Origin of the sequence: Pseudomonas sp. P5_152 (assembly GCF_033989915.1) — a bacterium.
Lineage (GTDB): Bacteria > Pseudomonadota > Gammaproteobacteria > Pseudomonadales > Pseudomonadaceae > Aquipseudomonas.
Genome location: NZ_JASFAH010000002.1, coordinates 5090001 through 5202231, shown reverse-complemented (window position 1 = coordinate 5202231; position 112231 = coordinate 5090001). Strand labels below are relative to the sequence as shown.

Annotated in this window: 108 protein-coding genes, 2 tRNA genes, 2 rRNA genes and 3 pseudogenes (2 of these 115 only partly in view); 60 read left to right on the top strand and 55 right to left on the bottom strand. The window is 61.1% G+C overall.

All coding sequences use genetic code 11. The annotated features are described in order from the left end of the window. A protein-coding gene (locus QMK50_RS23765; RefSeq protein ID WP_320334545.1) for a D-arabinono-1,4-lactone oxidase crosses the window boundary here: on the bottom strand, window positions 1–243 show its 5' portion. 1089 nt of this gene lie to the left of the window's left edge; 243 of the gene's 1332 nt are visible here — the first part of the coding sequence; it begins with the start codon at window positions 241–243; the stop codon falls past the left edge of the window. A gap of 85 nt (window positions 244–328) precedes the next feature. Next, window positions 329–715 (bottom strand): c-type cytochrome, encoded by a 387-nt coding sequence (locus QMK50_RS23760; RefSeq protein ID WP_320334111.1) that lies wholly within the window; start codon window positions 713–715, stop codon window positions 329–331. A 421-nt stretch (window positions 716–1136) separates the two neighbouring features. Here QMK50_RS23760 and QMK50_RS23755 point away from each other — a divergent pair, with 421 nt between their 5' ends. After that, window positions 1137–2762, top strand: a complete 1626-nt coding sequence (locus QMK50_RS23755) for an NADP-dependent glyceraldehyde-3-phosphate dehydrogenase (protein ID WP_095169272.1) — start codon at window positions 1137–1139, stop codon at window positions 2760–2762. A 30-nt stretch (window positions 2763–2792) separates the two neighbouring features. Continuing rightward, complete coding sequence (locus QMK50_RS23750) at window positions 2793–3872, top strand: FUSC family protein (protein WP_174244571.1); 1080 nt, start codon at window positions 2793–2795, stop codon at window positions 3870–3872. 7 nt (window positions 3873–3879) lie between these two features. On the opposite strand, the gene QMK50_RS23745 is transcribed toward QMK50_RS23750, so the two are convergent. Then, window positions 3880–4773, bottom strand: coding sequence for a DMT family transporter (locus tag QMK50_RS23745; RefSeq protein WP_320334110.1), 894 nt, complete (start codon window positions 4771–4773; stop codon window positions 3880–3882). A 132-nt stretch (window positions 4774–4905) separates the two neighbouring features. Here QMK50_RS23745 and QMK50_RS23740 point away from each other — a divergent pair, with 132 nt between their 5' ends. Beyond that, complete coding sequence (locus QMK50_RS23740) at window positions 4906–5343, top strand: Lrp/AsnC family transcriptional regulator (protein WP_095169274.1); 438 nt, start codon at window positions 4906–4908, stop codon at window positions 5341–5343. A gap of 57 nt (window positions 5344–5400) precedes the next feature. Continuing rightward, on the top strand, window positions 5401–5730 hold the full coding sequence (locus QMK50_RS23735; RefSeq protein ID WP_159994760.1) for a YceK/YidQ family lipoprotein: 330 nt from the start codon (window positions 5401–5403) through the stop codon (window positions 5728–5730). A 65-nt stretch (window positions 5731–5795) separates the two neighbouring features. On the opposite strand, the gene QMK50_RS23730 is transcribed toward QMK50_RS23735, so the two are convergent. Continuing rightward, window positions 5796–6467: a Bax inhibitor-1/YccA family protein gene (locus QMK50_RS23730; RefSeq protein ID WP_095169276.1), complete on the bottom strand. Its 672-nt coding sequence runs from the start codon at window positions 6465–6467 to the stop codon at window positions 5796–5798. A 124-nt stretch (window positions 6468–6591) separates the two neighbouring features. On the opposite strand from QMK50_RS23730, the gene QMK50_RS23725 reads away from it, so the two are divergent. Next, window positions 6592–6679: transfer RNA gene (locus QMK50_RS23725), tRNA-Ser, on the top strand. 120 nt (window positions 6680–6799) lie between these two features. Here the strand turns inward: QMK50_RS23725 and QMK50_RS23720 are convergent. After that, the gene (locus tag QMK50_RS23720) at window positions 6800–7087 is read right to left on the bottom strand and encodes a DUF1652 domain-containing protein (protein WP_320334109.1); all 288 of its coding nucleotides are present in this window, start codon (window positions 7085–7087) and stop codon (window positions 6800–6802) included. A 136-nt stretch (window positions 7088–7223) separates the two neighbouring features. On the opposite strand from QMK50_RS23720, the gene QMK50_RS23715 reads away from it, so the two are divergent. Continuing rightward, window positions 7224–7433: a hypothetical protein gene (locus tag QMK50_RS23715; RefSeq protein WP_320334108.1), complete on the top strand. Its 210-nt coding sequence runs from the start codon at window positions 7224–7226 to the stop codon at window positions 7431–7433. Between the two features lie 132 nt (window positions 7434–7565). Here the strand turns inward: QMK50_RS23715 and QMK50_RS23710 are convergent, their stop codons facing one another. The 5 genes and pseudogenes from QMK50_RS23710 to QMK50_RS23690 form a co-directional block, all read right to left on the bottom strand. Then, on the bottom strand, window positions 7566–8819 hold the full coding sequence (locus tag QMK50_RS23710) for a ferredoxin reductase family protein (protein ID WP_320334107.1): 1254 nt from the start codon (window positions 8817–8819) through the stop codon (window positions 7566–7568). Window positions 8820–9210: 391 nt separating this feature from the next. Then, a pseudogene (locus QMK50_RS23705) lies at window positions 9211–9513 on the bottom strand (carboxymuconolactone decarboxylase); the annotation flags it as partial. Window positions 9514–9592: 79 nt separating this feature from the next. After that, entirely contained in the window at window positions 9593–10081 is a 489-nt protein-coding gene (locus QMK50_RS23700; protein WP_320334106.1) for a cyclophilin-like fold protein, read from the bottom strand. A gap of 24 nt (window positions 10082–10105) precedes the next feature. Beyond that, entirely contained in the window at window positions 10106–11326 is a 1221-nt protein-coding gene (locus QMK50_RS23695; protein ID WP_413787307.1) for an MFS transporter, read from the bottom strand. Between the two features lie 33 nt (window positions 11327–11359). Beyond that, window positions 11360–12388 carry an alpha/beta hydrolase gene (locus tag QMK50_RS23690; RefSeq protein ID WP_320334105.1) on the bottom strand — a complete coding sequence of 343 codons (1029 nt, stop codon included), beginning with the start codon at window positions 12386–12388 and terminating at the stop codon, window positions 11360–11362. 179 nt (window positions 12389–12567) lie between these two features. Here QMK50_RS23690 and QMK50_RS23685 point away from each other — a divergent pair, with 179 nt between their 5' ends. The 3 genes and pseudogenes from QMK50_RS23685 (at window position 12568) to QMK50_RS23675 (ending at window position 14680) form a co-directional block, all read left to right on the top strand. Next, window positions 12568–13497, top strand: coding sequence for a LysR family transcriptional regulator (locus tag QMK50_RS23685; RefSeq protein ID WP_320334104.1), 930 nt, complete (start codon window positions 12568–12570; stop codon window positions 13495–13497). Window positions 13498–13892: 395 nt separating this feature from the next. Continuing rightward, a pseudogene (locus QMK50_RS23680) lies at window positions 13893–14279 on the top strand (IS66 family transposase); the annotation flags it as partial. A 47-nt stretch (window positions 14280–14326) separates the two neighbouring features. Further along, entirely contained in the window at window positions 14327–14680 is a 354-nt protein-coding gene (locus QMK50_RS23675; protein WP_198849503.1) for a gamma-glutamylcyclotransferase family protein, read from the top strand. Between the two features lie 137 nt (window positions 14681–14817). On the opposite strand, the gene QMK50_RS23670 is transcribed toward QMK50_RS23675, so the two are convergent. The 4 genes from QMK50_RS23670 to QMK50_RS23655 form a co-directional block, all read right to left on the bottom strand. Then, window positions 14818–15609: a DNA adenine methylase gene (locus QMK50_RS23670; protein WP_320334103.1), complete on the bottom strand. Its 792-nt coding sequence runs from the start codon at window positions 15607–15609 to the stop codon at window positions 14818–14820. A 155-nt stretch (window positions 15610–15764) separates the two neighbouring features. Then, window positions 15765–16229 carry a DUF1353 domain-containing protein gene (locus tag QMK50_RS23665; protein ID WP_320334102.1) on the bottom strand — a complete coding sequence of 155 codons (465 nt, stop codon included), beginning with the start codon at window positions 16227–16229 and terminating at the stop codon, window positions 15765–15767. A 10-nt stretch (window positions 16230–16239) separates the two neighbouring features. After that, window positions 16240–16749 carry a glycoside hydrolase family 104 protein gene (locus QMK50_RS23660; RefSeq protein WP_320334101.1) on the bottom strand — a complete coding sequence of 170 codons (510 nt, stop codon included), beginning with the start codon at window positions 16747–16749 and terminating at the stop codon, window positions 16240–16242. Between the two features lie 288 nt (window positions 16750–17037). After that, the gene (locus tag QMK50_RS23655) at window positions 17038–17460 is read right to left on the bottom strand and encodes a hypothetical protein (protein WP_320334100.1); all 423 of its coding nucleotides are present in this window, start codon (window positions 17458–17460) and stop codon (window positions 17038–17040) included. Here QMK50_RS23655 and QMK50_RS23650 point away from each other — a divergent pair. From QMK50_RS23650 to QMK50_RS23635, 4 genes are read left to right on the top strand one after another with little or no spacing between them, the layout of a single operon-like run. Next, a complete protein-coding gene (locus QMK50_RS23650; protein WP_320334099.1) occupies window positions 17446–18450 on the top strand; it encodes a DNA cytosine methyltransferase in 1005 nt (334 codons plus the stop codon). The genes QMK50_RS23655 and QMK50_RS23650 overlap by 15 nt on opposite strands. After that, window positions 18425–18994, top strand: a complete 570-nt coding sequence (locus QMK50_RS23645; protein ID WP_320334098.1) for a hypothetical protein — start codon at window positions 18425–18427, stop codon at window positions 18992–18994. Before QMK50_RS23650 ends, QMK50_RS23645 begins: the two co-directional genes overlap by 26 nt. A 4-nt stretch (window positions 18995–18998) precedes the next feature. Further along, window positions 18999–19685, top strand: coding sequence for a hypothetical protein (locus QMK50_RS23640; protein ID WP_320334097.1), 687 nt, complete (start codon window positions 18999–19001; stop codon window positions 19683–19685). A 49-nt stretch (window positions 19686–19734) separates the two neighbouring features. Next, window positions 19735–19884 carry a hypothetical protein gene (locus QMK50_RS23635; RefSeq protein WP_320334096.1) on the top strand — a complete coding sequence of 50 codons (150 nt, stop codon included), beginning with the start codon at window positions 19735–19737 and terminating at the stop codon, window positions 19882–19884. Between the two features lie 154 nt (window positions 19885–20038). On the opposite strand, the gene QMK50_RS23630 is transcribed toward QMK50_RS23635, so the two are convergent. Then, the gene (locus QMK50_RS23630; protein WP_320334095.1) at window positions 20039–20716 is read right to left on the bottom strand and encodes a hypothetical protein; all 678 of its coding nucleotides are present in this window, start codon (window positions 20714–20716) and stop codon (window positions 20039–20041) included. Between the two features lie 201 nt (window positions 20717–20917). On the opposite strand from QMK50_RS23630, the gene QMK50_RS23625 reads away from it, so the two are divergent. The 7 genes from QMK50_RS23625 (at window position 20918) to QMK50_RS23595 (ending at window position 26768) form a co-directional block, all read left to right on the top strand. Then, window positions 20918–21160 carry a DUF4224 domain-containing protein gene (locus QMK50_RS23625; RefSeq protein WP_320334094.1) on the top strand — a complete coding sequence of 81 codons (243 nt, stop codon included), beginning with the start codon at window positions 20918–20920 and terminating at the stop codon, window positions 21158–21160. 1 nt (window position 21161) lies between these two features. Then, window positions 21162–22211: a tyrosine-type recombinase/integrase gene (locus QMK50_RS23620; RefSeq protein WP_320334093.1), complete on the top strand. Its 1050-nt coding sequence runs from the start codon at window positions 21162–21164 to the stop codon at window positions 22209–22211. A 454-nt stretch (window positions 22212–22665) separates the two neighbouring features. Then, window positions 22666–23310: an NAD-dependent DNA ligase gene (locus tag QMK50_RS23615; protein WP_320334092.1), complete on the top strand. Its 645-nt coding sequence runs from the start codon at window positions 22666–22668 to the stop codon at window positions 23308–23310. Between the two features lie 62 nt (window positions 23311–23372). Then, complete coding sequence (locus QMK50_RS23610; RefSeq protein WP_095169278.1) at window positions 23373–23576, top strand: hypothetical protein; 204 nt, start codon at window positions 23373–23375, stop codon at window positions 23574–23576. A 318-nt stretch (window positions 23577–23894) separates the two neighbouring features. Then, window positions 23895–24458 carry an FMN reductase gene (gene msuE, locus QMK50_RS23605; RefSeq protein WP_320334091.1) on the top strand — a complete coding sequence of 188 codons (564 nt, stop codon included), beginning with the start codon at window positions 23895–23897 and terminating at the stop codon, window positions 24456–24458. A 10-nt stretch (window positions 24459–24468) separates the two neighbouring features. Then, window positions 24469–25656, top strand: a complete 1188-nt coding sequence (locus QMK50_RS23600; RefSeq protein ID WP_095169280.1) for an acyl-CoA dehydrogenase family protein — start codon at window positions 24469–24471, stop codon at window positions 25654–25656. 8 nt (window positions 25657–25664) lie between these two features. Further along, window positions 25665–26768, top strand: coding sequence for a sigma-54 dependent transcriptional regulator (locus QMK50_RS23595; RefSeq protein WP_320334090.1), 1104 nt, complete (start codon window positions 25665–25667; stop codon window positions 26766–26768). 50 nt (window positions 26769–26818) lie between these two features. Here the strand turns inward: QMK50_RS23595 and sfnG are convergent, their stop codons facing one another. Then, window positions 26819–27919, bottom strand: a complete 1101-nt coding sequence (sfnG, locus tag QMK50_RS23590) for a dimethylsulfone monooxygenase SfnG (RefSeq protein WP_159994754.1) — start codon at window positions 27917–27919, stop codon at window positions 26819–26821. A gap of 393 nt (window positions 27920–28312) precedes the next feature. On the opposite strand from sfnG, the gene QMK50_RS23585 reads away from it, so the two are divergent. Together QMK50_RS23585 and QMK50_RS23580 are read left to right on the top strand one after the other, a co-directional pair. Then, window positions 28313–29545, top strand: coding sequence for an acyl-CoA dehydrogenase family protein (locus QMK50_RS23585; RefSeq protein ID WP_095169283.1), 1233 nt, complete (start codon window positions 28313–28315; stop codon window positions 29543–29545). Window positions 29546–29768: 223 nt separating this feature from the next. Beyond that, on the top strand, window positions 29769–30446 hold the full coding sequence (locus QMK50_RS23580; RefSeq protein WP_095169284.1) for an SOS response-associated peptidase family protein: 678 nt from the start codon (window positions 29769–29771) through the stop codon (window positions 30444–30446). 11 nt (window positions 30447–30457) lie between these two features. Here QMK50_RS23580 and QMK50_RS23575 read toward each other — a convergent pair whose 3' ends face one another. Beyond that, the gene (locus QMK50_RS23575; RefSeq protein ID WP_320334089.1) at window positions 30458–30907 is read right to left on the bottom strand and encodes a GNAT family N-acetyltransferase; all 450 of its coding nucleotides are present in this window, start codon (window positions 30905–30907) and stop codon (window positions 30458–30460) included. A gap of 145 nt (window positions 30908–31052) precedes the next feature. Between QMK50_RS23575 and QMK50_RS23570 the strand changes: the two genes are divergently transcribed. Next, window positions 31053–31766 carry an SOS response-associated peptidase family protein gene (locus QMK50_RS23570; protein WP_320334088.1) on the top strand — a complete coding sequence of 238 codons (714 nt, stop codon included), beginning with the start codon at window positions 31053–31055 and terminating at the stop codon, window positions 31764–31766. A gap of 96 nt (window positions 31767–31862) precedes the next feature. Next, entirely contained in the window at window positions 31863–32045 is a 183-nt protein-coding gene (locus QMK50_RS23565) for a hypothetical protein (protein ID WP_095169287.1), read from the top strand. 99 nt (window positions 32046–32144) lie between these two features. Here QMK50_RS23565 and QMK50_RS23560 read toward each other — a convergent pair whose 3' ends face one another. Then, a complete protein-coding gene (locus QMK50_RS23560; RefSeq protein ID WP_159994750.1) occupies window positions 32145–32333 on the bottom strand; it encodes an SPOR domain-containing protein in 189 nt (62 codons plus the stop codon). Window positions 32334–32686: 353 nt separating this feature from the next. On the opposite strand from QMK50_RS23560, the gene QMK50_RS23555 reads away from it, so the two are divergent. Then, entirely contained in the window at window positions 32687–33115 is a 429-nt protein-coding gene (locus QMK50_RS23555) for a GNAT family N-acetyltransferase (RefSeq protein WP_095169289.1), read from the top strand. A gap of 146 nt (window positions 33116–33261) precedes the next feature. Here the strand turns inward: QMK50_RS23555 and QMK50_RS23550 are convergent, their stop codons facing one another. The 7 genes and pseudogenes from QMK50_RS23550 to QMK50_RS23520 form a co-directional block, all read right to left on the bottom strand. Continuing rightward, window positions 33262–34791 (bottom strand): DHA2 family efflux MFS transporter permease subunit, encoded by a 1530-nt coding sequence (locus QMK50_RS23550; protein WP_095169290.1) that lies wholly within the window; start codon window positions 34789–34791, stop codon window positions 33262–33264. Between the two features lie 66 nt (window positions 34792–34857). After that, window positions 34858–36060: an HlyD family efflux transporter periplasmic adaptor subunit gene (locus tag QMK50_RS23545; RefSeq protein ID WP_320334087.1), complete on the bottom strand. Its 1203-nt coding sequence runs from the start codon at window positions 36058–36060 to the stop codon at window positions 34858–34860. A 15-nt stretch (window positions 36061–36075) separates the two neighbouring features. Continuing rightward, window positions 36076–37550 (bottom strand): annotated as a pseudogene (locus tag QMK50_RS23540) (efflux transporter outer membrane subunit). Next, complete coding sequence (locus tag QMK50_RS23535) at window positions 37547–38020, bottom strand: MarR family winged helix-turn-helix transcriptional regulator (RefSeq protein ID WP_095169293.1); 474 nt, start codon at window positions 38018–38020, stop codon at window positions 37547–37549. The pseudogene QMK50_RS23540 and the gene QMK50_RS23535 overlap by 4 nt, the downstream one beginning before the upstream one ends. An 842-nt stretch (window positions 38021–38862) precedes the next feature. Further along, complete coding sequence (locus QMK50_RS23530) at window positions 38863–42534, bottom strand: translocation/assembly module TamB domain-containing protein (RefSeq protein ID WP_320334086.1); 3672 nt, start codon at window positions 42532–42534, stop codon at window positions 38863–38865. Beyond that, window positions 42531–44258 (bottom strand): autotransporter assembly complex family protein, encoded by a 1728-nt coding sequence (locus tag QMK50_RS23525; protein ID WP_320334085.1) that lies wholly within the window; start codon window positions 44256–44258, stop codon window positions 42531–42533. The genes QMK50_RS23530 and QMK50_RS23525 overlap by 4 nt, the downstream gene beginning before the upstream one ends. Before the next feature lie 65 nt (window positions 44259–44323). Continuing rightward, a complete protein-coding gene (locus tag QMK50_RS23520) occupies window positions 44324–44974 on the bottom strand; it encodes a GNAT family N-acetyltransferase (protein ID WP_095169296.1) in 651 nt (216 codons plus the stop codon). 174 nt (window positions 44975–45148) lie between these two features. Between QMK50_RS23520 and xthA the strand changes: the two genes are divergently transcribed. Beyond that, complete coding sequence (gene xthA / locus QMK50_RS23515) at window positions 45149–45961, top strand: exodeoxyribonuclease III (protein WP_095169297.1); 813 nt, start codon at window positions 45149–45151, stop codon at window positions 45959–45961. A 79-nt stretch (window positions 45962–46040) separates the two neighbouring features. Further along, window positions 46041–47378: a phosphate ABC transporter substrate-binding/OmpA family protein gene (locus QMK50_RS23510; protein WP_320334084.1), complete on the top strand. Its 1338-nt coding sequence runs from the start codon at window positions 46041–46043 to the stop codon at window positions 47376–47378. Window positions 47379–47400: 22 nt separating this feature from the next. On the opposite strand, the gene cobF is transcribed toward QMK50_RS23510, so the two are convergent. Together cobF and QMK50_RS23500 are read right to left on the bottom strand one after the other, a co-directional pair. Then, window positions 47401–48159, bottom strand: coding sequence for a precorrin-6A synthase (deacetylating) (gene cobF / locus QMK50_RS23505; RefSeq protein WP_320334083.1), 759 nt, complete (start codon window positions 48157–48159; stop codon window positions 47401–47403). Next, window positions 48156–48743, bottom strand: coding sequence for a histidine phosphatase family protein (locus QMK50_RS23500; RefSeq protein WP_320334082.1), 588 nt, complete (start codon window positions 48741–48743; stop codon window positions 48156–48158). Before QMK50_RS23500 ends, cobF begins: the two co-directional genes overlap by 4 nt. Window positions 48744–48938: 195 nt before the next feature. Here QMK50_RS23500 and QMK50_RS23495 point away from each other — a divergent pair, with 195 nt between their 5' ends. The 3 genes from QMK50_RS23495 to QMK50_RS23485 are packed head-to-tail and all read left to right on the top strand — an operon-like array spanning window position 48939 to window position 51362. Continuing rightward, window positions 48939–49955: an arginine N-succinyltransferase gene (locus QMK50_RS23495; RefSeq protein ID WP_320334081.1), complete on the top strand. Its 1017-nt coding sequence runs from the start codon at window positions 48939–48941 to the stop codon at window positions 49953–49955. Between the two features lie 31 nt (window positions 49956–49986). After that, on the top strand, window positions 49987–51087 hold the full coding sequence (astA, locus tag QMK50_RS23490; protein ID WP_320334080.1) for an arginine N-succinyltransferase: 1101 nt from the start codon (window positions 49987–49989) through the stop codon (window positions 51085–51087). A gap of 23 nt (window positions 51088–51110) precedes the next feature. Next, window positions 51111–51362 carry a Pathogenicity locus gene (locus QMK50_RS23485; protein ID WP_095169303.1) on the top strand — a complete coding sequence of 84 codons (252 nt, stop codon included), beginning with the start codon at window positions 51111–51113 and terminating at the stop codon, window positions 51360–51362. A 47-nt stretch (window positions 51363–51409) separates the two neighbouring features. Here QMK50_RS23485 and QMK50_RS23480 read toward each other — a convergent pair whose 3' ends face one another. The 3 genes from QMK50_RS23480 to QMK50_RS23470 all read right to left on the bottom strand — a co-directional run bounded on the left by QMK50_RS23480 (window position 51410) and on the right by QMK50_RS23470 (window position 55876). Further along, window positions 51410–52741: an IS4 family transposase gene (locus QMK50_RS23480; protein ID WP_320332658.1), complete on the bottom strand. Its 1332-nt coding sequence runs from the start codon at window positions 52739–52741 to the stop codon at window positions 51410–51412. A gap of 206 nt (window positions 52742–52947) precedes the next feature. Next, window positions 52948–54861 (bottom strand): RHS repeat-associated core domain-containing protein, encoded by a 1914-nt coding sequence (locus QMK50_RS23475; protein ID WP_320334079.1) that lies wholly within the window; start codon window positions 54859–54861, stop codon window positions 52948–52950. 130 nt (window positions 54862–54991) lie between these two features. Next, window positions 54992–55876: a LysR family transcriptional regulator gene (locus tag QMK50_RS23470; protein ID WP_095169305.1), complete on the bottom strand. Its 885-nt coding sequence runs from the start codon at window positions 55874–55876 to the stop codon at window positions 54992–54994. A 148-nt stretch (window positions 55877–56024) separates the two neighbouring features. Here QMK50_RS23470 and QMK50_RS23465 point away from each other — a divergent pair, with 148 nt between their 5' ends. Genes QMK50_RS23465 through QMK50_RS23455 form a run of 3 tightly spaced genes read left to right on the top strand, consistent with a single transcriptional unit; the run spans window position 56025 to window position 58623 of the window. Further along, complete coding sequence (locus QMK50_RS23465; protein ID WP_095169306.1) at window positions 56025–56723, top strand: CoA transferase subunit A; 699 nt, start codon at window positions 56025–56027, stop codon at window positions 56721–56723. 38 nt (window positions 56724–56761) lie between these two features. Further along, the gene (locus QMK50_RS23460) at window positions 56762–57421 is read left to right on the top strand and encodes a CoA transferase subunit B (RefSeq protein ID WP_095169307.1); all 660 of its coding nucleotides are present in this window, start codon (window positions 56762–56764) and stop codon (window positions 57419–57421) included. Between the two features lie 20 nt (window positions 57422–57441). Beyond that, window positions 57442–58623, top strand: coding sequence for an acetyl-CoA C-acetyltransferase (locus tag QMK50_RS23455; protein ID WP_320334078.1), 1182 nt, complete (start codon window positions 57442–57444; stop codon window positions 58621–58623). A 213-nt stretch (window positions 58624–58836) separates the two neighbouring features. On the opposite strand, the gene QMK50_RS23450 is transcribed toward QMK50_RS23455, so the two are convergent. Continuing rightward, a complete protein-coding gene (locus QMK50_RS23450) occupies window positions 58837–59712 on the bottom strand; it encodes a LysR family transcriptional regulator (RefSeq protein WP_095170981.1) in 876 nt (291 codons plus the stop codon). Between the two features lie 133 nt (window positions 59713–59845). Here QMK50_RS23450 and QMK50_RS23445 point away from each other — a divergent pair, with 133 nt between their 5' ends. Then, window positions 59846–60739, top strand: coding sequence for a DMT family transporter (locus QMK50_RS23445; RefSeq protein WP_320334077.1), 894 nt, complete (start codon window positions 59846–59848; stop codon window positions 60737–60739). A gap of 28 nt (window positions 60740–60767) precedes the next feature. On the opposite strand, the gene QMK50_RS23440 is transcribed toward QMK50_RS23445, so the two are convergent. Further along, a complete protein-coding gene (locus QMK50_RS23440) occupies window positions 60768–61301 on the bottom strand; it encodes a DUF4174 domain-containing protein (protein ID WP_095171069.1) in 534 nt (177 codons plus the stop codon). A 521-nt stretch (window positions 61302–61822) separates the two neighbouring features. Between QMK50_RS23440 and QMK50_RS23435 the strand changes: the two genes are divergently transcribed. Beyond that, window positions 61823–62869, top strand: a complete 1047-nt coding sequence (locus QMK50_RS23435) for a class I SAM-dependent methyltransferase (RefSeq protein ID WP_095170985.1) — start codon at window positions 61823–61825, stop codon at window positions 62867–62869. A 50-nt stretch (window positions 62870–62919) separates the two neighbouring features. On the opposite strand, the gene QMK50_RS23430 is transcribed toward QMK50_RS23435, so the two are convergent. Then, the gene (locus tag QMK50_RS23430; RefSeq protein WP_095170987.1) at window positions 62920–63705 is read right to left on the bottom strand and encodes a sulfite exporter TauE/SafE family protein; all 786 of its coding nucleotides are present in this window, start codon (window positions 63703–63705) and stop codon (window positions 62920–62922) included. Window positions 63706–64066: 361 nt separating this feature from the next. After that, the gene (locus tag QMK50_RS23425) at window positions 64067–64804 is read right to left on the bottom strand and encodes a tellurite resistance TerB family protein (protein ID WP_320334076.1); all 738 of its coding nucleotides are present in this window, start codon (window positions 64802–64804) and stop codon (window positions 64067–64069) included. Between the two features lie 194 nt (window positions 64805–64998). Here QMK50_RS23425 and QMK50_RS23420 point away from each other — a divergent pair, with 194 nt between their 5' ends. The 6 genes from QMK50_RS23420 to QMK50_RS23395 all read left to right on the top strand — a co-directional run bounded on the left by QMK50_RS23420 (window position 64999) and on the right by QMK50_RS23395 (window position 70394). Next, window positions 64999–65784, top strand: coding sequence for an ABC transporter substrate-binding protein (locus tag QMK50_RS23420; protein WP_095170990.1), 786 nt, complete (start codon window positions 64999–65001; stop codon window positions 65782–65784). A gap of 273 nt (window positions 65785–66057) precedes the next feature. Further along, window positions 66058–66747 (top strand): ABC transporter permease, encoded by a 690-nt coding sequence (locus QMK50_RS23415; protein WP_095170992.1) that lies wholly within the window; start codon window positions 66058–66060, stop codon window positions 66745–66747. Between the two features lie 16 nt (window positions 66748–66763). Beyond that, complete coding sequence (locus QMK50_RS23410; RefSeq protein WP_159994707.1) at window positions 66764–67459, top strand: ABC transporter permease; 696 nt, start codon at window positions 66764–66766, stop codon at window positions 67457–67459. Window positions 67460–67468: 9 nt separating this feature from the next. Next, window positions 67469–68581: a succinylglutamate desuccinylase/aspartoacylase family protein gene (locus tag QMK50_RS23405; protein WP_159994705.1), complete on the top strand. Its 1113-nt coding sequence runs from the start codon at window positions 67469–67471 to the stop codon at window positions 68579–68581. 17 nt (window positions 68582–68598) lie between these two features. Continuing rightward, window positions 68599–69363, top strand: coding sequence for an ABC transporter ATP-binding protein (locus QMK50_RS23400; protein WP_159994703.1), 765 nt, complete (start codon window positions 68599–68601; stop codon window positions 69361–69363). A 122-nt stretch (window positions 69364–69485) separates the two neighbouring features. Then, window positions 69486–70394, top strand: a complete 909-nt coding sequence (locus QMK50_RS23395) for a MurR/RpiR family transcriptional regulator (RefSeq protein ID WP_095170999.1) — start codon at window positions 69486–69488, stop codon at window positions 70392–70394. On the opposite strand, the gene QMK50_RS23390 is transcribed toward QMK50_RS23395, so the two are convergent. The 3 genes from QMK50_RS23390 to QMK50_RS23380 all read right to left on the bottom strand — a co-directional run bounded on the left by QMK50_RS23390 (window position 70391) and on the right by QMK50_RS23380 (window position 73375). Continuing rightward, window positions 70391–70702 (bottom strand): AzlD domain-containing protein, encoded by a 312-nt coding sequence (locus QMK50_RS23390; RefSeq protein ID WP_320334543.1) that lies wholly within the window; start codon window positions 70700–70702, stop codon window positions 70391–70393. The two genes, QMK50_RS23395 and QMK50_RS23390, sit on opposite strands and share 4 nt — an antisense overlap. Next, window positions 70702–71400 (bottom strand): AzlC family ABC transporter permease, encoded by a 699-nt coding sequence (locus QMK50_RS23385; protein ID WP_095171001.1) that lies wholly within the window; start codon window positions 71398–71400, stop codon window positions 70702–70704. The genes QMK50_RS23390 and QMK50_RS23385 overlap by 1 nt, the downstream gene beginning before the upstream one ends. Window positions 71401–71803: 403 nt before the next feature. After that, a complete protein-coding gene (locus tag QMK50_RS23380; RefSeq protein WP_320334075.1) occupies window positions 71804–73375 on the bottom strand; it encodes a L,D-transpeptidase family protein in 1572 nt (523 codons plus the stop codon). Between the two features lie 146 nt (window positions 73376–73521). On the opposite strand from QMK50_RS23380, the gene QMK50_RS23375 reads away from it, so the two are divergent. Continuing rightward, entirely contained in the window at window positions 73522–74235 is a 714-nt protein-coding gene (locus QMK50_RS23375; RefSeq protein ID WP_095171006.1) for a murein L,D-transpeptidase catalytic domain family protein, read from the top strand. Window positions 74236–74288: 53 nt separating this feature from the next. Then, complete coding sequence (locus tag QMK50_RS23370; protein ID WP_166592355.1) at window positions 74289–74690, top strand: hypothetical protein; 402 nt, start codon at window positions 74289–74291, stop codon at window positions 74688–74690. A gap of 68 nt (window positions 74691–74758) precedes the next feature. Here the strand turns inward: QMK50_RS23370 and QMK50_RS23365 are convergent, their stop codons facing one another. Then, window positions 74759–75208 carry a thioesterase family protein gene (locus tag QMK50_RS23365; protein WP_095171012.1) on the bottom strand — a complete coding sequence of 150 codons (450 nt, stop codon included), beginning with the start codon at window positions 75206–75208 and terminating at the stop codon, window positions 74759–74761. 224 nt (window positions 75209–75432) lie between these two features. Here QMK50_RS23365 and ppnN point away from each other — a divergent pair, with 224 nt between their 5' ends. Continuing rightward, the gene (gene ppnN, locus QMK50_RS23360) at window positions 75433–76806 is read left to right on the top strand and encodes a nucleotide 5'-monophosphate nucleosidase PpnN (RefSeq protein WP_320334074.1); all 1374 of its coding nucleotides are present in this window, start codon (window positions 75433–75435) and stop codon (window positions 76804–76806) included. A 59-nt stretch (window positions 76807–76865) separates the two neighbouring features. On the opposite strand, the gene QMK50_RS23355 is transcribed toward ppnN, so the two are convergent. Together QMK50_RS23355 and QMK50_RS23350 are read right to left on the bottom strand one after the other, a co-directional pair. Further along, complete coding sequence (locus tag QMK50_RS23355; protein ID WP_095171016.1) at window positions 76866–77654, bottom strand: ABC transporter substrate-binding protein; 789 nt, start codon at window positions 77652–77654, stop codon at window positions 76866–76868. A 23-nt stretch (window positions 77655–77677) separates the two neighbouring features. Further along, on the bottom strand, window positions 77678–78874 hold the full coding sequence (locus tag QMK50_RS23350) for a M20 aminoacylase family protein (RefSeq protein WP_320334073.1): 1197 nt from the start codon (window positions 78872–78874) through the stop codon (window positions 77678–77680). 119 nt (window positions 78875–78993) lie between these two features. On the opposite strand from QMK50_RS23350, the gene QMK50_RS23345 reads away from it, so the two are divergent. Then, window positions 78994–79947, top strand: a complete 954-nt coding sequence (locus tag QMK50_RS23345; protein ID WP_095171021.1) for a LysR family transcriptional regulator — start codon at window positions 78994–78996, stop codon at window positions 79945–79947. A 38-nt stretch (window positions 79948–79985) separates the two neighbouring features. Here QMK50_RS23345 and QMK50_RS23340 read toward each other — a convergent pair whose 3' ends face one another. Further along, complete coding sequence (locus QMK50_RS23340; protein WP_095171023.1) at window positions 79986–80549, bottom strand: YceI family protein; 564 nt, start codon at window positions 80547–80549, stop codon at window positions 79986–79988. A 19-nt stretch (window positions 80550–80568) separates the two neighbouring features. Beyond that, on the bottom strand, window positions 80569–81114 hold the full coding sequence (locus QMK50_RS23335) for a cytochrome b (RefSeq protein ID WP_095171025.1): 546 nt from the start codon (window positions 81112–81114) through the stop codon (window positions 80569–80571). 165 nt (window positions 81115–81279) lie between these two features. Here QMK50_RS23335 and QMK50_RS23330 point away from each other — a divergent pair, with 165 nt between their 5' ends. After that, complete coding sequence (locus tag QMK50_RS23330) at window positions 81280–81957, top strand: type 1 glutamine amidotransferase domain-containing protein (protein WP_159994693.1); 678 nt, start codon at window positions 81280–81282, stop codon at window positions 81955–81957. A 96-nt stretch (window positions 81958–82053) separates the two neighbouring features. Continuing rightward, the gene (locus QMK50_RS23325; protein ID WP_320334072.1) at window positions 82054–82995 is read left to right on the top strand and encodes a class I SAM-dependent methyltransferase; all 942 of its coding nucleotides are present in this window, start codon (window positions 82054–82056) and stop codon (window positions 82993–82995) included. A 17-nt stretch (window positions 82996–83012) separates the two neighbouring features. Here the strand turns inward: QMK50_RS23325 and QMK50_RS23320 are convergent, their stop codons facing one another. The 3 genes from QMK50_RS23320 to QMK50_RS23310 form a co-directional block, all read right to left on the bottom strand. Then, window positions 83013–85577, bottom strand: a complete 2565-nt coding sequence (locus QMK50_RS23320) for an EAL domain-containing protein (RefSeq protein ID WP_320334071.1) — start codon at window positions 85575–85577, stop codon at window positions 83013–83015. Window positions 85578–86082: 505 nt separating this feature from the next. After that, on the bottom strand, window positions 86083–86775 hold the full coding sequence (locus QMK50_RS23315; protein ID WP_320334070.1) for a GNAT family N-acetyltransferase: 693 nt from the start codon (window positions 86773–86775) through the stop codon (window positions 86083–86085). 46 nt (window positions 86776–86821) lie between these two features. Beyond that, window positions 86822–87346, bottom strand: coding sequence for a DUF3087 domain-containing protein (locus tag QMK50_RS23310; RefSeq protein WP_159994687.1), 525 nt, complete (start codon window positions 87344–87346; stop codon window positions 86822–86824). Window positions 87347–87536: 190 nt separating this feature from the next. Here QMK50_RS23310 and QMK50_RS23305 point away from each other — a divergent pair, with 190 nt between their 5' ends. After that, window positions 87537–87854 (top strand): DUF2388 domain-containing protein, encoded by a 318-nt coding sequence (locus QMK50_RS23305; protein WP_095171038.1) that lies wholly within the window; start codon window positions 87537–87539, stop codon window positions 87852–87854. Window positions 87855–88051: 197 nt separating this feature from the next. On the opposite strand, the gene QMK50_RS23300 is transcribed toward QMK50_RS23305, so the two are convergent. The 5 genes from QMK50_RS23300 to QMK50_RS23280 form a co-directional block, all read right to left on the bottom strand. Further along, window positions 88052–88747, bottom strand: a complete 696-nt coding sequence (locus QMK50_RS23300) for a tRNA (adenine(22)-N(1))-methyltransferase (RefSeq protein ID WP_320334069.1) — start codon at window positions 88745–88747, stop codon at window positions 88052–88054. Between the two features lie 17 nt (window positions 88748–88764). Beyond that, window positions 88765–89313 (bottom strand): cupin domain-containing protein, encoded by a 549-nt coding sequence (locus QMK50_RS23295; RefSeq protein ID WP_027618083.1) that lies wholly within the window; start codon window positions 89311–89313, stop codon window positions 88765–88767. Window positions 89314–89514: 201 nt separating this feature from the next. Next, window positions 89515–90798, bottom strand: coding sequence for an NAD(P)/FAD-dependent oxidoreductase (locus QMK50_RS23290; protein ID WP_159998762.1), 1284 nt, complete (start codon window positions 90796–90798; stop codon window positions 89515–89517). A 54-nt stretch (window positions 90799–90852) separates the two neighbouring features. Further along, window positions 90853–92343, bottom strand: coding sequence for an aldehyde dehydrogenase (locus tag QMK50_RS23285; RefSeq protein WP_320334068.1), 1491 nt, complete (start codon window positions 92341–92343; stop codon window positions 90853–90855). A gap of 143 nt (window positions 92344–92486) precedes the next feature. Then, window positions 92487–93863, bottom strand: coding sequence for a glutamine synthetase family protein (locus QMK50_RS23280; protein ID WP_095171042.1), 1377 nt, complete (start codon window positions 93861–93863; stop codon window positions 92487–92489). Window positions 93864–94143: 280 nt separating this feature from the next. Between QMK50_RS23280 and QMK50_RS23275 the strand changes: the two genes are divergently transcribed. The 5 genes from QMK50_RS23275 to QMK50_RS23255 all read left to right on the top strand — a co-directional run bounded on the left by QMK50_RS23275 (window position 94144) and on the right by QMK50_RS23255 (window position 99262). Next, window positions 94144–94905, top strand: coding sequence for a gamma-glutamyl-gamma-aminobutyrate hydrolase family protein (locus tag QMK50_RS23275; RefSeq protein WP_320334067.1), 762 nt, complete (start codon window positions 94144–94146; stop codon window positions 94903–94905). Window positions 94906–95141: 236 nt separating this feature from the next. Further along, window positions 95142–96284: an ABC transporter ATP-binding protein gene (locus tag QMK50_RS23270; RefSeq protein WP_095171046.1), complete on the top strand. Its 1143-nt coding sequence runs from the start codon at window positions 95142–95144 to the stop codon at window positions 96282–96284. Between the two features lie 29 nt (window positions 96285–96313). Beyond that, entirely contained in the window at window positions 96314–97195 is an 882-nt protein-coding gene (locus QMK50_RS23265; RefSeq protein ID WP_174244614.1) for an ABC transporter permease subunit, read from the top strand. After that, window positions 97192–98076 carry an ABC transporter permease subunit gene (locus QMK50_RS23260; protein ID WP_095171050.1) on the top strand — a complete coding sequence of 295 codons (885 nt, stop codon included), beginning with the start codon at window positions 97192–97194 and terminating at the stop codon, window positions 98074–98076. The genes QMK50_RS23265 and QMK50_RS23260 overlap by 4 nt, the downstream gene beginning before the upstream one ends. Window positions 98077–98164: 88 nt before the next feature. Beyond that, entirely contained in the window at window positions 98165–99262 is a 1098-nt protein-coding gene (locus QMK50_RS23255; protein WP_095171052.1) for a polyamine ABC transporter substrate-binding protein, read from the top strand. Between the two features lie 316 nt (window positions 99263–99578). Here the strand turns inward: QMK50_RS23255 and QMK50_RS23250 are convergent, their stop codons facing one another. After that, window positions 99579–101942: a DNA polymerase II gene (locus tag QMK50_RS23250; RefSeq protein ID WP_320334066.1), complete on the bottom strand. Its 2364-nt coding sequence runs from the start codon at window positions 101940–101942 to the stop codon at window positions 99579–99581. A gap of 600 nt (window positions 101943–102542) precedes the next feature. Between QMK50_RS23250 and QMK50_RS23245 the strand changes: the two genes are divergently transcribed. The 6 genes from QMK50_RS23245 to QMK50_RS23220 all read left to right on the top strand — a co-directional run bounded on the left by QMK50_RS23245 (window position 102543) and on the right by QMK50_RS23220 (window position 107138). After that, window positions 102543–102872, top strand: a complete 330-nt coding sequence (locus tag QMK50_RS23245; protein WP_095171056.1) for a hypothetical protein — start codon at window positions 102543–102545, stop codon at window positions 102870–102872. A gap of 217 nt (window positions 102873–103089) precedes the next feature. Further along, window positions 103090–103530: a CBS domain-containing protein gene (locus QMK50_RS23240; protein WP_095171058.1), complete on the top strand. Its 441-nt coding sequence runs from the start codon at window positions 103090–103092 to the stop codon at window positions 103528–103530. Between the two features lie 163 nt (window positions 103531–103693). Next, on the top strand, window positions 103694–104290 hold the full coding sequence (locus tag QMK50_RS23235; RefSeq protein WP_320334065.1) for a paraquat-inducible protein A: 597 nt from the start codon (window positions 103694–103696) through the stop codon (window positions 104288–104290). Then, the gene (locus tag QMK50_RS23230) at window positions 104287–104931 is read left to right on the top strand and encodes a paraquat-inducible protein A (protein WP_095171062.1); all 645 of its coding nucleotides are present in this window, start codon (window positions 104287–104289) and stop codon (window positions 104929–104931) included. Before QMK50_RS23235 ends, QMK50_RS23230 begins: the two co-directional genes overlap by 4 nt. Further along, window positions 104912–106567 carry an intermembrane transport protein PqiB gene (locus QMK50_RS23225; RefSeq protein ID WP_320334064.1) on the top strand — a complete coding sequence of 552 codons (1656 nt, stop codon included), beginning with the start codon at window positions 104912–104914 and terminating at the stop codon, window positions 106565–106567. The genes QMK50_RS23230 and QMK50_RS23225 overlap by 20 nt, the downstream gene beginning before the upstream one ends. A 16-nt stretch (window positions 106568–106583) precedes the next feature. After that, a complete protein-coding gene (locus QMK50_RS23220) occupies window positions 106584–107138 on the top strand; it encodes a PqiC family protein (protein WP_320334063.1) in 555 nt (184 codons plus the stop codon). 9 nt (window positions 107139–107147) lie between these two features. Here the strand turns inward: QMK50_RS23220 and QMK50_RS23215 are convergent, their stop codons facing one another. Further along, entirely contained in the window at window positions 107148–108116 is a 969-nt protein-coding gene (locus QMK50_RS23215) for a hypothetical protein (RefSeq protein ID WP_320334062.1), read from the bottom strand. Between the two features lie 215 nt (window positions 108117–108331). Between QMK50_RS23215 and QMK50_RS23210 the strand changes: the two genes are divergently transcribed. Further along, the gene (locus QMK50_RS23210) at window positions 108332–108685 is read left to right on the top strand and encodes a DUF2784 domain-containing protein (protein ID WP_095171068.1); all 354 of its coding nucleotides are present in this window, start codon (window positions 108332–108334) and stop codon (window positions 108683–108685) included. 63 nt (window positions 108686–108748) lie between these two features. Here QMK50_RS23210 and rrf read toward each other — a convergent pair. From rrf to QMK50_RS23195, 3 genes are all read right to left on the bottom strand, one after another. Continuing rightward, window positions 108749–108864 (bottom strand): 5S ribosomal RNA (gene rrf, locus QMK50_RS23205). A 170-nt stretch (window positions 108865–109034) separates the two neighbouring features. Then, window positions 109035–111927: ribosomal RNA gene (locus QMK50_RS23200) — 23S ribosomal RNA — on the bottom strand. Window positions 111928–112174: 247 nt separating this feature from the next. Beyond that, window positions 112175–112231 (bottom strand) — tRNA-Ala (locus QMK50_RS23195) (it continues 19 nt past the right edge of the window).

Genomic DNA, 112231 nt, shown 5'->3' with positions numbered 1-112231 from the left:
CAGGCCGCTGAAGTTGCTCAGCGACAACAAGGTGCCATCGGTGGGCACCAGGGCGCTGAACGAGTGCGCCGAACCCACCGGGCGAATCTTGCCCGGGGCGCGGCCGATCACCTGCACCAGTTCATCCAGATCCTTCGGCGCCAGGCGAGCCTCGGGCAGGCAGCTCTGGGCACCCGACCAGTTGCGCCAGGGAATCAGGCGTGGCGCGCGCACCAGCTGTGCCAGCACCGGGTTGCTGCTCAAGGCCGTCAGGGCGCCGACCAGGCTGGCCCGCTGCAAAAGCTGGCGTCGTGTGAGGTCCATCGTCATCAATCCCACCTTGTGCTTTTTATTGGAGGTGTTGGCCGGACATGAAGCTGATCAGCGCCAGGAAATCGGCTTCGCTGCATTGCATGCACATGCCCATCGGGGGCATGCCGTTGTGGCCGTTGATGGTGTGATCCAGCAGGCTGTCCACGCCTTGTTGCAGACGCGGCTGCCACGCTACCTGGTCGCCAGTCAGCGGCGCTCCCGAAGCCGGGTTGGCGTGGCACAACTTGCAACTGGTGTCGTAGGTGCGCGCCAACCCGGCATCGGCGGGCATGCTCGCGGCGGCGGCCACGCGATCAGGTGCGCTCTTTGGCTCCTCGCCGCAGCCACCCAGCACCCCGAGTACCAGCGCCAGCGCCGCCCCACGCCAGGAAAACCGCCACTCGGCTCGAATCAGTGCCCACATAAGTTTCCTCACTTGTTCTGCGCCGCGGTCTGGCGCATTTTTTGTTGTAAAGACCGGCCACTGAACACTAAGGCAGTCGCTGTCTGAGGTTGAGGGCATTGGGGGTCAACAAGGGGGCTTTCGAGGCCATGCGCGTCGAGCTGCCCCCGACCAAGGCGTGACGGTTTGTTACACCCGTGGCGCGCCAAATCGACTACTCTTGGGCCAGACGTTTACAGCCAAACCGCTCTAGAATGCACTTTAGCGGGGAGGTAGCCGACCTTGTAGCAGCTGGCGAAGCCTGCGTTCGAGTGCGCACGAAGTGGATTGATCACCAGCAGCTTGCTAGGCGTATAACCCATAGAGCGATATTTTGCCTGCACGCCGCCTGCCGACCCCAGGTCCTCAGCCAGCGTGCCCACATCCAGTACGGGGTAGTTTCATGAGCACACAAAACATTCTCAGCACACTGTTTCCTGCTCTCGCCGACATCCCCGAGCCGTACCGCCCAGGTGAACCGATCGAGCAACGCGAGTACCTGGTGGAGGGCACCCTGCGCACGTGGAACGGCCCACTGGCGGTGGTTCGCAGCCCGGTGTACCTGGACGTCGACGGGGTCGACGAACAAGTCATTCTCGGCAGCACCCCGCTGCTCGATGCCGAAACCGCCCTCACCGCCCTCGACGCCGCCGTGCGCGCCTACGACCGGGGCCAGGGCAGTTGGCCGACGATGCGCGTGGCCGAGCGGATCCAGCATGTGGAGGCGTTCCTGGGGCGCATGCGCGAACAGCGCGCGGCCGTGGTCAAGCTGTTGATGTGGGAAATCGGCAAGAACCTCAAGGACTCGGAAAAAGAGTTCGACCGCACCTGCGACTACATCGTCGACACCATCAACGCCCTCAAGGAGCTGGACCGTCGCTCCAGCCGCTTTGAACTGGAGCAGGACACCCTCGGCCAGATCCGCCGCGTACCGCTGGGCGTCGCCCTGTGCATGGGGCCTTACAACTACCCGCTCAACGAGACCTTCACCACCCTGATCCCGGCGTTGATCATGGGCAATACCGTGGTGTTCAAGCCCGCCAAGCTGGGAGTGCTGCTGATTCGCCCGCTGCTGGAAGCCTTCCGCGACAGCTTCCCGGCCGGAGTGATCAACGTGATCTACGGCAGTGGCCGCGAGACCGTCAGCGCGCTGATGGCCAGCGGCAAGATCGACATCTTTGCCTTTATCGGCACCAACAAGGCTGCCAGCGACCTGAAGAAGCTGCACCCCAAGCCCCACCGCTTGCGTGCCGCCCTGGGGCTGGATGCCAAGAACCCTGGCATCGTGCTGCCCGAGGTTGATCTGGACAACGCGGTCAACGAAGCCGTCACCGGCTCGCTGTCGTTCAACGGCCAGCGCTGCACCGCGTTGAAAATCCTGTTTGTGCATGAAGAGGTGGTCGACCGCTTCATCGAGAAATTCAACCACAAGCTCGCCACCCTCAAGCCCGGCATGCCCTGGGAAAACGGCGTGGCACTGACGCCACTGCCGGAGTCGGGCAAGGTCGACTACCTGCACGGCCTGGTGGATGACGCCGTACGCAAAGGCGCCAAGGTGATCAACGCCAACGGCGGCCAGGCCCGTGGTTCATTCTTCTACCCGGCGGTGCTGTACCCGGTGACCACCGACATGCGCGTCTATCAGGAAGAGCAGTTCGGCCCGGTGGTGCCTATCGTGCCTTATCGTGATCTGGATACGGTGATCGACTACGTCCTGGAGTCAGACTTCGGTCAACAGCTGAGCGTATTCGGCACCAACGCCGCCGAAGTGGGACGCCTGGTGGACACCTTTGCCAATCAGGTCGGCCGCATTAACATCAACGCCCAGTGCCAGCGTGGCCCGGACACCTTCCCGTTCAACGGAAGGAAGAATTCGGCTGAAGGCACGCTGTCGGTACACGACGCCTTGCGTACGTTCTCGATTCGTACCCTGGTGGCGACCAAGTTCCAGGAGAGCAACAAAACCTTGATCAGCGACATCATCCGCGGCCGGGAGTCGAGCTTCCTGACGACCGACTACATTTTCTAGCACACGACTCAAGGACACCCCGGCAACCCGATGACCGCCTTTCGCTCACTGCGCCTGCCACCCTTGTTGCGGCGCCTGCTACGGCCCTTGCTGGACCCGTACCGGCGCTACCGCAACGCCCGGGTGATCCACGCCATCCGGGTCTCGCTGGGTCTGCTGGCGACCATCCTGCTGACCACGGGGATCAACCTGCCCCATGGCGAATGGGCGTCCGTCACCATGCTGGTGGTGATCGGCGGCCTGCAACACCACGGCAACATCGGTAAAAAAGCCGCCGAGCGCGCCTATGGCACATTGATCGGGGCCGCCGTGGGGTTGCTGCTGGTGCTACAGCAGGCCTGGCTTGGCCTGCCGTGGCTGACCTACTTCGGCATGTCGGTGGTCTGCGGCTTCTTCTCCTACCACGCCATTGGCAAGGGCGGTTATACCGCGCTGCTGTCGGCGATCACCGTGTTCATCGTCGCCGGCCATGGCGACAACCATGTCACCGATGGACTGTGGCGTACCGTGGATATCCTCATCGGCATCGTCCTGGCCCTGGCATTTTCCTTCGCCCTGCCGCTGTATGCGGTGTACTCCTGGCGCTACAAACTGGCTGGGGCACTGCGTGACTGCGCAAGCATCTACAGCCGGATCATCAGCGGGCAGTCGGTAACCGACGACCACTACCTCAAACTCCTCGGGCGCTTGAACGGCGTGATGGTGCAACTGCGCTCGCTGATGCCCTCGGTGTCCAAGGAAGTACGCATCTCCATGACCGAACTGGACGCCCTGCAACGCAACTTGCGGCTGTGCATCAGCACCCTGGAAATCCTCGCCAACACCCGCCCCGACACCCGCGATGAACACGCCATGGCGCAGATGCAACTGGCGCTCAAAGCCGAGCATCGCGAGATTCGCCGCCTGCTGATCGGCATGGCGCGCGCCCTGCAATCGGGTGCCACCGAGCGCCTTGAGCGCAACAGCAGTGAGCCGCTGCTGCAAAACGCGATGGAGGCGCCGGTGTACAGCGCGCTGGACGGCTACCGGTTGTTGACCCGGCAACTGGCAAACAACCTCAACGAGATGCGCCAGCGCCTGGTCAAGTCGGCACCCCACTGGAAGATCTGAGAAGCGCTCAGGAGGTCACGGCTTTGCGTGTGGCGCTGCCCCAACCTTGTTGCATGCCGGCAGCCGCCAGCAGAATCGCCGCCACACCGATCCATTGCAGCAGCTCCAGGCGATGACCAAAAGCCAGCCAGTCGACCAGAATGGCCGCGATCGGGTAGATGAACGACAGCGCTCCGGTCAACGCGGTCGGCAGCTTCTGGATCGCGCCGTACAACAGCACGTACATCACCCCGGTGTGGACAATGCCCAGGGTCAGCAGACTGGCCCAAGCCGTCGAGGTTTGGGGCAGCGCCGCCCAATTGGCCCAGGGCGCCAGCAACAGCACGCCGGTGCAGACCTGGATCAGCGCAATCAAGTGCGGCGGCGTGCCGGTCAGGCGCTTGATGATCAGCGCGGCAAAGGCGTATAGCAGCGCCGCACCCAACGCCAGGGCAATCCCCAGCAGGTACTGATCACCGCCCGCGCCCTGCTCGCCATGGGCACTGACGATCGCCAGCATCCCGAGAAACGCCAGCCCCAGCCAGGACAGCTTTTGCAGGCTGATCTTCTCGCCGAGGAACAACGCCGCCAGCCCCACCAGCATGAACGGCTGCACGTTGTACACCGCCGTGCCGATGGCAATCGAAGCCCGCGAGTAGGAAGCAAACAGCAGCACCCAGTTACCGACAATCGCCACCCCGCTGAGTACGGCCAACAGGAAGGTGGTGCGACTGAGCAGGCCCGGACGCAAAAAACCGAACATCGCGCAAATCAGCAACAGGGTCGCGGCGCCGAACACGCAGCGCCAGAACACCACATCCAGTACAGGCTGGCCGCTGACCAGCACGAACCAGCCGATGGTTCCGGAAATCAGCATGGCGGCGGTCATTTCCAGCGAGCCGCGGCGAAGGGTGTTGTCCATGATCAGGTTCCTCGTTGTGAGCGCAAAGTATGGCGCTGAGGTATCTGCCGCCTCCATGGCCAAATGCAGGCTAAACTGCGGATTCACCTTTTTTATCAAGGCAATTTTGAGTTATTGCCTAAGAGGCTTCAGATGACTGACGACATTGATCAACTGCTGATCAGCGCCCTGATGCAGGACTCCCGGCGCTCGCTCAAGGCCCTGGCGCAGATCAGCGGCCTGTCCTCACCCAGCGTCGCCGAGCGCCTGCGCCGCCTCGAAGAGCGCGGCGTACTCACCGGCTACACCGTCGAAATCGACCCCAAGAGTTTTGGCTACCAGTTGCAAGCCATCGTGCGCATCCGCCCACTGCCCGGCCAGTTGCAGCATGTCGAACGACAGATCCAGGCCATCCCCGAGTTCACCGAATGTGACAAGGTCACCGGCGACGACTGCTTCATCGCGCGCCTGCACGTGCGCTCGATGGAACAGCTCGACACCCTGCTCGACCGCCTCAACAGCTACGCCGAGACCAACACCGCGATCGTCAAGAAAACCCCGGTCAAACGCCGCCTGCCGCCGATGGCGTGAGTGTGGTCCGACGCACAACGGCGTAGAGTGCAATTTTTCCGGCGAAGGATTGGCGGCATGAAAATTCACGGCGTGCTCCTGGCAACGATGCTGCTGTCAGGCTGCGGAACGGTACAGACGGTGGTGCGCAGCGACGAAGCGGCGGCAGCCAGCCTCAAGGAACAGAAAAGTTACTGCGGCGCCGTACCCCGAATCTACAGTGGGGTGACTTATGACTTCTGCACCCTCTACGCGCCGCTGAAGGAAGGCATCGACGCGCAAAAACACGACAACGGCACCATCATAGTGTTGATCGATGCGCTGATTTCCGGCGTGCTGGACACCGCCCTGCTGCCGTACACCATCTACCGGCAACAGGCTGACGGCAGCATCATCGTCACCGAGTGAAGCCCGGCCGAATGCCAGGCAAAAAAAACCCGCCGAAGCGGGTTTTTTAGTATCAGGAGCGTCGATCAGTCATCGCGGCTCATGATGCCGAACAGCTGCAACAAGCTGACGAACAGGTTGTAGATCGATACATACAGGCTGATGGTCGCCATGATGTAGTTACGCTCGCCGCCATGGATGATGGCGCTGGTCTGGAACAGGATGCAGACCGAGGAGAACAGCACGAAGCCAGCGCTGATCGCCAGTTGCAGGCCGCTGATCTGGAAGAACATGCTCGCCAGCACCGCGCCCAGCAGGACGAAGAAACCTGCTGTGATGAAACCACCGAGGAAGCTCATGTCCTTGCGGGTGATCAGCACATAGGCCGACAGGCCGCCGAACACCAGCGCAGTCATGGCGAAGGCCGAGCTGACTACTTCAGCGCCGCCCTGCATGCCCAGGTAACGGTTGAGGATCGGGCCGAGCAGAAAGCCCATGAAACCGGTCAGGGCAAAAGCCGACACCAGGCCCCAGGCCGAATCACGAAGTTTGTTGGTGAGGAAGAACAGGCCATAGAAGCCGATCAGCACCACAAAGATGTTCGGATAACCGACCCGCATCTGCTGCGCCACGAACGCCATCACACCGCTGAAGGCCAGGGTAAGGGCGAGCAAGCCGTACGTGTTGCGCAGGACGCGGCTAACCTCTAGCTGCTCAGCCTGCACGCTGTTATTAACTGCGTAATCCTGTTCGCGCATGGCGACACTCCTGTAGGTTTGAAACGTTCAGTCGCAAAGATCATAACAGACGCTCTGTAACTAGCTATGCAGAGAGTTTGACAGTGTGTTTCATTCGGGTATTATGGCGCCCGCAAAGCAGTTTGGAAGCGTGGCCGAGTGGTTTAAGGCAACGGTCTTGAAAACCGTCGATGGGCAACTATCCTAGAGTTCGAATCTCTACGCTTCCGCCACATTTATACGACAAAGCCCTGATTTTTCAGGGCTTTGTCGTTTCTGGGGTTTGGCTTTATTAGCCGTTCCAGCAATGCGTTCCATAACTATTGTGGAAGCGTTCCATAACTAACACCGTTTCAACCCTCCTCCGGCGTTCTGCCGAACGTACACAACCCAAAAAAATCACACGAACGAAACTTTCCGATGGGCATCTCGCTACGCAGCTCCTGCACCAGCTTCGCGATCTCTCGGCCGGATGTCAGATCACTTGTTGAAACCGCGGTGACCATCAGATCGACCCGGCCGGATGCAGGATCGGTTACCTTGATCGTCAGCGAATGCTCATCGGGATTTACGGTGCAGCTGCAGGATAAAGGCAGAAACCCACACTCAATGAGGTGGCGAAGCTCCAGAAAGGAAATCATGACTTGCGTCCTTAGAGTCAGGGAGTTTTGACTCTTTCCCTATTAAGGGTAGCTCCGATGCATTGGACTAGAGCAAAACCCGACCAAATACTTACGTTGCCGGCTGCTACGCTGAAAACTCCACGGAGGATTCGCGATGCCAAATTCTGACCTACTCCCTTCCCTGCTGTTCAAAATCAATGAAAACCAGCTCGCCCTCGAGGCGGCCATCATGGAGCTTTCGAATTGGGTGGAGGCTCGCGGCTCGGCAGACGTCGCCGAAAACGTCCGCGGAGCCCTGGACACGATCGATCGCAACGAGGAGTTCATCAAGCTGACGCTCGCCCTGCTTATGACACCGGACTGACAACGTATGAGCACTACCCTTTTCAGGGCTCAACTGACCAGTGTCGCAACCCTCATCTAACCAATGATGGACTGGGTGCAGCAGGCCTTCACGTTCCGGACTGACTGGCTAGGGCAGCATTCAGCCTTTCAACTAGCGGAACTCGAAGAACTCATAACGCAGATTGCGCTCTGGAATTCGGTGTTCGCGCATCAGCTCCTTGACCTGAGCCAGCAGCCCTTTGGGGCCGCAGAAGCTGATCTGGATTTTCCCTGGATCGGTTTCACCAGAAACATTGCGCAAGGTTTCGGCCAGTTTGTCGGCACTGCTGTCATGGCCGACGAACTCGGCGCTGCGCTCTTCAGCCATCGTCTTCATTTGCTCGACACTGGGGAACGCGCGCGAGGGGTTGAAGCAGTAAACCAGCGTGACATTGTCGAAGCGCTTGGCAGCTTTGTCCTGCAACCAGGAAACGAATGGCGAAATGCCCACCCCGCCACCAATCCAGATCTCCCGCTGGGCATCGGGCAGGCGCTTGAAGTGCCCGTAAGGGGCATAGATATCGGCTAGCATGCCGACCTTGACCTGTTTGCGCAGCGCTTGGGTATAGTCGCCCAAGGCGCGGATCACGAAGTGGATGTGGCCGTTGTCTTTATGGGCACTGGCGATCGTAAACGGGTGCGGCTCACGCAAACCCTTTTCCTTCATTGCCAGGAACGCGAATTGCCCGGCCTTGAACGGAAAGCCGCGATGGACCGGTGCCAGCTCCAGGTGTAGGGAGCCTTTGGCGGTGGACACTGCAGCAACCTTGTACTCGCCCGCAGTGGCGATGAAGGGGTAAAGCACCAGCTTGTACAGGGCAGCAATGACCCCCAAGCCACAGAGTACGGCCAACCAGATGCCAGAGGGGCTGTTCAGGGTAATCGGTGACTTGAAGCTCAGCCAATGGGCAATGACGATCAGGAACAGCGGGCCAGAGAGTTTGTGCCACCAGCGCCAGACGCTGTAGGGAATGTTTCGGTTCAGGGCCAGCAACACGATCATACCCAGTGCTACATAGCTAAGTTGGCGCACCATGCGAGTCCAGTACTTGGAAAACTCCATAATCGCGGCACTGTTCCAGGCGTCCAGATTGGCTTTGAACACCAGGTGGTAGCTGGCGAAGATCAACGCCCAGATTCCCAGCCATTTGTGCGTTTCATACACCCGATCCAGCCCGCCGAACAGTCGCTCGATGAGGTGCCAACGAGCGGCCAGCAGGCATGACACTGCCATGTTGGCCAATGCCGCGGCACCCAGCACCAAGCTGAGGGTGGCCGAGGTCATCCATGTATCAGAAGGAATTTCGAGCAAAATGGTGAGCGTAGTGATCAGCAGTATACTCACGACGCAATGCCAACTTTTCATGCGGTTAGACTCCAGTTATCAGCGTCAATAACCTAACGGTTTTCGAGGCGGTCGGCGCTGACCTGGGTCAAGGGCGTATCGACGGTGTAAGCAATGACGGTATTGTAGTTCCGTGCCTGGAGGCTCCAGCCCAGTTGGGACTTCAGACTAAACGACCAAGAATGCTGGGGGGGTCGCTGGAGTTAGTTAGGATTAGCCCGCGCCGAGTCTTACGACACGAAAGAACTATCATCTGAAATACGCTTCCAGAAAGAAGCCGCGATGTAAATATTCAAGGATCACTCAAGATCGAGGTTGATCCAGCTACGATTTTTCGGTGGCATCAGGAAACCCTAACGAGACCCAATGTAAACCCTGCTGACAGGCAGCTATCGGCCAGAAGCAGACGTTCGCCAACTCCCGCTGTCGCCACCAGATATTGTCCAGCAGGGTGCGTGTGCCAGGCCGAACGCGCACCAGGCTCAAAGGTGACGTAGAGCGTTGAGGTGCTGATTTCGGCCGTTGCAGCCGTCAAGGGGTCGACCCTTACGCGGCCAGTGAAATATTCGGCAGGCCCCGTCACCGAGGCCTGCTCTCCCGCACGAGTGATTTGCTGGCTGTGCGGGTTCTGCTCTGCCGCGACAACTGGCGCGAAGTACGTGGCAGAGAGCAGCGCCAGTGCGGCTAGGGGTGAGGTTGAGTGTATGGGCGTCATGGAAAACGCCGGTGTCACGTTTTAGTGGGGGCTGGTGTGCAGCGCTTGAGAAGTGCAGGTCGCGCTGACCATGGCAACCCTAATCAACGGAAAATGTCACACGTACATCGTCGCGACCCAGGGCCTTGGCGAGACCTGCCGGCTTGTCGATGCGGCCGAGACGGGAATAGGAGTAGGACGAAGTAAAGGTTTGATAAAAGACCACCAAGGTGTCGGTGCCGTACAAAAGCAAATCGCCGTTGTGGATGGTTCCGGGCCGGTAGGCTTGGGTGGGGAGTGGATGATCTAAGGTGGCGTACTTTTCGTTGTTGTGCAGCTCAGTCATGTCCAGGCTGAGCGGCAATCGGGCGACAAGCTCCCGAGTGGTCGGGTTATGTTCTAGGGATATGGCGAAGCGCTGTTGGCCGACGGTCATCCACATCGTGGTGTTCTCCATGCCTGTTGACGGGCCTGCGATAGCCGTCGCGGCGGCGAGGGGTAAAGTCGATAGGGCAAATGGCATCAATGCCGCCAACCAGAAGCCCTTCCAGCCTGGGGAGTAATCGGTGCCGAGACTGCGCGTATGCATGGCCTTGCTCCGTCGAATGGATGGTCACCGGTTGTGCGACACCGGCGAACGGGAGGTTAGAAACGTCAACAAGGCGGCCAGCATCAGCAGCGCTGCGCTGGCGATGAAAGTGCTCTGGTAGCCGAGAGTGTCAAACAGTACGCCGCCCACGGTGGAGCCCAATGCTATGGACAACTGCACGGTTGCCACCATCAGTCCACCGCCCGCCTCGGCGTGGTGTGGCAAGGTGTGCGCGATCCAACTCCACCAGCCCACTGGCGCTGCCGTTGCGATAAACCCCCAGAGCCCCAGCAACACCCCCACGGCGATAACCCCAGCGCCAGCAGGAATCAGCGTCAAAGCAATCACGGCCATCAGCAGTGAAATCGTACTCAGGGTGCCGTAGAGGCTGCGTCTCAGCACTGCGCCGATCATCGTCGTGCCAAAAAAGCCAGCCACGCCGAGCGCCAATAGCAACAAGGAAAGCGTCGGTACGTTGACCAAGGTGACTGTTTCCAGAAACGGGCGCAGGTAAGTGAACAGCGCAAACTGGCCCATAAAAAACAGGCCGCTGGCAGCCATTCCCAGCGCCACCGTACGATTTTTCAGCAGCTTGAAAACATTACCCGCACCCGGTGAGCGCTCCTGCGTTGGCATACTTGGCAGGCTGATCCATTGCCAGACCAGGGCGATCAGCGCCACCGGAACCAGACAGAGAAATGCGCCACGCCAACCTACGACCGATCCCAGATAACTGCCCAGCGGCGCCGCCACCACCGTTGCCAGGGCGTTGCCGCCGTTGAAAACCGCCAACGCCCTGGGCACCTGCCTGGCCGGAACCAAGCGCATCGCGGTGGCTGCCGACATCGACCAGAAGCCGCCGATCACCATGCCAATCAGGGCGCGCCCGACCATGTAGGTCAGGTAGTTCGGGGCAAGTGCCACAACGGCGCCCGACACTGCCATCAAACCGGTCAGCGCTAACAGCAGGGTCTTTCTGTTGACGCTGCCGGCGATCCAACTGATGGATAGGCTGGCCAACACTGCAAACGCGCCGGAGATGGCTAGCCCCTGGCCTGCCAAGCCCTGGCTCACCTGCAGGTCGTCTGCCAACGGCGTCAGCAGGCTGACGGGCATAAACTCCGATGCGATCAGCGCGAACACGCACAATGTCATCGCATAAACGCCGCCCCAGCTACTGGCACGCGTGCCTGTTTCACTGGCGGAGGTAGCGCCCAATTGGGTGTCAGCGCAAGTGTTGTTCATCGTAGATCGAATAGCCTCTGTGGTAATTGCCGGTTACTTAAGGTGGGTTTGGAAGAACTGGGTCAGCTTGGCGAAAGGGATCAGGTTCACCCGGTCATACAGATCGACATGGCCGGCGTTAGGCACAATGACCAACTCTTTAGGTTCACCCGCCAGGCGGAACGCCTCTTCGCTGAACTCGCGGGAGTGGGCGTTTTCACCTGCGACAAACAGCATCGGGCGGGGCGAAATACTCTCGATATCTACGAATGGGTAGAAATTCATGAACTTGGTGTTGCTGCTCAGCGTCGGGCGGGTGGTCTGTTGCGGCGAGGAGCTTGTTGGGGTGAATTCGCCACGCGGGGTGCGGTAGAAGTCATAGAACTCGCGCTGAATGGGGTGGGTATCGGTATTGAGCTCCTGCACAGTGCCGCCGGTGTATTCGATCTTGCCGCCCGTGAACTCCACATAACGCTGCTCGGCCGCCGCTGCGATGACCTGCTTGCGCTGCTCAAGGGTTTGCGAATACTTGAGACCGTTGCGGTTGGCGGCGCCCATGTCGTACATGCTGACAGTGGCGATGGCTTTCATGCGCGGGTCGATCTTGGCCGCGCTGATCACAAAGCTACCGCTGCCACAGATACCCAGAACACCGATGCGCTGACGGTCGATAAAGGGCCGAGTTCCGAGATAATCCACGGCGGCGCTGAAGTCCTCGGCGTACATGTCCGGCAGCACTGCATTGCGTGGGCTGCCTTCGCTTTCGCCCCAGAACGACAAATCCAGCGCCAGGGTAACGAAACCCTGTTCCGCGAGTTTTTGCGCATACAGGTTGGAGCTTTGCTCCTTTACCGCGCCCATGGGGTGGCCAACGATAATGGCCGGGCTGCGGGCAGCGTTGGCAAGACCTTTTGGAATGAAGAGATTAGCCACCACATTGAGCTGGTACTGATTTTTGAAGCTGACCTTTTGCACGGTCACCTTGTCACTTTTGAAGAAGTTGTCTGCACCGTTGGACATATCGGCTCCTGACGCGGTAAATGAACTGAGCAAAAAACCGAGCATTACGAGAAGTTTTTTCATGGGGCGTCCTTATCAGGGGAAAGCTAACGACGACGTTGGCCGTTAGTGCCCAGCTCGCACCCTCTTCACTCAGGGGCTGGGATTGCAGCTATTGTTGCTGACTAACCGGATTTTGATTAGCTAATGAATGCTTAATGCGGATATAAGAAAGCCTAATCAATCGCCCGAGTGCTATCGCGATGGCTAAACAAAACTTCAACGATCTTCTGGCCTTTGTCACCGTGGCGCGCGTGGGCAGCTTTACCCGCGCGGCGGTGCAACTGGGGGTGACCCAATCGGCAGTGAGCCAGGTGGTTTCGGCCCTGGAGGCACGTCTAAAAATTCGCCTGCTTACCCGCACCACGCGCAGCGTTTCTCTGACCACAGCAGGTGAGCGGCTGCTGGAAGCGGTGGGCCATCGCTTCGATGAAATCGAGGCCGAAGTGGAAGCCTTGACCGAGCTGCGCGACAAGCCGGCCGGCACGGTGCGGATCACCTGCGGTGACAACATCATCAAGACCACGCTGCTACCCAAGCTCACGCCACTGCTGCAGATGTACCCGGATATCAAGCTGGAATTTGATATCAACTATGGCTTTCGCGATATCGTTGCCGACCGCTTCGATGCCGGCGTGCGCTTCAGCGACACGGTGGCCCAAGACATGATTGCCGTGCCCATCGGCCCGGCTATACGAATGGCGGTCGTGGCAGCGCCAAGCTATTTCGCCCAAAACCCCGCCCCTGAACACCCTCGCGACCTGGCAGCGCATCGCTGCATCGACATACGTTTCCCTACTTATGACGGCATGGACGCCTGGGAATTCGAGCGTCAGGGCAAGAAGCTGAAAGTGCGGGTAGCCGGCCAATTGGTATTCAACTCCACGACCCATATTGCCGATGCAGCGGCCAGCGGGCTGGGCATCGCTTACCTGCCCGAGGACGAGTTTGCCTTACAACTGGCTCAAGGCCGTCTGGTTCGAGTGCTGGAAGACTGGTGTGAGCCTTTTGGCGGATTTCACCTTTACTACCCCAGCCGCCGGCAACCTTCCCAGGCATTTTCGCTGGTCGTTGATGCATTACGGGTGGATCGCTTGCCACCAGATGACAGCCTGACTGGCACGGATGCGTGACCACGACGGTTCGGGCAAGCACCGGAGTGACGCCTAGCGTTTGCAAGGGCACATGCAGATCGCCATTCTTGCCGAGCTCGGCCAATGGTTCACCCACTTAAGATGCTGACGGCACGATGATTATCTGAGATATCAGTAAAGCTTTAAGGGCAATGGGCAGGGCTCTGAAGCGCTGGGGTTCGAGCTGAGGTTTTGACGCTGCAATGGAGGCAATGCAATGACGTTTTACAAGGGCAAATGCGCAAGGGGCATGCCCGCTTTTGGCCGGCTGCTTCCCTCCGGGAGGGGCAGCTTTGGGTCGAAAGCGGCCGCCTATGAACGGCAGCTTTTGGCCGATTTCTGCCAGTCACGACGGACAGCAGGCGACCTAGTCTGTAAGCGTCCGGCGAACTCACCTAATCAATACGCTGCATGACTGGATGTTGGCCCAGCGCGACTTGGTGCCCAACGGATCGGCCACGGCCAAAGCCCTAGATTACAGCCTGAAACGCTGGGTAGCGCTAACGCGCCACCTGGACGGTGGGACTTTGCCCATCGACAATAATCAGGTGGAAAATCAGATCCGACCTTGGGCACTTGGGCGTTCAAACTGGTTGTTTGTCGGGTCGCTGCGCAGCGGCAAGCGAGCGGCGGCGATCATGAGTTTGATCAAGTCAGCTCGCATGAATGGGCATGATCCGTATGCGTATCTGAAGGACGTTCTGACTCGTTTGCCAACACATCGTGCGACTGATATAAGCCTGCTTCTGCCGCACTGCTGGGCGCCGGATTTAGCTTCCTAACCAAGCTAATGTTTTGCCTTTGTGATGGATAACTTAAAGGAAGGAATATGACGTTGCATCAGGATTTTAAAGTTTTGCTGTTTTCTTATGGTACCTTGCAGGACAAGGCCGTTCAGGTAGCCAACTTTGGCCGAGAGCTAGTTGGGCAGCCTGATCACATGGCCGGCTACAAAGAGTCCTACGTTGAAATTACTGATCCAGAGGTGCTTGCCACTAGCGGGAAAACACACCATCCGATTGTCATCCCTAGTGCAAACCCTGAGGAAACTGTTTCAGGCATGGTCTTCCAGATCACCCCACAAGAGCTACGTGCAGCGGATGCCTACGAGGTTTCCGACTACAAGCGTGTTGCAGTGGGGCTTGTCTCCGGGTTGACGGCATGGGTGTATGTAAAAGCCTAACAAATTCAAGAAATTCGTTGGCGCATAGTGAGTCCAGCATTACCGGTGAACTCGACCGCTTAAGCAGTCGGCACCTACCACCGGAATGCTGGGATTTGCAATGTGTTGTCTCGGAACGCTTACCCTAGTCTGTCATCTCAAAATAGTCCTCCCAACGCCGCTGGCTCCCAGTTCATGAACACCAATTCTCCACTGACCTGAGCTTTACCCTGCCGCTGATTAGTCGTGGTGTAACGAATATCCAGCGCCTCAAAATGAAAGCCCTCAAACACCCGGCGAATGTCCGGGTGGTCGTTGATGCTGACCATCACCCGACCCTTGCAACGGCGCATGAAGTCGGCCATGCGTTCGTAGTTTTCAAACGGAAAGTCGACGCCATACCCTGCGGTCTGCCAGTAAGGCGGGTCCATATAATGGAAGGTATGCGCTCGATCGTAGCGCTCGGCGCATTCCAGCCAGGGCAGGTTTTCGACGTAGGTACCGGACAGGCGTTGCCACGCAGCCGAAAGATTCTCCTCGATCCGCAGCAGGTTGATGGCAGGTGCGGTGGTGGCGGTACCAAAGGTCTGCCCGGAGACCTTGCCGGCGAAGGCGTGGTGCTGCAGGTAGAAGAATCGGGCGGCACGCTGGATGTCGGTGAGGGTTTCGACGCGGGTCATCTTCTGCCACTCGAACACCTGGCGCGAGCTGAGCGCCCATTTGAATTGGCGCACGAACTCTTCAAGGTGGTTCTGCACCACGCGGTACAGCGTCACCAGGTCGCCGTTGATGTCATTGAGGACTTCGACGGGTGCGGCTTGGGGGCGCATAAAGTACAGCGCAGCGCCGCCAGCAAAAACTTCGACGTAGCATTCATGAGGAAACAGGGGAATGAGACGATCGGCCAGGCGGCGTTTGCCGCCCATCCAAGGGATGATGGGTGTAGACATGGATAGCAAGACCTTTACTGTATAAATAAACAGGCTTTAGGCTCGCTCCGCTTTGTGCACAGAGCAGGAGCCTTGGCTGGACTTGCAGGGACAATCTGCGGGGACGGTGGCCGAACTGGATGTTGACGCATCCACTCCGGCCGCTCTTTTTCACTTCAAATAGGCAGCCAGGCAGCCTCGAGCTCTCGCTTCAACGGGATGGTTGAAGGCTTTTCCACGCGAGCCAACTTCCTGTACAGGCTAACCCCCTGATAGATCGCCCAGCGCTTCCATTCTGGCACTCCAAGCACGCCCATGGACTCGCAGAAAATCTCATCGCAGCGCTCACGCGTGATGCTCACCAGCTCGCCGGCGACCACGATGGCCAGGTATTCGCACAGCAGGTCGTGCACAACGGCAGCCTGGCCGTAGCTCCCCCAGGGCGGGATCAGGTTCCACACCAACTGCGGCACGCTAGCCCCGTCGGTGAGATAACCCGCCGGCACGGTGACCCACTGCTCGCTGTACTTGTTGCCCAGGTAGTAGCGAAATGGCGTGACCACCCGCCAGTGATCCGCACCGAGGATCTTGCTGGCTTGAGCGTCGTAGCGGATATCCAGCGGGGCGGTAAATGACTTCATTGCCACCTCCCTAGGACAGCGTCCCGCCTGCCATGCGGAACTGCTTGATCAAGTCCTCGAGGCGGTGCTCGCGCTGGCCATACCCTGCCCCGGGCAAGCTGGCCCAAATGTTCCGGCACTTCTTGATGGCGGTTTCGATTCGACCCGCATGCACGTCCGGCAGCGCCCGACATTCGCGGACGTGCTGCAGGGCCAGCAGATCCTGGCTGATCGGACTGAAGTCGGGCAGCTTGAGCAGCGCCCGGTAATGCGGCCAGTCCTTGAGCATCTGCTGGTAGCGGCCGGAGGCGTTCGAGGTCAGCCCCTTGCTGTTGATGACCTTGGACTTCCGACCCTTGGCGAAGGGATGATCGCTGAAGTCCTTGAACACCTCCGGCTTCCGGTCGATGCCGGTGACGATCACGTCGTAGCCATCCATGGCCGTGGCCGGTGACGTGCCGGTGCCCTCTGCCCAAGCCAACATATCAAGGAAGGCGAGCGCGTTGCGGCTCCCTGCCCGGCTCTCTGAAAGTCTTGCCATTGCTTATCTCCAGGCGAAAAAAAGCCCGCTCAATGGCGGGCTGTTGCTTACTTGAATTAGGAGGCCAAACCGTTGAACGGCGCGGATGGCCCCGTGTTTCCGGTACCGGGCTCATACTCCTGCACCTCGAAAATCACGTACTGGATGGAGTGAACAACCGGATTGTATCGACGCTGACGGAACAGCTCTGCGGGTGTACAAAGTGCTGTAAACGCTGAAATACGATTCATCGTGCTAACCCCACATTCATTCCAGGCTGCCCATTGCCGCCACTTCGGAGCGAACGGGTCATTTCATCGCCATCGGAAACAACAGCGGCCATTGATGCCCGATACGGATCGACTCAAGCAGCGCCCTCATGTCGCTGTAGCGCGCCGCGTCCGTAGGCGCCTGAATCACCACTGAGACCAACCTATTGCCATTAGGAGCCGAGGTGTAAAGCAGCAGGTTGTATCCAAAGCCTCCCAGCGTGCCGGTCTTTCCACCTAACACGTCATAGTCCCCGTTGGTCAGCATGGTTATTGAGCTGATGATGGTGAACGGGCGAGCGTTGGGGCCTGCCACGTTCATCAAGTAGTTCGGTTTTCCCCAAGCATCCAACATCGCGGGATAGCCCAAAGCGGCGACGCCTAGGCGAGCGATGTCACGCGCTGTCGTATGCATCAACGAGTTATGAAGCCCGGACGGATTCATAAAATGGCTGCCAGTCATGCCTATCTGCGCTGCCTTGGCGTTCATGGCCTGCACAAAGCGCAACTGGGGATCACCGGTCGCGCCCTCGGCGGTGAGCAACATCTTTCCCACCACCCTGGCGACTGCTGTACCGGTGCCCGCAATGCCGGCATTGACGTTCTCTGGGCCGCTAACCATTGGCCGGTTGCGGTTGAGTGGCATAGCGCCAACCACCCGGAAACACAGCACGTCTGCCAGGACTTACACCAGGCGCAATGGGAGACGGTCCCAGCGCACGACCTGCTGCTGGCTTCCCCATGCTGCCAGGGACACTCGAAAGCCCGCGGTAAGAAGTCCGGCAACCCGCAGCACGACTCATCACGCTCGACTGCCTGGGCGGTGGTGTCGGCGCTAGAGTTTCACCGTCCGGAGGCTGGGCTGGTGGAGAACGTCGAAGAGTTCACCGACTGGGCGCTGTACCCGGCCTGGGTCGCAGCAGTCCAGGCGCTGGGCTATCAGGTCGCACCGCACGTCGTGGACTGCGCCGACTTGGGGGTTCCGCAACATCGGGTGCGATTATTCTTGGTCCTGACCCGCAGCAAGGCGCCGCTGATGCTCGAGCTGCACCGGCGTCAGCATGTGCCAGCAGCCAGCTTCCTCAACTTCGACGCCGGCCGCTGGTCACAGATCGAGAAGCCGGGCCGCGCCCAGGCCACTCTGGATCGAGTGCGCAATGGCCGCCAAAGCTTCGGCGAGCGATTCATCATGCCCTACTACGGCAAGGGCTCAGGCCTTACGGGGCGCGACATCAACCGCCCGATCGGCACCATCACCACGCTGGATCGTTGGGCCTTGGTCGACGGTGACCGCATGAGGATGCTCAGTGCCGGCGAGGCCCTTGCCGCGCAATCCTTCCCGGCGGACACACTACGCCCGGACAACCACCGACTGACCATGCACATGGCCGGCAATGCGGTACCGCCGCTGGCAGGTCAGCGGGTAATTGAGGCACTTTGGAAGGCTGCTTGAGCAGATCGCGAATTCCAATTACCACTTTAATCAAAGCCTCCAGCATCAACATCAAATCCGTTGCGAAGTCAATGAAAGGTATGAGATTTTCCATTTTTATTACTCCCCGAAAAGCAAGAGAAAAGTTCTCTTTGCTATTACGGAGCCAATTAATCGTGACCAGATTTTTACACCACCCGCAGTAACTCCCTCCCCCTTCAAAGTCAGCCGCTATAGCGGCAAGGACGAAGTCATGGCCACAGAAAACCAAAGCGCTGAGTTCGAACTGAACGGTGCCCAACCCGCGCGCCCCGATCTGCGCTGCTACAGCGTCGGCGATCAAGACTGGGTAGCGGCAACCAGCGAAGACGAAGCCCGGCGTGTGCTGGCAGAGATGAACGGCGATGACCCTGCCGACTACGCAGACTGGGACGTCGAGTTGACCAGCGAAACCATGCTCGACCGGCAGTGGACTGATGAGGATCCGCCGCACGCCGAATGCGGCTGTCTCCGCGACTGGCTGGCAGAAGCAACTGAGCCCACTTATCTGATGGGCACGGAGTGAATCCATGGCCGCAATCAAAGAACGCCCCATCCTGTTCTCGGCACGGATGGTGCGCGCCATCCTGGAAGGCCGGAAGACGGTAACGCGCCGGGCAGTGAAAGGCTTCCAGATCCCTACCGAGGACACGGCCATTCCCGTTGGCGATCGTCAGCGCTGGAGCGCAATAGGTCAGCGAGACCCGCGCTATGGCTTCTGCGTATTTGGATCGACCGAACAAGAGTGCGCCAAGGAGCTGGAAGAGTACGCGCCTTGCCCGTATGGTCGGCGCGGCGACCGGCTGTGGGTGCGCGAGACATGGGGCCTGCAAGTTCGTAACTACGGCGGCGGTACCGGCGAGCACATCGTCTATCGCGCAACCAACCCTGACGCTATTTACTGCAAGTCAGCAGAGGGCCAGGTATACCCAGTGAAGTGGAAGCCGAGCATCCACATGCACAGGCACTCCAGCCGCATCCTGCTGGAGATCACCGACGTCCGCGTCGAGCGGTTGCAGGACATCAGCGGTGACCAGGCAGAAGCCGAAGGTGTTGATGCCGCGATGTGTCAGCAGTTCCTGGAAACTTCACCGAGTCGACACCAGTGCAAGGAGGCGGTTATCCATGGGTTCGCTGGGCTCTGGCAGTCAACCGGCGGCGACTGGAACGCCAACCCCTGGGTCTGGGTCGTCGAATTCAAGCGGATGACCCCATGATCGCCCTCGCCTGGCTCGCCTACGTGTACTGCTACAAGGGGCCGCGGCGATGACCTATCAACCAAAAGGCGGCATGTGTCGCACCTGCACCCATGCCCACCGCAATTGCAGTCACCTGCCTTTCAGCACCATGCCGGTGCTGGCCCGGGACACTCAGATCGTGATCGTCCGCTGCACTGACTTTCAGCGCTGGAGGTAACCCACCCCTACCTTCCGGCGCCACACGCGGCATAGAGTATTTCCCATTACAAACAGAACTTACTTGGAGCAGATCGACAAAATTTTGTGAAGATACCGGAACGATAAACACGTTCGGGGAGGCTCAGCAGGCTAATCTTAGATACTGTGCGTGATTATCCAATGATCTCAGTAGACAAACGATGACCCTGCTGAACCTCTATGAATTTCAATTTAAAATGCCCCCTAAGAGTTTCTTCCGTGTTGAAATCCTCAGTGACAATTTCACTTCCAAGATTCAAGAGCGCGTCAATCTTTCTACTTAACACATCAGTTGAATTAATAGCATGTGAAAGACTAAAATCTTGTAGCGTCGTAATTTCAGAATCTTGCCGACAAATCTGCTCTATTATGGCCTTGAACGTTTCAAGACCTCGAGTTTCCGATTCGATACGTTGATTAAGGAAACTCAAAAGAGTCCTCTTCAAATCAGCTACCTTCATCCTCTCAGCATCTACTGCAGCACATTTAAGTTGCTCCGACTGGGCATCGAATGTAGCTTCTTGCAGTTTGTTCATTATAGAGAACTGATTTCTTTGATCTCGCATTAACTCGCGCTGGAGATACACAGTTTTTAGTACGGCGAGTAAAGTAATAAAGGAAATGAGTGGACCGAACATCCCGCCCATAAAACTACCAAAATTTGACCAGTCTGCTGACTGGTCAGACAATGCCCCATTAAACTTTGATCTATAAATAAAAATTGCGCAGATAAATGCCGCCAAAATAAATGCACTCGAAAAAAACCAAAAATTTTTCAGCGCACCAAACATCAGTTTTATATTTCTTTCCATACTCTCCCCCCTAACCTCCGTAAATGATCGCATTAAGCTATCAGGAGGGGCACCCCAATGCTCACAAAAAACCAAATCACTCCGAAGTGGGGGCGTGCCGAATCCCCCTACAGTTCACCTATCTGGCAGCGATAAACCCCAGCCGAGATGGCAATCTAAATCCACCACCTTCTGCCGCCACGCGCAGCACGGAGCATCACCATGGAAACCGAAATCCTATCAGACGATGAGCTCGCAGATCTCACGGGCTACAAGGCCCGAGCCTACCAGCGCCGGTGGCTGGTCGATCGTCAGTGGGTGTTCGTTGAAAGCCGGGGCAAACGGCCGCTGGTTGGCCGGATGTACGCCCGCATGAAGCTGGGCATGATCTCCCCGACCATTGTCGACCCCAACCCTCCTCCGACGGCGCCGGCATGGACGCCAGACTTTTCGCGAGTGAACTGATATGCGACCCCGGAATACGGAGAACCACCACCTCCCCCCTCGGATGTACCAGCGGTCCAGAAAGCGCAAGAACGGCAAGGTATGGACCGCATACTACTACCGCGACCTATTGGGAAAGGACATCCCTCTGGGCAAGGATCTGGATAAGGCCAGAATCAAGTGGGCCGAGCTTGAAGCCAAAGAGAAACCCCTGGACCTTCGCACTATGAAGGGCATATTCGACAGGTACATCCGCGACATCATCCCGAAGAAAGCCCCGCGGACCCAGAAAGACAACCTGGCGGAGATCAAGCAGCTCCGGCCCATGTTCGACAGCGCGCCCATCGACTCGATCACCCCGGCGACAATTGCCGGGTATCGAGATGCACGATCGGCCAAGGTCCGGGCGAATCGCGAACTCGCGACTCTGTCCCATGTGTTCAACATGGCTCGAGAGTGGGGCCTGACCACCAGGGAGAATCCGTGCCAAGGCGTGCGCAAGAACAAGGAGACGCCGCGGGACTATTACGCGAATGACGTGGTGTGGAATGCGGTCTACCTGAAGGCAGGGCAGGAACTCAAAGACGCCATGGACCTGGCCTATTTGACCGGGCAGCGCCCCGCTGATGTGCTGGTCATGCGCCGGGATGATGTCGAAGGCGGGTTCTTGATGGTTCAGCAAAATAAAACCGGCAAGAAGCTGCGGATCCAGATGGTGAACAACGGGGTGGCGAATAGCCTGGGCCTGCTGGTAGCGCAGATTGCTACTCGAAACGCTCAGCACGTTTCCAGCTATCTGATCGTGAGCCAGAGGGGAAAGAGGATGACCGCGTCGATGTTGCGCAAGCGGTGGGATGAGGCGAGGGAAAAAGCGAAGCAGGCGGCTGTCGAGGGCGGTGACGCGCTTTTGGCGGGACGGATTGCGGAGTTTCAGTTTCGCGACATTCGACCCAAGGCCGCCTCGGAGATCAAAGACATCGATGACGCCAGCCTGCTCTTGGGGCACACCAAGGGCGACATTACCGAGCGGGTTTACCGCCGCATCGGAGCCATCGCACAGCCCTCGAAATAGCCTGAAAACCTGTTCCATAACTCGAAACGCGACCCTTGTAGAATGCGGTCTGCAGCGATGGTGAAAAATGAAAGTAATGGAACAGAAATCAACCTGAAGGCCGCAGTTATAGCGGCTTTACATATCGGTCTTGAAAACCGTCGATGGGCAACTATCCTAGAGTTCGAATCTCTACGCTTCCGCCACATTTATACGACAAAGCCCTGATTATTCAGGGCTTTGTCGTTTCTGGGGTTTGGCTTTCCTGTCGCGAACAGCCAGAAATCATCGTTGATTCCCGGTCATCTCCCTGGCGTCCTGCCAATCGAACACCCATCCCAATCGCCCTGATTCATGACAACAAACTGAAGCGCGTAACATGCTATTAGAAACAAATCCGGCCGGGTTGATGCAGCCATCTGGCCCGGTGGATACTTAAAGCTCTCGCTGCACCACATCACGACAAGGAATTCAGATGACCGACATTCACGGTGAATTCGAGCAGAGCAAGTACTTCCATCGCTCGCGGATCGACAGGCGTTCAGCGGATGCACTCGTTGGCTTGGCAGCAGGCCTCGCCGCCGACGGCGTCGTATCGACTGCCGAAGGGCTGTTCCTCAGGGATTGGCTGGAGACGAATCTGGCCCACCTTGATGATCCGGTCATCAACCTGCTTTATTCACGCCTCGCCAATATGCTCCTGGACGGGGTGCTGGATGCAGATGAATCCCTTGAGCTAATCGGTCTGCTGCAAGGGTTTTCTGGCCTGAGCAGCGAAAAACCCAAGGCTGGCGATCACACCTTCACCCCGCCCAATGACCTCCCCTTCAATCACCCTGAACCCGCTATCACCTGGGACGGCAGTGTGTTTGTTTTCACCGGAATCATGGCCTATGGACCGCGTAAAGACTGCCAGGTCCTGGTGGAGGAGCGTGGCGGCATCATTGGCGGCGGGGTCAGCAAGAAAATTCATTACCTGGTGGTTGGCAGTATTGGCAATGACCAGTGGCGCCATAGCACCTATGGGACAAAGATAATCAAAGCGGTCGAACTCAGAGAGGCCGGCTCCCCTATCGCCATCATCGGTGAGCAGCAATGGCAGCGTGCCCTTTTTGGCTGACGTATTGAGCTGGACAGTCCGACGCGATCTGCTGCAACGCGATGCCCTGCAAGGGTTCCTGAATGCCAAACAAACCACCGGAAAGCAAAGTGACAACAACCGCTGCTGACATTGAGCGATCTATCCAGGCCCTGAACAAAATGGCCGAACGTCTATGGGGCGATGGCAGGGAGGCTGAGGCAAAAGCTCTTCTGGATGCATTGGACGCGCTGAACCGAGCCCTGGATCGAATAAGGATTGGCGAGAGTCGCAGAGTGCTTCATTGAGATACCCCCAAGCTAAGCCCGTACTCGATCAATCGCGGTCCGAAAAGAGCCAATGCGGGCCTTAAGCTAATAACTAAAAAGTATTTATTGAGCGTTTTTTAGATCATCTACATTCCCTCCACGAGCTGTGCAATGTTGTCCCAGCAACAGCGATCCCCGCTGTTGCCAGGGCAACAGTCGCCCAACAGTTCGCTGCCCAAGCAACAGCAGATGCCCTGTAAAAACACCATAAGCGTTTGATTTATATGATTACTCAAACCATGGAACGACTCTTGCTCTGACGGCTGTACATCCCCTACTCGCACAGGAACACAGCCCATGAGCACCCCACTTAAAGTCGTCGCCGTTTCCGGTGGTACCTTTCGCCCTTCGCGCACCCTGGTGCTGGTCCAGGCCATTGTTGCGGAGCTGGCCCGCTACCTGCCCATCGACAGCCGCATCATCGAACTGGGCGACATTGTCCGTCCGCTGGGCAGCGCCCTGTCCCGTCAGGAGCTGCCGGAAACCGTCGAGTTCGAGTTGCAAGCCATCGAATCGGCGGACCTGCTGGTGGTGGCGGCACCTGTCTACCGTGGTTCGTACCCGGGCCAGTTCAAGCACCTGTTCGACCTGATTGGCCACGATGCACTGATCGACACCCCGGTATTGCTGGCGGCCACGGGTGGCAGCGATCGGCATGCGCTGGTAATCGATCACCAGTTACGCCCGCTGTTCAGCTTCTTCCAGTCCGTGACCCTGCCCTTGGGCGTGTATGCCTCGCAGGCTGATTTCAGTGACTACCAGATCACCAGTGAAGCGCTGAACACCCGCATCCGCCTGGCCGTGGAACGGGCTGCGCCGCTGTTCAGCGCCCATGCCGCCGACCTGCGCAAGATAGCCTGAGGAGCCGCTCGTGACCGCCATCAATCGATCTCGACTGCAAACCCCGCTGCAGATCGCCCGCACCCTCGCGGCCGAGTTTTCCCGCACCGCCGCCGAACGCGACCAAGTGGGTGGCACACCGAAGGCCGAGCGCGATGCGTTGCGCCGCAGCGGCCTGCTGGCGATGAAAATCGACCCGCAGTACGGCGGCCTGGGCGCCAGTTGGAGCGACACCCTGGAGGTGGTCCGCGAGTTCGCCAGGGTCGACAGTTCGATCGCCCATGTATTCGGCTTCCAACACCTGATGCTGGCCACGGTGCGCCTGTTTTCGCGCCCCGAACAATGGCAGCCGTGGTTCGAGCAGACCGCGCGCAACAACTGGTTCTGGGGCAATGCCCTGAACCCGCTGGACACCCGCACCCTGTCCAAACAGTTTGCCGGCTACCGCGAGTTCTCCGGGCGCAAGAGTTTCTGCTCCGGCTCCGCCGATTCGGAAATGCTGATTGCCTCGGCGCTGCATGAGTCCACCCACGGCAAGCTGTTGATCGCCGCCATCCCCAGTCATCGCACCGGCATCACCTTGCATGGTGACTGGGACAACATCGGCCAACGCCAGACCGACAGCGGCAGCGCCACCTTTGAACGGGTGCGCGTGGAAGAAAACGAACTGCTGCTCGATCCCGGGCCGCTGAGCACACCCTTTGCCTGCCTGCGCCCGTTGATTGCCCAACTGACCTTCACCAATATCTTCCTCGGCATCGCCGAAGGTGCCTTCGAAGAGGCGCGCAACTACACCCTCAAGGAAACCCGCCCCTGGTTCAAGGCCAGCGTCGAGCAGGCCAACCAGGACCCCTATGTGCTGCGCCATTACGGCGAGTTCTGGGTCGGGCTCCAGAGCGTGCGCCTGCTCACCGAGCGCGCCAACGCCTTGCTCGACCAGGCCTGGAGCAAAGAACAACGGCTCGACGCCGAGGAGCGTGGCCAACTGGCGCTGGCCATCGCCACGGCCAAGGTCGCCGCCACCCGCACCGGCCTGGACCTGGCTAGCCGCCTGTTCGAAGTCACCGGCGCCCGTGCCACCCACGCTGCGCTGCGCCTGGACCGGCACTGGCGCAACCTGCGCACCCAGACCCTGCACGACCCCGTGGACTACAAGCTCCACGAACTGGGTGACTGGGCGCTCAACACGGCCCTGCCCACTCCGACCTTTTACTCATAGGCCCGACCATGCAACTACTCACGCTGCCGCCCTCTCCTGCCCTGGCCACCTCGATACGCGCCACCGCGCAAGTGTTCGAAGACCCCAAATCACAGGCACTGCTGGCGCACCTGCAACAAGTCGCCCCCAGTGATGCCAGCGTGTTGATCATCGGCGAAACCGGGACCGGCAAGGAGTTGGTGGCCCGTCACCTGCACAACCTCAGCGCCCGGCGCAACAAGCCGTTTATCGCGGTCAACTGCGGCGCATTCTCCGAAAGCCTGGTGGAAGCCGAACTGTTCGGTCATGAAAAAGGCGCCTTCACCGGTGCCCTCAGCGCCAAGGCCGGCTGGTTCGAGGAGGCCAACGGCGGCACCCTGTTCCTCGACGAGATCGGCGATTTGCCGATGCCGATCCAGGTCAAGTTGCTGCGGGTACTGCAGGAGCGTGAAGTGGTGCGCCTGGGTTCGCGTAAAAGCATCCCGATCGATGTGCGGGTGCTGGCGGCAACCAACGTGCAGCTGGAAAAAGCCATCAACGCCGGGCACTTTCGCGAGGACCTGTACTACCGGCTGAACGTGGTCAGCCTGGAGCTGAGTCCACTGCGCGAGCGGCCTGGGGATATTCTGCCGCTGATCCGTCACTTCATCGCCGAATACAGCCGCCGCCTGGGCTACGGCGAAGTGGCGCTGGACAGCGAGGCCGAGCAGAAGCTGGTGGGCTACTCCTGGCCGGGCAATATCCGCGAGCTGGAAAACGTCATTCACCACACCCTGCTGATCTGCCGCAATCACCTGATCCGCGTCCACGACCTGCACCTGTCCAACTTGCGTATCGAGCGCCAGGAGGCCAGCAGCAGCGCCACCGACGACAGCGCCGACGCTTTGTTGCAGCAAGCCTTCCAGCGCCTGTTCGAGGAAGAAAGCGGCGCCCTTCACGAGCGGGTCGAGCACGCGTTGCTGCGCGCGGCCTATCAGTTCAGCCACTACAACCAGGTGCACACCGCGAGCCTGCTGGGCCTGAGTCGCAACATCACCCGAGCCATGCTGATCAAGGTCGGTGAGTTGGTGGTCAACAAGCGCCGTCCGACCCAGGATAGCCAGGCGGTGAAAGTTGCCAACCTGTCGATCTGAGCCAGGCCACTGCGCTCATTCAGGCAAAACAATGTCGACCCTGGTGTCCTTTACGCCAATGCCGCGGACTGGGTCGCGAGCGCCTCGCGCTCCAGCTCACGCACCAGCGGCAACACCTTGCGACCGAAGTACTCCACCTCTTCGTGAAAGTGCAGGAAACCACTGAGCACCAGGTCCACGCCCACGGCCTTGAGGGCGACGATCCGCTCGGCAATCTGCTGTGGCGTACCGATCAGGTTAGTCTTGAAGCCATCGTTGTACTGCACCAGGTCTTCGAAGGTCGACTTGGCCCAGTTACCCTCGCCTTCGGGGCTGGAGGCACCGGCATTTTTCGCCTCGCCACCAAAACCGTTGACCGCTTCCGGGTCGGCCTTGGCGATGATTTCCTGCAACACCGCGCGCGCCTGCGCTTCGGTTTCACGGGCGATGACAAAGGCATTCACGCCGATTTTCACCGAGTGGCCATTGATCGCCGCCTTCGCGCGGATATCGTCGACCTGGGCCTTGATCCCTTCCACCGTGTTGCCGTTGGTGAAGTACCAGTCGGAGACACGCGAAGCCATGTCCCGCGCCGCGCGTGAGCTGCCCCCCTGGAAAATTTCCGGGTGCGGTTGCTGCAACGGCTTGGGTTTGAGCGTGTAGTTGTGGAAGCGGTAGAAATCACCGTGAAAACTGAAGTTGTCCTCGGTCCAGATGCCCTTCAGCGCCCGGATGAACTCTTCGGAACGACGATAGCGCTCATCATGGTCCAGCCACGGCTCGCCGATCGCGCGGAACTCGCCCTTGAACCAGCCCGAGACAATATTGACCGCCACCCGGCCATTGGTGAACTGGTCGATGGTCGCCAACTGTTTGGCCGCCAACACCGGACTCCAGGGACCCGGCAGGATCGCGGCGATGACCTTGAGCTTTTCGGTAGCGGCCAACAGCGCGTGGCTGATGGTCACCGATTCGTGCTGGTTTTCCGCGCCATAACCGGCGGTGAAGCGGATCTGCGACAAGGCGTACTCGAAGCCCGCCTGTTCGGCAATCTGCGCCAGCTTGCGGTTGTAGTCGATATCCCAGCTGGTGCGCTGTTCGATCTTGCTGACCACCAGCCCGCCGCTGACATTGGGCACCCAGTAGGCAAATTTGATGTTGTCCTGGCTCATTGCATGTACTCCTGCTGGCAGAGGCCACCGTGGCACCTGCAACAGGACTAGAGCAGCAACCGTGCCACCTGAATTAACCATTATTAATCAAATAGTTATGTGTATTTTCTGCGAAAGCCAAGTGTCGCCCAGCGCACAGGCTGTTGATCAGCTGTTGCGCGCACAACACTGGCGTGCAAAGCCCTGCGCCGCGATGCGCCCTGGTCGTTGTTGCCGGGCGGTCAGCACTTCAGCAAGTTGCCCGCCAGGCGACAGCCATGAGCAGCGGGAATCCCGCCGAATCCCCTGTCATCGCGGGGTTTACCGCGCCAGGCACGGCCTGTGCACTGGCAGCAGGACGCAACAGCTGCACTGCGTTGTTGCTTCTCTTGCCTTCGATTAAGGAACTGCCCCATGACCATCCAGCAGCAGCACCTGCCCCTTGCCAGTGGCGCCGACTACCAGGCCCTGGCCGAGCGCTTCCGGCCGATCTTCGCGCGCATCGCTGCCGGCGCCCTGCAGCGCGAGCACAGTCGCAGCCTGCCCTTTGAGCCTGTGCAGTGGCTCAAGGAAGCCGGCTTTGGTGCCGTGCGCGTACCCGTGCAGTACGGTGGCGCGGGGGCGACCCTGCCGCAATTGTTCGAACTGCTGATCGAGCTGGCCGCCGCCGACTCCAACCTGCCCCAGGCGTTGCGCGGACACTTCGCGTTTGTCGAGGACCGCCTCAACGCCCAGGCCGACACGCCGCAGGACCTCTGGTTCGAACGTTTTGTCCAGGGTGAGCTGGTCGGCAACGCCTGGACCGAAGTCGGCAGCGTGAAGATCGGCGAGGTCGGCACCCGCGTCTCGCGCCTGGGTGAGCAGTGGGTGGTCAGCGGCACCAAGTACTACAGCACCGGCAGCATCTTTGCCGACTGGATCGACCTCTACGCCCAGCGCGATGACAACGGTGCCGACGTGATCGCCGCCGTGCGTGTGCAACAGCCGGGCATCAGCCAGAGCGACGATTGGGACGGTTTTGGCCAGCGCACCACCGGCAGCGGCACCTCAGTGTTCGTCAACGCCGTGGTGGAGCCCGAGAATCTGTTGGACTTCGCCACCCGCTTCAAATACCAGACGGCCTTTTATCAACTGGTGCTGCTGGCGGTCCAGACCGGTGCCGGGCGCGCCGCCGTGCTCGACATCAGCGAAGAAGTGCGCACCCGCAAACGCGTCTTCAGCACCGGCAACGCCAGCCACGTCAGCCAGGATGTCCAGGTGCAGCAAGTGCTGGGCAAGGCTTCGGCGCAGGTCTACGCCGCCCACGCCACCACCCTGCGCGCGGCGACGGCCTTGCAGTTGGCGTACGAAAGCCGCTTCGCCCAGGACCCGGTCGCTGAACGCGCCGCCAACATCGCCGCCGAACTGGAGTCGGCCCAGGCCCAGGTGGTCATCGCCGACCTGGTGCTGCGCGCCACCAGCGACCTGTTCAACGCCCTCAGCGCCTCGGCCACCAGCACCACCAAGGCCTTCGATCGACACTGGCGCAACGCGCGCACCGCCGCCTCGCACAACCCGCTGATCTACAAGGAACGGATCATCGGCGACTGGGAAATCAACGGCACTGAACCGCCGTATGTCTGGCAGATCGGCGCTGGGTCTAAATAGGACGGGGCTTGTAGGAGCAAGGCTTGCCCGCGATGGCGAACCTTCGTCCGCCATCGCGGGCAAGCCGCGCTCCTACAGAGGTGCGTTGCACCTAACTTACCCCGCTGGTGAAGATTGGCCCTGGATTTGCAGTGACTGTAATCGTTATGACCCACGACCCGGGCAAGATCGGGAAAACAGCGGGTCTACTTCGGGCAGCTAGCATCCGACGGGCAGGTGAACTATGTGTGGTCATTTTGTTCAGCACGAGGGCATGGCGGCCTTCATCGCAGCGTTAAACCCCAAAGGCGCGGTGCCTACCGGCTACCAGAACCAGTCGCTGCGGCCATTCAACGTCGCGCCAGCCAAGTGCGCGCAGGTCCTGCACGGTTGCGAGGACGGGCTTCATATTGATGCCGTGCGTTGGGGTTGGGCGCCTTTTGGGGCACGCGGCAAGCAACCTGATTCAGTGCAGATGCCGGTGGAAACCGTTTCGACGCAGACCGATTTCAGGTTGCTCTGGCCCAATGGCCGGGCCGTAGTGCCCAGCGATGGCTGGTACGAGTGGGTGGATGATGCGCAAGCGCCGCATACCCCGCACCTGTATTTCATGCGCCTGCGAAGTCGTCAGCCGATGTTCTTTGCCGCACTGGCCCACATCCATCGTGGAGATGCACCGCACCAGGGGGGCGGCTTTGTGATCCTGACCACCGCTGGTGACACGCGCATAACCCGCATTCACCACCGCAGGCCACTGGTGCTGGCAGCGGACCATGCCAACGAATGGCTTGACCCGATGCTCTCGCCCCAGCGCGCCGAAGAAATCGCCAGGCACCATTGCCTGCCCTGTGCAGATTTTGAGTGGCTCCAGGTCAACCTGGCCCTGGACAACACCGCCAGTCATTTGCGCCGCTCCGCATGAGCCCACCGGTGTCAGGCCAGTGGCCGGCGTTTTTCATAACGCACATCCCGGGCATCCACCCTGTCCACCACCGTCCAGCCCAGGCGCTGATAAAAGCCATTGGCGCGGATTTCCTGGCGGCCATCGGTCACCAGGAAAATGCGCTCATGGGCCCGGAACAGCTCGGCTTCGGCGGCGGCCATCAACAGGCGCCCCAGGCCTCTATTTTCATAGGCCGGGCGGACAAACATGGCAAACACCTCGCCTTCGTCCCGGTCAATCATGGAAAACGCCACCGGCCGTTCATCGACCTCTGCGATCCACACACAAGGCCCCTCCTTGATCGCCGAATTCAACACTTGCGCGGTTATACCCAGCGCGTCCATCTGCTCCCGGCTCAAGTGGTTCTGCGCCACTGAAGTGCGAATCTCGAACAGGCTTTCGACATCCTCCACCGTGGCCATTCGCGTGCGCACACTCATCTGCCCATCTCCTGAAGATCGTGCGCCATTGTAGAAAGGCGCCGGGGGCGGGATAAACAGATTGATTGTTGGAGATCTGTAACCCAGGCCAAAACCCTGCGCTCGCCCTTGGACTAAGCTCAAAGCTCCAGCGGAGGGCTTTCCAATGTGCGGAAGACTTTCACAGTACCGCGGCATTCACGACTTTGTCGCAGCCCTCGGCATGCCCAACGCCCTGGTCAACACCCTGGGCGACGATGCACTGGCGCAGTACAACGTCGCGCCGACCACCCAGGTCGCCCTGATTCATCTCGAGGGAGAAACCCTGCACGCCGATCGCGTGCGTTGGGGATGGCGACCCCATTGGTCCACCGACCACGCCTTGCCAATCAACGCCCGGGTAGAAAAAGTGGCCCACGGCGCGTTCTTCCGGGCGATCTGGCCGCATCGCGCCATCACCCCCATCGACAACTGGTTCGAGTGGGTCTACGAAGGCGGTCCGAACAAACAGCCGTACCTGATCCGGCGCCGCGACCGGGCGCCGATCCTTTGCGCTGCCATTGGCCAATACCCGGCGGGTGGGCGCGAGCCGCGAGCCGATGACGGCTTTGTGATCATCACCGACAGCGTGGGCGGCCTGGTCGACCTGCATGACCGGCGCCCGCTGGTGCTGTCGCCGGAACTGGCCCGGGAATGGCTCAACCTGGGGATGCCCAAGGAACGTGCCGAGCAGATGGTGCTGCACGAAGCGGAGCCTGCCGAGGCCTTTGAATGGTTCAAGGTCGACAGTGCCGTGGGCAACGTGCGTAACCATCATCCGGGGTTGATCACACCCATCGGCAAGGTCCTCAGGGGCGGCGATGAAAAGGGTAATGGCTGACCCGCCCGCGCCTGGCGAGTAGCGGGTTTCTCGACTAGCCTGTGCGCGGTATGCCCTGCAGCCCTACTCGTGCACCATCTTGTCTGGGAGACGAAGATGAACCCGATTCAACAGGCCGAGCGGACCTATCGCACCTGGTCCAACCCGATTCTGCTGGAGCTCAAGGAACGCCAGCATCAACTGGCTCCCACCGACCGTCAGGCCCTGCAGAACGTGCTGATAGAGCGCCGACTGCTCGACACCGGCAACCCGACCGGCCCTGACCGGCGCAAATCATGATGGTGCAACAGCGCACCGGTTCGCGATGGACTGCAGCACGCCGCGGGGGATTGAACACGCCTGCGGGTTGCTTGAGGTCCATCGCGAGCCAGCGCGTGCCTAGCGGTTGGCAGTCGGTGCCGTGCGGGGTTTGTAGCCCGGCAGTGAGGCGGCAAATGCCAGCGCCTCTTCCCGGGTGGCAAAGGTGCCGATCCGGTCGCGCTGCGTGCAGACCCGCCAGGGGCCGCTGTTGACGCTCACCAGTTCATAACCGTTCATGTGCATTTTATTTAGCATGGGCATACTCATAGCCACCTCCATTGAAGTCGATAAGCCCGCACTCAACTTACACCCGCCGCTTCTCGTCGTGGACACCAGCGGGTGAACGGTCGAGAGGCCGACGCACGAGCCATACCGCTTTGAGAGGGCCAGCCCGCCAAGGTGCTGGCCAGCGGACGAACGGTCGGGCAGATGAAAATTTCTTCACCCTGCCCGCCCAGCTGGCCCCTTATAGTCAGCACGCACATCCAAGGAACATTCAGCCCGCACCCCCCCATGCGGGCTTTTTTTTTGAACGTAAACGCCCCAGCGACTTTCCTACAACCCGTTCCACACGCTAGGCTGCGCCTGCATCCCCCTTCCCCGACACAAGGACGTCGACCATGCCCGTGCGCATCGAAGTAACCCAAGACCCGCAACCCGCAGAACGCCAGGCCATTCTCGACCCACTGCGCGCCCACAACATTGCCCATGCCGGTGACGGCCACTATCAGGAAATTGCCTTGCTGGTGCGCGATGAACACAGCGAAGCGATCCTCGGTGGGCTCTACGGGAAAATGTTCTACCAATGGCTGTTCATCGACCTGCTGTCCGTGCAGGAACAGCTACGTGGCCAGGGCATAGGCGCCCGGCTGATGCACATGGCCGAGCAACTGGCCCGGGACAAAGGCTGCATCGGCATGTACCTCGACACCTTCGAATTCCAGGCGCCTGGGTTCTACAGCAAACTGGGCTTCACCGAAGTCGGACAGATTGTCGACTATCCGCCGGGGAGCAAGCGCTACTTCTTCCAGAAGCGCCTGATCGACTGAGCCTCGCAAGCGCGGTGTGTCACGTACCATAAATGCTGGCTATGCCGGCCTTATCGCGGCATAGGTATCTACACAACTGTGGTGCGACGTTGTGTAGATAACGATACTCATCGTGGGCAAGCCATGCTCCTACAGCGGTAAGCCGTTCAATGCCCACTCGCTTCGGGTCCGGCCTTCGCTGAAAACGGCGGTTTGGCCAGCCATACCAGCAGGATCAAGCCGACAAACCCCCAGCCCAGCAGCGTGAAGTAGTCCACGGTGGACAGCATGTAGGCCTGGCTGGTCAGGACCTGGTCGAGCTGGGCGTAAGCCGGGGTGCCGGCGCCCCCCAGGGTATTGAGGGCCTCGCGGGTGGCCGGGTCGAAGGTGCTCAGGTGTTCACTCAGGTAGGCGTGATGCTGGTCGGCCCGGCGGATCCAGATCCAGGTGGTCAGAGAGGCCGCGAAGCTGCCGCCCAGGGTCCGCAGGAAGGTCGCCAGTCCGGCGCCGTCGGCGATCTGTTGGGGTGGCAGGTCCGACATCAGGATACTCAGGGTCGGCATGAAGAACAGCGCCACGCCAATGCCCATGAACAGCTGCACCAGCGCTACGTGCTGGAAGTCCACCTCATTGGTGAACCCGGCGCGCATGAAGCAGCTCAGGCCAATCGCCAGGAACGCCAGTCCGGCCAGCAGGCGCAGGTCGAACTTGTGCGCGTACTTGCCGACAAATGGCGACATCAGCACCGGCAGGATACCGATCGGTGCCACCGCCAGGCCGGCCCAGGTCGCGGTATAGCCCATTTGGGTCTGCAGCCACTGCGGCAGGATCAGGTTGATGCCGAAGAACCCGGCGTAGCCCAAGACCAGCACAATGGTGCCAATGCGAAAGTTACGATGGGCAAACAGCCGCAGATTGACCACCGGGTGCTTGTCAGTCATTTCCCAGATCACGAACACCGCCAGGGCAATCACCGAAATGGCCGCGCCAATCAGGATGAAATTCGACTCGAACCAGTCCAGGTCATTGCCCTTGTCGAGGATGATCTGCAATGCCCCCACTCCGACGATCAGGCTGATCAACCCCACGTAGTCCATCGGCTGGTGACTGGTGACCACAGGACGGGCCTTGAGCTGCTGGCGGACCACCATCACCGCGAAGATCCCGATGGGCACGTTGATGAAAAAGATCCACGGCCAGCTGTAGCTGTCGGTGATCCAACCCCCGAGGATCGGCCCGGCAATCGGCGCCACCACCGTGACCATCGCCAGCAACGCCAGGGCCATGCCGCGCCTGGCCGGCGGATAGACCGCGATCAGCAAGGTCTGGGTCATCGGGTACAGAGGGCCGGCCACCAGCCCCTGCAGCACACGAAAGCCGATCAACTCCGGCATCGAGGTGGAAATACCGCACAGGAACGAGGCCAGCACGAACAGGATGGTCGCCCACAGGAACAACTTGACCTCGCCAAAGCGCCGGCTCAGCCAGCCGGTCAGCGGCAAGGCAATCGCGTTGCTCACGGCAAACGAGGTAATCACCCAGGTGCCCTGCTCCGAGCTCACGCCCAAGTTGCCGGAAATCGTCGGCAACGCCACGTTGGCGATGGTGGTGTCGAGCACCTGCATGAAGGTCGCCAGCGACAGGCCGATGGTCGCGAGCAGCAGGCTGGGCGGGGTGAAAGACGCGTTATTGCTCATCGCGAATCCTTTGAATCGAGGCAGGCGCTGCGCCCTGGAGGCGGCGCAGCGGTCGGATTGGCGAAATCAGCGTTGAGCAGTTTTACTCGCCACTGAACTGTTGTCGTGGATCAGGCGACTGATCAGCGCGTCGGCGTCGGCCAACTGGCGCTCATAGATGGAAGTACTGAACGAAGCCTTTTGCGGCGGTTGCTGCGCCAGCACCGGGCCGCTCTGGTCGCGCAGGTCGACCTTGACCAGGGTCGACAGGCCGACGCGCAACGGATGCTTGGCCAGTTGCTCGGCGTTGATGTGGATGCGTACCGGCACTCGCTGCACGATCTTGATCCAGTTACCGGTGGCGTTCTGCGCCGGCAACAAGGCAAACGCACTGCCGGTGCCTGCACCGAGGCTGTCGATGGTGCCGCTGTACTTCACATCGCTGCCATAGAGGTCGGCTTCGATGTCCACCGCTTGGCCGATGCGCATGTCGCGCAACTGGGTTTCCTTGAAATTGGCGTCGATCCACAACTGGTCGAGGGGGATCACCGCCATCAAGGCCGTGCCCGGCTGCACCCGTTGCCCCAGTTGCACGGTGCGCTTGGCCACGTAGCCGGTGACCGGGGCGATCAGGGTGCTGCGGGCCTTCGTCAGGTAGGCCTGGCGCAATTGCGCGGCAGCCGCCTCCACGTCCGGATGGGAGGACACCACGGTGTCGTCCACCAACGCGCTGCTGGTCTGGAATTGTTGCTGGGCATTGGCCAGGGCGTTTTGCGCCGAGGTCAGGTCATCCCGGGCATGGGACAGTTCTTCCTGGGAAATCGCCCCGCCGGCGGCGAGACTTTTGCGTCGGCTGTAGTTTTCCTGGGCCTTCTGCACTTCCGCCTTCTGCGCATTGACCTGGGCTTTCATGCCATCGACATTGCTGTACAGGCCACGAACCTGGCGCACCGTGCGCGCCAGGTTGGCCTGGGCACTTTGCAGGCCGACTTCGGCGTCGTTGGGGTCGAAGTTGACGAGCACCTGGCCTTCCTGGACCAGGTCGCCGTCGTCCGCGCCAATGCTGACCACGGTGCCGGTGACCAGCGGGGTAATTGCCACCACGTTGCCGTTCACATAAGCATCATCGGTGCTTTCGTTCCAGCGCCCGTAGAGGTGATGCCAGCCCCAGACGCCGAGGCAGCCCAGGACCACCAGCAGTGTCAGCACCAGCAGCATGAACTTGCGTTTACCGGGATTGCCCGTGTCTTGGGCGGTTTCAGGAGTCGGGGTGTTCTGCACGTTGGCCATGACTAGTACCTTGAATTATTGATTGCGCGTGGCAGGCGCCGGGGATGGGCCGGTCGCAGCCAGGCTGTCGCCATGAAAGCCGCCACCCAGGGCCTGCATCAGTTGGATCGACAGATCGATCTGTTCGGCATTGAGGTTCGCCAACTGACGCTCGGCGCCGAGCAGTTGCTGCTCGATGCTGAGCACGTCCAGGTAGTTGCCGACGCCGGAGCCATAGCGCTCCAGCACGGTGTTGTAGGAGTCCTGGGCAATGTCGGTGGCGTGTTGCTGGGCGACGATCTGCCGACCGACGTCACGCAACTGGGACAGGCTATCGCTGACTTCCCCCAGCGCCTTGACCAGGCTTTTGTTGTACTGCGCCACCGCCAGGTCGTAGTCGGCATCCTTGGCATCGAGGTCGGCGCGCAGGCGACCACCGTCGAAAATCGGCAGGGAAATCGTCGGGGCGACGTTGAAGAAGCGGCTGGTCGAACCAAACATCGCGTTGCCCAGCAACGACTCGACCCCGGCCGCGGCGCTCAGGTTGAGGTTGGGGTAGAAAGTGGTCTTGCCGGCATCAATACTCTTGCTCGCCGCCTCGACTCGCCAGCGCGCCGCGACCAGGTCCGGGCGGCGGCCCAGCAGTTCGGCGGGCAACACCGAGGGCAAGGCCACGGCGCTGGCTTGCAGAATGTGCGGCCGGGTGATTTCGTTACCCCGATCCGGGCCTTTGCCGAGCAGCACTGCGAGGGCGATTTTGGCGCTCTGCAGGTTTTTCTCGGCATCGATCAGCGAAGCCTCGGAGCTCGCCTCCAGGCTCTGGTTCTGCTGGTACTGATACTGGCTGTCGATGCCGGCGCTGAGGCGCCGCTGGCTCAGGTCAGCAATTGCCGGGTGCGCTTGAGGTCTTCAGTGGCCAGGTCGTGGACGATATGGGCCTGGCCCAGGTCGCTGTAGGCGCGGGCAACGTCGGCGGCCAGGGTCAACTGTGCCGCCTGGCGATCGACCTCGGCGGCCCGGGCCTGGCCCAACGCAGCCTCCCAGGCGTCACGCTGGCCGCCCCACAGATCGAAGGTGTAATTGAAGGTCGCGCCGAGGCTGCGCATGGTGTCGTAGGAGTCACCCTGCAAGGTCGGGTCCTGATACTGGGCCAACCGCTCGCGGCGGATACCGGTGCTGGCATCCAGGGTCGGCATGCGCGCAGCATTCGCCGCACCGGCAGCGGCACTGGCCTGATGGGCCCGGGCGCTGGCGATCTGCATATCCGGGCTGTCACGCAGGGCTTCGCGGATCAACCTGTCCAGTTGCGGATCGCCCAGGCTCTGCCACCAGTCGTTTTTCGGCCATGCCGCCGCCGACAGCGTCACACCGTTGAGGGATTGCCCGGCCTGCAGGGCTTTTGCATCAAGGCTCACACCTTCGGTGGTCAGGCCGCTGTAGTTGGCACACCCGGCCAGGCTCATGGCCATCAGCACCAGGGCCAGTCGGGAACCCAGGGTTTTATCGCTCATTGGTCACCTACCCGCAGCACGGTGATGGGATCACCGGCGGCCAGCAAAATTTTCTTGAGGATGGCTTCCAGGGTCTGCAACTCCTCGGAGTCGAGGGCGCCGGCCAACTGGTTCATCGCGTTGACGCCAATGCCCGGCAACTTGTCGGCCAGCACCTGGCCTTCCTCGGTCAGGCCCAGGCGCACCAGGCGCCGGTCATCTGCACAGCGTTGGCGGACCAGCAGGCCTTTGTGCTCCAGACGGTCGAGCATGCGGGTCATCGAACCGCTATCCAGGGACAGATGGCGGCACAGCTCGGCCGGGGTGTCGACGCCGTACTGGGCCATGATGATCAACACCTTGAACTGCGCGGCAGTAATGCCGTGGGGTTCCATGTGGGTGTCGATGATCCGATCCTTGAGCAAGGCGGCGCGCCCCAGCAGGAGACCGAGGTGGCAATTGCGAAAGTTTTCCGGGGAAAAATGTTTCATCTGACGACCTATTGGCTGCCTAGGCAGTGAATATGTGTCGAGATATTACTGCCTAGGCAGTGAATGTCAAAGGAAATAGTTAGCAAGCTTTGCAATTTATAAAATAGGCAGTCGCCGGACCGCTATCGCGAACAAGCGAAGCGCCGCCCGGCTCTCCCACAGGGAATACGACACCAGAAAAAGCCAGGCCGACTTTGACGCTTGATCCACCTGCACCGTCGGCAGGATGAGTAAAGGTTTAAATAAGGGAAATCGGTGCGTTGAAGGGCGGCGAGGACTGCGTCCTCGAACGCAGCCTCGCGGGCTCGACAGCTGCTACGGGGGATTGGGGGTCATGTCGATATCTACGGTGTGGCGGAGATCGTCATCGCGGGCAAGCCCGCTCCCACAAGGGAACGCGACACCAGGGCAAACAGGCCGGCCGGTAGGCCGCCTCGTCCGCTCTTACCACTCAGGCCGACTGTCAGGTCGCCGTGCTCTGGCTTTTGATCTTGATCCACCCGCCCCTTCGGCAGGCTGAGCGAAGGTGTCCATCAGGGGGGAGGCGCGAAGCGCCGTGCGGCGAAGCCGCATGCATCGAGAGGAGGTGCAGCGAAGCAAACCGTAGGGGATGCCCCCTGATGGGCACCGTAGCGAAGGTACCCCGAGCCTTAGCGAGGGGCCGAACGCTGGGGCAAGACTTTTTGGGTACTTTTGTGTCGTTTGACAAAAGTGCCTCGCCGTAAGGGCGAAACCTTAAGCCGCCGTTACCGCAGCAACGGATATACCCACAAGACCAAGACCAAGACCAAGACCAAGACCAAACGGATAGCAGCTCCTTTCAGCTCAGCAAAGCCGAGCCCTCAGAAATCCCGCTTATAGAAGATGTCCAACGAACTGGCGATCCCGCTGGCGGCTTCCAGATAGACCTTTTTGCTCAGCTTGTAGCGCAAGGCAATGGTGTTGGCCGGCTCAAACACACCAACGCCATAACGCAGGCTGAGCTTCTCGGTAATGTCACCACTGGCGACCACACTGGTGGCGGTGCCGCTGCCCTCGGTGTCGAGCTGGAAATCATCGATGCCAAGGTTCTTCGCCAAGCTCCCGGTGAGGTCCGAGCTGCCCATCAACCCCAGGCCCAGCGCCGCTTGCGCAAGCATGTTGTTGTCTTCACCGTTGGTGCTCAGCGGACGGCCGAGCACCAGGTAGGACAATGCTTGCTCCTGGCTCATCGCCGGCTCCGAGAAAATCTGCGTAGTCGGCTGCTCGGCGCTGCCGCTCAGGCGGATACCGGCAATGATGTCGTCGGTCTGGCGAATCGCTTCGATGTCCAGGTACGGCTGGTCAATGGGCCCGGCGAACAGCAGCCGTGCACGGCGTACAGTCAGGCGCTGGCCGTAGGCGCGGTAACGCCCGTCGTTGAGCCACAATTCGCCCCGGGTGTCGAGGTTGTCGCCGATATGCACGTGCCCCTTGAGGTTGGCGGTCAGGCCAAAACCGGCAAAGCTGAGCCGGTCTTCGCCGACTATCACTTCGACATCCATGGCCATGGCCATAGGTGCCTTGCCCTCTTCGGTCTGGTGCCCGACGATCACCGTGTCATCGGAGACCTTGACCGTCGATGGCGGCAACTCGCGCACCGTGATCTCGCCCTTGGGCACCAGCACCTTGCCGGTGATCGCCAGCTTGTCGTCCTTGATCGAGATCTTCAGGTCCGGCGCCACTTCCAAGGCCGCGTAGGGTTCGACGCTCACCGGCAGTTGGCTGCCCCGCAGACTGAGGTCGACCACCAGGGCCTGCCCCCAGTCCACCTGGCCCGTGAGGCTGCCCTGCCCGCTCTTGCCGCTTTTCCAGCCGCCATTGAGTTGCACGCTTTCGCCGGCAATCTGCGCCTGCAACTGCAGGGCCTCGAACCGCGTAGGCAGTTGTGGCCCGGAAATCTCACCGTTGCTCAAGGTCAGGTTACCGTTGACCTTGGGCGCCAATAGCCCGCCGGACAAGGTACCGCTGCCGTTCAGGCGGCCGGCCAGTTTCTCGACCATTGGCACAAACGGCCGCGCCACCGAGAGGTCCAGCCCACTGAGGCGGAACGAGCCGCTCAGGGGTTTGTTTTTAGGCAGCGGGTTGATCTGCGCCTGCACCATCAGCTCACCCAGTTTGCCGCCGACAAAATTCAGTTGGGTGTCAATACGCTTGGGGTTGAGGGTGCTGGTGAGTTTCAGTGTCTGGTACGGGAAATCCAGCCACTGGTCCTTTTCCTTCATGCGCAAGGTGCCGCCGCTGGCATCTACCAGCACCTGGCCTTTCGGCCCGCTGGCCGGCAGGTCCAGTTGCACGTCGGCGTTGAGCTTGCCCTGCCAGGCGAAATCCTTGGGCAGCCATTGCGCCAGGCTGTCGATGGGGAATTGTTTGAGGTGATAACGCAGTTTCGGCTCGGGCATCAGGCGCTGATCCTCGCCACACAAACTGGCGGGGCCAGACGTCCAGCAGTGAGCGCCGAAGGTCAACTTGCCATCGGCCAGGCGTTCGATTTTCGCCGGACCCTGCAGCTGCCAGTCCTGGCCGCCGGCCTGAACGTCGCCGCTGGCCAGGCGTCCACGCCAGTTGCCTTGGTCCAGGTTGCCGTCCAGGCCCAGTGCCAGTTTCAGCAATGGGCCTTGCAGGTCCAGTTGCAGCTTCTGCTGCTTGAGGGTGCCCGTGCCAGTGGCCGTCAGGGTGCCCAGTGAGTTGTCGCCGACCGTTATGCCGCTGCCCTTGAGGTCGATCTGCGCCCGTTGTGCGCTGTCGAGGGTGGCGTCGAGGTTGAGGCTTTTCAGGCGATTGTCGTCCAGGGCCAACTGCACACCCTGCAGGGCGAGCTTGCCCTGGGGCGCCTGCACTGTGCCTGCGACGTCGAGCCGGCCATTGAGCTGACCGCGTAACTGCGGCCACAGCTGGCCCAAACGCGGGGCCTTGATATCGAGTTGGCCGCTGAGTGTTTGCTGCAGGCTGGCGCTGCCATCGATGCGGTTCTCGCCCAGGCGGATCTGCAAGGCACTGAGGTTCCAGCGCTCGCCCGCGCCGTCGGCCTTGGCTTGCAACACCGCCGGCTGGCCACGCAGCTTGCCCTTGAGGTCAAGGTCGGCACTCAGGCTCAGTTGTTCATTGCGCATCTCGCCCTTGCTGCGTAAAGGCCCGGCCAGGGTGCCCGGCAGCTCCGCCAGCCAGTACGCCGGGTTGAGCGCCGACAGGTCAAGCGCGGTGTCCCAGGCGATACCGTCGGCAAACTTCAGGTTCAAATGCCCGGCGGCCTTGCCCTGCCCTGCGACCAATTGCAGTTGCGGCAGGAAGATTTGCGTCAGGTCGCCACTGAACGGGCTGCTCAGGCTGAAGGCCCCGGCAGGACCGTCCAGCGCCGCCTTGAAGTTGCCCAGGTAGTTACCGTCGCGGTACGCCACCTCACCGTTGAAGCTGCGCAGCGCCACCTCGGGCTCATCGATCAGCGGATACAAACGGTGCCAGGGGAAATCCAGCCAGTCGATCTTCGCCTCGGCGACCAGGCCCTCGGACCAATCGATCTGGCCGGTCAGCTTGAGGCTTTGCTGATCGTTGGCGTTGAGATCCAGCCCGGCGATCTGTGCACCCTTGGCGTCGACCTTGCCTTGCAGCAGCAGGGCCACCGGTCCGTCCTCGGCCGGCAAGCTGGCCTTGCCCAGCAGTTGATAGCCGTTTTTCAGGTCACCGCTACCGCTGAGTTCAAGCTGATTGAGTTGCAGGGTGTCCGGCAGGTCGGCACTGGCTTTGAAACCATCGGCGGTGATGCGCACCTTGGCCGGCAGGTTGTCGGCCAGCGGCTGCAGCTCGCCGGTCAGACGGCCCTGCAGGTAACCGCTGCTGTCGGCCTCGAGGTTGAGGGTTTGCAGCAGGTTGCCATTGACCTTCAGCGTCAGAGCCAAGGGCGTGTTGCCGGGCATCGGCATAGTCAAATTGCCGCTGGCACTCAGCGGCCAGTTGCCGGTCGGTTGCAGCAGCCCGGTCAGTTCCAGGTGCAGGTCATCGCGCTGCAGACGCAACGAGTCGATCTGCAACCCTTGCGCCGTCCAGTACGCCACCAGTTGCAGATCCTTGAGTTGCTCGCTGCCGTCCAGCAGCAGGCTGCCGATTCGCACCTCGCCCAGCTCGATCGCCAGCGGCAGTTTCAACTCCGGCAAGCTGATCGGCCCGCTGCTTGGCTCGGTACTCGGCGCAAACTGCAGGACCACCTGCTCGGCGTGCAATTGCTCGATGCACAGGGTCATGCGCGTCAGGCACAACGGCGACCAGGCCAGCAGTGGCTTGATCAGCTCAACCCGGTCCTGGCCCTGCTGCCACAGCACATGATCGGCACTCCACTGGCCGGCCAGGCGGCCCTGGAAATTCTCCACGCTCAAACCCGGCACCTGACTCAGTGCCCAGCGGCTGCCGGCTTGGGTTCCCAACAGGCTCACCACCGCCAGCAGCACCAGGACCACCAGTGACAGCACGGCCAGCAACGCTATTTTCAAACCACGCTTCACAGCTCAGGCCCCATGGAAAAATGCAGACGAATACCGCCGGGGTCATCCAGCGCATGGGCCAGGTCGAGACGGATCGGGCCGACTGGCGAAACCCAGCGCACACCCATGCCGACCCCAGTCTTGAGACTCGGCAGTTCGAAGTCGTTGAACGAGTTGCCTTGGTCGACGAAGGTTGCGACTCGCCATTTTTCGGCAACCGAGTATTGGTACTCCAGGCTGCCGGAGACCATGTAGCGTCCGCCTACGCGGTCGCCTTCGGAGTTTTCCGGCGACAGGCTCTGGTAGTCATAACCGCGCACGCTCTGGTCACCACCGGCAAAGAAGCGCAGCGATGGCGGAATCGATTTGTAGCCATTGGTGGCCGAACCCCCGATCTGTGCACGCGCGAGGAATCGGTGGTTGTCCAGCACCGTGGTCAGGCCCTTGGCCAGGGCGGTGCCGTATAACAGGTTGTTGTCCGAGCCCAGCCCTTCCTTGGCCACCTTGCTGTCAAATTGCAGGCGATAACCGTTGTGCGGATCGATCCGGTTGTCACTGCGCAGGTAGGAGTAACTCACGCCCGGCATCAACAGGTTACTGATCCCCGAGTCATCGCCCAGGCGATACTCCTCGTGCTGCCATTTCAACGAGATCACCCGTTGCCAGCCGCTGGGCAGCTTGCTGTGCCATTCCGGCCCCAGGGTCAGCAGTTTGCTCAAGCTGTCGGTGTTGGCCAGTTCTTCATTTTGATAGCCCCCGGCAAACCGCAACTTGTCGGTCAACGGCGGGTCCAGCGGCACGTCGTACCACAGGCCGACGTTCTGCCGTGGCGCGGAGAGCTCGGCCTCCCAGCCATAACTGTGGCCTTCGGGATTGACCCAATGGCGTGTCCAGTTGGCCTTGGCTCGCGGCCCGACGTCCGTCGAATAACCCAGGCCCAGGCCCATGGTCCGGGGTTTACGGGTGTCGAGAGTGACGGCCACGGGAATTACATCGTTGGCGGCAGTGGTCGGCGCGGCATCCACCCGCACGGACTCGAAATAGCCCGACGATTGCAGGGCCTGGTTTAGCTCGGCGATCAACTCGGAATCATAAGGTGCGCCACTTTTGAACGGCACCATGCGTTGCAGCAGGTCCTCGTCGAAAGGCGTATCGCCGGTAAAGCTGACCTTGCCCAGCGCATAACGCGGGCCGCTGTCATAGACCAGGTCGATGTCGGCGACACCGGCCCGAGGGTCGACGGAGAGCTTCTGGCTGGTAAAGCGACCACTGAAAAAGCCGAAGCGCGAGGCCTGGTTCTGGATCAGCCGCTTGGCGTCTTCATAGTGGCCGTGATTGAGCACGGCGCCGGGCTTGAGCACGTCGCTCTGGGGCACACGAAAGGACTTGAGGGTGGCGGCCGGCCCCAGGATCTGGATAGTCACGTAGCGCAGGCGTACCGGCTCGCCGGGGTCGATATTCAACACCAGTCGGGGTGACTTGCCGTCTTTGACTTCGCTTTCAATTTGCGGCTGGTAGTAACCCAAGGCCTGGGCGGCCTTGCGCGCCTGCTCCTCGGCTCCGCGACTGAAGCGCAACAGGGCTTCTTCATCGCGTTCGCCGAGATCGCCGATATAGCCTTCGATGTTGGCCTTCAGCTCGTCATTGGACGGTTTGATCCTGACGTCCAATTCACTTTGCGCCAGGGCCGCTGCGCTGCTGATCAGCATGAGCACGCCACTGGTAAATCTTCCTGGAAACTTCATAGGCGCGGATGCTATCACGAGCTTGGGAGCGTGATAGAGCGAACATTCTGAACAAAAGTTCGACCTTAGGCTGTTGCGCTATGTAACACCTGCGGATTGGCGTGGAAAAACACGTGCTCAAGTACAGGCCCTACCGCCACCTCGCCAATCTCCTCATACCCCTGACGCTTATAGAACTCCAGATAACGCGGATTCCCGGTGTCGAGCACCACCCCCTGGGAATGCTCGTCTACCGCGCACCAATTGTGCACGGCTTGCAGGAGTTGCTCGCCGAAATGCTGACCCTGGAATTGCGGATGAATCCCCAGCAACGGCAGCACGTGCACCGAGTCCGATGGCACGCAGGCAGCCACGGCCGCGTGATAGTCCAGATAGCGCCGGGTGCAGCGAAAACCCGTGCTGAGCACCATGCGCAGGCGCCAGGCCCAGCTTTCGGTAATGCCCAGGCGCCGCTGCGGCGGCGCGATCAGCGCGATGCCGATCAAGCGGTCATTGACCAGCAGGCCGATGGCGGGCAGATCCTGGAGAAAATGCTGCTTGACCAGTTCGCGCACCGTCGCCCGTACCCGCTGCTCATAGCCGGGGCGCTCGGCCTCAAACAGAAACTTGAAGGTGGGTTCGTGGCGATAGGCCTGGTACAGCAATGAGCGCGCTTCACGCGAGTAGCCGCTGTCGAGCCGATGGATGTCCGCGATGGCGGTCGATGTTTCAGGCATGAGGTTTATCTCCCCTTGGCGCGGCGCAAATGACCCCGCTCTTGTAAGTACGAGCCCGGCACTGCTGTGATCGTTCCCACGCCCACAGACATTAGCAGCGCATAGGAACTACTGCCACGCTGGCTCCGATCCTACATGTCAGCTAGCATCGCAGTTTTGCCAGGACTGCCGACCATGAAGATCGTCTCGTTCAACATCAACGGCCTGCGCGCCCGCCCCCATCAATTGGCGGCACTGATCGAGAAGCACCAGCCAGACGTCATCGGCCTGCAGGAAACCAAGGTCCACGACGACCAGTTCCCGCTCGCCGAAGTCCAGGCGCTGGGCTACCACGTGTATTACCACGGCCAGAAAGGTCACTACGGCGTCGCGATGCTCTCGCGCCAGGAACCCTTGGCGATCCACAAGGGGTTTGCCAGCGATGAAGAAGACGCCCAGCGCCGCTTCATCTGGGGCACGTTCGCCGACGCCAACGGGACGCCAGTGACCATCATGAACGGCTATTTCCCACAGGGTGAAAGCCGCGACCACCCCACCAAGTTCCCGGCCAAGGCGCGGTTCTACAGTGACCTGCAAAACCTGTTGGAAACTCAGTTCAGCAACGACCAGGCGCTGGTGGTGATGGGCGATGTCAACATCTCCCCAGAAGACTGCGACATCGGCATCGGCCCGGACAACATGAAGCGCTGGCTGAAGACCGGCAAGTGCAGCTTCCTGCCGGAAGAACGCGAGTGGATGGCCCGCCTGAAAAACTGGGGCCTGGTGGACAGCTTCCGCCACCTCAACCCGGACGTTGCCGACCGCTTCAGCTGGTTCGACTACCGCAGTCGCGGCTTTGAAGACGAGCCCAAGCGTGGCCTGCGCATCGACTTGATCATGGCGTCCCAAGGCTTGCTGCCACGGATCAAGGCCGCCGGTGTCGACTACGACCTGCGCGGCATGGAAAAACCTTCGGACCATGCGCCGATCTGGCTGGAACTGAGCTAGGCCGCTCCCTGTCACATCTGCGTAACCTGAATGTCTTAATGTCCCGGCACCTCCCTTGCCCGCCAAAGGTGCCGGCTCCATGTTGCGTGCCCTGTTGCCGCTGCTGTTATGCAGCCTGTTGTCCCCGTCGGCCTTCGCCACCGCATTGCCGCTGCCCGGTAACGGCGTGGTGTTGCGTATCCAGGGTTCCAACACCATTGGGGCGGCGCTGGGGCCGGCACTGGCCAAGGGGTTGATGGAAGAACAAGGTTTGCTCAAGGTGCACAGCGAACCCCAGGGCAACCCCAACGAACAGCGGCTGGTGGGCCAGACGGCTCAAGGGCAACGGGTGATTATCGAGATCGCCGCCCACGGCTCCAGCACCGGTTTCCTCGCCCTGCACAGCACCAGCGCCGATCTGGCAGCCTCTTCGCGCCCGATCAAGGACAGCGAACTGGTGGCACTGGAAGGCCTTGGCGACTTGAAAAGCCCTACGGCCGAACAAGTGATCGCCATCGACGGCCTGGCCATTATCCTGCACCCGCACAACCCGTTGAACCAGTTGAACACCGAGCAACTGGCGCGGATTTTCAGCGGTGACGTTCGCACCTGGGAAGAACTCGGCGGCGTCGGCGGACCGATTCATCTCTACGCGCGCGATGATCAGTCGGGCACCTACGATACCTTCAAGGACCTGGTACTCAGTGGCCGCGGTAAAACCCTTGCCCGCTCGGCAAGCCGCTTCGAATCCAGTGAACAGTTGTCCGACGCCGTCAGCCAGGACCGCCATGGCATTGGTTTCATCGGCCTGCCCTACGTGCGCCAGGCCAAGGCGGTGGCGATCGTCGACGGTGCCTCGCAGCCCATGCTGCCACTCACCAGCCTGATCGCTACCGAGGACTATCCACTGTCACGGCGGCTGTACTTCTATGTGCCGCCGACCGCGCACAATCCCTGGGCCACGGCACTGATAGGTTTTACCCAAAGCCGCCAGGGCCAGGCGCTGGTGGCTGCCAACGGGTTTGTCGCGCAGACCGTGCACGCCATGGATGTCACGGCCAGCCGGCAGATGCCCGAGGGTTATCAGGCGCTGGCTGCCAAGGCGCAACGGCTGACGGTCAACTTTCGTTTCGAGGAAGGCAGCGCCAGCCTCGACAACAAGGCACGCCAGGACCTGTCCCGGGTACTCGACTACCTCAAGCAGCACGGTAAGCTCGACAGACAGGTGAGCCTGGTGGGATTCGGTGACGCCAAGACCGATCCGGAACGCGCCGCCCTGCTCTCGAAACTGCGGGCCATGGCGGTGCGCCGTGAACTGGTGAAGAACGGCGTGGTGCTGCGCGACATTCGCGGTTTTGGTGCGCAGATGCCGGTGGCCGCCAACAGTGACGACGAAGGCCGGATCAAGAATCGCCGGGTCGAGGTCTGGGTCTACTGACGCGTTGGCCGGTGTACGGCAGCTAGTCGGGCTGGCGGATCAGGTAGGTGTCCATGATCCAGCCGTTGGCTTGTCGCGCCGCCTGCCTGACCTGCTCGATCTGGTCGGCGACGTCCTTGAGTTTACCGGCGATGAGGATTTCATCCGCGGTGCCCAGGTAGGCGCCCCAGTAGATTTGCTGCTCCTGATCCGCCACCTGCTGGTAGGCATCTTGCGCGTCCAGCATCACCACCAGACTGTCGGCCGCGCTCACCTGCCCCGCTGCCAGGCGCCGCCCGGTGGTGATCTCGACGGCGCCGCCGATGCGGTTCAACGCCACTTTGTGCCGCGCCGCCAGGGCCTGGACGCTGCTGATACCGGGGATCACCTCGTAGTCAAAGGTGCAGCGACCAGCGTCGAGAATTGCCTGCAGGATACGCAGGGTGCTGTCGTACAAACCCGGATCCCCCCACACCAGAAACGCCGCACATTCATCGTCGGCCATTTGCTCGTTGATCAGCCGCTCGAAGGTCTGCTGCTTGTCGCGATTGAGCGCCTGCACACTGGCGCTGTAGTCGAGAGCATCAGGTCTGCGTTGTGGACTGTGGGCCTCGACGAAACGGTAACCCGGCTGACTGATATAGCGGGCACAGATTTCCCGCCGCAGGTCGATCAGGCTGTCCTTGCTCGGGCCCTTGTCCATCAGGAAAAACACATCGACCCGGTTCAATGCCTTGACCGCTTGCATCGTGATGTAGTCAGGGTCGCCGGCACCAATGCCGATCACCAGGAGCTGCTTCATGTCAGGGGTTCCTCGACGGGCGCGCCATTGTCCATCAGGCGCAGGCGCCAGCGGCCGTTGAAGCGCAGTTCGGTGGCGGACAAGGGTTCGACATCAATCATCTGGAAGGCACTGGGCGAGCACTGCAGCACATGAATCATGGCTGCACGAATCACCCACGGGTGAGTCACGGCCAGGTAATGCCCGGGGTGACTGCCCAGGCTGTCGAGCCAGCACCCAACCCGCTGGATCAGTTGCACCACTGACTCACCGCCATGGGGTGCCGAATGCGGATCGTCGAGCCAGGCCTGCAGCGCCAGTGGCTCGTGTTGTTGCAGGTGGTCGATGGACAAGCCGCGCCAACGACCGAAATCACAGTCATCCAACGCCGGCACATGGCGCAGGTCATTGCCGAACAACGCAGCGGTCTGCCGCACGCGCGTCTCGCCACCGCCGAGTAATAGCGGGGGCCGCTTGAAGGCGCCGGCGCGACTGCCGCGGGCCGCCTGCCAGTCCATTTCCAATGGTTCGTCCAGGGGCAATCGCGCCCGCTTCTGGGCGACGGTGCGGGCGTGGCAAATCAAGGTCAAACGGGTTACCGACACGCAGGTTCACTCGCAGGCTGTGACAGGAAAAACTCGCCGAACGGCTAGCATAATGCTGCGCCACCTGGGGATGATCAACTAGTATGGCCCGCGGTCGACGGAGGTTGACCCAGCGCACTTGCAACGCGTGGAACCCGACAGTGATCGTCAAGCCTGGCCTGCGTGGCCCGGTCGTTCTGATACAGGAGTTTATCCATGCTGGTCCTACGCCCAGTCGAGCCATCCGACCTGCCCCAGTTACAGCAACTGGCGCGCGAGAGCCTGGTAGGGGTCACGTCCCTGCCGGACGACAGCCACTGCCTGCTGCAGAAAATCCGCGACTCCCAGCGCTCCTTTGCCAGCCCGGTACAGAGCAATGGCCGGGAGAACTACTGCTTTGTCCTGCACGACCTGGAGCACCAGCGTTTGCTCGGCTGCGCGGAAATCGTCGCCACCGCCGGCTACCAGCAACCGTTCTACAGCCTGCGCAACCGCCCCTTCATCAGTGCGTCCCGGGAACTGAACGTACACCATGGCGTACCGACGCTGTCGTTGTGCCAGGACCTCAGCCCCCACACCCTGCTGCGCGGCCTGCACATCGACGCAGAACTGCAGCACACGGCTTTCTGCGAACTACTCTCGCGAGCCCGGCTGATGTTCATTGCCGCGCATCCGCAACGGTTTGCCGAAGCGGTCATTACCGAGATCGTCGGCTACAGCGACGCGGCGGGCGAGTCACCCTTCTGGAATGCCCTGGGCAAGCACTTTTTCAACCTGTCCTACGTCGAGGTCGAACGCCTCTGTGGGCTGCAGGACCGCAGTTTTCTCGCCGAGCTGATGCCCCATTATCCGATTTATGTACCGATGCTCACGCCAGACGCCCAGGCATGCATTGGCCGGGTCCATCCCGCGGGCCAGGAAGCCTTCGACATCCTCGAGCGCGAAGGCTTCGAAACCAACAGCTACGTCGACCTGTTCGACGCCGGCCCGACGCTGTTTGCACGCACCCCCAGCATTCGCTCGATTGCCCACAGCCGCACGGCGACCGCCCGCCGAGGCACCGCGCATGCGGGCCAGACCACCTACCTGATCTGCAATGACGCCGTGGATGACTTTCGCGCGATGGTGGTCGAACTGGACTGGAGCGCCGACGAGCCGGTGACCCTCGACCCCGCCACCCTGGCGGCCTTGCATCTGACTGACGGCAGCCCGCTGCGATTGGTCGCCCTATGAGGCCGGTGTTGAGTGGCCAGGGAACCGGCCGATGATCGTGCGCCCGGTACACAGCGGCGACCTGCCGGCCGTGCTGGCCCTGGCACAATGTGCAGGCCCCGGGTTCACCACCCTGCCGGCCAACGAAGAGCGCCTGGCCCACCGGATCCGCTGGGCCCAACGGACCTTTGCCAGTCAGGTTGAACGGGCGGACGCCGACTACCTGTTCGTGCTCGAGGACGACGACCAGCAAGTGCTCGGGGTCAGCGCGCTGGGCGGCGCCGTAGGCCTGCGCGAGCCCTGGTACAACTACCGTGTAGGGCTGACAGTCAATCGGTCCGCCAGCCTGGGCATCGAACAACAGTTACCGACGCTGTTTCTCAACAATGACATGACTGGCCAATCGGAGGTCTGCTCGTTGTTCCTGCACCCGGCGCATCGCCTGGGCCACAACGGCCGCCTGCTGTCGCTCGCACGCCTGCTGTTTGTCGCCGAGTACCCGCAGTTGTTCGGCGACAAACTGATTGCCGAGTTACGTGGCAGCGCCGACGCGCAAGGGTGTTCACCGTTCTGGGACAGCCTGGGTCGACACTTTTTTCGACAAGATTTCCGGCATGCCGATCATCTGTCGGGGCTGGGCAACAAAACGTTGATCGCCGAGTTGATCCCGCGTCAGCCGCTGTACACCTGCCTGCTCACCGAACAGGCCCGGGACGTCATCGGCAAGCCCCATGAGAACGCCGAGCCGGCCCGCAGGATCCTGGATGCCGAGGGGTTCGTCCATCAGGGTTATGTCGACATCTTTGATGCGGGACCGGTGATCGAAGCCCCGGTCGGGACTATCCGCGCGGTGCGCGATAGCCAGCCGCTGAGCCTGTTGATCGGTTCACCTGATGACCAGGCGCCGGTGTGGCTGATCCACAACCGCCGCCTGGAAAACTGCCGCATCACCGTCGCCCGCGCACAGCGTGATGGCAGTAACCTGATAGTGGATCGGCCGACCGCCCGCCGCCTGCAATTGCAACCGGGCAACCTGGTGCGCGCGGTCGCCCTCTACGCCGAACAGCAACAGACTGCAGCGGCGGTCCTTTCAGGGGCAGCAGGTTTATCCCAGAAGCACGCGCCATCGTCAACGAGCATTGCGCTACAGTAACGCTCACCAAAAAAGGAGCCCCTATGGGATTTTCAACGGAAGAAAAACAAACACTGTTAAGCGTCAAGGGGGTCGGCCCGACGGTGGTCCAGCGCCTTGAACAACTGGGGTTCACCACCTTGCTGCAACTGAGCCAGGCCAATGCCCGCGAAATCGTGGTCCAGGCGTCGGCAGTGGTCGGCTCCACCTGCTGGAAGAACAGCCCGCAGGCACGTGCCGCGATTGAGGCGGCGATCGCCAAGGCACGACAAACCAGTGATGCAAGCCAGGCTTGAGTGCTGGCAGATTGACAACAAAAAGCCCGCATCTGGCGTAATGCTGTTCACTTAAGCGGAGCAGCCTCACGGTCCACTGGGAACCGGGTCTTTGAAATCTTCACCGTCCTTGGCCTCGAAGGCCTGGGGCGGTGATCCAGAAACAATCCCCCGATACCTGCCCTCAGTTCCGCCAAGCGTCTCCCTGTCGCTGAAACTGGATTGGCTGCTGCCATCACGATCAATTGCACGGCGATGTACTGGCAGGCCGGTTTGAAACGGATGTCCGAAGGCGCTCGACCAAACGCCACCGCCGCTTGGCTCGCTTCCCGGCGAATCACGTTGTAAGCCAGCAACAGCCCCCACACTTCCTGATAGATCAGCTCGATTTTTTTGCTGCGCAAGGTCATTGCGTTCTGTTGCATTGAACTCTTGATGTCCCTGAAACCCAACTCGATCTCCCAACGCTCCTGATAAAGTTTGGCAACAGCCTTAGTGGTGTAGGTCTTGGCCGGCAAGGACGTCATCACGGTCTTCACTTTGCCTTGAATTTCATAGCTGACTTCGCGTACCTCCCAGTGCGAGGGAAGAGTCGGATTTCGCTTTCTGGCCTGTGGCGAGACTTTCATACGCACCAAACGGTCGCGCTGGTTGTAGCGGGCCACTTCCTCGCAGACCAGTCCCTTTTTTGCCGGGATCAACCAATGACGGCTGGTGCCCGTTCTACTTAGGCTCAACAGCAGCTCCGCGCCCCAGAACCCTTTGTCGAACAGCGTCACCGAGTGGTCGGGAATATGCTGCAAAAACTCGTCGGCCAGGCGCATTTCACTGCGTCGGTAAGGGCTCAATTGTGCATCTAGGATCACGTGCGAACGCACATTCATTAGCGCCACCAGGCGCAGCATCGGAAACGGTGTCTGGCGATCGCTGGGGGTGTTTCCCGACCCGAAGTGATCTCGAAGCTCGGGCGTATCCGGGGTGCGAAAAAGCGCACCGTCCACCGCGAAAACCTGCAAATTATGCCAGGCATCATCGTCATAGCGCTCTGCGCCCCAATGGTTGCCGGTCTTGCGGAACAACCACTCAACAGGATCGGCGCCGAGCCGTTTACGAGCTTCGGTTACACCACTGCGCGCCAGCAAATGGTCAGAGGCCAGGCCTTGGGCGCAGATGTTCAAACGCCTGGCCACCTCGTGAACCGGCTCGTCACGAAATAACGCCATGCCAAGCACTAGCCACAGCACTTGATCAGCGGGCAGGCGCCGCCGGCGAATGGTCGCCTGACTGGAGAGGTCGAGCGCAGACGCTACCCACTCGATGGGAATGTTTTGGGTGAAGGTGCTCAGGTCGCAGAAGTTAAAAAGGTCGTCGAGGTCGAGCAGGTCCTGTTGAACAGACATAAAAAATCCGATGCCAGAGGTCTGGCATCGGATTTTCTAGGAAGCCCGGCGTGAGCTCAAATGCTTAAGTGAACAGCATTACGCATCTGGCGGGCTTTTTGTCTATGGGGTCAAATCCTTTTGTCCGTTCAATCTGCACCTGCGAATGTCAGAATTTCGTGAAAAAAGCCCCCGTGCAGGAAAAAAGGACAGACGGCCCTCCCTCCTCACCACCGCTCGCCGATGCCTCGTATCAGGGCTTGCGGCAACTGCGGCTCAGCCTCATCCACCACCGCCCTGGCCAACGGATCATGCACTTGCAGTAGCGGCTTGCGGCCATCACCTCCCAGGCAGCTGCTGAGTCCCAGGGGGTTGACCCAAGTCGTTGGATTCACTGCGTACTGATAGGCGTTGAGGCCAGCCGCCAGGCGGTTCGGGGCCGGTGTCAGGTAACGCCCCAGGTGCGGGCAGTAGTAGCGATGGCGGTTGTAGTGCAAGCCCGTTTCCTCGTCGCAGTACTGCCCCTGGAAACGCAGCGGCTGCTCCACAGGCTCGTGGCCCAAATGCTCAAGACCGACTATTTGGCCGCCGGCCTGATAGGTCGCCGCCCAGACGATTTCGCCACTGCTGTCCGTCAATTCCTGGGGGGTGCCGAGATGATCGAGCTGGTAGTAGAACCGGCGGCTATCGCCTGCAGCGCCTCTCTCGACCAGGGCCAATGGGCGGAAAGTGTCGGGTTCATAAAGATAGTGACGTTGATGATCGCCGCTGATTTCGCCAACCAGCCGTTGCCCTTGCCAGACGAACTCGGTGGTACTGCTATCGACAGTCTTGGCACTGCGCCGGCCAAAAGGGTCATAGCGGTAGCTGGCCCGGCTGCCATTGGGCAGGACCACCACGCTCAAGCGATGCTGGCAGTCATAGTGGTAATGGGTCACCTGCGCAGGTTGACCGTCCCGGCGTACGCGGATCAGGTTGCCAAAGGCATCGTAGTCGTAATGGCAGTCGCCAGGATCCGGTAGGCGATTGCCACACGGGTCGTACGCGAACTGTTGCCCCGGCGCGCCCCGTGAGTGTCGCACCCGGACCAGGCGGTTGCCGGCGTCGTAATAAAAACTGCGCTGACCGTGTTGGCTGTCGGCGATGCTCGCCAGGTTGCCGCTGACCCCATAACTGTAGTGCCGCAAGTACAGCGGACGCTGTGGCTGGTTGACAGCGTGGGCCTGCAGGCGACCCCGTGCGTCGTAGTGATACTGACTGAGCAACCGGCCCTGTTGGCGCTGCTGCTCCTGCCCGCGCTCGAAGCGATGGCTGGACAGCTGCTCACCGTTGTAACCAATGGCTGCGAGGCTGCCATCGGTGGCGAAGTGATAATCGACCCAGTGGTTGTCCGGTAACTGCATGCGCTCGAGCTGGCCGCTGGCGTTGTAGCTGTAGCGCAAGCAGGCCCAGCCCTGCTGCTCGCTGAGCAGCCGTCCCTGCAGATCGTAGGTGAAGATCAGTGGCCAGTCGCTGTCATCGTCGACTCGGCTCAGGCGTCCCTTTGGGTCGTAGTCATAGGCCACCCGGCTGGCGTCGGGCAATATCTTGAGCAGCAGGCGCCCCGTCCTGTCACGCTGGTACGCCGTGACCAGCGCACAGCCGTCAGTCGCCCATTGGCTTTTCTGCAGCAGATGGCCCTGGTGATCATAGGCAAATGTGAAGCGCCGTCCGTCAAAAGTCCACTCCTGCTCGATCCGCCCATTGGCGCCCCGCTCCAGCCGATACACCTCACCGACTGGGTTTTCGATCTCCGACAACAACCCACTGCTGCGGTCATGGCGATAGCACAACTGGCTACCATCCGGATTGATCCGTCGGCTGATCAGGTGCAGGTGGCGGTCGTACTCGTAACGTGTGACCTGGCCCAGTTCATCCTGCTCGGCACTGACCTTGCCGTAGGCGTTATAGCTGAAGGTCCGGGTGGCACCATCGGCCGCCAATACTTGTCGCAATCGGCCCTCGGCGTCGTGTCGGTAGCGGGTGACCTGGCCATGGGGGTCGATCTGTTCGCAGATATCGCCGTGGGCATTGCGCCGGTAGGTCCAGCGCAGGCCGTCGACGGTCAAGATAAAGCAGGGTTCATGGGCAGGTATGAGCATCCGTTGTCTCTCTGCAGAACGAGGGTCAGTGATTCTGCGCGAGCGTCCAGAAGTGTTGAACGGGTCGGGGTAAAATCAGAATTGCCCTGGACGATTCGAGACCCATCGTGCAGGTATCAGGGCACAAGGACTACAGACGTACCTCACCCTTGAGGATGTCGAACAGCGCCTGGGCGGCTGCCGACAGTTCGTGGCCGGGCTTGGTCAGGATGCCGATGGCACGCTCGACCACCGGCTCACCCAAGGTGATGCAATGGGCGCCCAGTTCGCGCATTTGCGCGGCACACAAGGCTGGCACGGCGCTGACGCCCAGGCCGCTGGCGACCATGCGCCCGACGGTCGCCAGTTGGTGACTTTCAAAGGCCACCGGCAGGCGGGTCTGGCGCGCTTGCAGGTGCTCTTCGAGCATCACCCGCACCGTCGACGGACGCTGCAAGGTAATGAAGGGCTGCTCCAGCAGGGTGTTCCAGTCGATTTCGCTGAGACCGGCCAGCGGCGAATCACTGGGCACCACCGCGACAAAACGGTCGACATAGAGCGCCGTGAACTGCAGCGATGAACTCTGCATCGGCTCGAACGCCACGCCCAGTTCCACCTGACGGTCGCGCACCATCTCCAGCACCTGCTCGTTGATCACGTCGTTCACCGTGACGTTGACTTTCGGGTAACGCGCGCGGAAGGTCTTGAGGATCGGCGGCAGCAGGTTGCCGGCAAACGAAGGCATCGCCGCCAGGGTCACTCGCCCGCGCTGCAGGGTGAAACGCTGGCGCATTTCGTCCTCGGCGTTGTCCCAGTCGGCAATCAGGCGCCGGGCCAGGGGCAGCAGGGACTCGCCTTCGGGGGTCAGCGCGACATTACGCGTGGTGCGACTGAACAATCGTCCGCCGAGGCTTTCTTCCAGGGCCTTGATGGTCAGGCTCAGCGCCGACTGCGACAGGTGCAGCCGCTCACAGGCCACGGCGAAGCTCAAACTCTGGGCCACGGCGAGAAACGCGCGGATCTGCTTGACGGTCATCTGCGTTCCTTATTATGAAGTACGTCACGGATTAACGAGTTTTATCTATTAATCCACCTTAAAAATCAACTTATCAAATGAATCGGATGGCGCAACACTCAACCCCATACGGCTAGCCAGCCGCCCACAAAGAATAAAAGAGGTGCATATGGCAGGTTTCGACAAGCGCGTGAGTTCCTATGAAGAGGCCCTCGCCGGCCTTGAAGACGGCATGACCGTGATCGCTGGCGGCTTCGGCTTGTGCGGCATTCCGGAAAACCTGATTGCCGAGATCAAACGCAAGGGCACGCGCGACCTGACCGTGGTTTCCAACAACTGCGGCGTCGACGGTTTTGGCCTCGGCGTGCTGCTCGAAGACCGGCAGATCAGCAAGGTGGTGGCGTCCTACGTCGGTGAAAACGCCCTGTTCGAGAAACAACTGCTGAGCGGCGAAATCGAAGTGGTGCTGACCCCACAAGGCACCCTGGCAGAAAAAATGCGCGCTGGCGGCGCGGGTATCCCTGCATTCTTCACTGCTACCGGCGTCGGCACGCCCGTGGCCGAAGGCAAGGAAGTGCGTGAGTTCCATGGCCGCCCGTACCTGATGGAAGAGTCCATCACCGGCGACTTCGCCATCGTCAAAGGCTGGAAAGCCGACCACTTCGGCAACGTGGTCTATCGCCACACCGCCCAGAACTTCAACCCGCTGGCTGCCACTGCCGGCAAGATCACCGTGGTCGAAGTCGAAGAGATCGTCGAGCCTGGCGAGCTGGACCCTGCGCACATCCATACCCCTGGCATCTACGTTGACCGGGTGATCTGCGGCACGTTCGAAAAACGCATCGAACAGCGCACCGTGCGCAAGTGATCCACGCCCCCAGCCCGACGAACAACGGAGAATAAAAAATGGCTCTTACCCGCGAACAAATGGCTCAACGCGTCGCCCGCGAAATGCAGGACGGCTACTACGTGAACCTGGGCATCGGTATTCCGACCCTGGTTGCCAACTACATTCCCGAAGGCATGGAAGTCATGCTGCAGTCGGAAAACGGCCTGCTCGGCATGGGCGCTTTCCCGACAGATGATCAGGTCGACGCCGACATGATCAACGCCGGCAAACAAACGGTGACCGCGCGTATTGGCGCATCGATTTTCTCTTCCGCCGAATCCTTCGCGATGATTCGCGGCGGCCACATCGACCTGACCGTGCTCGGCGCGTTCGAAGTCGACGTACAAGGCAACATCGCCTCCTGGATGATCCCGGGCAAACTGGTCAAGGGCATGGGCGGCGCAATGGACCTGGTAGCCGGTGCCGACAACATCATCGTCACCATGACCCACGCCTCCAAGGACGGTGAGTCCAAGCTGCTGAGCCATTGCAGCCTGCCACTGACCGGCGCCAACTGCATCAAGCGGGTCCTGACTGACCTGGCCTACCTGGAAATCGAAAACGGTGCCTTCATCCTCAAGGAACGCGCACCGGGTGTCAGCGTCGAGGAAATCGTCAGCAAGACTGCCGGTAAACTGATCGTTCCCGAACACGTTCCAGAAATGCAGTTCGCCTGAACCCTTTGAGGAGAAATACGATGCAAGAAGTCGTGATTGTCGCCGCCACCCGGACTGCCATCGGCAGCTTCCAGGGTTCGCTGGCCAGCATCCCGGCGCCGGAACTCGGTGCTGCGGTGATTCGCCAGTTGCTGGCACAGACCGGTCTGGCCGCCGACCAGGTGGATGAAGTGATCCTCGGCCAGGTCCTGACCGCAGGCTCGGGCCAGAACCCGGCGCGCCAGGCCTCGATTCTCGCCGGTCTGCCCCACGCGGTGCCGGCGCTGACCCTGAACAAAGTCTGCGGTTCGGGCCTCAAGGCCCTGCACCTGGGCGCCCAGGCGATCCGCTGCGGCGACGCCGACGTGATCATCGCCGGCGGCATGGAAAACATGAGCCTGGCGCCGTATGTGTTGCCAGCCGCCCGCACCGGCCTGCGCATGGGTCACGCGAAGATGGTCGACAGCATGATCAGCGACGGCCTGTGGGATGCGTTCAACGATTACCACATGGGTATCACCGCCGAGAACCTGGTGGACAAGTACAGCCTCAGCCGTGAGGAACAGGACGCCTTCGCCGCCGCCTCCCAGCAGAAGGCCACGGCCGCCATCGAAGCCGGGCGTTTTGCCGACGAGATCACGCCGATCCTGATTCCCCAGCGCAAAGGCGATCCGCTGACTTTCGCGGTCGATGAAAAACCGCGCGCCGAGACCACCGCCGCCTCCCTGGCCAAGCTCAAGCCGGCGTTCAAGAAAGACGGTAGCGTCACCGCCGGCAACGCCTCTTCGCTCAACGACGGCGCCGCTGCCGTGCTGTTGATGAGCGCTGAAAAAGCCAAGCAACTGGGCCTGCCAGTACTGGCGAAGATCGCCGCCTACGCCAATGCCGGTGTCGACCCGGCGATCATGGGCATCGGCCCGGTATCGGCCACCCGCCGCTGCCTGGACAAGGCTGGCTGGAACCTGGCGCAACTGGACCTGATCGAAGCCAACGAAGCATTCGCCGCGCAGTCCCTGGCGGTTGGCAAAGAGCTGCAGTGGGATGCGAGCAAGGTCAACGTCAACGGTGGCGCGATTGCCCTCGGCCACCCGATCGGCGCCTCGGGCTGCCGCGTGCTGGTGTCGTTGCTGCACGAGATGATCAAGCGCGACGCCAAGAAAGGCCTGGCTACCCTGTGCATCGGTGGCGGCCAAGGCGTGGCATTGGCCATCGAACGGGACTGATTCAACCCGCAACTGTAGGAGCGGGCCATTCAGCCTGACACACCGCTATCGCTGGCAAGCCAGCTCCCCCAGGTTGAGTGGGCGTACCCAAAATCTTCGAACACCCAGAACCACTGTGGGAGCGGGCTTGCCCGCGATGGGGCCGGCCCATTCAACATCGATGGTGCCTGACTCACCGCCATCGTCGGAACGCCGCCCGGAGCAAGCCCGCACCTACAAGCTGGCAGTCGCAAACTCTTCCTGCAGCATCGCGACGAACGCTTCCCGGGCCGGGTGATGCCGGGAGTGTTCGTGCCAATAGAACAGGTTGTCGATGGCCGTCAGCTCCGGGAATTCGTAGCTGGCCCAGCCGGCGCCCGGTCCGTACTGTTCGAAAATCCCCCTGGGCACCAGCGCCACGCCGGCCCCCGCACTGACGCAACCGACAATGCTGCCGTAACTGGCAATGCTGATGATCGGCAAGGCTTCCCCCTGCCCTAGCAGCCAGCGCTCCAGCGTGGCTCGGTACGGGCACCCCGAGGGCCACATGAAGATCGACTTGCCGCGCAGGTCGGCGGCCTCGCGCAACGGTCCCAGAGACGGCGACGCGATCAGCACCAGGTCTTCGCGGTACATGAGCTTGCGCTTGAGCAGTGGTCGCTCGACGTCGACCGCCACAATCACCCCGTCGAGCTTGTGCAGGAGCGTGTCCTCGAGCAACTGCGCCCAAGGCCCGGTGGTCAGCTCCAGGGCGACCGCCGGATAACGCCTATGGAATCGAGCCAACAACCTGGGCAGGCGGCCGCTGGCCGATGATTCGATCGCGCCGATGCGCAGCGGCCCGGACGGCGGCGCTCCGGGATCCACGGCACGCTTGGCTTCCTCGGACAGGGCCAGGATCTGCGCAGCGTAGGTCAGGAAGATTTCGCCGGCCGGGCTGATCTGCAACCCCCGCCCCGCCCGGTAAAACAATTCGACGCCCAGCTCGCTTTCCAGCGACTTGAGGCGCGCGGTGATGTTCGAGGGCACGCAATGCAGCACCTGCGCAGCACGGGCAATGCTGCCGGTCTCGAAAACCGTCTTGAACATGCGAATCTGCGCCAGCTCCATACATCACCAAAAGTGAACATTCACCTCATGTTAAGTCAGTTGTAGTGAATAGGTAAGGCTCCAATACTCAAGGGGCAGAAGCCGTCACCTCGTCGCGGTCTTCGTTGCGCACCTGACCTGGCAGGCCGACCTGATGCCCACTCGTTCAACCCTGAAGATTCTCCTGGCCGTGCTGTTTGTGATCGTCTGCTGGGGTTACTCGCCGACCGGCATCCGCATCGGCCTGAGCGCCTATGAACCCGGACACCTGGCGTTGTTGCGGTTCCTCGTGGCCTCGTTGTTGATGGCGTTGATCGCAGCCTGCAAGGGCATCGAGCTACCGCGCCTGCGCGACCTGCCACTGTTGCTCATGCTGGGATTGTTTGCCGTGAGCCTGCACCACATTGCGCTGAATTTCGGTCAACGCGGGGTCAGTGCCGGCGCCGCCAGCGTGCTGGCGCAGTCGACTCCGCTGTTCAGCGCGCTGCTGGCACATTTCATCTTCAACGACCGCGTCAGCGCCTGGCGTTGGGGATGTGTGGTGCTGGGGATGTGTGGCGCCGGCATCGTGGTCGCCGGTGATCGCGGCCTGGGCAGCATCGACCCCCACGGCCTGTTGATCCTGCTGGCCGCGCTGTCCTGGAGCCTGTACTTCGCCCTGCACAAACGCCATTGCCAGCGTTACAGCGGCCTGACCATGGTCTGCTACACGGTATGGTCCGGCACCCTGTTGTTGCTGGTGTTCCTTCCGGGCCTGGGCGCTGCGGTGGCCAGGGCACCGGCGCAGGTTCACCTGGCGGTGACGATTCTCGGGGTGTTCCCCAGTGCCCTGGCCTATCTGGCCTGGGCCTTTGTCTTGCGCCAGGTCGAGGCCAGCCGCGCCGCCATGGCGCTGTACCTGACACCGCCCACCGCCATGTTGATTGCCGCAGCCCTGCTGGGAGAACGGCCGGGATTGATGGTGATGGTGGGAGCGCTGGTGGTGTTGATCAGCGTGCTGGCGATGAACCTGGAGCAGCGGTGGGGGGTGGCCTGGTCAAACCGATGACCTATGCAGGAGCACCCCCGCTCGAGTTTCAATCATCCAGCGGCTGTGGTGGTTTCGCCGGCTTGGCAGGCTTGGCGGCCTTGGTGCCTTTGGCTGGCGTTTCGGCGACCGCAGGTGCCGGTGGTGCCGCTTCTTTCTCGGCGGCAGGCAACTGGTCGACGGTCTCGAACAGCGCCTTGGCGTCTATCGGGCCCAGGTGTTCGAGTTTCTTCTCGCCGTCCTTGCCCACCAGGATGACCTTGGTCTCACCGCTGACCCCCAGTTTCAGTTCGCGAATCAACGCCATGGTGGTTTGCGCATCCAGGTCCTTGCCATCGCGCTGGCCCATCAACTGGACCACGGTGTAGAGCACCATGCTGCGGTCCTGGAAGGCTTTTTTGGTGGCCGGGTCGTCGAGGGATTTTTTCAGGTTGACCAGCGTCGGGTCGATGCTGCTGGGGGCGATGACAATCAGCGGCCGGCTCTTGCCGCGTTCCTGGGCCAGAGGCGTGTCGTTGTCGGCAGCGAACAAGGGGCCCGCGACAGCCAGCAAAGTAGCGAGGGTCAGTGACCGAATGAGCATGCGCATCTCCTTTTGATTTTCACGCTTATGATTGCGCATCAAGGCGAAAGATCCAGTTTTGATGTGGGAAATTTCTATCGCCATGTTGCCAAGCTTAGGTCAGCAGGGTTAATCCGCCACTGCCCGCCAGCCTCAAAGGAACGGGCATAGCGTGCAAAGCGCCAGGCAAGACCAACGGCCAGGCACATCCATACAACGCGTACTACACTGTTAGTGTTCCCAATAGGGGGACGTAGCCAAATCCGCGTCCTTCAGCAGCGTGCCTGCCCATTACCACGCTCATGACGCTGGAACCAATGGCCACTTCGTAAGCGTCCTGTGGGGCCCTGCCCCACAGCGACAACTCTGCAGGACGACGACTTCGCGTCCAACACGCCCGGACATGGTCTATGCCCGGGCATTCGCGTGGCAGGCAGTTCGCCCACGGTCGTCCCGATCATCCATCCGACCATCGCCTGACAGGCTGCTGTCGCTGCATGGTGTGCCTGGTTCAGCGGTGGCCTTTTTCAGGAGGCGCGGTTATGGACGAAGGCAAACTGCAGGACTTCATGGGCAAGCTGGTGACCGACATGGGCGGTGCCGCGATGCTCGCCAATGTGATCGTCGGCGAAGAGCTGGGCCTGTATCGCGCCATGGCGGACAGCCTGCCGGTGACCCCCGAGGCACTGGCCACCAAGACCGGCTGCAATGCCCGGTTGCTGCGTGAATGGCTCAGCGCCCATGCGGCCTCAGGCTACATGGAGCACGCCGACGGGCAGTTCCGCCTGCCGGAAGAACAGGCCATGGCGCTCGCCCACGAGGACTCCCCGGTGTATGTCGCAGGTGGTGCCGGGGTAATAGCCGCCCTGTACCACGACAAGGACAAACTGCTGGCGGCCATGCGCGGCGACGGTGCATTGGCCTGGGGCGATCACCACCCCTGCATGTTCAGTGGCACCGAACGCTTCTTCCGACCCGGCTACCGCGCCCACCTGGTGGATGAATGGCTGCCCGCCCTGGAAGGCGTGGTCGACAAGCTCAAAGCCGGCGCCAAGGTGGCGGATATCGGTTGCGGCCACGGGGCTTCCACTGTGGTCATGGCCAAGGCCTTCCCGGCCTCGACCTTTGTTGGCTTCGACTATCACGCCCCCTCCATCGCCACCGCCAACCAACGCGCCGAAGAAGGCGGCGTGGCCGACCGCGCGCAGTTCATCCAGGGCACCGCCAAAAACTACCCGGGCCACGACTACGACCTGGTCTGCTATTTCGACTGCCTGCACGACATGGGCGACCCGGTGGGCGCAGCCAAGCATGCCTATCGATCGCTCAAGGCCGATGGCAGCGTGCTGTTGGTGGAGCCTTACGCCAGCGATCAACTGGACCAGAACAGCACCCCGGTAGGTCGCTTGTTCTACGCCGCCTCGACCTTCATCTGCACGCCCAACTCGCTGTCCCAGGAAGTGGGCCTGGGGCTGGGGGCGCAAGCGGGTGAGGCACGGTTGCGGGACGTGTTCAGCGAAGCCGGGTTCAAACACTTCCGCCGGGCGGCGGAAACTCCGTTCAACCTGATACTTGAGGCGCGCAAGTAACTGGAGAATGGCCAGGCACTGCGGCAACAGTGCCCGGCCAGCGCCCTGAATCAGAACGCCAGCTTGTAGCCGATGAACACCAGCATGGCCGCCAGGCACGGACGCAGCACGCCGTCGGAGACTTTGCCGGTCAGGTGACTGCCGATGTAAATCCCCGGCAGCGACCCCATCAGCAGGAACCCCAGCAGGTGCCAGTCCATGTTGCCCATGCTCGCGTGGCCAAGGCCGGCGACCAGGGTCAAGGGCACGGCGTGGGCGATTTCGGTACCCACCAAACGTTTGGTGGCCAGGAACGGGTACAGCAGGAACAGCGCCACCGTGCCCAGGGCACCGGCGCCAATGGACGTCAGCGCCACCATCACCCCGAGCAACGCCCCGGTGCCGATGGTCAGCAGATTGAGTTTGCGCTCGCTCAGGTGATAGTGATCGCCCGCGTGTTTATGGGCGAAGGCCAGCAACTGCTTCTTGAAGAAAATCGCCAGCGCGGTCAGCAACAGCACAAAACCCAGGGCCTGCTTGATGATCGCGTTGGTCGCCTGGGCGTCGTTGTTGAAGAAGGTGAGAAACAGCAGGGTCAGGGCCACGGCCGGCACACTGCCTGCGGTCAGCCAGCCGGTGATTTTCCAGTCGATGTTCTTGTTCTTCTGATGAACCAGCACCCCACCGGACTTGGTGATCGCCGCGTACAGCAGGTCGGTGCCGACGGCGGTGGCCGGATTGATACCGAACCACAGCAGAATCGGGGTCATCAACGAGCCGCCACCAATACCGGTCATACCGACAATAAATCCGACAACCAAGCCTGCAACTACAAAACCCAAATTACCGAAATCCATTGCCATACCTTACAGAACCAGCGTGACGAGCAAAAACTGGCAGGCAGCATAGCGATTTTTCTTATAACCACTTATATCAATGTGATCTGACTTTATAACCACGCGTGCAGCCCCCCTGCCTCAATCCCGCTGAGCAGCCGGGCGGCGTTCCGCTTGCTCGCGAAAACTTTGAGAGCGCCGCATTCATCCTGCATGTGCACGTCATCGTTGACGTTCTTCGCGAGCAGGCTCGCTCCTACAGGTAATGCTGTTCAGTTAAGTGAGCGCAGTACTTTGTAGGAGCGAGCCTGCTCGCGATGGACGCTAACGATGACGCGTATTACCTGAATAAACGCGTTGTTTTTGAGTTCATCGCTTGTGTTCACACGCCGGTCTGTTTCTCCAGTTGCACCTGCAATTGCGGATCGAGCTTCAACGCTGCGGCCAACTCGTCGAGGTAGGCGCGCTCGGCATCCTGCTGGTGATCGACCAGCATCACGCTGGCCAGGTACATTTCCGCGGCGATGGCCGGGTCGGTGGCCGATTGCGCGACGTCATTGGCGTCCAGCGGCTTGGCGACTTCGTCATCGAGCCACTGCTGCAGGTCGGGGTCGTCGGTGTGCCGGCCGATCTCGGTGCTGATCATCTGCTTCTCTTGGTCGTCAATACGCCCGTCAGCCTTGGCGGCGGCGATCAGTGCCCGCAACACGGCATGGCTATGGGCTTCGATTTGCGGGCCGGCAAGCAACTGGTCAACAGTCTGCGGCGCCTGTTGCGGGGCTGAAGCCTGGCTGCGTTGCCAGGCTTGATAGGCCTGGAACGCCATCATCCCCAGGGACGCCAGCGCGGCATAATTGGTGCCACTGGAGCGACCCTGAGTCGTACCGCCGCCGCTCCCCGCGCCACCCAGCAATCCTCCGAGCCCGCCCAGCAGGCCACCCAAGCCACCGAGGCCGCCGGCACCAGCAGCGGCGCCACCACCACCGGCGCCCAACAGACCACCCAGCAACCCGCCCAAGTCACCCAGGCCGCCTTGCCCACCCGCGGCACCACCGCCCTGTTGGCCCTGCGCGCCCTGGCCGGCGCGCAGTAATTGTTCAAGCAGATCGCTGGTATTCATGGCAGTGCCCTCTTCGATGGCAGGAGTTCAGTCAGGCAACTCTAGCCCCGCACAGCCATTGCGCCATGACCGTCTGGCTGACATAAAGCGCCAAACTGATATTTTTATTTTCATTGTATTGATTAATGAATTATTTCATGTCAATCATAGGCCCATAAGAAGGGCATCCGCCCCCTACTCACGGAGTCAACACGATGAACACGACCGGACTTCTGGCTGCTCTGGCCTTCTGTGCCGCCAGCACCCTCGCCCACGCCGACGACAGCACCTTGCGCATTGGCATCGAAGCCGCCTACCCGCCGTTTTCCTTCAAGACCCCGGAAGGTGAGATCAGCGGATTCGACTATGACGTCGGCAATGCGCTGTGTGATGAGATGAAGATCAAGTGCCAGTGGGTGGTCCTGGCCTTCGACGGGATGATCCCGTCGCTCAAGGTGCGCAAGGTCGATGCGATTCTGTCATCGATGTCGATCACCCCCGATCGTCTGAAGTCCGTCGACTTCACCAAGAAGTACTACCACACCCCCGGCAAGCTCGCGATGAAGGACGACGTGGTAATCAACGACCCGTTGCTGGATCTCAAGGGCAAGAAGGTCGGTGTGCAGCGCGCCTCGACCTACGACCGCTACGCCACCGAGCAACTGGCCCCGGCCGGGGTCGAGGTGGTGCGCTACTCCTCGCAAAGCGAAGCTTCGCTGGACCTGGCATCAGGTCGCCTGGACGCGACCCTGGCGGACATCGTCAACACCGACGAAGCCTTTATCAAGACCCCGGCCGGCAAGGGTTTTGCCCTGGTGGGTCCGGACATCAACGACCCCAAGTACTTCGGCCGGGGTGCCGGGATTGCCTTGCGCAAAGGTGACACGGCCAACGCCGAGCGCCTGAACGCCGCGATCGACACCCTGCGCACCAACGGCAAATACCAGCAGATCATGGGCAAGTACTTCGCCTATGACATCTACGGTTCGACTGCTGAGTAAAGGTGGGTAAAGCAACTGCAGAGTTGCTTGCATGGGCGTCATCGCGGGCAAGCCCGCTCCCACCGGGGCATGGGTGGAATACAGATGTGAGTTCGCCCCCGATCCACTGTGGGAGCGGGCTCGCCCGCGATGGCGGTGGGCCTGCCGACATCGATGTTGAAGGTGCCAGCCTCATCGCGGGCAAGCCCGCTCCCACAGGTTTCACCCCTTGTCTGATCGTCATCAACCCCTGTCGTCCCGCACGCCCAACGCGTGTCGGGTGAGGACTTCATCATGCTGCACGGCTACGGATCGAGCATTCTCGATGGCGCCTGGCTTTCGATCAACCTGGCCCTGAGTGCCATGGCGTTGGCCATTACCCTGGGCCTGCTCGGCGCGGCGTTTCGCCTGTCGCCGGTCAAGTGGCTGGCGAATCTGGGCGAGGCCTACACCACGGTGATTCGTGGCATCCCCGACCTGGTACTGATCCTGCTGATTTTCTACGGCGGCCAGGACCTGGTGAACCGTATTGCCCAAGGCGTTGGCTACGAGCAGTACATCGACATCAACCCGTTTGTCGCGGGGGTCTGCACCATGGGGTTCATCTTCGGTGCCTACCTGTCGGAAACCTTTCGCGGCGCCTTCATGGCCATTCCCGCGGGCCAGGGCGAAGCCGGCCGGGCCTATGGCCTGAGCGGCTGGCAGGTGTTCTGGCGGATCCTGGTGCCACAGATGATCCGCTTCGCCATTCCCGGTTTCACCAACAACTGGCTGGTGCTGACCAAGTCCACCGCGCTGATTTCGGTGATCGGCCTGCAGGACATGATGTTCAAGGCCAAGAACGCCGCCGATGCGACCCATGAACCCTTCACGTTTTACCTCGCGGTTGCGGCGCTGTACCTGGTGATCACCAGTGTCTCGCTGGTGCTGCTGCGCACCCTGGAAAAACGTTATTCGGTCGGCATCAAAGCCGCCGACCTGTGACCGGGAGACCCTGACCATGCTCGACTACACCTTGATCTGGGACAGCCTGCCGCTGTACTTCGGCGGCGCCCTGCTGACCCTCAAGCTGCTGCTGATTTCCCTGGCCCTGGGCCTGGTGCTGGCGGTGCCCCTGGCCCTGATGCGCGTGTCCCGGGCGCCCTGGCTCAACGCACCGGCCTGGCTCTACACCTACATCATCCGGGGCACCCCGATGCTGGTGCAGTTGTTCCTGATCTACTACGGACTGGCGCAATTCGAGGCGGTGCGTCACAGCGTGCTCTGGCCGTACCTGTCCAGCGCGACCTTCTGTGCCTGCCTGGCCTTCGCCCTCAACACCAGTGCCTACAGCGCCGAACTGCTGGCGGGCAGTCTGAGGTCGACCCCCGGCGGCGAGATCGAAGCCGCCAAGGCCATGGGCATGTCGCGCCTGACCCTGTACCGACGCATCCTGCTGCCCTCGGCGCTGCGCCGGGTACTGCCGCAGTACAGCAACGAAGTGTTGATGATGCTGCAAACCACCAGCCTGGCCTCCATCGTCACCCTGGTGGATATCACCGGCGCGGCGCGCACGGTCAGTTCGCGCTACTACATGCCGTTCGAAGCCTTCATCACCGCCGCCCTGATGTACCTGGCCCTGACGTTCATCCTCGTGCGCCTGTTCAAGCTCGCCGAGCGCCACTGGCTGGCGCACCTGGCCCCACGTAAACACTAAGGAATTGCCATGCAGCACATTCAACACGTCCTGCCCTGGAGCGCCAGCGGCACGCAACGCACCCTCTCGGTGTTCCGCTTCGGCAGCGGCCCGCGCAAGGCTTATATCCAGGCGTCCCTACACGCCGACGAACTGCCCGGCATGCGTGTGGCGGTCGAACTCAAGCGCCGGCTGCGCGAACTCGAAGCACAAGGCCGCCTGAATGGGGTCATCGAACTGGTGCCGATGGCCAATCCGATTGGCATCGGACAGATGTTCCAGGCCACCCACCAGGGGCGCTTCGAATTCAACAGCGGCAAGAATTTCAACCGCGACTTCCCGGCACTCGCCGATGCGGTGGCCGAACGGGTCGCCGGCCAACTGGGCAGCGATGCCGAGAGCAACGTGGGATTGATTCGCGAGGCCATGGTCCAAGCACTCAATCAACAGCCGGGCGCCGCGTCGGAACTCGACGGCCTGCGCGTGCTGCTGATGCAACACGCCTGCACCGCCGACGTGGTGCTGGACCTGCACTGCGACTTCGAGTCGATCATGCTGCTCTACGCCCTGCCCCAGAACTGGCCACGAGTACGCTCGCTGGCCGCGCGCCTGGCGGCCGGCGCGGTGCTGCTGGCCGAGGACGCTGGCGGCAATGCCTTCGATGAAGCCTGCGCGGTGCCATGGCTGCACCTGGCCGAACGTTTCCCGCAGGCCAACATTCCCCTGGCCTGTGTGGCAACCACTGTGGAACTGCGAGGCATGCTCGACACCGAGGGCGATACCTGCGCGCTGGATGCCGAACAGATCCTCGGCTATCTGGCCGAAGTCGGCCTGATCAGCGGTGACTGGCCAGCCGCGCCGGCCGAATGCTGTGAAGCGACGCCCTTTGCCGGAGCCCAATACGCCTATGCCCCGCACCCGGGCGTGGTGAGTTTCCTGCAACCGGTGGGCGCCCGCGTCAAGGTCGGCGACCCGTTGTTCGAAGTGCTCGACCCCCTGACCGACCGCCACAGCGTGGTCACCGCCAGCACCGATGGCATCCTCTACGCCCGCGAACGCCTGCGTTTTGCCCAGCCCGGGTTGTGGCTGGCCAAGGTCGCAGGCAGCACTCCCATTCGCCAGGGTCGCTTGCTCAGCGACTGACTCCCGAGACCAAGACCATGAACACACTGGAAATTCGCGACCTGCACAAATCCTATGGCAGCGTCGAAGTACTCAAGGGCGTTTCACTCCAGGCCCGGGCCGGCGATGTGATCAGCATCATCGGCTCCAGCGGCTCGGGCAAAAGCACCTTCCTGCGTTGCATCAACCTGCTGGAGCAACCCAACGCCGGCGAGATCGTGCTCAACGGCGAACCGCTCAAGCTGCTGGCCAACAAGACCGGCGGGCTCAAGGCTGCCGACCCCAGGCAGTTGCAGCGCATGCGCTCGCGCCTGGCCATGGTGTTCCAGCACTTCAACCTGTGGTCGCACATGAGCGCCCTGGAAAACGTCATGGAGGCCCCGGTGCATGTGCTGGGGATGGACAAGAAGGCGACGCGGGAAAAGGCCGAGCACTACCTGGATAAAGTCGGCGTCTCCCATCGCAGGGGCGCCTACCCGGCCCATATGTCCGGGGGCGAGCAGCAGCGTGTGGCGATCGCCCGGGCGCTGGCCATGGAGCCTGAGGTGATGCTGTTCGATGAGCCGACTTCGGCCCTCGACCCGGAACTGGTGGGCGAAGTGCTCAAGGTCATGCAGGACCTGGCCCTGGAGGGCCGGACCATGGTGGTGGTGACCCACGAAATGGGCTTTGCCCGGGAAGTGTCGAACCAGTTGGTGTTCCTGCACAAAGGCGTGGTCGAGGAACGGGGCGTGCCTCGTGACGTGCTCGCCAACCCCCAGTCCGAACGCCTGCAACAGTTCCTGGCCGGCAGTTTGAAGTAATGCGCTGATCGGCGCCGGCCATCGCGAACGCAGTGCCGATGCGCTTCGGCTACACTGGCGCCCACTTATGTCGAGGGGGCGCTGTCGACCCCTTGAACCCTCTGGTAGATGGCGAGCCGGTTATGTCTGATTCCCCGAAAAACACCACGGTCTATGCCTCCCCGGTGATGCGCAAGCTGGCGCAGATCCTCGCGGACCTGCCGCCTTCACTGCGCAAGGTCGCCGACTTCATCCTGCGCCACCCGCTCAAGGCCGCGACCCTGACCATCGAGGAAATGGCTGCCGAGACCGCCACCTCCCCCGCGGCGGTCAATCGCCTGGCCAAGGCCCTGGACGTCGGTGGCTACAGCGGCATGAAGGCCGAGCTGGTGACCACCTTGCAGCAGATGGTCTCGCCCGTGGACAAGCTGCGCAACGAACTGGCGCAACGTCCCGGTGGCGCGTTCGGCCTGCACGAGCAGATCCAGAGCGCCACCAGCAACCTCGATACCGCCGGCAGCAACAATCACCCCGACACTTTCGAGGCAGTGGTCACGTGCCTGATCCAGGCACGCAAGATCTACATCCTCGGTTTTGGCAACAGCGTCTACCTGGCTGGCCTGGCCGCCTCGACACTGATGCCGTTCTGCGCCGACGCCACGGCCATCAGCATGGAAGGCGGCAACGAAAACGCCGCCTACCGCCTGGCCGCCATCACCCGGGACGACGTGCTGCTGGCGATCTCCCTGCCCCGCTACTCCCTGGACACCCTGCAACTGTCGCGCTTTGCCCACGAACGAGGCGCTACGGTGCTGGCGATCACCGACTCCCCGGCCTCACCCCTGACCCACGTCGCCCGGCATGTGCTGTTCGCCCCGGCCGATCATCCGGTGTTGACCAGCTCCTACATCGCCGTGCTGGCGCTGATCGAAGGGCTGGTCGCCGGGGTCATGGCGCGCAACAAGGAAGCGGTGAAATTGGCCACTGAACTCACCGAAAGCGTGATGAGCTACCTGCACATCCCCGGCAGCAGCAAACCTGGCAAACCCTAGAGCCACCAACGCAGCAGGAAAAAGAACGCCATGCTCAACAGCATGCTGACCAGGGTGCTGCGGGTGTAGAGCACCAGGCCGATGGCGACCAGCGAGCTGAGCAGGTAGGGGTTGTCCCACTGCAGGTTCAGTTGCTGCTCGGGCATGAACACGATCGGCCCGCAGATCGCGGTCAGCATGCCGGGCACGGCAAAGCCGAGGAACTGGCGCGCGTTGCTGCTCAGGCGCACCGGCAGACGGGGTTCGAGGAACAGGTAGCGGTTGAGAAACACCAGCAGGCCCATGCCGAATATGACTGCCCAGACCATCATGTGCGTGCTCCCTGGAATTTGTTGCAGATAAAACCGGCGGTCATCCCCAGCAACCCGGCCAGCACCAGCGCCGAGCCCACTTGCCAGTAGGCGAACAGCACCGAGCAGAACAGCGAGACCGCCACGCAGACCACGGTGGGAATATTGCGCACCACCGGGGTGATCAAGGCGATGAAGGTGGCGGCGATGGAGAAGTCCAGCCCCAGGTGTTCAAGCCCCGGGATGCTGCTGCCCAGCACGATGCCGGCCAGGGTGAACAGGTTCCAGGCGATATAAAACGTCAGCCCCACCCCCAGCGCGTACCAGCGATTGAACTGCTGGCGGTCGAACTGACTGGTGAGGGCGAACAACTCATCGGTCAGCAGAAAACCCAGGCCAACCCGCCAGCGCGCCGGTAAAGGTGACACCACCGGGCGCAGGCTCATGCCGTACAGCAGGTGTTGCGAGGTCAGCAGCAAGGTGGTCAGCAGAATCGAGAAAATCCCCGCACCGCCCTTGAGCATGCCGATCGCCACCAGTTGCGCGGCGCCGGCAAAGACAATGCTCGACAGGCCCTGGCCCTGCAGGGGCGTGAGGTTGGCCTCGATGGCCATGGAGCCGGCCAGCAGCCCCCACGGCGCCGTCGCCAGGGACAACGGCATCACGGCCGCGGCACCGCGCAGGAAGGCACTGCGCGGCAGGAGAGTGTCAGACATAGTGCTCTACAACAAAAAGAGGGGATCTGAATGTGCCAGCCAAACGCCGGGCTGTCTTGAACAATCTTGCGCAATTCGCGGCAAGCCCCGCTGACGCCATCGCGGGCAAGCCTTGCTCCTACGGTCCTCGGGGCGCTGCATGCCATATGGACACAAAGGACTCTGTGGGAGCGAGCTTGCTCGCGATGGACGTCAACGATTACGCGAAAATCCAGGACGAGCGCGGTGTGCTCGAGACCATCGCGGGCAAGCCCGCTCCCACAAGCATCCGGGATAAACGCGGCACTCGGCAGGAACAAATACGGACGCCGCAGAAGCTCGGCACGCCTTGCTCCTACGGTCCTCGGGGCGCTGCAACCATGGGGACAGCCAGGATTTTGTGGGGTTAATGTCCCTGGGTTGTCTACAGGGTCACGCCCAGCGCGTTCAACAGCACCGGGTCGCGGCTGTAGATGTCCGGGGCGTACAACAGACGGCCGTGGCTGTCGGCCTGTACTGTCCAGTACGTCAGCAGGATCGGCACCGGTGTCGTCAGCCTGAACTCATGCGTCAGCCCGGTGGCCAGCAATTCGTTGGTGCGCAAGCGCTCCGCCGGGCTGAGCAGCATGTCGCGTAACTGCAAGGCATGCTCGACTCGCACGCAACCTGAACTGAACGCCCGCGGGCCCTTCTCGAACAAGGCCTGGCTTGGGGTGTCGTGCAGGTACACCGAGAACGGATTGGGGAAGCGCACCGCCATCTGCCCCAGGGGGTTTCGCGGGCCGGCGCTCTGGCGCAGGAGGATATTGCCCGGGTTGTCCCAGTCGATCTCGTCCACCGCCAGGGGATTGCCGTTGCGGTCCAGCACCTGCAGGTTCTGACGGCTGAGGAACGACTGGTCGCGGCGGATCTGCGGCAACTTGTCCTCGCGCATGATGGTCGGCGGTACGGTCCAGGTCGGGTTCAGGGTCAGCCGCGTGACCCGGGATTTCAACAACGGGGTTTGCCGTTCGGCGCGGCCGACCTGGGTGCGTGTCTGCCACACCGGCACCCCACCCTGGAACAGGGTCAACTGGGCCGCGGCAATGTTCACCAGCAGACTGTCGGGTTCCATGTCCTGCGCCAGCCAGCGAAAACGTTCAAGGTTGATCCGCAGTTGCTCACGGCGCAGTGCCGGGCTGATGTTGAGCTCCGACAGGGTGCCGGCGCCGATGACCCCATCGGCTTGCAGCGAGTGGTCGAGCTGGAAGTTTTTCACCGCGCTGGCCAACTGCGCGCTGTAGTCGCTGCCGACATGGGCCGGCACGCTGGGCAGGTAGCCCTCGCTGACCAGGCGCTGGGCCAACCCGGGGACTCTGGGGTCCTGCATGCCCGGGCGCAACAAGGCGCCCGCGGGCAATTGCGGCCAGTGCGGTAACGGCTGTTGACGCTGCGCCGCGTACACCTGGCGCAAGCTGCGGTACTGCTCAAGTGACGGGCGGGCAGCCTCGAAGGCGGCACCCAGGTCATGCACGCCGGGGCCGGCAATCGCCAGCAACTGGGCCGTGCGATCATCCGCGGGCGGCTGCGCATGCCACAGTGGCTCGAAGCGGCTTTGCTGCAGGCGCCCGTAATGCAACTCACGCAGGGCCTGCAGGTAACGCAGGCTGATGCCGATGTCGGTGCACAACAGGCCACCGACCGCGTCCGCCGGCGGCAGGCTGTAGCGATTGGGGTCCAGGCCATCATCGACCAGCAACTGGAACTGCGCCAGCAAGGCCGCGACCCGGGCCTCGTCGGTCCACACCGGCAGATAGTCGTGCTGCTGGTAGAAGGCCTGCAGCAATGCCTGCGCCGAGGCGTCCGGGCGCAGCTTCAGGCCCGGGCAATCCACCGGCACCTGGGTCACGGCCAATTGCATCGGCCCGGGGTGGTCTGCCAACTCGTTCTGGGCAGTCGCGACCAATGGCACAGCGAGCAGGCAAAGGCTCAAGTAAGATGCGTGCTTTTTGAACAACTGCTTTACTCCAATCCATGGCCGTCACGATTTGACGGTCGACCTCTGCAGCAGGTGCGGCAAGCAATCAGGCGAGCCCAACATGGGCCTGCCAGGGGCACGACAGGAAGTCGGGAGCCAACAATAGCATTGAGGACTCTCTTCGCATGTTTACCCTTTTGCGCCGGCTTGGCCTGGCACTGATCACCCTGGGCGCCATCTGTACTCCGGCGTTCGCCGCCAATACCTCACAACAGGCGTTATACAACAGCCTCGCCCACGCCGCCCCGGAACTCAATCCCCAAGCACTAAAAAGCGCCCTGAGCGCCATGCAATGTGCGGTCAGCAGCGGTGCCCAGCGCGCCGAGCACCTGGCAGTGATCGACTACTCCCAGCCTTCGACCGCGCGCCGCCTGTGGATATTCGACCTGCGCAAAAAATCCCTGGTACTGCGCGACCTGGTGGCCCATGGGCAAATGTCCGGGGAAAACTTCGCCACCCAATTCTCCAATCGCATGGGCAGCTACCAGTCGAGCCTGGGCCTGTTCCGCACCCAGGAAAGCTATCAGGGCGCCCATGGTTATTCGTTGCGCATGGACGGCCTGGAGCCGGGTTTCAACGACCTGGCGCGCGATCGCGCGATTGTGATCCATGCCGCCGATTACGTGAACCCATTGTGGAGTGAGCGTCAGGGCCGGATCGGCCGCAGCCAGGGTTGCCCGGCGGTACGCCCGCAGGTGGCGCGCCAGGTGATCGATAAACTCAAGGATGGCCAGTTCATGTTTTCCTGGTACCCGGACCAGCGCTGGCTGAAGTCCTCGCCCTACCTCAACTGCCAGCCGCGCCAGGTGGCCAGTATCCTGAGTGCCAACAAGGGGTAACGGGTCACCGCCAGGACAAGCAAAAGCACGCGCATCTGGCTATGCTGCAAGCCATGACAGCCTCATTGCCGATTCGCCAACCCTGCCCACCCGGCGCCTGCGATTGCGGGCGTGAGGCCTTGCTCGACCTGCCCGGCGCCGACCCGCGCATCCTCTACCTGACCCGCCAGGAAGAAAAGCGCTTGCTCGAGCGCCTGGAGAACCTCAAGAGCCTTGCCGACCTGGAGCATCTGCAGCAACGGATGTTCGAGCAGTTGGGCATCGGCGTGGAAATCAGCCCCAGCTTCCACGAGGTGCGCAGCATGCGCGGCATCGGCATTCGCCTGCGCGACCAACCGGGGCTGTGCCGCAAGACCCGACAAGCGATCCCGGCGGCGATTCGCCGGGGCCTGGAAAACCATCCGCAAATCGCCTACGAACTGCTCAACGCCAACGACCTGCTGCGTGATGCCTGAGGCTCAACTGCCCGTCTTGACCTTGCTCCAGACCCGGGTATGCACCCGTTCCATCTTCAGCGGCGGTTTCAGTGCGGCGCAGGCATGGCGGCAAACAGCACGTTGACCTCGGGAAACCGCGAGATGAAGTCCGCCGGCATCGGTGCCACCTTGCCGGCGCCGTAGTCGAAGAACACAAACCCCGACTTGGCCAGCGCCACCAGCGTGCCATCGACCGGCCGGGTGATGCGAAAGATGATGTCGCCCCCGTACTTGTTGAGGTCCATCAACCCCACTTCGAACAGCAGGCGATCACGGGCGTGGGCCTCGGCGCGATAGACCGTCGCCAGGTCCGTGACAATGATGCCCTCCTCACTCACGCCATACTCGAACAACATCCGCGCCCGGGCTTCGGAGATCATCGAGATCATCGAGTCGTTGGCCAGGTGGTTGGCGGCGTTGACGTCGGTCACCCGCACGGTCAGGGCGGTGGCGTAGAAAAACGGATTGTGGGGAAACTCCAGGTGCAGGCGGGCCATGGCGGGTCTCGTGGCAGGAAAAGAGGCAGCCACTGTTAGCCAGGCGCAGGAAATTTGGGACAGCGCTATCAGACAAATTGCGATCACGTGCACCACTGCTCATGGATATTTGCATTCAACGGCGCTCGCCTAGAAGATGACGGCAGCACGATCGCTTCGGCGCTGACTATCCTGATGTAATTGAGCCCGTCGGGCTCGCGACCATCGTTCTCAGGGAATCCAGAATGACAGCAAGACAAGTAATCAATGCGTCGGTGAGCCCAAAAGGCAGCCTGGAAACACTGTCCCAACGCGAAGTACAACAACTGAGCGCCGCGGGTACAGGCAGCATCTACTCGCTCTTTCGCCAGTGCGCCCTGGCCATCCTCAATACCGGCGCCCATGTCGACAACGCCAAGACCATCCTCGAAGCCTACCGCGACTTCGAGATCCGCATTCACCAGCAGGACCGTGGCGTACGCCTCGAACTGCTGAACGCCCCGGCCGATGCCTTCGTCGACGGCGAGATGATCGCCAGCACCCGCGAGATGCTGTTCAGCGCCCTGCGCGACATCGTCTACACCGAGAATGAGCTCGACAGCCAGCGCATCGACCTCAGTACTTCGCAAGGCATCAGCGACTACGTCTTCCACCTGCTGCGCAACGCCCGCACCCTGCGCCCCGGCGTCGAGCCGAAGATCGTCGTGTGCTGGGGCGGTCACTCCATCAGCACCGAGGAATACCAGTACACCAAGAAAGTCGGCCACGAGCTGGGCCTGCGCAGCCTGGACGTCTGCACCGGTTGCGGACCGGGCGTGATGAAAGGTCCGATGAAGGGCGCAACCATTTCCCACGCCAAACAGCGAATCACCAACGGCCGCTACCTGGGCCTGACGGAGCCGGGGATCATCGCCGCCGAGGCACCGAACCCGATCGTCAACGAACTGGTGATCCTGCCGGACATCGAGAAACGCCTGGAAGCCTTCGTCCGCGTCGGCCACGGCATCATCATTTTCCCCGGCGGCGCCGGCACGGCCGAGGAGTTCCTGTACCTGCTCGGGATCCTGATGCACCCGGACAACCGCGACCTGCCCTTCCCGGTGATCCTCACTGGCCCGCGCAGTGCCGCGCCGTACTTCCAGCAACTGCATGCCTTCGTCGGCGCCACCCTGGGCGAAGAAGCGCAAAACCACTACGAGATCATCATCGACGACCCGGCCCAGGTGGCCCGGCAGATGGTCCAGGGGCTCAAGGCGGTCAAGCAGTTCCGCCGCGAGCGCAACGACGCCTTTCACTTCAACTGGCTGCTGAAGATCGACGAGGGTTTCCAGCGTCCGTTCGACCCGACCCACGAAAACATGGCCAGCCTGCAACTGCGCCTCGACCTGCCCGCCCATGAACGGGCGGCCAACCTGCGCCGGGCGTTCTCCGGGATCGTTGCCGGCAACGTCAAGGACATGGGTATTCGCTTGATCGAGGAACATGGCCCTTACGAGATCCATGGCGATGCGGCAATCATGCAACCGCTGGACAAACTGCTGCAGGCCTTTGTTGCCCAGCACCGGATGAAACTGCCCGGCGGCGCGGCGTACGTGCCGTGCTACCGGGTCATCAGCTAACAACCGCTGTAGCCGCTGGCGCAGGCAGCGCCAGCGGGTTTTACCCAGTCCCGGGCTGATTATTTCGCGCCGTAGACGTCGAAATCGAAGTACTTGTCGTTGATCCGCCCATAGGTGCCGTTGGCCAGGATGGTCGCCAGTGCCTTGTTCAGGTCTTCGCGCAGCTCGACGTCGGCCTTGCGCACGCCGATACCGTCGCCCACACCGAAGAACTTCGGGTTGTCGAGGGTGGCACCGGAAAACTCATAGCCCTGGCCCTGCGGTTTATTGAGAAAACCGTAACTGGCCTGGATCGAGCCTTGCAACGAGGCATCGAGCCGGCCCACCACCAGATCGTTGTAGACCTGATCCTGATTCTGGTAGGACAACACATCGACGCCCTTCGAGCCCCAGACCGCCTTGGCGAACGCTTCCTGAGTCGAGCCCTGCTCGACGCCGACACGCTTGCCCTGGAGCGACTCGACGGTTGGCTGCAGATTCGCCCCGCGCTTGATCACCAGGCGTGCCGGGGCGTTGGAGACCTTGTCGGTAAAGGCGATCATTTCCTGGCGTTTGGCGGTGACCGTCATCGAGGAAGCAATGGCGTCGAATTTGCGCGCCAGCAAACCAGGAATCATCCCGTCCCAACTGCTTTCCACCCACACACACCGGGCCTTGAGCTCGTCACACAGTGCTTGGGCGATGTCGACGCCAAAGCCGGTCAGGCTGCCATCCTGGTTTTTGTATTCCAGTGGCGGATAGCTCGGATCAACTCCCAGGCGCAACACTTTGCCCGACCAGTCCGCCGCGCCTGCCAGGCCGGAGGCGCTGATCAGGGTCAGGGAAATCGCTGCGATCATCTTGTTCATTATTGTTGTGCTCCAGAGTTGGCTCAGCTGTGGCGTGAAATCGCCGCCTCGACAGGTAAAAAGGCCTCGACCAGCTTCACCCAGTAACTCGCCCCGATGGGCAGGCAGTCATCATTGAAGTCATAGCCGGGGTTGTGCAACACACAGCCGCCCTCACCCGGGCCGTTGCCGATCACCAGGTAACTGCCGGGGCATTGTTCGAGGATGAAGGCAAAGTCTTCACTGGCGGTAAAGGGCCGCAGGTCCTCGATCAAATGCTCCGCCCCCAGCCAGTCCTGCGCGACCTGACGGGCGAACGCGGTTTGCCCGGCATCGTTGATCAGCACCGGGTGACAGTGCTGATAGTCGATCTCGGCCCGTGCGCCAAAACTCGCGGCCTGGCCGTGCACCAGTTCGGTGATGCGCTGCTCCAGCAACTGCCGTACCTGGGGGGTCAGCGCGCGCACGCTCAGGCTCATTTCGGCAGATTCGGCGATCACATTCGACGCCGTGCCGGCATGGATCGAGCCCACCGAGACAATCGCCACGTCCTGCGGATTGACGTTGCGCGAGACAATGCTTTGCAAGGCCATCACGATTGATGCACAGACCAGCACCGGGTCCACCGCCTTGTGCGGTACCGCGCCATGACCGCCCACCCCGATCACCTTGATCGTCACCGTATCGGCCGAGGCCATGAACGCACCGCTGTAAAAGCCCAGGTGCCCGGCAGGATGACCAGGCACGTTGTGCATGGCGAAGATCGCATCACAGGCAAAACGCTGGAGCAACCCGTCGTCGAGCATCGCCCGCGCCCCGCCCAGGCCTTCTTCGGCTGGCTGGAACACCAGGTGCACAGTGCCGCTGAAAGCGCGGGTTTGCGCCAGGTGCTTGGCCGCCGCAAGCAGCGTGGCGGTATGCCCGTCGTGGCCGCAGGCGTGCATCACGCCGTGGTTGCGACTGGCGTACGGCAACCCGGTGGTTTCCACAATGGGCAGCGCGTCCATGTCGGCACGCAGCCCGATGGCCCGACCCGGTCCCGCGCGCAGGGTACCGACCACGCCGGTCCTGCCGACGCCGGTGCTGACCTCATAGCCCCATTGGCGCAGGCACTGCGCAACCAGTGCGCTGGTGGTGAACTCCTCGAAGCCCAGCTCCGGGTGGGCGTGGATGCGCTGGCGCAGGGTGATCATTTCCTCCTGCAGTGCGGCGATTCCCGGCAGGACATGGCCCGTCAGCATGCTGCTACTCCTCAATGGCTAGGGTGGGTGGCTGGCATCGATCTTATGCAGCCTGGCGTAGGCTGGGGAGGCGCAGTTTGGTTATGATGACAACCCTTGGTTGTCACATCGGTGAGCGGATGAAACTGCATCAATTGCAAGCCCTGGTCAGCAGCGCCGAGACCGGCAGCATTCGCGCCGCCGCCCGTGCGCTGAACCTGTCCCAGGCAGCCGTGACCAAGGCCCTGCGCGAACTGGAAAGCGCGCAACAGTTACCGCTGTTCGTCAGGACGGCCAGCGGCCTGAACTTCACCGAATACGGCAAGGTGCTGGTGACCCACGCCCGGCTGGTACTCAAGCAACTGGAGCGTGCGCAAACCGAACTCGATGAGCTGCGCGGCCAGCACCGCGGACGACTGTGCGTCGGCGTCACGCCGTGGGTCGCCCTGACCTTCCTGCCGGAAGTGGTGCTGGCCTTTCGTGAGCGGATGCCGGACATCCAGCTGGAACTGTTCGAGAGCCTGATGGCGGTGGCGCAACCGCTGCTGCGCGATGGCAGCATGGACTTTGCCATCGGCCAGTTGCACCCGACCCAGGCAAGCCCCGAATTTGCCTGTCAGCCCCTGCTCGACTACCAGACCGCAGTGCTGGTCCGCCAAGGTCACCCGTGCCAGGACGCCCGTTCGATCCACGACCTGCTGGAGCAGAACTGGACCCTCAACTACGCCCCCGATGGCCATGATGCCCTGATGCACGAGCTGTTCTGGCGCCACCACGCGCAGGTTGCCGAACAACGCATCGTGCGGGCCCAGTCACTGGCGATCCTGCAGATGCTGGTGGAGCGCGCCGACATGTGCACCTGGGGCCCGGCGTTGCTGAGCAGCGCCCCGTCCTTCCTCGGCCGCCTGGTGGCGCTCGACCTCAAGGAGCCATTCGAGCCACGTCAACTGAGCATTGTCACCCGCCGCAATGGCTCGCTGAGCCAGGCTGCGCAGTGTTTTGCCGACTGCCTGCTGCAGGTGATCCGCCGTCACGCCCGCTCGGCGAAAAAACCCGACCGGGCACTGTTCGAGACCTTGCGCGTACTGGTGTGAGGCGCTGCTCGGCCGACCGAGAGCATCCACCTCGACACTTATTGCTCGGGCGCCACCACCCGAAAACGGATGCTGATTTCGTTGGAGACCACACCGTAGTCCGCCCACTCGCCATCACCAATATTGAAGTCGCCACGCTTGAGAATGAAGGTGCCGTCAAAAACACCGATACCGCCATCCGGCTTCAGGGCGATCTGTGCGCCGACCTCACGGGTCAGGCCCTTGAGCGTCAGTTGGCCGTCAACTTGGTACAGGTTATCGCCCAGGGCGGTGACGCTTTGCGATTCGAACCGGGCCTGGGGATAGACCGCCGTATCGAACCAACCGGGCTTTTGCAATTCGCTATTGGCGTCGGGGTTGCCGGCGTCAATGCTGGTCAGCTCGATGATGATCCCGGCATGCGCCGCCGAGGGGTTGGTCGAGTCGAAATCGATGGTCGCCTCGAACCGGCTGAAAGTGCCGTAGACCCGGGCGCCCATCTGGTTGTAGGTGAAGCTGACCTGGCTGGCGCTCGGGTTGACTTGCCGGTACTGCGCCGCACTCGACGAGCCGCACGCGAGCATGGCGAGCACCAGGGTGACGGTCGCTGTTCGATGGTTCATGACAGGCTCCAGCCGGCAGTCAGGGATCAGCTTTTTGGCGGAACGCCAGCATGCGGCGCAGCACGTCATCGCGGTCGATGAAGTGATGCTTGAGCGCCGCACCGGTATGCAGCAGGACCAGCGCCAGCAGGCCGTAATTCAGGCTTTGATGCAGCGTCAGCAAGCGCTCGCCCAGGGCTTCGTCCTTGGCCAGCAGGTCCGGCAGGGGCAAGATGCCGAACCAGGCAGTCTGGAAACCCTTGGCTGAACTCATCAGCCAGCCACTCAAGGGGATGATCAGCATCAGCCCATACATCAGGCCGTGGGTCAGCCGCGAGACTCGACGCAACAACACCGGCACGCTGGCGGGTAGCGGTGGCGCGGCATGGCTCAGGCGCCAGCCGAGGCGGATCAGCACCAGCAGGAACAGGCTGACCCCGGCCCACTTGTGCCACGAATAAAGCTTGAGTTTGGTCGGCGACAGGGCCAGGTCCGGCATGTAGAGACCCAGGGCAAAGGTGCCGATCAGTCCCAGCGCTACCAACCAGTGCAGGTACACCGCCGTGCGGGTGTAGCTATCGTTCATGAGTGCTCCGTGCCGATCGCTACAGTGTTGATCCACCCTGGCACTTGTGCAAATGCGCGCATGACCCTTGGTCCTTTAGTGCTGGCATTCCTGGCGCTGGCGACCATAGTTAGACGTCCCGGGCTTGCTGGCCTGGGGGCTTATCAATGGCAATCAGAGGTCACGATGAACATCCTGATGGTACTGACTTCCCACGACCGGCTCGGCAACACCGGCGAGAAGACCGGGTTCTGGCTGGAAGAGTTCGCCGCACCCTACTACGTGTTCAAGGACGCCGGGGTCAACGTGACCCTGGCCTCGCCCAAGGGCGGGCAACCGCCGCTCGACCCGAAGAGCGACGCCCCCGACGCACAGACCGAGGCTACCCAGCGCTTTCGCGAGGACCCGGTGGCCTTCCAGGCGCTGGCCCATACCGAGCCGCTGGCCCAGATCAAGGCCAGCGACTTTGACGCGGTGTTCTACCCGGGCGGTCATGGTCCGCTGTGGGACCTGGCCGAAGACCGCGACTCCATCGCCCTGATCGAAGCGCTGTATGGCGCCGGCAAACCGGTGGCCGCGGTGTGCCATGCGCCAGGGGTGTTGCGCCACACCCAGGCCCAGGGGCAGCCGCTGGTCAAAGGCAAGTCGGTGACCGGCTTCACCAATTCCGAAGAAGCGGCCGTCGGCCTGACCGAGGTCGTGCCGTTCCTGGTGGAGGACATGCTCAAAGCCCACGGTGCGCACTACTCCAAGGGCGAGGACTGGCAGTCGTATGTGGTGGCCGACGGCAACCTGATCACCGGGCAGAACCCGGGGTCATCGGCAGCGACGGCCGAGGCGACCTTGCAACACCTGGGACTCTGAGCCCTGTCGCTGGCGGGATTTGTGGCCAATGCTGCAAGTCCCGGCGGCCCATTTATGTATAAAATGCCGCCCCTTTGACTTGCCGGCCCCTGCTCGATGACCCCTGACGCCCTCGCCACCCTGCACGACCATCTGTTGACGGCCCTGGCAGCCCCACCCGCAGAAACCCGCCGCCTGTTTCACGGACGCGGGCGTTGCTGGCCGGGCCTGGAGCAACTGACAGTGGACTGGCTGCAGGGCATTGTGCTGGTCGCGCTGTTCAAGGAACCCGAACCGCAGCAGTTGCAGGCCTTGCAACAGATGCTGCGGCAGATCAGCCAGACGCCGCAGTGGCAGGCGAGCGCGGCCCACACGCTGCTGTTGCAACACCGCTATCTGCCACAAAGCACCACCGAGTGGCTGCTGGGGCCGGAAATCGACGAGTGGACGCTGACCGAAGGCGGCCTGCGCTATCGCATCGACCTGGGTAAAAAACAGAACGCCGGCTTGTTCCTCGACATGCGCTACGGGCGCAACTGGGTCAAGGCCCAGGCCCAGGGCAAGCGGGTGTTGAACCTGTTCGCCTACACCTGCGGCTTCTCGGTGGCGGCCATCGAGGGCGGCGCCGAGCATGTGGTCAACCTCGACATGTCCCGTGCCGCCCTGAGTCGCGGGCGCGACAACCACCGCCTGAACGGCCACGACCTGAGCCAGGTGAGCTTCCTCGGCCACGACCTGTTCAAATCCTGGGGCAAGGTGATCAATAACGGGCCTTACGACCTGGTGATCATCGATCCGCCGTCGTTCCAGAAAGGCAGCTTCCTGCTGACCAAGGACTATCAACGGGTGTTGCGTCGCCTGCCGGAACTGCTCGCGCCGCAGGGCACGGTGCTGGCCTGTATGAACGACCCGGCCTTCGGCGCCGACTTCCTGATCGACGGCGTCACCCGCGAAGCCCCGAGCCTGCGTTTCGTCGAACGCCTGGACAACCCGCCGGAGTTTCCGGATATCGATGTGCAAAGCGGCTTGAAGGCGTTGGTCTTCACCCTGGCGGACTGAAAGGCGCAGCCCTGGGCTTACTCCAGCGCCGCCAACGGGCTCTCGTGGCTCATGGGCGGCACCATGCCCTGGCACGCCAGCAACCATTGTCTGAACGCCCCGGCCGGAAGCGGTACCGAGAAGAAGTAGCCCTGCCCGACCTCGTAGCCTTGCGCCTTGAGGATGTCGCGCTGGGCCGCGTGCTCGATGCCTTCGGCCACCACCAGCAAGGACAGGCCCCTGCCGATGCCAATCACCGATTCGCTGAGGGCGCGGCAGGAGGCATCACACTCCAGGTCATCGACAAAACTCTTGTCCAGCTTCAGCTCACTGATCGGCAGGTGGCGCAAGTAACCCAGGCTGGAATAACCGGTGCCAAAGTCATCGATGGCCAGGCGCACCCCCAGGGCATGCAGCTCTTTCAAGGTTTGCTCGGTGCCGGGGCTGTTGGACAGCAACACCCCCTCCGTGACCTCCACGCACAAATCCGCCGCCTGCAATTCGTAGCGTTGCAACTGCTGGGTAATCTGCGCCGCCAGATTGAGATTGTGAAAGTTGATCGGCGACAGGTTGATCGACAGCGACGGCACCGTCAGGCCCTGCTCGCGCCACTGCGCTAGCTGACCGCAGGCGGTTTGCAGCACCCACTGGCTCAGCTCATTGATCAGCCCGCACTCCTCGGCCAGGGGGATGAAGCGCTCCGGCGAGATAATGCCCAGGGTTGGATGATCCCAACGCGCCAACGCCTCCACCCCCACCAAGGTCCCGCTGTGCAGATTGATCTGCGGTTGATACACCAGCTCCAGGCCCTCACCAGCAAGGGCCATGCGCAGCGCGGTCTCGAGAATCAGGCGACTCTGGGCGATCCGGTTCATCTCTTCGAGGAAAAAACTGAAGCTGCCGCGTTCGGCGCGCTTGGCCTGGTACATCGCAATGTCGGCGCACTGCAGCAAGCTTTCCATGTCCTGGCCGTCACCGGGAAACAGGCTGATGCCGATGCTGGCCGACAACACCACCGAGGTCCCGGCAATGGGCGCCGGAAAACTCAGTACGCGCTTGAGCCGTTCAAGAAATCGCGTGACCTGGGTCGCGTTGCGTCGCGGCAAAACCAGCACGAACTCATCCCCGGACAAGCGCCCGACGATGTCCGACTCACGCAGCACACTGCTCAGGCGCTGGGCCATGACTTGCAACAGTTCGTCGCCGGCCGCATGGCCAAGGGCATCATTGACCTGCTTGAAGCGATCCAGGTCGACAAACAGCACTGCCAGTTCGGCCTGCTCCCTGGCCACTTCGGCAATGGTCCGTTGCGCCTTGGCCAGCAGCAGGTTGCGGTTGGGCAAGCCGGTCAAGCCATCGTAATACGCCATCCGGCGAATGGCCTGGCGCGCTTCCTCACGCTCCAGCGCTAACATGCACAGGTGCGTACCGGCGGTCACCAGGTGCGCATGCAAGGTATCGGGTCCGCGGCACTCGCGAAAATACAGGGCGAAGGTGGCGGCCACGCGGCCGCAGCTGTTGCGCACCGGAATCGACCAGCACGCGCGCAACCCCGCCTTCTCGGCCAGCGCCTTGTAGTCCGCCCACAGCGGGTCGTGATTGATGTCGGTGACCAGCACCGGCTTGCCCCGGTAGGCCGCCGTGCCGCAGGAACCGGCAATCGGCCCGATCGACAGGCCTTCGATTGCCCGCGAGTACTCAACTGGCAAGCCAGGGCTGGCCAGTGGGTGCAGGATGCCGTTGGAATCGACGCTGAGGATCGAGACGATGACTTCCGGGGCGATGCGTTCGATTTCCTGGCACATCAGGGCCAGTACGTTTTCCAGCGACTCTTCCTTGAGCAGCGCGCCGACCACCTTGTCCTGCAGCACCTCATGCAATTTGAAGCGGGTGATGTCGGTGAGCACGATCACCGTGTTGTCGACCTGCCCCCGGGCATCGAACACCGGGGCCGAGGACACATGCACCCACAGCCGTTGGCCATTGCGCTTGCTGATCAAGGCGCTGACTTCATGGGGCTCGCCACCGAACATCCGCTCCAGTTCAGGTAGCACCGGCACATCGACCTCGGTGTCGAGCACAAAAAACATCAGCGGCGACAGCCCAAGAACTTCTTCGCGGCTGTAGCCGAGCAGTTGCACCAGGCCGTCATTGACGTAGAGCAGGCGCGCAGCGGCGTCGACAATGCAGGTGGCCGAGCGGGTGGCATTGACCGACAGCGACAGCAGGCGGTGTTCGATGTCCTGGAGGCGGGTCTGGGTGATGTCCTTGAGAAAGGCCGCATAGAGGGTGCGGCCCTGCAGGGTGATCCTGGAGACGGACAGCGCGCCCCAGCGGGCCTGCCCATCCTTGCCCAGGATACTCAGGTCGTGGCTGCAACCGGGATCATCGGCCGTGCGCAGGGTTTCGGGAAACAGGCTGTCGACGTGACTGCCCACTACGTCCTGTCGGGGACAACCCCAGAACCGTTCGGCAGCGGCATTAAAAAACATCACTCGGCTTTGGTCGTCGATGACCACTACCGCATCGCCCCATTGCTCCAGGGTCTGCACGAAGAAGTCTTGCGCATCAATGCGCCGGGCCCGCCTGACTCTCGTGTCCATTGCAGTCACTTGTCCACTGCCACCACCGCCCAGCATCCTGGCCGCGTGTGGGGCGCCGTAAGAACCCTCGGAACCGGAAGGAACCCATCTTCGCAGAGACGCTACATATTCTTGATTGATAGTGAATGACGGCAGTTATTCACTTTAGTTCGCCAAGCACAGCGCGACGCTTGTCAGTTGAAATCACAGGATAGACGCGAAGTGACGAGCCCATGAAAAATACCTCGGTCGCGTCGCTCCAGCGGTCTGCCACAGGCGACTAATGGTACTTGAGTGCACCCTGCCACCTTCCTACGATGAAACTACGCCACTGCTTGTTTTCTGCGGCAGCGGCGTGAGTGGCGAGTGCTCTGAACCCCAATCAAGCTTGCCACTGGCTCTACGTACAACTTGAGCCTCGGGGCTCTACTTTCTCCCCATCAAAGAGCTTTGAGGCTCTTTTTTGAGCAAGCCAAACGGGGTCCGGTGTAGGCGCTGGCTTGCTGGCACCTGCACAGGCGGTTTGCTAGCCAACGTCGTGACCCAACCGCCCCTGCACAAACACCCGCGCCTTGGCCGTCAGTTGATCCAGATGGCGGTCGCGCTGTTTTTCCGCGTCGAGCATCGCCCGCTTGCCATTCTTCTGCAGCAGGTAGGTGTGGATCTGCCGCACTTCGGTGGAGCGGTAGATAGGCGCGATATCCAGTACCGCGATCAGGCCGTCTGTCACGCGGTCGTGGGTGTTCATCAGCACCTGCGGTCCGCGCACGCCCAGGACCTGCAAGCCCATTGCCTCGAAGTACGGCACCTTGGCCACGGCACAGGTCAGTTCGGCATGCGGGTAGCGGCCGAGCATGTCCTGGACCATGGCGCGGGCGATACCATGGCGACGATGGCTGGCGTGTACGGCCATGAAGGCTACGCCGCAGGCATGCGGATCATCCTTGACCGGCAGGTACAGCAAAAAGCCGACGACCTTCGAGGGGTCCTCGGCGTCCAGCGCGACAATCAATTCGACGCTTAGGCCCTGGGTGCCATCGAGGGCCTGCAGGTAGAGGTGGACCTCGTAGCCCACTGCGTATTGATAGATCGCGAACAACGGGTTGCTCGGTGGCAAGGCGACGCTGCTGATGTCGGTCAGGTTGTCGACCACCAGTTGCAGGATCTGGTCGGTCACGTGCTCGGAGCACGGGGTATCGAAGTGGCTAAGGGTAAACATCAATCGGGGCTCCGAGGGGAAATTCCTGGAAAAAGGCAGGCAATGATCAGGCCTGGGTTTTCAGCGCCGTCAGCCACTCGGGGTGCAGGCGAGTCTGTTCGGTCTCCAGCCCCAGCGCCTCCATGGCTGCTTTGTGCTGGTCCATTTCACGCACCAGTTGCGCATGGCTGCTGGAGTTGGCGTCCAGCTCGTGCATCTGCGCCAGCCCCAGGTGGTAAAAGCGCAGCAGCTTCATCGCGCTCGGGTTGCCGGCGGCGACCGCATCGGTGACCTGGTGCATGACGTTGGTGATGCGCATCAGGCTGCGCTTGAGCTGCCAGCCGTAGACGGCGGCGGCCATCCAGGGTTGCGACCAGAACTTGAGTTTCATCAGCGCCGCGCTGACCAGCACCGCCGCGATTACCCCGCCGAGGTTGTAGCGAAAGTTATCGCCACCCGGCTCGCCCAGCACCATCACCGCCAGCGTCGACAAAGCCATCGCCAGCACAATGAACAGCACGGCAATGATCAGGGTGCTGCGGCGCGTCTGCTGGCGAAAGGTTTCGGGGTTCCACGGCTTGATCTCAAACATCAGGGGGCAGCGCTCTTTGGCAAGGTGAACGGAGAATTGCCCGGCATTATCGCCCGTAGCGCCGGTAACAGACACGTTTAATCCACATCGCCATCTGGTCCTCGCTTGATCTGCGGAACTCCTGAGCCGCACCGCGCATCATATGGGTATGTGACACACCCTTTGGCTTCACGCTTTTGGAGGACTCACCATGCGCCGTCTATTGCTCGTGCCAACGCTTGCGCTCTGCCTGCCCTTCGGATCGGCCATGGCCGATGTCGATGCCAAGGATGTCGCCACTTCAGCGGGGGTCTCTGCGTCGCTGTACTCGACCTTCAAGGACGACAAGATCGTCGTCCCCGCCCGCGATGACCTCTCCAGTTTCGTCGCCAGCGGCGGCACTATCCGCGGTGCCTACCTGGAATCCGTGCTCAAGCAGATGCGCCAGGACCACCCTGGCCTCAATGCCACGGACGAAGAACTGGCCCAGGCGCTGCTGACGCAGACCCCGCCTTCGCCAGGCCAGTAAGCTCGCCCTCTCGCTATTACCCACTTAACTTAAGTGGGAGCGAGCCTGCTCGCGATGGCGGTGTGTCAGGCACCATCGATGTTGGTTGTACTGGCCCCATCGCGAGCAGGCCGCAAGCGGGCGCTCGCTCCCACAGCGGTTTTGCCGGCTTGCAGATTTTGCGTACACCCACCAAACCCGTAGCAGCTGTCGGGCGTTCAGGCCAGCAGTTGGTTGATCCAACGCACCTGGCGGGTGATGTCCTGTAATTTTTCCGCGGGTACCGCCGAGCCGGCCTGGGTGAAGTGGGCCAGGGTCTGCTGCTTGTGGCGCAGCAGGCGCTGCCACTTGAGCAGGAATGCCGGGGTGCGTGCCTGCATCTGCAGGGGGCCGAAGTACAGTTGCTCGGGGCTGTAGCTCACCGGACCGGTGCGCTCGGCAACGATGATTTCGTAGTCGAAACGATTCTCCCGCAGCACTTCCTCGCAGAGGATGGAATAACCATTGTCCATCAGCCATTGCCGCAGTGGCTGCTCGCCGCCGTTGGGTTGCAGGATCAGTCGCTCCTGGCCACTGAGGCGAGTCTTGCCACGCTCGAGAATGTCGCGGATGGTCTCACCGCCCATGCCGCAGATAGTCAGCGCGCTAATCTCGTCAGCCGCCTCAATCGCCGCCAGGCCATTGGCCAGGCGTACGCTGATGGATGCCTGCAGGCCGTTGTCGCGCACCGTACGCTGGGCCGAATGGAACGGAGTCGAAGCCAACTCGCCGGCCACCGCCGCCGTGATGGCGCCACGGCGCATCAATGCCACCGGCAAGTAGCCGTGGTCGGAGCCGATATCGGCCAGGCGCGCACCGGCTGGCACATGGGCCGCCACGCGCTCCAGGCGCATGGACAAGGTGTGTTGGTTCAATGTTCAGCGCCTTGCGATCAAAAGTTGGCGGGCGTGTTCGCACTGATGATTTCCGCCTCGTCCGCGCCGATGTTGCGAAACCGGTGCGGCAGCGTGGTCGGAAAGTAATAACCATCCCCGGCGTTCAACACGCTGACCTGGCCATCCACGGTGAGTTCCACGGTACCCCGCGTCACCAACCCGCACTCCTCGCCTTCGGCGTGCACGATCGGCTCTTCGCCCGAGCTGGCGCCCGGTGCGTATTGCTCGCGCAGCAGGCGCATCTGGCGGCTGGGCACCGAGGCGCCGATCAGCAGCAGGCGCAGGCCGTGGCGACCGAGGTCGGGCTGTTCGTTGGCGCGGAAGATGTATTGGTGTTCGCGCGGTGGCTGGTCGAAGGTGAAGAAGTCCGCCAGGGACATGGGGATGCCCTCCAGCAGTTTTTTCAGTGAGCTGACGGAAGGACTGACCCGATTCTGTTCGATCAGGGAGATGGTGGCATTGGTGACGCCGCTACGCCGGGCCAGCTCGCGCTGGGACAGCTTGTAGCTTTCGCGTACTAATTTGAGTCGAGAGCCCGTGTCCATGACAGCCTTATGTGAGAAAAACTTAAGGGTAGTGTGGGGGGATGGCGGGCGACTTGTGTCGCGAAAATCGCCGTTCCTCTGTCCCGAAGACGTGAAAGGCGGCTATTAAATCACGTTTTCCGCCCACGGCTCAGCAGCTTGGAGAAAGGCCGGATAAAAAACCGACGACCTTCCTCAAGACGGCCGTCGGCGAGCGTCAGACTAGATACCGAAACGGTCACGCATCGCGTAGTACACCGCGCCCATGGCGGTCAGTGGGGCCTGGAAGGTGCGGCCACCGAACATCGGCATGTGTGGCAGGGAGGCGAAGGCGTCGAAACGCTCGGCGTCGCCACGGATCATTTCCGCGATCAGCTTGCCGGCCAGGTGCGAACAGGTCACCCCGTGGCCGCTGTAGCCCTGCATGTAATAGGCGTTTTTCTCGATGCGGCCAAATTGCGGCATGCGTGACATGGTCAGCAGGAAGTTGCCGGTCCAGCGGTAGTCGATCTTCACGTCCTTGAGCTGGGGGAAGGTCTTGAGGATTTTCGGCCGGATCAGTTGCTCGATGTCGTCCGGCTCGCGCGCGCCGTAGACCACACCGCCACCATAGAGCAGACGGTTGTCGGCAGTCAGGCGGTAGTAGTCGAGCAGGTAGTTACAGTCTTCGACGCAGTAGTTGTTGCTGATCAGGCTCCTGGCGACTTTTTCCGACAGGGGCTCGGTGACCACGATCTGCGAACCGCAGGGCATGCTCTTGCGGGTGACGCGGTTGTCGAGGTCTTGCGGCAGGTAGGCGTTGCCGGCGATCAACAGGTACTTGGCGCGTACCACGCCCTTGGCCGTGCGCACGACTATGGGTTCGCCGTAGGTGATTTCCACCGCTGCCGACTGCTCGAAGATTTTTCCGCCAAGACTGAGGATGGCAGCCGCTTCGCCCAGGGCCAGGTTCAGCGGATGGACGTGACCACCCTGCATGTCCAGCAGGCCACCGACATAGTTGCGGGTCCCTACTTCCTTGGCGATCTCTTGCGCGTCGAGCATCCGCAGGTGGTGGTTGCCGTAGCGCTCCCAACCGCTCTTCTGTTCGGCCAGGCCCTTGAGTTGTTTCTTGTTCAGCGCGGCGAAAATGCCACCGGGCTTGTAGTCGCACTGGATGTCGTATTGCTTGATCCGCGAGCGGATGATGTCCGCGCCTTCGAAAATCATGCTGCCCAGCACTTCGGCGGTCTTTTCGCCGTAGCGCTGCTCGATCACATCGACGTCGCGGCTGTAGGAATTGACCAGTTGCCCGCCGTTGCGCCCGCTGGCGCCGTAGCCGACCTTGGCGGCTTCGAGCACCGTGACGCTGTAGCCCGCTTCGCTGAGGAACAACGCCGAGGACAGGCCAGTGTAGCCGGCGCCGATCACACAGACGTCGCATTCCACCAACTCTTCGAGCACCGGGAAGTCGATGATCTCGTTGCGGGTGGCGGCGTAGTAGCTGTTTACATGTTTTTGCATGATTGAGTTCCCGCGCGGTGACACGCCAAAGGCCTGTCACCGCGACTGTCTAATAGGTCAGAGCTTGATCCAGGTGGCTTTGAGCTCGGTGTACTTGTCGAAGGCGTGCAGGGACTTGTCGCGACCGTTGCCCGACTGCTTGAACCCACCGAAGGGCGCGGTCATGTCACCGCCGTCGTACTGGTTGACCCACACGCTGCCGGCGCGCAGGCCCCGGGCGAAGGTGTGGGCCTTGCTCAGGTCGCGGGTCCAGACCCCGGCGGCCAAACCGAAGATGCTGTCGTTGGCGATCTGCAACGCTTCTTCTGCGGTGTCGAAGGTGATCAGCGACAACACTGGGCCGAAGATTTCTTCGCGGGCGATGGTCATGGCGTTGCTCACACCGTCGAAAATCGTCGGCTCCACGTACTGGCCACCGCTGTCCTCGAGGGTGCGGTTGCCGCCGGCGATCAGCTCGGCACCTTGCTCGCGGCCGATGGCGATGTAGCGCAGGATGTTGTCCAACTGACGTTGATCGACCACCGCGCCGACCCGGCTTGTCGGGTCCAGCGCGTGCCCGGGTTGCCAGGCTTGCAGGGCCTCCACCAGCAGCGGGATGAACTGCTGGCGAATCGAGCGCTCCACCAGCAGGCGTGAGCCGGCGGTGCAGACTTCGCCCTGGTTGAAGGCGATGGCACTGGCCGCCGCCTGCGCCGCCGCGCGCAGATCCGGCGCATCGGCAAACACCACGTTCGGACTCTTGCCGCCAGCTTCTAGCCAGACGCGCTTGAGGTTGCTTTGCCCGGCGTAGATCAGCAGCTGCTTGGCAACCGCGGTCGAGCCGGTGAAGGCCAGGACGTCGACGTCCATGTGCAGCGCCAGTGCCTTGCCGACGGTGTGGCCGTAACCCGGCAGGACGTTGAACACGCCCTTGGGGATGCCAGCCTCTAGCGCTAGTTGGGCGATGCGGATGGCCGTCAGCGGGGACTTTTCCGACGGCTTGAGGATGAACGAGTTGCCTGCCGCCAGGGCCGGGGCGAACTTCCAGCTGGCCATGATCAACGGGAAGTTCCACGGCACGATGGCCGCCACCACGCCGGACGCTTCGCGGGTCACCAGGCCCAGTTGATCGTGGGGCGTGGTGGCGACTTCGTCGTAGAGTTTGTCGATGGCTTCGGCACTCCAGCGGATCGCGTTAGCGGTCGCTGGAATGTCGATGGCCATGGAGTCGCTGATGGGCTTGCCCATGTCCAGGGTTTCCAGCAGCGCCAATTCTTCCTGGTGCGCCAGGATCAGGTCGGCGAAGCGGATCAGGACGCGCTTGCGCTCAGCGGGGGCCAGCTTGCACCAGATACCGGATTCGAACGCCTGGCGGGCGACGAGCACGGCGGCATTGGCATCGGCTTCATCGGTGCTGGCGACGTTGGCCAGGAAGCGCCCGTCAACCGGGCTGATGCATTCGAAGGTGGCGCCGCTGAGTGCCGGACGGTATTGACCATCGATGAAGGCGCGGCCTTCGATGCTTAAGGACTGGAAGCGTTGCTCCCAGTCGCTGCGAGTGTTTGTCATGGTTGTGACTCGACGCAGGGGAATAGGCTGTGGTCGGACTGAATGCCAGTCCCTTGAGGATTTGCAATGCAATCGCTGTGGGAGCGGGCTTGCCCGCGATTGCGATATCGCGGGCGAGCCCGTTCCCACAGGCACACCAACCATCAGACCGTATGCAGGTACCAGTTGTACTCAAGGTCGGAGATGGAGTTCTCGAACTCGGCCAGCTCGCTTTCCTTGCACGCCACGAACACGTCGATGTACAGCGGGTCGATGTACTTGGCCATGACTTCGCTGTCGTCCAGCTCACGCAGGGCATCGCGCAGGTTGTTCGGCAGGCTCTGCTCGTTCTGCTCGTAGCTGTTGCCTTCGACCGGCGCACCCGGCTCGATCTGGTTGGTCAAGCCGTGGTGAATACCGGCCAGCACCGAAGCCATCAGCAGGTACGGGTTGGCGTCGGCACCGGCCACGCGGTGTTCGATGCGCACGGCGTCCGGCGAACCGGTCGGCACGCGCACGGCCACGGTGCGGTTGTCGATACCCCAGCTCGGCGAGTTCGGCACGTAGAACTGTGCGCCGAACCGGCGGTAGGAGTTGACGTTCGGGCAGAGGAAGGCCATCTGCGCGGGCAGGGTCTCCAGCACACCGCCGATGGCGTGACGCAATGCGGCGTTCTGCTCGGGATCCTCGCTGGCGAAGATGTTGTTGCCGGCCTTGTCGAGGATCGAGATGTGCACGTGCAGACCGTTGCCCGCCTGGCCCGGATACGGCTTGGCCATGAAGGTGGTGTCCATCTCATGGTCGTAGGCGATGTTCTTCACCAGGCGCTTGAGCAGGACCGCATAGTCGCAGGCCTTGATCGGGTCGCTGACGTGATGCAGGTTGACTTCGAATTGCGCCGGGGCACTTTCCTTGACGATGGCATCGGCCGGGATGCCCTGCTCTTTCGCGCCTTCGAGGATGTCCTGCAGGCAGTCAACGTATTCGTCGAGGTCGTCGATCAGGTAAACCTGGGTCGATACCGGGCGCTTGCCGGAAACCGGTGAGCGTGGCGACTGCGGACGGCCGTTCACGTTGTCCTGGTCGATCAGGTAGAACTCCAGTTCAAACGCCGCGCAAATGGTCAGGCCGAGGTCGTCGAACTTGCGCACCACGTTGGCCAGCACTTCACGCGGGTCAGCGAAGAACGGCTGGCCTTCGATCTCGTGCATGGTCATCAGCAGTTGCGCGGTTGGGCGCTTCTGCCACGGCTCGATGCTCAAGGTGCCGGGAATCGGGTAGCAGATGCGGTCGGCGTCGCCGATGTCCAGGCCCAGGCCGGTGCTTTCCACCGTGGAACCATTGATGTCGAGGGCGAACAGCGAGGCCGGCAGGTTGATGCCTTTCTCATAGACCTTATGAAGACTGGTGCGCTCGATGCGCTTGCCGCGCACCACACCGTTCATATCCGCAATCAGAAGGTCGACGTACAAAACCTCAGGATATTTCTTAAGGAATGCGTTTGCTTCGTTGAGTTGAACGGTACGCAGGGGGACCGACATGATGCACCTATTAGCTGTTAATTATTATGTTCACTGCACTTTCGGACCTCAGTCAATCCGAAAGGCAAAGTGAAGTCAATAGCGGACAAATAGGCATTTTTGTTGATTTTATTGGTCACCGCAGCCAGCCATCGCTCAACAATCACCCGCAAACCCACAGCCAACCTGAGTTCCAGCGATCCAGCCGTTTAGAATTATTTACATGAGAGTTGTTAAAAAAAATCAACGAGGCTAAGCTCTGGAAAAGCTCGTTCAAGTGTGAAACTTCGAGGTGATAAAAATGGCATTCAAGCCATTGATCGGCGTTACTGCGTGCGTCAAACAGATTGGCCTGCACCCCTACCACGTCAGCGGTGACAAGTACTTGCGTGCTGTCAGCGTCGCGGCGCTGGGGCTGCCTGTGGTCATTCCTTCCCTGGGCAACCTGACTGAAATCGACGACCTGCTCGGTCAACTCGACGGCCTGTTGCTGACCGGCTCGCCATCGAACGTGGAGCCTTTGCACTATCAAGGCCCGGCCAGCGCTCCCGGCACGGATCACGATCCGGCACGGGACGCCACCACCCTTCCTCTATTACGTGCTGCCATCGCGGCGGGCGTTCCGGTGCTCGGGATCTGCCGGGGCTTCCAGGAAATGAACGTCGCGTTCGGCGGCAGCCTGCACCAGAAGGTGCATGAGTTGCCGGGCATGCTCGATCACCGCGAAGCAAATCACCCGGACCTGGCGGTGCAATACGCACCGGCCCACGCGGTCAGCGTGCAGCCGGGCGGTGTATTCGAGGCGCTGGAGCTGCCCGCGACATTCCAGGTCAACTCGATTCACAGCCAGGGTATCGACCGGTTGGCGCCAGGCCTGCGTGCCGAGGCCATCGCGCCGGACGGCTTGATCGAGGCGATCTCGGTGACGCACAGCAAGTCCTTCGCCCTCGGCGTGCAATGGCACCCGGAATGGCAAGTGCTGGACAATCCTGCGTACCTGACGATTTTCCAGGCGTTCGGCGCAGCTTGCCGGCAACGGGCGACGCTGCGTCACGCACGCTGAGCTAAACCACAACCCGGTATTTCTACCCCCGCGAGTCTGGCGGGCGTGCCTTCGCGCGCCCGTTTCTCGCAATAGCCACACACCGCAATAACAACAAGCACGACCAGGCAGCCAGGACGGCGGTGCCGAACCAGTCGAATCGCCATGCGCACCTCCAGGTGGCACCTGGCGATTGGCAATCAACTATTAAGTCAGGCCGCGTTGGCCCGGCGACTGAAACCTGTTGGGAGTTTCACATGGCAAACGCCTCCAGCATTTACAGGAAGGCTCTTGAGGGTCATCAGCAACCGAAAAAGGTGCTGGTACGAGTCGATCGTGTCACCAAGAAGTTCGACGAAACCACGGCGGTGGACGATGTGTCCCTGGACATCCATCAAGGCGAAATCTTCGCCCTGCTCGGCGGCTCCGGTTCAGGCAAGTCGACCCTGCTGCGCATGCTCGCTGGATTCGAGCGCCCCACCGAAGGACGGATCCTGCTCGACGGCGTCGACATCACCGACATGCCGCCCTACGAGCGGCCGATCAACATGATGTTCCAGTCCTACGCCCTGTTCCCGCACATGACGGTGGCGCAGAACATCGCCTTTGGCCTCAAGCAGGACCGTTTGCCCGCCAGCGAAATCGACGCTCGTGTCGAGGAGATGCTGCGCCTGGTGCACATGACCCAGTACGCCAAGCGCAAGCCGCACCAACTGTCCGGTGGCCAGCGCCAGCGTGTCGCCCTCGCCCGCTCCCTGGCCAAACGGCCCAAGCTGCTGCTGCTCGACGAGCCGATGGGGGCGCTGGATAAAAAGCTGCGCTCGCAGATGCAGCTGGAACTGGTGGAAATCATCGAGCGGGTCGGCGTGACCTGCGTGATGGTGACCCACGACCAGGAAGAGGCCATGACCATGGCCGAACGTATCGCCATCATGCACCTGGGCTGGATCGCGCAGATCGGCAGCCCGGTGGACATCTATGAAGCCCCGGTGAGCCGCATGGTCTGCGAGTTCATCGGCAACGTGAACGCCTTCGACGGCACGGTGGTGGAAGACCTGGAAGGCCACGCGATCATTCACTGCCCGGACCTGGAACAGCAGATCTACGTCGGCCATGGCGTCAGCACCTCGGTGCAGGACAAGTCGATCACCTACGCCATCCGCCCGGAAAAAATGCTGGTCAGCAGCACAAAACCCGAGAGTCGCTACAACTGGTCCCGGGGCAAGGTACAGGACATTGCCTACCTCGGTGGGCACTCGGTGTTCTATGTCGAGCTGCCTGGCGGCAAGGTCGTCCAGTCGTTCATGGCCAACGCCGAGCGCCGCGGCGCCCGCCCGACCTGGGACGATCAGGTCTACGTCTGGTGGGAAGACGACAGCGGCGTGGTACTGCGCGCATGAACACTCTCACTCAGCAGTTCCAGCGGTTTCTGCCCAGTGGGCGCAAAGTCGTGATCGGCCTGCCGTTCCTGTGGCTGTTCCTGTTCTTCATGCTGCCGTTCTTCCTGGTGATGAAGATCAGTTTTTCCGAAGCCGCACTGGCTATTCCGCCCTACTCCGAGATCTACAGCTTCGCCGAGCAGAAGTTCGAACTGATGCTCAACCTGGGCAACTACACGATGCTCGCCGCCGATGAGTTGTATATCTCGGCGTACCTGGGCTCGTTGAAAGTCGCCTTGCTCAGCACCGTGATGTGCCTGGTGCTTGGCTTCCCGATGGCCTACGCGATTTCCAAGGCCAGCAAGGAGGCGCAGAACGTGCTGTTGCTGCTGATCATGATGCCGACCTGGACGGCGATCCTGATTCGCGTCTATGCGTGGATGGGCATCTTGAGCAACAACGGCCTGCTCAATGGCTTCCTGATGTGGACCGGCTTGACCTCGCACCCGATCGAAATCCTCAACACCAACACTGCGGTGTACATCGGCGTGGTCTACGCCTACCTGCCGTTCATGGTGCTGCCGCTGTACGCCAACCTGGTCAAGCATGACCAGAGCCTGCTGGAAGCCGCGTCCGACCTGGGTTCGAGCACCTTCAACAGCTTCTGGAAGATCACCGTGCCGCTGGCCAGGAACGGCATCATCGCAGGCTGCATGCTGGTGTTCATCCCGGTGGTGGGCGAGTTCGTGATTCCGGAACTGCTGGGCGGCCCGGAAACCCTGATGATCGGTCGCGTGCTGTGGCAAGAGTTCTTCAACAACCGTGACTGGCCGGTGGCATCCGCCCTGGCGGTGGTGATGCTGGCGATCCTGATCGTGCCGATCATTCTGTTCAACCGCAGCCAGGCCAAAGAGATGGAGGGACGGGCATGAAGCGTTTCGGATTTTCCCGATTGATGCTGGTATTGGGCCTGGCGTTCATCTACCTGCCCATGCTGATTCTGGTGATTTACTCGTTCAACGCCTCGAAACTGGTAACGGTCTGGGGCGGCTGGTCGGTGAAGTGGTACGTCGGCCTGCTGGACAACAGCCAACTGATGGGCTCGGTACTGCGCTCGCTGGAAATCGCCTGCTACACCGCGATTGCCGCGGTGGCGCTGGGGACGTTGGCCGCGTTCGTGCTGACCCGGGTCACCCGTTTCAAGGGTCGCACCCTGTTTGGCGGCCTGGTCACCGCGCCGTTGGTGATGCCAGAAGTGATCACCGGCCTGTCGTTGTTGCTGCTGTTCGTGGCCATGGCACAGATGATCGGCTGGCCGATGGAACGTGGCATCGTCACCATCTGGATCGCCCACACCACATTTTGTGCCGCCTATGTGGCAGTGGTAGTCTCCGCGCGTTTGCGCGAACTGGACCTGTCGATCGAAGAAGCGGCGATGGACCTGGGGGCACGGCCGTTGAAGGTGTTCTTCCTGATCACCATCCCGATGATCGCGCCCTCGCTGGCAGCGGGCGGCATGATGTCGTTCGCCTTGTCGCTGGATGACCTGGTGCTGGCCAGCTTCGTCTCGGGCCCGGGGTCCACGACCTTGCCGATGGAAGTGTTCTCGGCGGTGCGTCTTGGGGTCAAACCCGAGATCAACGCGGTGGCCAGCCTGATTTTGCTGGCAGTATCGCTGGTGACCTTCCTGGTCTGGTACTTCAGCCGCAAGGCCGAAGCCAATCGCAAACGGGCGATCCAGGACGCCATGGACCAGACCGCCAGTGAATCCTGGCAGCCCGCCGCCAAGCCCATGACTGGTGCAACGGCCTGATGCCCGCTGGCGAGAGAGCACGCTTGCTCGCCAGCGGTTTTACCCACGCTTTACGTTATTCGTATAAGAAGAAAATGGAGCTGTACCGATGAAAATGCTTGGCAGGACTCTGCTGACACTGTCCTTATTGGGCGCGATTGCCACGGGCGCCCAGGCCAATGACAAGGTTCTGCGCGTCTACAACTGGTCCGACTATATCGCCCCGGACACCGTCAAGAAATTCGAAGACGAGACGGGCATCAGCGTGACCTACGATGTCTTCGACAGCAACGAAACCCTTGAGGCACGCCTGCTCGCCGGTAAATCCGGGTACGACATCGTGGTGCCGTCCAACAGCTTCCTGGCCAAGCAGATCAAGGCCGGGGTCTACCAGACGCTGGACAAGTCAAAACTGTCGAACTGGAAGAACCTCAACCCGGTGCTGCTGAAAAACGCAGCGGCCAGCGACCCGGACAACGGCCACGCTTTCCCCTACATGTGGGGCTCGATCGGCATCGGCTTCAACCCGGACAAGGTTCGCGAAGTATTGGGCGCCGACGCCCCGGTGAATTCCTGGGACCTGCTGTTCAAGCCCGAGAACGCAGCCAAGCTCAAGGCCTGCGGCATCAGCTTCCTCGACTCGCCCACCGAAATGCTCCCGGCCGCCCTGCACTACCTGGGCTACCCGGTGAACACCCAGGACAAGCAGCAGATCAGCGAAGCCGAAGCGCTGTTCATGAAGATTCGCCCGTCGGTGGCGTACTTCCATTCGTCCAAGTACATCTCCGACCTGGCCAACGGCAATATCTGCGTGGCGGTCGGTTATTCCGGCGACGTGCTGCAAGCCAAGGCCCGCGCCGAGGAAGCCGGGGGCAAGGTCAAGGTCGACTACAGCATTCCCAAGGAAGGCGCCGGCAGCTTCTATGACATGGTCGCCATCCCGCGGGATGCGGCCAACGTCGACAATGCCTACCAGTTCATGAACTTCCTGATGCGCCCGGACATCATGGCCGAGATCACCAACAGCGTCGGCTACAGTAACGCCAACGCGGCCGCGACTCCGCTGGTGGACGAAGCGATTCGCAACGACCCGGGTTCGTATCCCTCGCAAGCGGTGATGGCGACCCTGTATGCCGTGCCGGACATGCCCATCGCCACGCAACGGATCATGACCCGCGGCTGGACCCGGGTAAAACTCGGCAAGTAAACCTGCCGCGCCCGTCGGGGGCGCGGCGTGCAACACCGTTCATGCAGCAGCGCTGTTGCCACACGAACGGACTCACCGGGCTCCCTCGGTCACGGTGATTCAGGCGCCCTTCGGGTAATGCCGATCAGTTAAGGAAAAACGACCACCTATGTGGGAGCGAGCTTGCTCGCGATGGACGTGAACGATAACGCGTAAATGGATAAACACGCGGCGCTTTCAAGTTCATCGCGAGCAAGCTCGCTCCCACAATGGTCGGCGTCGCTTAACTGATCGGCATTACGCCCTTCGGGGCGCTTTTTTACGTCTGCAGCCTTGCCTAGAACAAGCCCATCTGCCCGCCAACCAGGGTGCTGAAGTCGTCGTCGACAAACGGCAGGATCGCATCCGCCACCGGCTGCAGTTGGCGGCTGACGTAATGCTCATAGTCGATCGGTGCGCTGCGGGTTTCCAGGGGTTCGGGACCGGCGACAGTGATCAGGTAGCTGATCCAGCCACCCCGCTGGTACTGGCGCGGTCGCCCCTGCTGGGCGTTGTACTCGTCGGCGATGCGTGCCGCCCGCACATGGGGCGGTACGTTGCGTTCATAGTCGTCCAGGGGCCGACGCAGGCGCTTGCGGTAGATCAGCAATTGATCCTGCTCGCCGGCTACGGTGGCGCGGACGAACTCACGCACATAGTCCTGATAGGGCTGGCGGTGGAAGATGCGCGAGTAGAGTTCCTGCTGGAACTGCCGGGCCAACGGCGACCAGTCGGTGCGCACGGTCTCCAGGCCTTTGTAGACCATTTGCTCGCTGCCGTCGGCATGCATCACCAAGCCGGCGTAGCGCTTCTTGCTGCCCTCCTCTGCCCCCCGGATGGTCGGCATCAGGAAGCGCCGGAAATGGGTTTCGTATTGCAGCTCCAGCACACTGTGCAAGCCGAGTTCGGCCAGCAGGTGTTCGCGCCACCACTGGTTGACGTGGGCCACCAGGGCGTGACCGATCTGCGCCGCTTCTTCCTGGCCGTGGGCCCGGCGCAACCAGACGAACGTGGAGTCGGTGTCGCCGTAGATCACCGCATGGCCCTGGGCTTCGATCAGTTGCCGGGTGCGCTGCATGATCTCGTGTCCACGCAGGGTGATCGAGGATGCCAGGCGGGTGTCGAAGAATCGGCAGCCGCTGGAACCCAGCACGCCGTAGAAGGCGTTCATGATGATCTTCAGCGCCTGGGACAGCGGCGCGTTCTGCTCACGCTTGGCCACTTCCCGGCCTTCGGAAACGCGCGCGACGATGGCCGGCAGGCAATGCCGGGTCCGCGAGAATCGCGCCCCGCGAAAACCTGGCACCGACTCACTGTCGTCCGGGTGACGCAGGCCTTCGATCAGGCCTACGGGATCAATCAGGAAGGTGCGGATGATCGAGGGGTACAGGCTCTTGTAGTCGAGCACCAGCACCGACTCGTACAGGCCCGGCTGCGAATCCATGACAAACCCGCCGGGGCTGGCCTGGGGTGGGCGCTCGCCCTGGTTCGGCGCAACAAACCCCTGGCGATGCATCAGCGGCATGTACAGGTGGGTGAAGGCCGCCACCGAGCCGCCACTGCGGTCGGCGGGCAGTCCGGTGACACTGGCTCGCTCCAGCAGGAAGGTCAGCAGTTCGGTCTTGGCGAAGATCCGCGTCACCAGCTCACAGTCCTTGAGGTTGTAGCGCGCCAGGGCCGGCTTGTCCTCGGCGAACATGCGGTTGATTTCGTCCATGCGCTGGTAGGGGTTGTCGATGGACTTGCCTTCACCGAGCAGGGTCTGTGCGACGTTCTCCAGGCTGAACGAGGGGAAACTCCATGTCGCCGAACGCAGGGACTCGATGCCGTCGATGATCAGCCGGCCTGCCGCGGCGGCAAAATAGTGATTGTTGCCCGAGCCGTGTTCACGCCACTGCATCTCCTCGCCACCACGTCCCAGGCGCAACGGCACCGCCAGGCGCCGGGCATGCTCGTGCAGCACCCGCAGGTCAAACTGCACCAGGTTCCAGCCGATGATCGCATCAGGGTCGTGCTCGGCGAACCATTGGTTGAGTTTCTTCAACAGCGTGGCCCGCGAGTCGCAGTACTCCAGGTCGAAGTCGACGGCGCCGGCCTCGCCGTTGGGTGCGCCGAGCATGTAGACCTGGCGCTGCCCGCAACCTTCAAGGGCAATCGAGTACAACTCGGCTTGCTCGGTGGTCTCGATGTCCAACGACACCAGCTTCAGGCGTGGACGGTAATCCGGCGCTGGCTTGAGATGGGTTTCGAGCAACAGGTCACCGTCGCCGGCCGTACCGCTGAACGACACGGGGGCGGTGATGAAGCGCTCCATCAGGTAGCGCTCCGGCGGGCGGATGTCAGCCTCGAAAACTTCGACGCCGGCCCGGCGCAGCACCGACTCCAGGTGCATCAACTGGCGGTGTTGCGGGCAGTACAGACCGAACACCGGGCGGTGCTGGAAGTCCTGCAACCCCAGAGGCCGCAGTTCCACACCCGGCTCGCCGCGCACCAGTTCCTGGGTGCGTTCACGGTACAGTTCCGGGATAAACGCCACCGAGGTCTGCACGGGCAGGCGCACCTGGCGCGGCCCGGCATCGGTCGCCAGCCAGAATTCCACGTGGGTGCCGGTCGGGGTGTCGCGCCAATGCCGGGTCAGGACGAAGCCCTGCTGTAAATCCACCGCAACAACCTCGAAGATGATTGGCCTTCGATTCTACGCGTCATTGCTGCTTCACGTGACCTTTGCATGAGTGACGCAAGGGATTGTAGGACAAGGTTAAATCCCTTCTCGCAGGCCTCGAAATTATTTTTGTAGTGAATGAAATAATTCACTACAAAACCGTTGACGAGGAGTTTTTCCCCTTGCATGATGCAGACACCTCCCCGATCGGGAGCACAGGCAAAAGTGTTGTGAAAAGGCTCGACTGACCGCCGAGCTGTTCCCGGATGTGTACTGCCCACAAGGCAGATTGATGAAGCTGACCTGGCATGTGCGTCCACTACACGGACGAGAAACGCCGGCGATCAATCCTCAAGATGCTTGTGGCCGAGTAAGTGGTATCGGTAGCAACTTCCAGGCAATCGTCGTTTCTCCCCCGCTGTGCCGCAAGTGCGTAGCAGTTTCTCGGCAAGACTACATGCATCCTGCTCAAGGCCCTGCCGATATTCGGCAGACAACCACTGTCGCCCTGGTTTCGGTACCAGATATCAACTTACCGAAGTAGAGAAGTGAATTAGCGAATCAACTAGACAGATCAAACATTGGTCAAGGGGCTTTAACATGAATCTGAACAATCAACCGACTATTGATGAACTGGCTCGTATGTTCGCAGCGCATAAAGACAGCCACGACAGCCATATCCTGTGGATTGCCAAATCTGGCCAGGTGCATATCGACTGCCTGTCACCCCATGCCCATGAAGACGAGTTCGCCAAGAACAACCATGACTTGCGCGCCCGACTGAAGATGTACCGTCGCGGCCAGGGTTATGTCGGCAAAAAAGCCGCCGCCGACAAAGATTATGTCGGTCGCGTTCTGGCCACACTGACCCAGGAGTGGCAGCACCTGCAGGCCAAACCTGAAGTGTGTGTCATCGACCGCTACTGCTGAGTTGTTCTGCACAGCCGCTGATGACGTTTACCCGTTGTCAGCGGCTTTTTTGTCGCTGTTTTTCGCCAGCCAAGGCTGATGCCACACCTCGATGACGCAGACAGAGCAGGTAAATGCCGCTTTGCCTACTTGCTCCAAGGGCTGGCGTCTATGATTCTGTATGGGTGTCCGGGCGTAAGGCGCCTGCCAACCATTACCACCTCGCAGAGGCTCCTCCATGAAGACAGTCGCGCAACTGCTCAAGCTCAAGGCCCAGCAGAACCAGCAGGTCCACACCATCAATTCCCATCAGATGGTGCTGGAAGCGCTGATGGTGATGGCGGCAAAAAACGTCGGCGCCCTACCGGTGCTCGAAGACGGCAATATTGTCGGGGTGATCAGCGAACGGGACTACGCGCGCAAGCTGGTACTCAAGGGCCGCTCCTCGGTCGGCACGCCGGTCAGTGAAATCATGAACTCGCCGGTGATCACCGTAGACTCCCATCAAAGCGTGCAGACCTGCATGAACATCATGACCGACAAGCACCTGCGCCACTTGCCGGTGGTCGAAGACGGCCAGTTGCTGGGCTTGCTGTCGATCGGCGACCTGGTCAAGGAAGCCATTGCCGAACAGGCCGAGCTGATCCAGCAGTTGGAGCAGTACATTCGCGGCGAGTAACTAGCCCTTTCTCTTATGGGCTGCGCGCCCTCATGGCGAGGACGCGCAGTTTTTCGTTTCAGCCAAGTGCTGGCCTCGGCAAACTTTATATTTGCTCTATGGCGAGGCACTTCTATATTCATTTAACGCCCCTGAAGCTTCTGCCTCCCCTTGAGTGCTAACCATGGCCAGGACTGACACACTGATCATCTGTGAGCACTGCGATGGCGTGTATGAAAAAGCCACGCTTGCCAAACACCAGACTGCCCTGTGCCAGCGCTGTGGCGGTGTACTGCAGCGCTACAACGGCCTGTCGGTACAACAACGCCTGGCGCTGACCCTGACAGCCGCGGTGCTGTGGGTGTTCGCCAACTTCTATCCGGTGATGAGCATCAGCCTGAAGGGCCTGAAGAACAGTGCCACGCTCTGGGACTCGGTGGTGGCCCTGAGTGATGGGCCGATTACCTTCATCGCCCTGGTGGCGGCCATCTCCATCATCATTGCGCCAATTTTCCAGTTGTTGCTGTTGATCTGGGTCTTGAGTTTCGCCCTGGCGTCCCGGCGCTCGCCGGCCTTCAAGCTGTGTATGCGCTGGCTGGAAACGCTGCGGCCGTGGAGCATGCTCGAGGTCTGCCTGCTGGGGGCCATGGTGGCAGTGTTCAAACTCGCCGGCCTGCTGGATGTGGTGCCAGGCCTGGGTCTGTTTGCCCTGGCAATCCTGAGCCTGTTGCTGATCCGCATTGCCGGACGCGATGTACGCGAACTGTGGGACATCTTATGAACACCCTGCCCGAGGCACGCGACCTCAACCTGTGCCTATGTCACAGCTGTGGCCTGGCTTGCGACATGCGCGACGAACCCCACACATGTGAGCGCTGCGATGCGCCGTTGCACCGACGCAAAACCAACTCCCTGGCCCGCACCTGGGCCTTTCTGCTGGCGGCCCTGGTGTTCTACATCCCGGCCAACCTGTTGCCGGTGATGAACACCAGTATGCTCGGCAGCGGTGCCGACAGCACTATCATCGGTGGAGTGCTGGAATTCTGGGAACACGGCGCCTGGGACATTGCGCTGATTATTTTCATTGCCAGTATCGCCGTCCCGGGAGTCAAGTTTGTCGCCCTCAGCCTACTCCTGGTGACGGCGCAACGTGGCAGTCTGTGGGCGCGCAAAGAACGCTCGCAGCTGTACCGTTTCGTCGAACTGATCGGCTATTGGTCCATGCTCGACGTGATCGTCGTGGCACTGGTGGCCGCCCTGGTGAAATTCCAGGCGCTGGGGGATATCGAACCACGGGCCGGCATTCTGTTCTTTGGCATGGTGGTGGTGTTCACCATGCTGTCAGCCATGAGTTTTGACCCACGCCTGATCTGGGACAACCGACAATCCGAGGAGGTCATGGATGCAATCGCGAGCCACTGACGGGCAGCAAGCACCCGGCACAGCCAACATCAAGACCCGGCGCTGGAGCGTTTCGCTGGTGTGGATCGTGCCGATCGTGGCCGTGCTGGTGGGGATTTCCCTGGTGATCCACAACGTGATGCAGCAAGGGCCCGTGATCGTCCTCAACTTCAAGACCGGGCAAGGCCTGACCGCCAACAAGACCGAGGTCAAATATCGTAACGTGGTGATTGGCCATGTCTCGGAGGTCGAACTCAGTGACGACCAGAAAAGCGTCAATGCCACGGTGAAACTGGCCAAGCAGGCCGAGTCCTTCACCCGCAAGGACTCGAAGTTCTGGGTGGTGCGCCCGCGCATTGGCGCCGGCGGGGTATCGGGTATCGACACCCTGCTGTCCGGCGACTTTATCGGCGCCGACGCCGGCCAGTCGAATGATCGCGCCAAGACCTTTATCGGCCTCGAAGCACCGCCGCCCATTACCTATGGCGAGCCAGGCAAGCGCTTCATGCTGCGCACCCGGGACCTTGGCTCGCTGGATATCGGCTCGCCGGTCTATTACCGCAAGATTCCCGTGGGCCAGGTGGTGGCCTATGCCCTGGACGCTGATGGCAAAGGGGTGAACATCGAGGTGTTCGTCACCTCGCCAAACGATGTCTATGTCACCAATAACACCCGCTTCTGGAACGCCAGTGGCATCGATGTCGAAGTGGGCGCCAATGGCTTCGCGGTCAAGACCGAGTCACTCTCTGCCCTGTTGCTGGGGGGCATCACCTTCCGCGCTCCCGACTACAGCCCCGACGACAAACCGGCCGTCGAAGACACCAGCTACGAGCTGTTCGAGGACCAGAAAAGCGCACTCGCCCCGCCCAATGGCAAGCCGCAATTCCTCGCCTTGCGCTTCGATCAGGCCTTGCGTGGGCTGAAGGTCGACGCGCCTGTTGAGTTCCAGGGACTGGAAATTGGCAAGGTGGTGGCGATCAACCTGGATTTCGATGAGAAGACCCGCAGCTTTCCGATCAATGTCGGCATCGTCATCTATCCGCAACGCCTGGGCCGTGCGCACCTGAAAATGCTCGCGGCACTCAAGCATGATCCCGATGACGAACAGGCCGGGATCCGGCTGATGGGCACCTTCGTCGAGAACGGCCTGCGCGCCCAGGCCCGTAGCGGCAACCTGTTGACCGGGCAGCTGTATATCGCCCTGGAATTCTTCCCGAAAGCGCCAAAAGTCGTCTTCGATGCCACTGCGCGTCCGGTGATGATCCCGACCGTGCCAGCCAGTCTTGAGCAATTGCAGGAGCAATTGCAGTCCATGGTGGAGAAGATCAACAAACTGCCGATCGAGCGGATCGCCAACAACCTGGACGCCAACCTGACGGAAATGCGCAAAGGCATCAAGCAATTCAGCGGGAAAACTCTCCCTGGGGTACAGGACACCTTGCAAGAGGTGAGCAAAACCCTGCAGTCGGCCAACTCGACCCTCGCCGAAGACTCACCACAACGTGAGCAACTGACCCAGACCCTGGATGAACTGGGGCGTATGTCACGCTCGCTGCGTGAATTGTCCGACTACTTGAGCAGAAATCCGGAATCCTTGCTACGCGGCCGTCCGAAAGATGCCCCGGCGCAAAATCTGCAACCGTCTTCGAGCCGCTGACCACAGGAGCAGGTCCATGTCTTTGTCGTTGAGAGTGTCGTTGCTCAGTGCACTGTTGCTGCTTACGGCGTGCCGCAGTGACCCGATTCATTACCACACGTTGCTCCCGGCGCAACCAGCCCCGGGCGCCCATGGGTCGGCGAACATCCAGTTCGAGCAGATCAGCGTGCCGCCCCAGGTCGACCGTCCACAAATGGTCATTCGCCAAGGCAGCAGCGGCTTGGCGATTCTGGAGACACAATGGTGGGGGGCGAGTCTGGTGGATGAGTTACGCAATGCCCTGGTCGACCAACTGTCCAGCCCCGTCGCTGGGCCCAAGCTGTCTTTACGCCTGGATGTGCAGCGCTTCGATTCAGTCCCAGGGCAGTACGCGCTTATCGATGCGCAATGGCGCCTGCGTATGGAAGAGGGAAAAAACGGCGAGAGCTTCCTCAATTGCCGCACCACCGTGCAGACGCCCTCGGGCCCGAGTATCGACGATCTGGTGGTGGCTCAACAGAACAACGTGAAACGCCTGGCCGCAGCCATCAGCCAGGCGGCCACTACTACTCGCTGCCCTACCTCACCATGAACAGCCGGCTCACTGGATTGCGCTACCAGGGGTGTCGGGGCTGAACACTTCACCCTGCTTGGGCGCTACCAACGGGCCAGCTCTCAGGCCACCTTCGATTTGCCGGGAGATGTAGTTGACCCCGGCCATCACCCCGTTGGTCTCGTTTTCCATCAGGCCCAGCCATGCCTTGTCGAAGGCGGCATTCAAGCTTCTGCGCATTTGCGCTTGCGCTTCGGGTCGGTCGCTTTCATTGGACATGGCACCGATGCCCAGCGAGACCACCGATATCACCGCACCTGCTACCCGACCGACGGCCGCTGCCACCGCGCTGGCGACGCTGCGCGAGGCAATCTGCGCCTCGAGCCGCTCACTGGCGCGCTTGGCCACTGACGAGATCCCAGCGTCCGACAACCCGGCCCCTGCCCCACTATTGGAGCCGCGTACTTGCTCGATCAGGGCCAGATAAGCCGGCAATCGGTTGACTGGTTCGGTGTGGACGATCTGATACAGCGAAGCATTACGCGCAGGTGGCGGTGCCAGGGTGATGGCGGGTATCCGGTTGAGACGCTGGTCGAATTGATCCTGGGGCACGGAGTAATGCTCCTGGATCTCCCCCAGATGGGCACTGAGCATCTGCAGATACAGGGTGACGGCGTCGCCCATGATCACGTTCGGGTCTGTGACCTTGGCCACCGGATCCAGCACGCGCTCGTGGTACTGCTCCTGCAGGTACAGGCTCAAGCGGTTGACCACTGTATCCTTCTCGTCCTTGGCGCTGAGCTTGTACCAGCCCACTTTCATGCCCAGCCATTGCTGGGTCCAATAGCCGGTAAACCAGGGAATGAAGTCGCTCTCGGTGCGCTGGAACACCTGCTCGCGCCATCGTTCCATGGCTTTGCGCGTGTACTGGCGGACCGTTTCCCTGGAGGACAACGAGACAGTTTCGATGTCTTTATCAATCTGCTGCCAGGTCGCGTCCGTGATCACTACTTGCACCGTCGGTTCGACGCGACGCGCAGTCGAGCATCCAGCCAGTAATATGACCAGTAAAGTAAAAAACAGGACACGCCGATTCAAGATCGCAGTCCTCCCCGCAAATGACACGACAGCCGTAGCCACGCATCAATGCGAATCGAACGCCTGGCATTTTGGGTCACGGTACGGTGAGTATAGGTGGTGAAGAACCTGCTCAATTACCGACGGGAGGCACCATGCTCTATCGACTGACGGCTGACGGCCTGCTGCTCGTGCATTTGCTGTTCATTCTGTTCGTCCTGTTCGGCGCCCTGCTCGCGTTCAAATGGCGCCCGGTGATCTGGTGGCACCTGCCAGCGGTAGTGTGGGGCACCCTGGTTGAAGTCTGCCACTGGAGCTGCCCCCTGACCCGCTGGGAAAACCTCATGCGCCGCAGTGCCGGCCAGGCCGGGTATGAGGAGAGTTTCATCGAACATTACCTGTGGCCCCTGATTTACCCCGCTGGGCTGACGCCTAGTATCCAGCTAGGCCTCGGTGGCCTGGTGGTGCTGGTCAATGGACTGATCTACCTGCGCCTGGCCAGGCGCTGAACTTTCTCGCGGACAAAAACAAAACCCCTACCTGCATACGCAGATAGGGGTTTCGGAATTTAATCTTGACGATGACCTACTCTCACATGGGGAAACCCCACACTACCATCGGCGATGCATCGTTTCACTGCTGAGTTCGGGATGGGATCAGGTGGTTCCAATGCTCTATGGTCGTCAAGAAATTCGGGTACTGAGTCGTGGCCAGATGACCTCGCTTCAGCAAATTGGGTATGTGATAGCTTTCGGTGTTGTGTGTTGCTTTGAGCAGATTCGAACTTTCGGTTCGTTTCGTCTTCACACACCGCAATCTGATGCTTCTTTCGAAGTAGTCAAATTGCTTGGGTGTTATATGGTCAAGCCTCACGGGCAATTAGTATTGGTTAGCTCAACGCCTCACAGCGCTTACACACCCAACCTATCAACGTCGTAGTCTTCGACGGCCCTTCAGGGGACTCAAGGTCCCAGTGAGATCTCATCTTGAGGCTAGTTTCCCGCTTAGATGCTTTCAGCGGTTATCTATTCCGAACATAGCTACCCGGCAATGCCACTGGCGTGACAACCGGAACACCAGAGGTTCGTCCACTCCGGTCCTCTCGTACTAGGAGCAGCCCCTCTCAAATCTCAAACGTCCACGGCAGATAGGGACCGAACTGTCTCACGACGTTCTAAACCCAGCTCGCGTACCACTTTAAATGGCGAACAGCCATACCCTTGGGACCGGCTTCAGCCCCAGGATGTGATGAGCCGACATCGAGGTGCCAAACACCGCCGTCGATATGAACTCTTGGGCGGTATCAGCCTGTTATCCCCGGAGTACCTTTTATCCGTTGAGCGATGGCCCTTCCATACAGAACCACCGGATCACTAAGACCTACTTTCGTACCTGCTCGACGTGTCTGTCTCGCAGTCAAGCGCGCTTTTGCCTTTATACTCTACGACCGATTTCCGACCGGTCTGAGCGCACCTTCGTACTCCTCCGTTACTCTTTAGGAGGAGACCGCCCCAGTCAAACTACCCACCATACACTGTCCTCGATCCGGATAACGGACCTGAGTTAGAACCTCAAAGTTGCCAGGGTGGTATTTCAAGGTTGGCTCCACGCAGACTGGCGTCCACGCTTCAAAGCCTCCCACCTATCCTACACAAGCAAATTCAAAGTCCAGTGCAAAGCTATAGTAAAGGTTCACGGGGTCTTTCCGTCTAGCCGCGGATACACTGCATCTTCACAGCGATTTCAATTTCACTGAGTCTCGGGTGGAGACAGCGCCGCCATCGTTACGCCATTCGTGCAGGTCGGAACTTACCCGACAAGGAATTTCGCTACCTTAGGACCGTTATAGTTACGGCCGCCGTTTACCGGGGCTTCGATCAAGAGCTTCGCGTTAGCTAACCCCATCAATTAACCTTCCGGCACCGGGCAGGCGTCACACCCTATACGTCCACTTTCGTGTTTGCAGAGTGCTGTGTTTTTAATAAACAGTCGCAGCGGCCTGGTATCTTCGACCGGCGTGGGCTTACGGAGCAAGTCCTTCACCCTCACCGGCGCACCTTCTCCCGAAGTTACGGTGCCATTTTGCCTAGTTCCTTCACCCGAGTTCTCTCAAGCGCCTTGGTATTCTCTACCCAACCACCTGTGTCGGTTTGGGGTACGGTTCCTGGTTACCTGAAGCTTAGAAGCTTTTCTTGGAAGCATGGCATCAACCACTTCGTGTTCTAAAAGAACACTCGTCATCAGCTCTCGGCCTTAGAATCCCGGATTTACCTAAGATTCCAGCCTACCACCTTAAACTTGGACAACCAACGCCAAGCTGGCCTAGCCTTCTCCGTCCCTCCATCGCAATAACCAGAAGTACAGGAATATTAACCTGTTTTCCATCGACTACGCTTTTCAGCCTCGCCTTAGGGACCGACTAACCCTGCGTCGATTAACGTTGCGCAGGAAACCTTGGTCTTTCGGCGTGGGTGTTTTTCACACCCATTGTCGTTACTCATGTCAGCATTCGCACTTCTGATACCTCCAGCAAGCTTCTCAACTCACCTTCACAGGCTTACAGAACGCTCCTCTACCGCATCACCTAAGTGATACCCGTAGCTTCGGTGTATGGTTTGAGCCCCGTTACATCTTCCGCGCAGGCCGACTCGACTAGTGAGCTATTACGCTTTCTTTAAAGGGTGGCTGCTTCTAAGCCAACCTCCTAGCTGTCTAAGCCTTCCCACATCGTTTCCCACTTAACCATAACTTTGGGACCTTAGCTGACGGTCTGGGTTGTTTCCCTTTTCACGACGGACGTTAGCACCCGCCGTGTGTCTCCCATGCTCGGCACTTGTAGGTATTCGGAGTTTGCATCGGTTTGGTAAGTCGGGATGACCCCCTAGCCGAAACAGTGCTCTACCCCCTACAGTGATACATGAGGCGCTACCTAAATAGCTTTCGAGGAGAACCAGCTATCTCCGAGCTTGATTAGCCTTTCACTCCGATCCACAGGTCATCCGCTAACTTTTCAACGGTAGTCGGTTCGGTCCTCCAGTTAGTGTTACCCAACCTTCAACCTGCCCATGGATAGATCGCCCGGTTTCGGGTCTATTCCCAGCGACTAGACGCCCTATTAAGACTCGCTTTCGCTACGCCTCCCCTATTCGGTTAAGCTCGCCACTGAAAATAAGTCGCTGACCCATTATACAAAAGGTACGCAGTCACAGAACAAGTCTGCTCCCACTGCTTGTACGCATACGGTTTCAGGATCTATTTCACTCCCCCCTCTCCGGGGTTCTTTTCGCCTTTCCCTCACGGTACTAGTTCACTATCGGTCAGTCAGTAGTATTTAGCCTTGGAGGATGGTCCCCCCATATTCAGACAAAGTTTCTCGTGCTCCGTCCTACTCGATTTCATGACTAAGAGATTTTCGCGTACAGGGCTATCACCCACTATGGCCGCACTTTCCAGAGCGTTCCGCTAATCTCAAAGCCACTTAAGGGCTAGTCCCCGTTCGCTCGCCACTACTAAGGGAATCTCGGTTGATTTCTTTTCCTCAGGGTACTTAGATGTTTCAGTTCCCCTGGTTCGCCTCTTAAGCCTATGTATTCAGCTTAAGATAACCATCTTATGATGGCTGGGTTCCCCCATTCAGACATCTCCGGATCAAAGTCTGTTTGCCGACTCCCCGAAGCTTTTCGCAGGCTACCACGTCTTTCATCGCCTCTGACTGCCAAGGCATCCACCGTATGCGCTTCTTCACTTGACCATATAACCCCAAGCAATCTGGTTATACTATGAAGACGACATTCGCCGAAAATTCGCACTTGCTCATAGAGCAACTCACAAATCTTCACCTTAGCCTGATCCGTTACCAGTGAAAGTAACGTTCAGTCTATCTTTCTATCACATACCCAAATTTTTAAAGAACGATCTAATCAAAGACTAGAAATCAACATTCACCATCATAATGATGGAATGCTCATTTCTAAGCTTTCAACAAACAGAAGCAGTAGTGGTGGAGCCAAACGGGATCGAACCGTTGACCTCCTGCGTGCAAGGCAGGCGCTCTC

Excerpts from the sequence above, each read along its gene's own strand:
- QMK50_RS23760 (WP_320334111.1), bottom strand. The coding sequence starts at position 715 with ATGTGGGCACTGATTCGAGCCGAGTGGCGGTTTTCCTGGCGTGGGGCG.
- QMK50_RS23755 (WP_095169272.1), top strand. The coding sequence starts at position 1,137 with ATGAGCACACAAAACATTCTCAGCACACTGTTTCCTGCTCTCGCCGAC.
- QMK50_RS23750 (WP_174244571.1), top strand. The coding sequence starts at position 2,793 with ATGACCGCCTTTCGCTCACTGCGCCTGCCACCCTTGTTGCGGCGCCTG.
- QMK50_RS23745 (WP_320334110.1), bottom strand. The coding sequence starts at position 4,773 with ATGGACAACACCCTTCGCCGCGGCTCGCTGGAAATGACCGCCGCCATG.
- QMK50_RS23740 (WP_095169274.1), top strand. The coding sequence starts at position 4,906 with ATGACTGACGACATTGATCAACTGCTGATCAGCGCCCTGATGCAGGAC.
- QMK50_RS23735 (WP_159994760.1), top strand. The coding sequence starts at position 5,401 with ATGAAAATTCACGGCGTGCTCCTGGCAACGATGCTGCTGTCAGGCTGC.
- QMK50_RS23730 (WP_095169276.1), bottom strand. The coding sequence starts at position 6,467 with ATGCGCGAACAGGATTACGCAGTTAATAACAGCGTGCAGGCTGAGCAG.
- QMK50_RS23720 (WP_320334109.1), bottom strand. The coding sequence starts at position 7,087 with ATGATTTCCTTTCTGGAGCTTCGCCACCTCATTGAGTGTGGGTTTCTG.
- QMK50_RS23715 (WP_320334108.1), top strand. The coding sequence starts at position 7,224 with ATGCCAAATTCTGACCTACTCCCTTCCCTGCTGTTCAAAATCAATGAA.
- QMK50_RS23710 (WP_320334107.1), bottom strand. The coding sequence starts at position 8,819 with ATGAAAAGTTGGCATTGCGTCGTGAGTATACTGCTGATCACTACGCTC.
- QMK50_RS23700 (WP_320334106.1), bottom strand. The coding sequence starts at position 10,081 with ATGCATACGCGCAGTCTCGGCACCGATTACTCCCCAGGCTGGAAGGGC.
- QMK50_RS23695 (WP_413787307.1), bottom strand. The coding sequence starts at position 11,326 with ATGAACAACACTTGCGCTGACACCCAATTGGGCGCTACCTCCGCCAGT.
- QMK50_RS23690 (WP_320334105.1), bottom strand. The coding sequence starts at position 12,388 with ATGAAAAAACTTCTCGTAATGCTCGGTTTTTTGCTCAGTTCATTTACC.
- QMK50_RS23685 (WP_320334104.1), top strand. The coding sequence starts at position 12,568 with ATGGCTAAACAAAACTTCAACGATCTTCTGGCCTTTGTCACCGTGGCG.
- QMK50_RS23675 (WP_198849503.1), top strand. The coding sequence starts at position 14,327 with ATGACGTTGCATCAGGATTTTAAAGTTTTGCTGTTTTCTTATGGTACC.
- QMK50_RS23670 (WP_320334103.1), bottom strand. The coding sequence starts at position 15,609 with ATGTCTACACCCATCATCCCTTGGATGGGCGGCAAACGCCGCCTGGCC.
- QMK50_RS23665 (WP_320334102.1), bottom strand. The coding sequence starts at position 16,229 with ATGAAGTCATTTACCGCCCCGCTGGATATCCGCTACGACGCTCAAGCC.
- QMK50_RS23660 (WP_320334101.1), bottom strand. The coding sequence starts at position 16,749 with ATGGCAAGACTTTCAGAGAGCCGGGCAGGGAGCCGCAACGCGCTCGCC.
- QMK50_RS23650 (WP_320334099.1), top strand. The coding sequence starts at position 17,446 with ATGGCTGCCAGTCATGCCTATCTGCGCTGCCTTGGCGTTCATGGCCTG.
- QMK50_RS23655 (WP_320334100.1), bottom strand. The coding sequence starts at position 17,460 with ATGACTGGCAGCCATTTTATGAATCCGTCCGGGCTTCATAACTCGTTG.
- QMK50_RS23640 (WP_320334097.1), top strand. The coding sequence starts at position 18,999 with ATGGCCGCAATCAAAGAACGCCCCATCCTGTTCTCGGCACGGATGGTG.
- QMK50_RS23635 (WP_320334096.1), top strand. The coding sequence starts at position 19,735 with ATGACCTATCAACCAAAAGGCGGCATGTGTCGCACCTGCACCCATGCC.
- QMK50_RS23630 (WP_320334095.1), bottom strand. The coding sequence starts at position 20,716 with ATGGAAAGAAATATAAAACTGATGTTTGGTGCGCTGAAAAATTTTTGG.
- QMK50_RS23625 (WP_320334094.1), top strand. The coding sequence starts at position 20,918 with ATGGAAACCGAAATCCTATCAGACGATGAGCTCGCAGATCTCACGGGC.
- QMK50_RS23620 (WP_320334093.1), top strand. The coding sequence starts at position 21,162 with ATGCGACCCCGGAATACGGAGAACCACCACCTCCCCCCTCGGATGTAC.
- QMK50_RS23615 (WP_320334092.1), top strand. The coding sequence starts at position 22,666 with ATGACCGACATTCACGGTGAATTCGAGCAGAGCAAGTACTTCCATCGC.
- QMK50_RS23610 (WP_095169278.1), top strand. The coding sequence starts at position 23,373 with ATGCCAAACAAACCACCGGAAAGCAAAGTGACAACAACCGCTGCTGAC.
- msuE (WP_320334091.1), top strand. The coding sequence starts at position 23,895 with ATGAGCACCCCACTTAAAGTCGTCGCCGTTTCCGGTGGTACCTTTCGC.
- QMK50_RS23595 (WP_320334090.1), top strand. The coding sequence starts at position 25,665 with ATGCAACTACTCACGCTGCCGCCCTCTCCTGCCCTGGCCACCTCGATA.
- sfnG (WP_159994754.1), bottom strand. The coding sequence starts at position 27,919 with ATGAGCCAGGACAACATCAAATTTGCCTACTGGGTGCCCAATGTCAGC.
- QMK50_RS23585 (WP_095169283.1), top strand. The coding sequence starts at position 28,313 with ATGACCATCCAGCAGCAGCACCTGCCCCTTGCCAGTGGCGCCGACTAC.
- QMK50_RS23580 (WP_095169284.1), top strand. The coding sequence starts at position 29,769 with ATGTGTGGTCATTTTGTTCAGCACGAGGGCATGGCGGCCTTCATCGCA.
- QMK50_RS23575 (WP_320334089.1), bottom strand. The coding sequence starts at position 30,907 with ATGAGTGTGCGCACGCGAATGGCCACGGTGGAGGATGTCGAAAGCCTG.
- QMK50_RS23570 (WP_320334088.1), top strand. The coding sequence starts at position 31,053 with ATGTGCGGAAGACTTTCACAGTACCGCGGCATTCACGACTTTGTCGCA.
- QMK50_RS23565 (WP_095169287.1), top strand. The coding sequence starts at position 31,863 with ATGAACCCGATTCAACAGGCCGAGCGGACCTATCGCACCTGGTCCAAC.
- QMK50_RS23560 (WP_159994750.1), bottom strand. The coding sequence starts at position 32,333 with ATGAGTATGCCCATGCTAAATAAAATGCACATGAACGGTTATGAACTG.
- QMK50_RS23555 (WP_095169289.1), top strand. The coding sequence starts at position 32,687 with ATGCCCGTGCGCATCGAAGTAACCCAAGACCCGCAACCCGCAGAACGC.
- QMK50_RS23550 (WP_095169290.1), bottom strand. The coding sequence starts at position 34,791 with ATGAGCAATAACGCGTCTTTCACCCCGCCCAGCCTGCTGCTCGCGACC.
- QMK50_RS23545 (WP_320334087.1), bottom strand. The coding sequence starts at position 36,060 with ATGGCCAACGTGCAGAACACCCCGACTCCTGAAACCGCCCAAGACACG.
- QMK50_RS23535 (WP_095169293.1), bottom strand. The coding sequence starts at position 38,020 with ATGAAACATTTTTCCCCGGAAAACTTTCGCAATTGCCACCTCGGTCTC.
- QMK50_RS23525 (WP_320334085.1), bottom strand. The coding sequence starts at position 44,258 with ATGAAGTTTCCAGGAAGATTTACCAGTGGCGTGCTCATGCTGATCAGC.
- QMK50_RS23520 (WP_095169296.1), bottom strand. The coding sequence starts at position 44,974 with ATGCCTGAAACATCGACCGCCATCGCGGACATCCATCGGCTCGACAGC.
- xthA (WP_095169297.1), top strand. The coding sequence starts at position 45,149 with ATGAAGATCGTCTCGTTCAACATCAACGGCCTGCGCGCCCGCCCCCAT.
- QMK50_RS23510 (WP_320334084.1), top strand. The coding sequence starts at position 46,041 with ATGTTGCGTGCCCTGTTGCCGCTGCTGTTATGCAGCCTGTTGTCCCCG.
- cobF (WP_320334083.1), bottom strand. The coding sequence starts at position 48,159 with ATGAAGCAGCTCCTGGTGATCGGCATTGGTGCCGGCGACCCTGACTAC.
- QMK50_RS23495 (WP_320334081.1), top strand. The coding sequence starts at position 48,939 with ATGCTGGTCCTACGCCCAGTCGAGCCATCCGACCTGCCCCAGTTACAG.
- astA (WP_320334080.1), top strand. The coding sequence starts at position 49,987 with ATGATCGTGCGCCCGGTACACAGCGGCGACCTGCCGGCCGTGCTGGCC.
- QMK50_RS23485 (WP_095169303.1), top strand. The coding sequence starts at position 51,111 with ATGGGATTTTCAACGGAAGAAAAACAAACACTGTTAAGCGTCAAGGGG.
- QMK50_RS23480 (WP_320332658.1), bottom strand. The coding sequence starts at position 52,741 with ATGTCTGTTCAACAGGACCTGCTCGACCTCGACGACCTTTTTAACTTC.
- QMK50_RS23475 (WP_320334079.1), bottom strand. The coding sequence starts at position 54,861 with ATGCTCATACCTGCCCATGAACCCTGCTTTATCTTGACCGTCGACGGC.
- QMK50_RS23470 (WP_095169305.1), bottom strand. The coding sequence starts at position 55,876 with ATGACCGTCAAGCAGATCCGCGCGTTTCTCGCCGTGGCCCAGAGTTTG.
- QMK50_RS23465 (WP_095169306.1), top strand. The coding sequence starts at position 56,025 with ATGGCAGGTTTCGACAAGCGCGTGAGTTCCTATGAAGAGGCCCTCGCC.
- QMK50_RS23460 (WP_095169307.1), top strand. The coding sequence starts at position 56,762 with ATGGCTCTTACCCGCGAACAAATGGCTCAACGCGTCGCCCGCGAAATG.
- QMK50_RS23455 (WP_320334078.1), top strand. The coding sequence starts at position 57,442 with ATGCAAGAAGTCGTGATTGTCGCCGCCACCCGGACTGCCATCGGCAGC.
- QMK50_RS23450 (WP_095170981.1), bottom strand. The coding sequence starts at position 59,712 with ATGGAGCTGGCGCAGATTCGCATGTTCAAGACGGTTTTCGAGACCGGC.
- QMK50_RS23445 (WP_320334077.1), top strand. The coding sequence starts at position 59,846 with ATGCCCACTCGTTCAACCCTGAAGATTCTCCTGGCCGTGCTGTTTGTG.
- QMK50_RS23440 (WP_095171069.1), bottom strand. The coding sequence starts at position 61,301 with ATGCTCATTCGGTCACTGACCCTCGCTACTTTGCTGGCTGTCGCGGGC.
- QMK50_RS23435 (WP_095170985.1), top strand. The coding sequence starts at position 61,823 with ATGGACGAAGGCAAACTGCAGGACTTCATGGGCAAGCTGGTGACCGAC.
- QMK50_RS23430 (WP_095170987.1), bottom strand. The coding sequence starts at position 63,705 with ATGGATTTCGGTAATTTGGGTTTTGTAGTTGCAGGCTTGGTTGTCGGA.
- QMK50_RS23425 (WP_320334076.1), bottom strand. The coding sequence starts at position 64,804 with ATGAATACCAGCGATCTGCTTGAACAATTACTGCGCGCCGGCCAGGGC.
- QMK50_RS23420 (WP_095170990.1), top strand. The coding sequence starts at position 64,999 with ATGAACACGACCGGACTTCTGGCTGCTCTGGCCTTCTGTGCCGCCAGC.
- QMK50_RS23415 (WP_095170992.1), top strand. The coding sequence starts at position 66,058 with ATGCTGCACGGCTACGGATCGAGCATTCTCGATGGCGCCTGGCTTTCG.
- QMK50_RS23410 (WP_159994707.1), top strand. The coding sequence starts at position 66,764 with ATGCTCGACTACACCTTGATCTGGGACAGCCTGCCGCTGTACTTCGGC.
- QMK50_RS23405 (WP_159994705.1), top strand. The coding sequence starts at position 67,469 with ATGCAGCACATTCAACACGTCCTGCCCTGGAGCGCCAGCGGCACGCAA.
- QMK50_RS23400 (WP_159994703.1), top strand. The coding sequence starts at position 68,599 with ATGAACACACTGGAAATTCGCGACCTGCACAAATCCTATGGCAGCGTC.
- QMK50_RS23395 (WP_095170999.1), top strand. The coding sequence starts at position 69,486 with ATGTCTGATTCCCCGAAAAACACCACGGTCTATGCCTCCCCGGTGATG.
- QMK50_RS23390 (WP_320334543.1), bottom strand. The coding sequence starts at position 70,702 with ATGGTCTGGGCAGTCATATTCGGCATGGGCCTGCTGGTGTTTCTCAAC.
- QMK50_RS23385 (WP_095171001.1), bottom strand. The coding sequence starts at position 71,400 with ATGTCTGACACTCTCCTGCCGCGCAGTGCCTTCCTGCGCGGTGCCGCG.
- QMK50_RS23375 (WP_095171006.1), top strand. The coding sequence starts at position 73,522 with ATGTTTACCCTTTTGCGCCGGCTTGGCCTGGCACTGATCACCCTGGGC.
- QMK50_RS23370 (WP_166592355.1), top strand. The coding sequence starts at position 74,289 with ATGACAGCCTCATTGCCGATTCGCCAACCCTGCCCACCCGGCGCCTGC.
- QMK50_RS23365 (WP_095171012.1), bottom strand. The coding sequence starts at position 75,208 with ATGGCCCGCCTGCACCTGGAGTTTCCCCACAATCCGTTTTTCTACGCC.
- ppnN (WP_320334074.1), top strand. The coding sequence starts at position 75,433 with ATGACAGCAAGACAAGTAATCAATGCGTCGGTGAGCCCAAAAGGCAGC.
- QMK50_RS23355 (WP_095171016.1), bottom strand. The coding sequence starts at position 77,654 with ATGAACAAGATGATCGCAGCGATTTCCCTGACCCTGATCAGCGCCTCC.
- QMK50_RS23350 (WP_320334073.1), bottom strand. The coding sequence starts at position 78,874 with ATGCTGACGGGCCATGTCCTGCCGGGAATCGCCGCACTGCAGGAGGAA.
- QMK50_RS23345 (WP_095171021.1), top strand. The coding sequence starts at position 78,994 with ATGAAACTGCATCAATTGCAAGCCCTGGTCAGCAGCGCCGAGACCGGC.
- QMK50_RS23340 (WP_095171023.1), bottom strand. The coding sequence starts at position 80,549 with ATGAACCATCGAACAGCGACCGTCACCCTGGTGCTCGCCATGCTCGCG.
- QMK50_RS23335 (WP_095171025.1), bottom strand. The coding sequence starts at position 81,114 with ATGAACGATAGCTACACCCGCACGGCGGTGTACCTGCACTGGTTGGTA.
- QMK50_RS23330 (WP_159994693.1), top strand. The coding sequence starts at position 81,280 with ATGAACATCCTGATGGTACTGACTTCCCACGACCGGCTCGGCAACACC.
- QMK50_RS23325 (WP_320334072.1), top strand. The coding sequence starts at position 82,054 with ATGACCCCTGACGCCCTCGCCACCCTGCACGACCATCTGTTGACGGCC.
- QMK50_RS23320 (WP_320334071.1), bottom strand. The coding sequence starts at position 85,577 with ATGGACACGAGAGTCAGGCGGGCCCGGCGCATTGATGCGCAAGACTTC.
- QMK50_RS23315 (WP_320334070.1), bottom strand. The coding sequence starts at position 86,775 with ATGTTTACCCTTAGCCACTTCGATACCCCGTGCTCCGAGCACGTGACC.
- QMK50_RS23310 (WP_159994687.1), bottom strand. The coding sequence starts at position 87,346 with ATGTTTGAGATCAAGCCGTGGAACCCCGAAACCTTTCGCCAGCAGACG.
- QMK50_RS23305 (WP_095171038.1), top strand. The coding sequence starts at position 87,537 with ATGCGCCGTCTATTGCTCGTGCCAACGCTTGCGCTCTGCCTGCCCTTC.
- QMK50_RS23295 (WP_027618083.1), bottom strand. The coding sequence starts at position 89,313 with ATGGACACGGGCTCTCGACTCAAATTAGTACGCGAAAGCTACAAGCTG.
- QMK50_RS23285 (WP_320334068.1), bottom strand. The coding sequence starts at position 92,343 with ATGACAAACACTCGCAGCGACTGGGAGCAACGCTTCCAGTCCTTAAGC.
- QMK50_RS23280 (WP_095171042.1), bottom strand. The coding sequence starts at position 93,863 with ATGTCGGTCCCCCTGCGTACCGTTCAACTCAACGAAGCAAACGCATTC.
- QMK50_RS23275 (WP_320334067.1), top strand. The coding sequence starts at position 94,144 with ATGGCATTCAAGCCATTGATCGGCGTTACTGCGTGCGTCAAACAGATT.
- QMK50_RS23270 (WP_095171046.1), top strand. The coding sequence starts at position 95,142 with ATGGCAAACGCCTCCAGCATTTACAGGAAGGCTCTTGAGGGTCATCAG.
- QMK50_RS23260 (WP_095171050.1), top strand. The coding sequence starts at position 97,192 with ATGAAGCGTTTCGGATTTTCCCGATTGATGCTGGTATTGGGCCTGGCG.
- QMK50_RS23255 (WP_095171052.1), top strand. The coding sequence starts at position 98,165 with ATGAAAATGCTTGGCAGGACTCTGCTGACACTGTCCTTATTGGGCGCG.
- QMK50_RS23245 (WP_095171056.1), top strand. The coding sequence starts at position 102,543 with ATGAATCTGAACAATCAACCGACTATTGATGAACTGGCTCGTATGTTC.
- QMK50_RS23240 (WP_095171058.1), top strand. The coding sequence starts at position 103,090 with ATGAAGACAGTCGCGCAACTGCTCAAGCTCAAGGCCCAGCAGAACCAG.
- QMK50_RS23235 (WP_320334065.1), top strand. The coding sequence starts at position 103,694 with ATGGCCAGGACTGACACACTGATCATCTGTGAGCACTGCGATGGCGTG.
- QMK50_RS23230 (WP_095171062.1), top strand. The coding sequence starts at position 104,287 with ATGAACACCCTGCCCGAGGCACGCGACCTCAACCTGTGCCTATGTCAC.
- QMK50_RS23225 (WP_320334064.1), top strand. The coding sequence starts at position 104,912 with ATGCAATCGCGAGCCACTGACGGGCAGCAAGCACCCGGCACAGCCAAC.
- QMK50_RS23220 (WP_320334063.1), top strand. The coding sequence starts at position 106,584 with ATGTCTTTGTCGTTGAGAGTGTCGTTGCTCAGTGCACTGTTGCTGCTT.
- QMK50_RS23210 (WP_095171068.1), top strand. The coding sequence starts at position 108,332 with ATGCTCTATCGACTGACGGCTGACGGCCTGCTGCTCGTGCATTTGCTG.